This is a genomic window from Microcoleus sp. Z1_B2 (genome assembly GCF_036700325.1).
Taxonomy (GTDB): domain Bacteria; phylum Cyanobacteriota; class Cyanobacteriia; order Cyanobacteriales; family Microcoleaceae; genus Microcoleus.
The window spans coordinates 1-103,244 of the sequence record NZ_JAUBOQ010000026.1; the positions used below are offsets into that span (position 1 = coordinate 1).

Annotated in this window: 81 protein-coding genes; 36 read left to right on the forward strand and 45 right to left on the reverse strand. The window is 46.4% G+C overall.

What is annotated here, in order from left to right:
* From QT984_RS16535 to murJ, 4 genes are all read right to left on the reverse strand, one after another.
* Positions 1-3,253: Ig-like domain-containing protein (locus QT984_RS16535; RefSeq protein WP_333374475.1), on the reverse strand; the 3,253-nt coding region annotated here is incomplete at its 3' end.
* 303 nt (positions 3,254-3,556) lie between these two features.
* Positions 3,557-3,700, reverse strand: a complete 144-nt coding sequence (locus QT984_RS16540; protein WP_333205302.1) for a hypothetical protein — start codon at positions 3,698-3,700, stop codon at positions 3,557-3,559.
* On the reverse strand, positions 3,648-3,824 hold the full coding sequence (locus QT984_RS29825) for a sulfotransferase (protein WP_333464721.1): 177 nt from the start codon (positions 3,822-3,824) through the stop codon (positions 3,648-3,650). The genes QT984_RS16540 and QT984_RS29825 overlap by 53 nt, the downstream gene beginning before the upstream one ends.
* A 539-nt stretch (positions 3,825-4,363) precedes the next feature.
* The gene (gene murJ, locus QT984_RS16545) at positions 4,364-5,977 is read right to left on the reverse strand and encodes a murein biosynthesis integral membrane protein MurJ (RefSeq protein WP_333210817.1); all 1,614 of its coding nucleotides are present in this window, start codon (positions 5,975-5,977) and stop codon (positions 4,364-4,366) included.
* Between the two features lie 408 nt (positions 5,978-6,385).
* On the opposite strand from murJ, the gene sfsA reads away from it, so the two are divergent.
* Positions 6,386-7,123 carry a DNA/RNA nuclease SfsA gene (gene sfsA / locus QT984_RS16550; protein ID WP_333315003.1) on the forward strand — a complete coding sequence of 246 codons (738 nt, stop codon included), beginning with the start codon at positions 6,386-6,388 and terminating at the stop codon, positions 7,121-7,123.
* 2 nt (positions 7,124-7,125) lie between these two features.
* Here the strand turns inward: sfsA and QT984_RS16555 are convergent, their stop codons facing one another.
* Positions 7,126-7,353 carry a hypothetical protein gene (locus QT984_RS16555; protein ID WP_333058199.1) on the reverse strand — a complete coding sequence of 76 codons (228 nt, stop codon included), beginning with the start codon at positions 7,351-7,353 and terminating at the stop codon, positions 7,126-7,128.
* 99 nt (positions 7,354-7,452) lie between these two features.
* Positions 7,453-8,733 (reverse strand): S8 family serine peptidase, encoded by a 1,281-nt coding sequence (locus tag QT984_RS16560; RefSeq protein WP_333374477.1) that lies wholly within the window; start codon positions 8,731-8,733, stop codon positions 7,453-7,455.
* Positions 8,734-9,361: 628 nt separating this feature from the next.
* Between QT984_RS16560 and QT984_RS16565 the strand changes: the two genes are divergently transcribed.
* Complete coding sequence (locus QT984_RS16565; protein ID WP_333058197.1) at positions 9,362-10,684, forward strand: 3-isopropylmalate dehydratase large subunit; 1,323 nt, start codon at positions 9,362-9,364, stop codon at positions 10,682-10,684.
* 214 nt (positions 10,685-10,898) lie between these two features.
* Here the strand turns inward: QT984_RS16565 and QT984_RS16570 are convergent, their stop codons facing one another.
* Together QT984_RS16570 and QT984_RS16575 are read right to left on the reverse strand one after the other, a co-directional pair.
* Entirely contained in the window at positions 10,899-11,297 is a 399-nt protein-coding gene (locus QT984_RS16570) for a transcriptional regulator (protein WP_333058196.1), read from the reverse strand.
* A complete protein-coding gene (locus QT984_RS16575) occupies positions 11,281-11,580 on the reverse strand; it encodes a type II toxin-antitoxin system HigB family toxin (protein WP_333232233.1) in 300 nt (99 codons plus the stop codon). Before QT984_RS16575 ends, QT984_RS16570 begins: the two co-directional genes overlap by 17 nt.
* 747 nt (positions 11,581-12,327) lie before the next feature.
* Here QT984_RS16575 and QT984_RS16580 point away from each other — a divergent pair.
* The 3 genes from QT984_RS16580 to QT984_RS16590 all read left to right on the forward strand — a co-directional run bounded on the left by QT984_RS16580 (position 12,328) and on the right by QT984_RS16590 (position 14,750).
* Entirely contained in the window at positions 12,328-13,086 is a 759-nt protein-coding gene (locus QT984_RS16580) for a DNA-binding protein (RefSeq protein ID WP_333058194.1), read from the forward strand.
* 334 nt (positions 13,087-13,420) lie between these two features.
* The gene (gene aqpZ, locus QT984_RS16585; protein WP_333058193.1) at positions 13,421-14,119 is read left to right on the forward strand and encodes an aquaporin Z; all 699 of its coding nucleotides are present in this window, start codon (positions 13,421-13,423) and stop codon (positions 14,117-14,119) included.
* Between the two features lie 139 nt (positions 14,120-14,258).
* Positions 14,259-14,750: a gluconokinase gene (locus QT984_RS16590; RefSeq protein WP_333232235.1), complete on the forward strand. Its 492-nt coding sequence runs from the start codon at positions 14,259-14,261 to the stop codon at positions 14,748-14,750.
* A gap of 336 nt (positions 14,751-15,086) precedes the next feature.
* Here the strand turns inward: QT984_RS16590 and QT984_RS16595 are convergent, their stop codons facing one another.
* The gene (locus tag QT984_RS16595) at positions 15,087-16,064 is read right to left on the reverse strand and encodes a carbohydrate kinase (RefSeq protein WP_333058191.1); all 978 of its coding nucleotides are present in this window, start codon (positions 16,062-16,064) and stop codon (positions 15,087-15,089) included.
* A gap of 443 nt (positions 16,065-16,507) precedes the next feature.
* Between QT984_RS16595 and QT984_RS16600 the strand changes: the two genes are divergently transcribed.
* The 7 genes from QT984_RS16600 (at position 16,508) to QT984_RS16630 (ending at position 21,966) form a co-directional block, all read left to right on the forward strand.
* A complete protein-coding gene (locus QT984_RS16600) occupies positions 16,508-16,783 on the forward strand; it encodes a photosynthetic electron transport-dependent transcriptional regulator PedR (protein ID WP_006633901.1) in 276 nt (91 codons plus the stop codon).
* 34 nt (positions 16,784-16,817) lie between these two features.
* Positions 16,818-17,099, forward strand: a complete 282-nt coding sequence (locus QT984_RS16605; protein ID WP_333058204.1) for a hypothetical protein — start codon at positions 16,818-16,820, stop codon at positions 17,097-17,099.
* 158 nt (positions 17,100-17,257) lie between these two features.
* Entirely contained in the window at positions 17,258-18,535 is a 1,278-nt protein-coding gene (gene hisS, locus QT984_RS16610; RefSeq protein ID WP_333314997.1) for a histidine--tRNA ligase, read from the forward strand.
* Positions 18,536-18,807: 272 nt separating this feature from the next.
* Positions 18,808-19,557 carry a Uma2 family endonuclease gene (locus QT984_RS16615; RefSeq protein WP_333374479.1) on the forward strand — a complete coding sequence of 250 codons (750 nt, stop codon included), beginning with the start codon at positions 18,808-18,810 and terminating at the stop codon, positions 19,555-19,557.
* 96 nt (positions 19,558-19,653) lie between these two features.
* Positions 19,654-20,796 (forward strand): DNA cytosine methyltransferase, encoded by a 1,143-nt coding sequence (locus QT984_RS16620; RefSeq protein WP_333374481.1) that lies wholly within the window; start codon positions 19,654-19,656, stop codon positions 20,794-20,796.
* Positions 20,797-20,813: 17 nt separating this feature from the next.
* Entirely contained in the window at positions 20,814-21,263 is a 450-nt protein-coding gene (locus tag QT984_RS16625) for a hypothetical protein (protein ID WP_333314992.1), read from the forward strand.
* Between the two features lie 55 nt (positions 21,264-21,318).
* Entirely contained in the window at positions 21,319-21,966 is a 648-nt protein-coding gene (locus QT984_RS16630; RefSeq protein WP_333374483.1) for a hypothetical protein, read from the forward strand.
* Between the two features lie 26 nt (positions 21,967-21,992).
* Here QT984_RS16630 and QT984_RS16635 read toward each other — a convergent pair whose 3' ends face one another.
* Entirely contained in the window at positions 21,993-23,210 is a 1,218-nt protein-coding gene (locus tag QT984_RS16635) for a class I SAM-dependent methyltransferase (RefSeq protein WP_333374485.1), read from the reverse strand.
* A 214-nt stretch (positions 23,211-23,424) separates the two neighbouring features.
* On the opposite strand from QT984_RS16635, the gene QT984_RS16640 reads away from it, so the two are divergent.
* On the forward strand, positions 23,425-24,084 hold the full coding sequence (locus QT984_RS16640; RefSeq protein ID WP_333056425.1) for a hypothetical protein: 660 nt from the start codon (positions 23,425-23,427) through the stop codon (positions 24,082-24,084).
* A gap of 187 nt (positions 24,085-24,271) precedes the next feature.
* Here the strand turns inward: QT984_RS16640 and QT984_RS16645 are convergent, their stop codons facing one another.
* Positions 24,272-25,456 (reverse strand): NAD(P)H-quinone oxidoreductase subunit H, encoded by a 1,185-nt coding sequence (locus QT984_RS16645; RefSeq protein ID WP_333056426.1) that lies wholly within the window; start codon positions 25,454-25,456, stop codon positions 24,272-24,274.
* Between the two features lie 57 nt (positions 25,457-25,513).
* On the opposite strand from QT984_RS16645, the gene rsmH reads away from it, so the two are divergent.
* The 4 genes from rsmH (at position 25,514) to QT984_RS16665 (ending at position 29,961) form a co-directional block, all read left to right on the forward strand.
* The gene (gene rsmH, locus QT984_RS16650) at positions 25,514-26,416 is read left to right on the forward strand and encodes a 16S rRNA (cytosine(1402)-N(4))-methyltransferase RsmH (RefSeq protein ID WP_333210837.1); all 903 of its coding nucleotides are present in this window, start codon (positions 25,514-25,516) and stop codon (positions 26,414-26,416) included.
* Positions 26,417-27,120: 704 nt separating this feature from the next.
* Entirely contained in the window at positions 27,121-27,360 is a 240-nt protein-coding gene (locus QT984_RS16655) for a hypothetical protein (protein WP_333210839.1), read from the forward strand.
* The gene (locus QT984_RS16660) at positions 27,357-29,030 is read left to right on the forward strand and encodes a SpoIIE family protein phosphatase (protein ID WP_333056430.1); all 1,674 of its coding nucleotides are present in this window, start codon (positions 27,357-27,359) and stop codon (positions 29,028-29,030) included. The genes QT984_RS16655 and QT984_RS16660 overlap by 4 nt, the downstream gene beginning before the upstream one ends.
* Positions 29,031-29,538: 508 nt before the next feature.
* Complete coding sequence (locus QT984_RS16665; protein WP_006633914.1) at positions 29,539-29,961, forward strand: ATP-binding protein; 423 nt, start codon at positions 29,539-29,541, stop codon at positions 29,959-29,961.
* A 656-nt stretch (positions 29,962-30,617) separates the two neighbouring features.
* Here QT984_RS16665 and QT984_RS16670 read toward each other — a convergent pair.
* From QT984_RS16670 to QT984_RS16680, 3 genes are all read right to left on the reverse strand, one after another.
* Positions 30,618-31,052, reverse strand: coding sequence for a nuclear transport factor 2 family protein (locus tag QT984_RS16670; RefSeq protein ID WP_333210843.1), 435 nt, complete (start codon positions 31,050-31,052; stop codon positions 30,618-30,620).
* 81 nt (positions 31,053-31,133) lie between these two features.
* Positions 31,134-31,262 carry a hypothetical protein gene (locus QT984_RS16675; RefSeq protein ID WP_333056432.1) on the reverse strand — a complete coding sequence of 43 codons (129 nt, stop codon included), beginning with the start codon at positions 31,260-31,262 and terminating at the stop codon, positions 31,134-31,136.
* A 130-nt stretch (positions 31,263-31,392) separates the two neighbouring features.
* Complete coding sequence (locus QT984_RS16680) at positions 31,393-32,355, reverse strand: orange carotenoid protein N-terminal domain-containing protein (protein ID WP_333056433.1); 963 nt, start codon at positions 32,353-32,355, stop codon at positions 31,393-31,395.
* Positions 32,356-32,564: 209 nt separating this feature from the next.
* On the opposite strand from QT984_RS16680, the gene queG reads away from it, so the two are divergent.
* Both queG and QT984_RS16690 read left to right on the forward strand, forming a co-directional pair.
* A complete protein-coding gene (queG, locus tag QT984_RS16685; protein ID WP_333056434.1) occupies positions 32,565-33,530 on the forward strand; it encodes a tRNA epoxyqueuosine(34) reductase QueG in 966 nt (321 codons plus the stop codon).
* 179 nt (positions 33,531-33,709) lie between these two features.
* On the forward strand, positions 33,710-34,348 hold the full coding sequence (locus QT984_RS16690) for an HAD-IA family hydrolase (RefSeq protein WP_333056435.1): 639 nt from the start codon (positions 33,710-33,712) through the stop codon (positions 34,346-34,348).
* 151 nt (positions 34,349-34,499) lie between these two features.
* On the opposite strand, the gene QT984_RS16695 is transcribed toward QT984_RS16690, so the two are convergent.
* The 3 genes from QT984_RS16695 to QT984_RS16705 all read right to left on the reverse strand — a co-directional run bounded on the left by QT984_RS16695 (position 34,500) and on the right by QT984_RS16705 (position 39,607).
* Positions 34,500-35,327: an SWIM zinc finger family protein gene (locus QT984_RS16695; RefSeq protein WP_333056436.1), complete on the reverse strand. Its 828-nt coding sequence runs from the start codon at positions 35,325-35,327 to the stop codon at positions 34,500-34,502.
* 448 nt (positions 35,328-35,775) lie between these two features.
* Positions 35,776-39,225 carry a DEAD/DEAH box helicase gene (locus tag QT984_RS16700; protein ID WP_333273086.1) on the reverse strand — a complete coding sequence of 1,150 codons (3,450 nt, stop codon included), beginning with the start codon at positions 39,223-39,225 and terminating at the stop codon, positions 35,776-35,778.
* Positions 39,226-39,394: 169 nt separating this feature from the next.
* Complete coding sequence (locus tag QT984_RS16705) at positions 39,395-39,607, reverse strand: hypothetical protein (protein ID WP_333374489.1); 213 nt, start codon at positions 39,605-39,607, stop codon at positions 39,395-39,397.
* Positions 39,608-39,672: 65 nt separating this feature from the next.
* Here QT984_RS16705 and QT984_RS16710 point away from each other — a divergent pair, with 65 nt between their 5' ends.
* The gene (locus QT984_RS16710; protein ID WP_333056438.1) at positions 39,673-41,826 is read left to right on the forward strand and encodes a polyribonucleotide nucleotidyltransferase; all 2,154 of its coding nucleotides are present in this window, start codon (positions 39,673-39,675) and stop codon (positions 41,824-41,826) included.
* A 556-nt stretch (positions 41,827-42,382) separates the two neighbouring features.
* Here QT984_RS16710 and QT984_RS16715 read toward each other — a convergent pair.
* On the reverse strand, positions 42,383-43,654 hold the full coding sequence (locus QT984_RS16715) for a HAMP domain-containing sensor histidine kinase (protein WP_333056439.1): 1,272 nt from the start codon (positions 43,652-43,654) through the stop codon (positions 42,383-42,385).
* Entirely contained in the window at positions 43,647-44,321 is a 675-nt protein-coding gene (gene rppA, locus QT984_RS16720; RefSeq protein WP_333056440.1) for a two-component system response regulator RppA, read from the reverse strand. The genes QT984_RS16715 and rppA overlap by 8 nt, the downstream gene beginning before the upstream one ends.
* Positions 44,322-44,480: 159 nt before the next feature.
* Here rppA and QT984_RS16725 point away from each other — a divergent pair, with 159 nt between their 5' ends.
* The 3 genes from QT984_RS16725 to QT984_RS16735 all read left to right on the forward strand — a co-directional run bounded on the left by QT984_RS16725 (position 44,481) and on the right by QT984_RS16735 (position 47,300).
* Positions 44,481-44,870 (forward strand): hypothetical protein, encoded by a 390-nt coding sequence (locus QT984_RS16725; RefSeq protein WP_333056441.1) that lies wholly within the window; start codon positions 44,481-44,483, stop codon positions 44,868-44,870.
* Positions 44,871-45,265: 395 nt separating this feature from the next.
* Positions 45,266-46,609 (forward strand): amino acid permease, encoded by a 1,344-nt coding sequence (locus QT984_RS16730; RefSeq protein WP_333374491.1) that lies wholly within the window; start codon positions 45,266-45,268, stop codon positions 46,607-46,609.
* Between the two features lie 25 nt (positions 46,610-46,634).
* The gene (locus QT984_RS16735; protein WP_333232253.1) at positions 46,635-47,300 is read left to right on the forward strand and encodes a methyltransferase domain-containing protein; all 666 of its coding nucleotides are present in this window, start codon (positions 46,635-46,637) and stop codon (positions 47,298-47,300) included.
* A 183-nt stretch (positions 47,301-47,483) separates the two neighbouring features.
* Here the strand turns inward: QT984_RS16735 and QT984_RS16740 are convergent, their stop codons facing one another.
* The 8 genes from QT984_RS16740 to QT984_RS16775 form a co-directional block, all read right to left on the reverse strand.
* Complete coding sequence (locus QT984_RS16740; protein ID WP_333374493.1) at positions 47,484-48,674, reverse strand: Rid family detoxifying hydrolase; 1,191 nt, start codon at positions 48,672-48,674, stop codon at positions 47,484-47,486.
* Between the two features lie 289 nt (positions 48,675-48,963).
* Complete coding sequence (locus QT984_RS16745; protein WP_333056446.1) at positions 48,964-54,300, reverse strand: response regulator; 5,337 nt, start codon at positions 54,298-54,300, stop codon at positions 48,964-48,966.
* Between the two features lie 51 nt (positions 54,301-54,351).
* Positions 54,352-55,254, reverse strand: a complete 903-nt coding sequence (locus tag QT984_RS16750) for an HNH endonuclease (protein WP_333056447.1) — start codon at positions 55,252-55,254, stop codon at positions 54,352-54,354.
* 57 nt (positions 55,255-55,311) lie between these two features.
* Complete coding sequence (locus QT984_RS16755; RefSeq protein ID WP_333056448.1) at positions 55,312-58,407, reverse strand: methyl-accepting chemotaxis protein; 3,096 nt, start codon at positions 58,405-58,407, stop codon at positions 55,312-55,314.
* Between the two features lie 147 nt (positions 58,408-58,554).
* Positions 58,555-59,088 carry a chemotaxis protein CheW gene (locus tag QT984_RS16760; RefSeq protein ID WP_039887356.1) on the reverse strand — a complete coding sequence of 178 codons (534 nt, stop codon included), beginning with the start codon at positions 59,086-59,088 and terminating at the stop codon, positions 58,555-58,557.
* A gap of 699 nt (positions 59,089-59,787) precedes the next feature.
* On the reverse strand, positions 59,788-61,026 hold the full coding sequence (locus QT984_RS16765; RefSeq protein WP_333056449.1) for a response regulator: 1,239 nt from the start codon (positions 61,024-61,026) through the stop codon (positions 59,788-59,790).
* A 358-nt stretch (positions 61,027-61,384) separates the two neighbouring features.
* Entirely contained in the window at positions 61,385-62,209 is an 825-nt protein-coding gene (locus QT984_RS16770) for an RNA-guided endonuclease TnpB family protein (RefSeq protein WP_333056450.1), read from the reverse strand.
* Positions 62,210-62,348: 139 nt separating this feature from the next.
* Entirely contained in the window at positions 62,349-62,639 is a 291-nt protein-coding gene (locus QT984_RS16775; protein WP_333056451.1) for a helix-turn-helix domain-containing protein, read from the reverse strand.
* A gap of 723 nt (positions 62,640-63,362) precedes the next feature.
* Between QT984_RS16775 and hmpF the strand changes: the two genes are divergently transcribed.
* Positions 63,363-65,108, forward strand: a complete 1,746-nt coding sequence (gene hmpF, locus QT984_RS16780; protein WP_333056452.1) for a pilus motility taxis protein HmpF — start codon at positions 63,363-63,365, stop codon at positions 65,106-65,108.
* On the opposite strand, the gene tilS is transcribed toward hmpF, so the two are convergent.
* The 3 genes from tilS to ccsB form a co-directional block, all read right to left on the reverse strand.
* Complete coding sequence (gene tilS, locus QT984_RS16785; protein ID WP_333056453.1) at positions 65,105-66,250, reverse strand: tRNA lysidine(34) synthetase TilS; 1,146 nt, start codon at positions 66,248-66,250, stop codon at positions 65,105-65,107. The two genes, hmpF and tilS, sit on opposite strands and share 4 nt — an antisense overlap.
* Positions 66,251-66,468: 218 nt before the next feature.
* Positions 66,469-66,894, reverse strand: a complete 426-nt coding sequence (locus tag QT984_RS16790) for a KGK domain-containing protein (RefSeq protein ID WP_333056454.1) — start codon at positions 66,892-66,894, stop codon at positions 66,469-66,471.
* Positions 66,895-67,106: 212 nt separating this feature from the next.
* Positions 67,107-68,177, reverse strand: a complete 1,071-nt coding sequence (gene ccsB / locus QT984_RS16795) for a c-type cytochrome biogenesis protein CcsB (protein WP_333056455.1) — start codon at positions 68,175-68,177, stop codon at positions 67,107-67,109.
* An 865-nt stretch (positions 68,178-69,042) separates the two neighbouring features.
* On the opposite strand from ccsB, the gene QT984_RS16800 reads away from it, so the two are divergent.
* Both QT984_RS16800 and QT984_RS16805 read left to right on the forward strand, forming a co-directional pair.
* Complete coding sequence (locus QT984_RS16800; RefSeq protein WP_333056456.1) at positions 69,043-70,332, forward strand: transposase; 1,290 nt, start codon at positions 69,043-69,045, stop codon at positions 70,330-70,332.
* 53 nt (positions 70,333-70,385) lie between these two features.
* The gene (locus QT984_RS16805; protein ID WP_333374496.1) at positions 70,386-70,697 is read left to right on the forward strand and encodes a DUF4351 domain-containing protein; all 312 of its coding nucleotides are present in this window, start codon (positions 70,386-70,388) and stop codon (positions 70,695-70,697) included.
* Between the two features lie 391 nt (positions 70,698-71,088).
* On the opposite strand, the gene QT984_RS16810 is transcribed toward QT984_RS16805, so the two are convergent.
* The 8 genes from QT984_RS16810 to QT984_RS16845 form a co-directional block, all read right to left on the reverse strand.
* The gene (locus QT984_RS16810; protein ID WP_333374498.1) at positions 71,089-73,404 is read right to left on the reverse strand and encodes a dynamin family protein; all 2,316 of its coding nucleotides are present in this window, start codon (positions 73,402-73,404) and stop codon (positions 71,089-71,091) included.
* A gap of 11 nt (positions 73,405-73,415) precedes the next feature.
* Entirely contained in the window at positions 73,416-73,997 is a 582-nt protein-coding gene (locus tag QT984_RS16815; protein WP_333374499.1) for a hypothetical protein, read from the reverse strand.
* Between the two features lie 55 nt (positions 73,998-74,052).
* Positions 74,053-76,464 (reverse strand): dynamin family protein, encoded by a 2,412-nt coding sequence (locus tag QT984_RS16820; protein WP_333374501.1) that lies wholly within the window; start codon positions 76,462-76,464, stop codon positions 74,053-74,055.
* A 249-nt stretch (positions 76,465-76,713) separates the two neighbouring features.
* Entirely contained in the window at positions 76,714-76,851 is a 138-nt protein-coding gene (locus QT984_RS16825; protein ID WP_333374503.1) for a hypothetical protein, read from the reverse strand.
* A 68-nt stretch (positions 76,852-76,919) separates the two neighbouring features.
* Positions 76,920-81,185 (reverse strand): CHAT domain-containing protein, encoded by a 4,266-nt coding sequence (locus QT984_RS16830; RefSeq protein ID WP_333374505.1) that lies wholly within the window; start codon positions 81,183-81,185, stop codon positions 76,920-76,922.
* 1,220 nt (positions 81,186-82,405) lie between these two features.
* On the reverse strand, positions 82,406-84,163 hold the full coding sequence (locus QT984_RS16835) for a DUF3352 domain-containing protein (RefSeq protein ID WP_333056460.1): 1,758 nt from the start codon (positions 84,161-84,163) through the stop codon (positions 82,406-82,408).
* 240 nt (positions 84,164-84,403) lie between these two features.
* Positions 84,404-85,495 (reverse strand): hypothetical protein, encoded by a 1,092-nt coding sequence (locus QT984_RS16840; protein ID WP_333056461.1) that lies wholly within the window; start codon positions 85,493-85,495, stop codon positions 84,404-84,406.
* Between the two features lie 146 nt (positions 85,496-85,641).
* Complete coding sequence (locus QT984_RS16845; RefSeq protein ID WP_332950583.1) at positions 85,642-85,782, reverse strand: hypothetical protein; 141 nt, start codon at positions 85,780-85,782, stop codon at positions 85,642-85,644.
* Positions 85,783-85,888: 106 nt separating this feature from the next.
* Here QT984_RS16845 and QT984_RS16850 point away from each other — a divergent pair, with 106 nt between their 5' ends.
* On the forward strand, positions 85,889-87,127 hold the full coding sequence (locus QT984_RS16850) for an LL-diaminopimelate aminotransferase (protein WP_333033869.1): 1,239 nt from the start codon (positions 85,889-85,891) through the stop codon (positions 87,125-87,127).
* 282 nt (positions 87,128-87,409) lie between these two features.
* Positions 87,410-88,006: a hypothetical protein gene (locus tag QT984_RS16855; RefSeq protein ID WP_333056463.1), complete on the forward strand. Its 597-nt coding sequence runs from the start codon at positions 87,410-87,412 to the stop codon at positions 88,004-88,006.
* 73 nt (positions 88,007-88,079) lie between these two features.
* Here QT984_RS16855 and QT984_RS16860 read toward each other — a convergent pair whose 3' ends face one another.
* Positions 88,080-88,322: a helix-turn-helix transcriptional regulator gene (locus tag QT984_RS16860; RefSeq protein WP_333056464.1), complete on the reverse strand. Its 243-nt coding sequence runs from the start codon at positions 88,320-88,322 to the stop codon at positions 88,080-88,082.
* Positions 88,323-88,537: 215 nt separating this feature from the next.
* Between QT984_RS16860 and QT984_RS16865 the strand changes: the two genes are divergently transcribed.
* On the forward strand, positions 88,538-88,822 hold the full coding sequence (locus QT984_RS16865) for a hypothetical protein (protein ID WP_333212042.1): 285 nt from the start codon (positions 88,538-88,540) through the stop codon (positions 88,820-88,822).
* Between the two features lie 56 nt (positions 88,823-88,878).
* On the opposite strand, the gene QT984_RS16870 is transcribed toward QT984_RS16865, so the two are convergent.
* Positions 88,879-89,484: a hypothetical protein gene (locus QT984_RS16870; protein WP_333056466.1), complete on the reverse strand. Its 606-nt coding sequence runs from the start codon at positions 89,482-89,484 to the stop codon at positions 88,879-88,881.
* A 3-nt stretch (positions 89,485-89,487) separates the two neighbouring features.
* Entirely contained in the window at positions 89,488-90,645 is a 1,158-nt protein-coding gene (cofH, locus tag QT984_RS16875) for a 7,8-didemethyl-8-hydroxy-5-deazariboflavin synthase subunit CofH (RefSeq protein ID WP_333232277.1), read from the reverse strand.
* A gap of 140 nt (positions 90,646-90,785) precedes the next feature.
* On the opposite strand from cofH, the gene QT984_RS16880 reads away from it, so the two are divergent.
* Positions 90,786-92,000 (forward strand): glycosyltransferase, encoded by a 1,215-nt coding sequence (locus tag QT984_RS16880; RefSeq protein WP_333056468.1) that lies wholly within the window; start codon positions 90,786-90,788, stop codon positions 91,998-92,000.
* 273 nt (positions 92,001-92,273) lie between these two features.
* Positions 92,274-94,070, forward strand: a complete 1,797-nt coding sequence (locus QT984_RS16885) for a glycosyltransferase family 39 protein (RefSeq protein ID WP_333374508.1) — start codon at positions 92,274-92,276, stop codon at positions 94,068-94,070.
* 260 nt (positions 94,071-94,330) lie between these two features.
* Here the strand turns inward: QT984_RS16885 and QT984_RS16890 are convergent, their stop codons facing one another.
* Positions 94,331-94,741: a hypothetical protein gene (locus QT984_RS16890; protein WP_333056471.1), complete on the reverse strand. Its 411-nt coding sequence runs from the start codon at positions 94,739-94,741 to the stop codon at positions 94,331-94,333.
* A gap of 151 nt (positions 94,742-94,892) precedes the next feature.
* Between QT984_RS16890 and QT984_RS16895 the strand changes: the two genes are divergently transcribed.
* The gene (locus tag QT984_RS16895) at positions 94,893-95,174 is read left to right on the forward strand and encodes a helix-turn-helix transcriptional regulator (RefSeq protein WP_333212033.1); all 282 of its coding nucleotides are present in this window, start codon (positions 94,893-94,895) and stop codon (positions 95,172-95,174) included.
* Between the two features lie 115 nt (positions 95,175-95,289).
* Positions 95,290-95,946 carry a Uma2 family endonuclease gene (locus tag QT984_RS16900; RefSeq protein WP_333212031.1) on the forward strand — a complete coding sequence of 219 codons (657 nt, stop codon included), beginning with the start codon at positions 95,290-95,292 and terminating at the stop codon, positions 95,944-95,946.
* A 70-nt stretch (positions 95,947-96,016) separates the two neighbouring features.
* On the opposite strand, the gene QT984_RS16905 is transcribed toward QT984_RS16900, so the two are convergent.
* The gene (locus QT984_RS16905) at positions 96,017-96,622 is read right to left on the reverse strand and encodes a DUF3318 domain-containing protein (protein ID WP_333056479.1); all 606 of its coding nucleotides are present in this window, start codon (positions 96,620-96,622) and stop codon (positions 96,017-96,019) included.
* 379 nt (positions 96,623-97,001) lie between these two features.
* Positions 97,002-98,576 carry a nucleoside transporter C-terminal domain-containing protein gene (locus QT984_RS16910; protein WP_333374511.1) on the reverse strand — a complete coding sequence of 525 codons (1,575 nt, stop codon included), beginning with the start codon at positions 98,574-98,576 and terminating at the stop codon, positions 97,002-97,004.
* Positions 98,577-98,796: 220 nt separating this feature from the next.
* Between QT984_RS16910 and QT984_RS16915 the strand changes: the two genes are divergently transcribed.
* The gene (locus QT984_RS16915) at positions 98,797-99,087 is read left to right on the forward strand and encodes a hypothetical protein (protein WP_333273129.1); all 291 of its coding nucleotides are present in this window, start codon (positions 98,797-98,799) and stop codon (positions 99,085-99,087) included.
* A gap of 226 nt (positions 99,088-99,313) precedes the next feature.
* Here the strand turns inward: QT984_RS16915 and QT984_RS16920 are convergent, their stop codons facing one another.
* Complete coding sequence (locus QT984_RS16920; RefSeq protein WP_190661768.1) at positions 99,314-99,508, reverse strand: hypothetical protein; 195 nt, start codon at positions 99,506-99,508, stop codon at positions 99,314-99,316.
* 152 nt (positions 99,509-99,660) lie between these two features.
* On the opposite strand from QT984_RS16920, the gene QT984_RS16925 reads away from it, so the two are divergent.
* Both QT984_RS16925 and QT984_RS16930 read left to right on the forward strand, forming a co-directional pair.
* Positions 99,661-99,837, forward strand: a complete 177-nt coding sequence (locus tag QT984_RS16925) for a hypothetical protein (RefSeq protein WP_333056475.1) — start codon at positions 99,661-99,663, stop codon at positions 99,835-99,837.
* A gap of 76 nt (positions 99,838-99,913) precedes the next feature.
* Positions 99,914-103,244 (forward strand): two-partner secretion domain-containing protein (locus tag QT984_RS16930; RefSeq protein WP_333374513.1); only part of this gene is annotated, 3,331 nt, incomplete at its 3' end.

A 103,244-nucleotide genomic window follows, 5' to 3' on the forward strand; every position in this document is an offset into this window, starting at 1 on the left:
CCGAGTCTTTAATCGCCCCGCTAGCAATTTCTACATAGTATTCGGTACTTGGTGCGAGGTCAGCGGTAGGATTAATGGTGACAGTAGAACCACTGACGGTGACGTTAGCTGATGTGACATCAATGGTTTCAACAACTGAGTTGTCGGAGACTTTCTTGATGACAATATTGCCAGTGCCTTTTTGTACGGCTTCACTCAAGGTGACAACTAAATCAGCAGCAACTGCAATATTAGTGGCGTTGTCTGCGGGGGTGAAACTGGCTGCTGTCGGTGGTGTGGTGTCAGCTACGGTGCTGAAATTCCAAGTGGCAGCACCTGTAGTACCGGCATAATTGTTACCAGCTAAGTCTTTAATTGCACCAGCGGCAATTTCAACGTAGTAATCTGTACCCTCAACTAAATTTGCTGTGGGATTAATGGTGACGCTACTGCCAGTAACTGTGACGTTAGCTGAGGTGACATCAATGGTTTCCACCACTGAGTTGTCGGAGACTTTCTTGATGACAATATTGCCAGTGCCTTTTTGTACGGCTTCACTCAAGGTGACAACTAAATCAGCAGCAACTGCAATATTAGTGGCGTTGTCTGCAGGGGTGAAACTGGCTGCTGTCGGTGGTGTGGTGTCAGCTACGGTGCTGAAATTCCAAGTGGCTGCACCTGTAGTACCGGCATAATTGTTACCTGCTAAGTCTTTAATTGCACCAGCGGCAATTTCAACGTAGTAATCTGTACCCTCAACTAAATTTGCTGTTGGATTAATGGTGACGCTACTGCCAGCAACTGTGACATTGGCTGAGGTGACATCAATGGTTTCTACAACTGAGTTGTCGGAGACTTTCTTGATGACAATATTGCCGATGCCTTTTTGTACGGCTTCACTCAAGGTGACGACTAAATCAGCAGCAACTGCAATATTAGTGGCGTTATCTGCGGGGGTTAAACTGGCGGCTGTCGGTGGTGTGGTGTCAGCTACGGTGGTGAAATTCCAAGCTGTTGGGTCTACAAGACCGGCATAATTGTTACCTGCTAAGTCTTTAATTGCACCAGCGGCAATTTCAACGTAGTAATCTGTACCCTCAACTAAATTTGCTGTTGGATTAATGGTGACGCTACTGCCAGCAACTGTGACATTGGCTGAGGTGACATCAATGGTTTCTACAACTGAGTTGTCGGAGACTTTCTTGATGACAATATTGCCAGTGCCTTTTTGTACGGCTTCACTCAAGGTGACGACTAAATCAGCAGCAACTGCAACACTGGTGGCGTTGTCTGCGGGGGTTAAACTGGCGGCTGTCGGTGGTGTGGTGTCAGCTACGGTGGTGAAATTCCAAGCAGTTGGGTCTACAAGACCGGCATAATTGTTACCTGCTAAGTCTTTAATTGCACCAGCGGCAATTTCAACGTAGTAATCTGTACCCTCAACTAAATTTGCTGTTGGATTAATGGTGACGCTACTGCCAGTAACTGTGACATTTGCTGAGGTGACATCAATGGTTTCCACCACTGTGCCGTCGGTTTTCTTGATGACAATGTTGCCAGTGCCTTTTTGGACTGCTTCACTCAAGGTGACAACTAAATTAGCAGCAACTGCAACACTGGTGGCGTTGTCTGCGGGGGTGAAACTGGCGGCTGTCGGCGCTGTGGTGTCAGGTGTTTGCTCTTCATAGGCACCGATATCAACTGTACTATTCACGATTCGGCTGTAACCTGTCCCGCGCTGATCTAAGGTTAAACTACTGGCGTTAGCATTAATACCAGAATCGAGGGCGGGGCTACCGGCTTGCAAAGAATGGGTTTGAGTAGGGCCACCATTGTTAGCTAGGGCATTTAAGAGAGCATTGAGGGGACTTCCACTTGTGCCTACTTTGGTACTCGTTGTAAAGCTGGTGCTCCCTGTATTATTACCAATTAAGTTGCCACCACCGTCACTGAATGTACCAGCTACATCAGGGTTTTTAGTAGTAGGAGAACTATCAGTATTTCCAGCAATAATGGTATTTCTGACTGTCGTTGCACTTCCACCTACATTAAGAACTCCACCACCGTTCCCTGTGTTGTTGGCATCACTATCAGCCGTATTATTAGTAATTGTTGAGTTGACAATCGTGGTATTGCCTCCGCTATAGGTGATGATAGCTCCCCCATCATTTCTGGCGGTATTAGCAGAAAATGTTGAATTGCTGATGTTTGCGGTGCCACCACTCATAGTAATAGCTGCGCCGCTTGCTTGCGCTGAATTAGCTGTAAAAGTGCTATTATTAATAGTTAATTGACCACTGCCATTAAAAATGGCACCTCCATCAGATAAACCTTGATTGTTGCTAAACGTGCTATTATTTATTGTTGCTATAGCACCGCTATTAAGGTATAGTCCCCCGGCCGAACCGCCTGCTGAAGTTAGACCATTACTAACAGTAAGATTATCTAGGGTTAAGTTACCGCTGGAGTTAACATTGAAGATGCGGAAACTGGGTGCTGCTCCGCTGCGTGTAATTGTGGCTCCATTGCCAGTAATTGTTAATGTGCCACCAGTGCTGGTACCTAAAATTACTGGTAAACCATTATTGCCTCCGGTTGTATTGTTCAGAGCTGTTAGGGTGTAGGTACTGCCGGAAGCTAGGTTAATAATATCATTTGCTGCTGTGCTATTAGCTTGGTTAATTGCCCAAAGTAATCCTCCATTCAAACCGGAACCTGTATTCGAGACATCTCCTGGGAGAACAGTGTAGGTAGCTAACACGCCACTGTAAGCTGATAGGGCTGCGGGTTGGAATGGTAGCCAAGTAGCAATTTTGCCGATTTGTACGTCTAAGTTCCAGTTTCCTCCTAGTCTGATGTTCCCTATTTTTGTGCTAGAAGCTGCGACATTGGCGCGGGTGATTTCGGCAATGCGATGAATGAAAGCAAGTCCGATCGCGCCTGCTGCAACATTGCAACCATATAAAAGGAAATCGGCTTTTGAAGAGAGAGCCTTTCCCCACTGTTGCAAGTGTTCGAGTTTTTTTTCTAACAGCTCTTTATTAAAGATATCTGTACCCAGATTTAGCGTGCCGGAACTACCGTGAGAAACTACGTGAACTGCCGCAATATCACTTTCCCCCGCCAGTGCGTGGGTAATTTGTTCAATGCCACTACGCTTGTCATCTAAAATGACTATTTTGGCGTTAGCATCTGCGCCTTGGATCAGGCTTTGATAATCTTGTACAGAGGAGTCAACGAAAATAATTTGCTTGTTCATGGTTGGTACGTTCATAATTCCTGACATCCTTGATATCTATATATTGTTTACATCCAAGTCCGGCCGGGGTTTCAACCCCCGCCTCAAATCTTAAGTGATCCCTATGATGACTGAAGAATTTATTAGTTCTATTGCTTAAATAAATCGGGCGGTAAAATTGTTAGCCCGTTCCGCTGGAGGATTAAATAACCTGGAAACATCCAAGGCGTTACCGCGAATTAGTAGCTCGATGCTGTCCATAATTCAAGCGATGTTTCTGATACAGCAGATCACTTTGGCTTCGGGAAATAGTGCCAGGATTAATGACAGTTTGCTGCATCACAGGCGATTGGTGTCGCCGATCGCTTCTTTTTCCGCTTGTGGCTGGTAGTCAGCCGAAAAGATACTCATAATCAGCGTCGGTTTTAGTTCAGGGGAAATAAACACGGAACACTGATTGTTTTGGGTCACGGCTGACAGCATTCGATCGACTGGCACCCCCAACAGGGGAAGTCATAGCGCTGTGAAACCGGGGATTTTGTCGTAGTAGTGCAGCCAGTAAAGTAGAGCCTGAGCGGGGTAGTCCTGATATGAAGTGGGATCTCACTGGCTTCGCGTGGGAATGAATGTACGTAACATAGATGCAAATTTAATATATCATACTAAAGACATATTTTTTCTACCATATTTTTATTTAACACTTCGCAACACAACATCCAGGTTTACGATATCTTTACAATTTAGACATCGTGGGTTGGCTTTCCCTATCTCTATCATTGCTTCCGGCTTCTGCCTCTGTAAAGTCGGAAAAGTCGGATCTTAAAGTCGGAAAAGTCGGATCTTTTCCATGAGGACATAATTTAGGCATCCAAAAGAGGCTGTGGGTATGAGGGTTTATTTTTTTTAGCGGATTTTTATTGGCTATTTTGCCAGACAGCATAAAGTTTGACGATATCTTGAGAATCTAGACATCGCCTTTGTTAATTACTCTGGAATTTTTGACCGCAGATGGTGGCGGATATACGCGGATGGACGCTTCGGAGTGTTGATTTGGATTTAAGGACGATCGCCCTTTGTGGTCTTTTGTGTACTTAAGGGATCTCGCACTTTTATTGATTCCTTGAATCTGCCGCCAATTTCCGATATTTATTTGCGAAAACGCCCCCGAATGCGATCGACAAACATATCAACTTCCGGCAACTTCATTTGACTGACAAACAGGGCAAAAACCCCTAACCCTACAAAACTTGCCACACTCAACTGCACTAATTGAATTACTAAACCTTCAGTACCCAAAACTCTTTGACAGCCTTGCAGAGTAGCCAATGTAACGAAAGCAGTTACAGAACTGGCAGAAGTTAAGCCCAGAAAAGGCAAACTCCACTCCCCCCAAGGCAGGCCACCCAGCTTTTTATCTAATAAGTACAAAAGCATAATCATCGAAACAAGATTCACTCCCACCGTCGCCAAAACTAATCCGGGCGCGCCAAAAGCTCCAACTAACAAATAATCCAAAAGACCGTTTAAAAAGATATTGATAATACTGATGCGAAAAGGCGTTTCTCCGTCTCCCAAAGCGTAAAATACCCGTACCAAAACGTCGCGTCCCAAATACACAAACATTCCAATACTGTAAGCCATCAATATCGGCGTGACAAACTCCGAGGCCGATCGATCAAAAGCATAGCGTTCGTAAACCACGCGGACGATCGGCCCGGCAAGTGTTACCATTAAAGCGCTCAGCGGCAGCATCGTCAGGGCCGTCAAAATTAAAGATTGACGAATTCGAGCTTTTAATTCCGGCCAATCTCTCGGATCGGTGAGGCGAGAAAATATGGGGAGAAATGGCACTAAAATTACATTAGAAATGATGCCTAAAGGCGTCATAACTAACAAGCCACTGTAACCCATCGCAGAGGCAGCTTGAGGGATGTAGGATGCGAAAAATAGGTCAGTATAAACATTAATTTGCAGCATTCCTGATGATAAGGTAGCAGGAAGCATCACCTTAATTACTTCTGGCACTCCCGGCCGTTTAAAATTAAACCGCAAGCGCAATGTTCCCAAGCCGGCGCGCCACTGTGCCGCTAGTTGCACCAACCACTGCAAAACTGCGCCCGCTAAAGTTCCCCAAGCTAACACTAAGCCGCCAATTAGTGCGAATTCTGGCTGAATAATTTTGTTTCCGATTTGCAGTGCGAGAATCCCCAAACCGCCGACAAGTGCAACGCTGGAAAATAAAGGGCTAATCGAAGGCAACCAGTACATATCGGCGGCGTTGAGAGTGCCGAAACCAATGCCGATTAAGCCTGAAAGTAATGCCATCGGTGCCATAATCCGAAATTGCTGGACGGCAATTGCTTTAATTTGTAAACCTTCGGCTGTTCTATTTAATCCCGGTGCCACCAAATCGATCAGCGGATCTGCAAAAATAATTAAAGCGATCGTCACCAACAGCAACAAGCCGCCGACTAAGGTGGTGATAGTCTCGACTAAGGGTGCTGCTTCTTTTTTATCCCGGCGGGCTAAAACACTGACTATGGCGCTGTGAAATGGCCCGTTAATCCCTCCCAGCAAAATAAATAAGAAACCAGGGATGACGTAGGCGTAGTTGTAGGCATCGACGGCGACACCGACTCCAAAGGCTGCGGCGATCGCAATTTGGCGCACCAATCCAAAGACTTTGCTAATTAGAGTGGCGACTGCGACAATGCCGGCAATCCCTGCGAGGGAACGAGAGGGCTTCTGTAATTGGGACACAAATGGTTACAAACGCTAGTGCTAAAAGGATTCACTTATTTTAATCGCGAATCGGGAGAATCATATCATGAACTGATAAAACTTCTAGGGGGAATTGCGTTTATACCAATTTTATCGATATTACTGACTTGCGGAAATTCAATAATCGATCGGGACTATTCGTCCTAACTACCAACCGCCGTTTCGTGCTATGATGCTTCAATCTAAAATCTAAAATCTACAATCTACAATCTAAAAATGATGAAACAAATGAGTTAATAAAAGCAGAAAAATAACATAATAGTTGATAACTTATGACTGATTGTGTTAGCTCCCAGACTTATTTAAAAAGTTCGGAACCAGGTATTCGGTTATAGGTATAATCTACAATCGAGAATCTAAAATCTAAAATCTAAAATCTAAAATCGAATGACTGACTTAATTTACAAATATCCTCCTCTTTTACCCGGAATTCTCATCAAACGTTACAAGCGATTTTTTGCCGAAATCGAACGAGATTCGGGAGAAATCATCACCGCGCACTGTCCGAATACTGGCCCGATGACAGGTGTTTACATTCCGGGCAATCCAGTGCTAGTATCTCCCAGCGACAATCCTAAACGCAAGTTAGCTTATACTTGGGAATTAATTAAAGTTTGCGACACTGTGCCAACTTGGGTGGGAGTTAATACTGGGCTGCCAAATCGAGTAGTTAAATTAGCTTTGGAATTGAAATTGTTTCCAGAGTTGGGCAATTATAGTTTAATTCAACCGGAGGTTGTTTACGGCAGTGATAAAAAAAGTAGAGTGGATTTTTGGCTAACTGGTGAGGAAAAACCGATTTTTCTGGAAGTGAAAAATACAACTTGGGTAAAAGAGGAGTTGGCTTTATTTCCCGATACAGTGACGGAGAGGGGACAGAAACATTTGCGGGAATTGATAGAAGTTGTGCGGCAGGGTTCGAGGGCTGTAATGCTGTATTTTATCAATCGCGGGGATTGTACTGATTTTGCTCCGGGAGATAGTGCCGATCGCCTTTACGGAGAATTGTTCAGACAGGCTATAAGTGAAGGTGTAGAGGTTTTGCCTTGTCGGTTTGATGTGACACCGGAAGGTGTTCGGTATTTGGGATTAGCAAAACTGGATCTACTAACCCCTAAATTATAGGTTTAAATTGCCTGCATTTCTCGATCGATCTCGACACTAGCCACGCCCGGTACTGTCTTTAGTCCTTCTAGCTTCGATTGAGAAACTTCTCCAATAACGATACCAATCACAGGCAGTACCTCATCCACTTTCATTCCCGCCGATTCTAAGGCAGTGACAACCGATTGAATTACCGATATGTTTTGGTCGTCAACACTCACTATGATGCGCTGTACTTGTTCGTCAGACATATTTAGCATCCTTTGGAGCAAATCCATTGCGCTATTGTAAATTGTCTTCTGTTAGATCCCCGCAGGCTTAAAGTGCTGCGGGGATTTGGGTATTCTGCATTACGGAGCTTGTACTAAACCGCTTCCGACACGAGTATTTGGCAAGGGTAGCGCCATAGCATAGGAAGTCAGCAATTGCCAAAGTTCAGCACCTCGTTTACCAGTCGATTCGGCATACAGGGCCGCGAGCCCAGCCACGTGCGGTGTAGCCATGCTAGTGCCATTGTAAGCAGCATAACGCCCTTGCTCCATAGGCACTGATGAGTATATTTCCACTCCCGGAGCGGCGATATCGACTTTAGCCCCTGGAAATATGCCAGATTTAGCCGAGAAGTCAGCCACTGCCTCGCAGTTATCGATCGCTGCAACAGCCATAATCGACTGGCTATTGGCTGGTTGTCCGACGCTTCCTCCGGTTCGTCCGTTATTGCCGGCTGCTGCCACGATCAGACACCCATTTTGCAGCGATCGGCGGCCGACAGTTTCGTAAGCAGTAGACGGTGTTCGAGTGGGGTTTCCTAATGACATCGAGATCACTTGACAGCCGTTGGCGATCGCCCATTCCATCCCGGCGAGAATCCAGCCACTAGCGCCACTACCGGCATTGCTCAACACTTTACCGACATAAATGGTCGATTCGTAAGCGATCCCGTACCGCCGGCCGTTCAGATCCTTGAACCCGCACGCTGTCCCAATGCAGTGCGTGCCATGACTGTTGACATCTTGTACGTCCTCCCCTGGTACGAAGGACTGCGATATGATCGATCGGCCCGCGAAGTCAGGATGCAATAAATCCATCCCCGTATCCAGCACCGCAACTTTCATTCCGCTACCAGTCAGCAGAGAATTCATCACCTTCGTTGCCTTCAAACCCCAAGTAGACTCGATATCATCAGCAAAACATCGTGGTTTCTTGATTTCTGCTACCTCTGTATTAGTGGCTTTGTCGTACAGGTTATCCACCGCATCGCGATAGCCCCGCAGGTAATCTGCCGACAACCCATCGCCAATGGCGTAGAAAGTGCGCTCTGGTTCGATCGCCAGAATAGCCGAATCCTCTCCCGCTGATGTCATGACGCTGCTGAAAGCCTCTTCGTCTAAGGAAACAACGGCAACGCCGAGAGTAGGAAACACCGCTCCCCCTGCAGCTTCAATTTGGCTCAAGTCTAGAGCAGAGTCCGCGAAATCGGAAGCATTTGCCAGTCCTCTGATACCAGTTTGGTCGCTCAAGAGGTCTAATCCTTCTGTCACTGCATCTTCGCCGAAAGTAATAATGTAACGCCCTGTTGTTGCATCGGCTTGGGCAGTTTCTGGGATGGGAAAACTAGGTTGTTGAGACATAAAATACCTCTTATTGAGTATTTGACGGTTTGACTGGGATGAGAAATCTCTGACAGCTTTTATGACATTGATTTCTCTTCAGGTTGAGTTGTCGAAATTAAGCTGTCTTGCTCCTGATGAAACCCGGTTTTTTTTTGTTAATTCAATTAGCTTTGGATAATGCGTTTATTTGCAAAAGAGAGTTCTTTAATCCCAAGGCTGTTTCATTTTCCAAATCTAAGCTTGCAAGGGCAAGTGACAAAACTGACTTAATCTAATTGCTGCGAAATTCTCATTTGTAGGACTTACGCTGCATTCCTTCTATTTTGACACTATGTGTACTTGTATGGTGCTCTTCGGCGCACCATACAAGTACAGTCTTTGCATAAGTCGTATAATAACAGTGGCTAGCTGTTAGTTACCAGTCGCATAATCGAGGGACTTGCATAAATTTTATTTTTGTGTTAATCGAAGTAGAGGCTATTGTAGAGATTGGCGATCGGCGAAAAAGAAAGTGACAGTCAATCGACTTGAGATTTGAGATTTAAGATTGAAGAAAATGTTTAGTTGATAAATTACCTGTCAACATCAGGCGATGTTTCGCTTACAATACACTATGTAGCATCAAATAAAAAAGAGCGATCGCACTATGGGAATGACCCTGACCGAAAAAATCTTAGCCAAAGCATCAGGCCGCACTAAAGTCGAGCCCGGAGAAAATATTTGGGTAGAAACAGACGTGTTGATGACCCACGATGTCTGCGGCCCCGGCACTATCGGCGTTTTCAAACGCGAATTCGGTGAGAATGCTAAAGTCTGGAACCCAGACAAAATCGTCCTCATTCCCGACCACTACATTTTCACCAACGACGAACGCGCTAACCGCAACGTCGATATTCTCCGCGATTTTGCGAAAGAACAAGGGATAAAATACTTTTACGACATCACGGATCGATCGGACTTCAAAGCAAATCCCGACTACAAAGGAGTTTGCCACATCGCGCTAGCACAAGAAGGCCACACCAGACCAGGGGAAGTGCTCTTCGGCACAGATTCCCACACCTGTAATGCCGGCGCTTTCGGACAATTCGCCACCGGTATCGGCAATACAGACGCGGCTTTTATCATGGGAACCGGCAAACTGTTAATCAAAGTTCCCGCAACCATGCGCTTTGTGTTTAACGGTGAACTGCCGGATTATTTGTTAGCAAAAGACCTAATTTTGCAGATTATTGGTGATATTAGCGTTGCGGGTGCTAACTACCGGACGATGGAATTTGCCGGCGATACAGTTGAACGTTTGACGATGGAAGAACGGATGACGCTGTGCAATATGGTGATTGAAGCTGGCGGCAAAAACGGCACGGTTGCGCCGGACAAAACTACGTTTGATTACGTTACTTCGCGGACTGATAAACCCTTCGATTCATTTTACAGCGATGGGGATGCTAAATTTTATAGCGATCGCACCTACGATGTCACCCAATTAGAACCAGTCGTCGCCAAACCGCACTCTCCCGACAACCGCGACTTAGCGCGCAACTGTCGCGATGTCAAGATCGATCGAGTTTACATCGGTTCCTGCACCGGCGGCAAAACCTCCGACTTTCTAAATGCCGCCCGCATTCTCAAAGGAAATCAAGTCAAAGTTCCGACGTATTTAGTACCAGCAACTCAGAAAGTTTACGAAGATTTGTTTGTCACAAAATACGATGGTCAAACGCTTTCGGAAATCTTCTTAGCTGCCGGCTGCATTGAACCTGCCGCGCCTTCTTGCGCCGCTTGTTTGGGCGGGCCGAAAGATACTTTTGGGCGGATGAATGAACCAGAAATTTGTGTATCTACAACTAACCGGAATTTCCCCGGCCGCATGGGGAATAAAGAAGCGCAAGTTTATCTCGCTTCGCCTTACACGGCGGCGGCTTCGGCGCTGACTGGGTATGTCACCGATCCGCGCGAATTCCTGTGTTAGAAGTTGCTTTTTACCCGTTGTAGGGTGCGTCAGACTTTCACTCTAGAATTTATCGAGGGTTTCGGATATGACGCACCTTATATTATGTTCGATCGATTAGTTTCGATCTGGGCGGGGGCGGGTTTATTGTATTGTCGATTCTAGGCAAATACTATTGGTGAACCCGCCCCTACAAGACATAGAATTAGATCGTAACCGATCGATTTATCTTAAATTAAATGAACAAGCTAGGTGAGATTTGAAAATAATCGCCGAGTGCCTTAGCTTGTGCTTTGCTAATTGATCGCTTGCCGTTGACAACTTCAGATACTACGCCGCTAGATCCGATGATACCTACCAAGTCTGCTTGGCGGGTGCCACTGGATTCCATGATATGTTGCAAAATCTCATGAGGTTCGGATTTGTCTACCGGATAGTTTTCTGTCTCGTAAACTTCTATCAAAGTGACTAACAACTTGTATAAAACTTTCTCCTCTGGAGTGAGGTTTTTAGCAAATGTTAGCCTTTCTGCAACTGCCAGGAGGCGATCGTATTCTTCCTCAGTTTCGATCGCCTTGGGAGCAATTTCTGCGAGCAAGTTGCTGTAAGTCGTTCGGTCAAAAGTTAGGGTCATTTTTCCATTTTTCTTGGTCGTAGTCAGAGTGGGTTAGGAAATATTTGTAGAAAACAGTTTGGTTCTCATAGTTAATCCCAACAATCAGGCGATAGTCGTTGCCTTTGATATTAAAGACGGTAAAGTTTCCTACTGCTTCGGCATCCCGATAAATTTTGCGAACATCCTCCAAATTATGCCATTCTGCTTTGTTGACAGTTTCTTTCCAAATCTCAATTTGGTTTTTGACATCCGGGTATTTAGCAGCATTATTACGGAGGTTGCGGAGCGAAATTAGGTGCATTTGTTTTTAGCTTTTTAGTGGTTTTGTATTGCATCTCTTTCGCTTCCATAACGTGGCTTATTCAATCACTTTATACAGGACTTACTCACAGATTTTATCTATAGCAATCCTTGCAAGAGTCGTAAACTTTTTACCCCACCCCAACCCTCCCCTTGGTAAGGGGAGTAAGAAATTCACAAATGATGCGAGGATTGCTACAGCGGATTCCAGGTTTATAAAGTACACCCCAGAAACCGGGTTTCTTCTGGATTTCTCGCCAGAAACCGGTTTTATTCAAGAAACCCGGTTTCTCTGTACTTCACTTACCTGGAAAGTGCTGTATATAGAGCGATCGCTGTCCACCAGAACTCTACAGGTGATCTCAAAGTTCGGTTATGCAGGGTAATACCAAATCCGGGTTAGGCATCCCCTTTATTGACCAGGAATTTCAAAGGTGGTACCCGCCACGTGATTTATCCGTGCAATCAATTCTTTAATCGAAAATCGAAAATCACTTATTGCCCCCGCATTTATCTCGCGCAAGTCAATCGAAAATCGAAAATCGAAAATCGAAAATCGATTGACGGAATATTTATAACAGGGGTGGTAAACTCGGATTTGGTATAAGTCCTGCTTGTATACTCATACTCTCATTTTGAGAGGTAAGTGTCAAGGGTCGATCGGGTAAACATTTTTTAAGCTGCGTAGGTGAGTTGTGTTTGTGCAGTACGCACTGTGCACCCTACTTGAATTGACAGGAGATTTACTTTGAAAACACTATTTTTGGCTTGGCAAAGCCCGGACAGCGGTTCTTGGTTTCCGATTGGTCGATTGACATTTAACGGCAAAGAATACCAGTTCAATTATACAAATGGTGTTCTAGAAGCGAAACTTAAGTGCGGGTTTCAACCCTTGCCATCTTTCCCGGATTTCCATAATGTTTACACTTCACAGAAACTGTTTTCGTTGTTTTCTAATCGAGTGATGGCCCGATCGCGCCCTGAGTACCCTGAATTTGTACAGTGGTTGAATATCCCTGAACACGAACATGACCCAATTGCTTTATTGGCGCGCAGCGGAGGCAAACGGGCAACTGATAAATTTGAGGTATTCCCTTGTCCCGAACCCGATGAAAATGGACGTTACTTTATCCATTTTTTTGCAGATGGACTGCGATACCTTTCAAAGTCGGCAATTGAACGGATTAATCGGCTTAAAGTGGGCGAACTTTTGTATTTAGCCCACGAATTTAAAAATCCGCGCGCTTCCCGTCTGCTTCTGTGTACTAAAGATCACTGGATTGTTGGCTATTGTCAGCGCTATCTTGTGGATGATATTTTTGAAATTATTTCGCAGCATCCAGAATTGGTTCGCGTACAAGTCGATCGCGTCAATCAACCCCCAACGCCGCTACAGTTCCGCTTGCTATGCAAGATGACTGCCGATTGGCGAGACTTTCGCCCCTTCCAAAGTCGGATGTACCAGCCGATTAGCAATGATGTTTTAGCTGCAAGTGCGATCGGATAATCAGCAACAATAAGTAAAATTACGATCGCAGAATTAGGGAAGAAGTCAAGTTAATTGTTGTGAATTGAATACAGAAGATTGCACAATTTATACAAATAATTAGCTTAATCTTGACATTTTTTACATAATGGAGTATGTTTGAGCTAATTTATCGATTCCTAATTTCGCATTCTCAGTTAAGTCCATACAATTTGTGAAAATTAGAGCTACAGATTGCTAATGATTTTGATTAGTCTTGTTGCGCTAAGTGAAACAAATTCGAGTTCTAATTTTTATATTGAGAACTCGTATGGGTGTGAAATTAACCGATTAGAAAATTGAGACAATTGTGAGTATGAACAAAAAAATAAAGATTGGGGTTGCTGAAGCTTTTGGTACTTTTGTGTTGGTATTAGGTGGATGTGGCAGTGCGGTTTTAGCTGGAGATAAAATCGGCTTTTTGGGAGTTTCGATCGCCTTTGGTCTATCCCTCTTAATCATGGTTTATACCATCGGCCCTATCTCTGGATGCCACATTAATCCGGCGGTAAGTATCGGTTTAGTAGTTGCGAAACTGATCGATGCTGTTTTGCTTCCTTATTATATAGGAGGTCAGATTGTAGGCGGAATTTTAGGCGGTCTTGTTTTGTACATGATAGCATCAGGAAAACCAGGATTTGATGCGGCGGCTTCGGGATTTGCATCTAACGGTTTTGCAGAACATTCTCCCACTGGTTACGGACTTTTGGCAGCAGCTTTGACGGAAATTGTACTAACTGCTTTTCTGTTATTTACCATCATGGGTACTACCCATCCCAAATATCCCGTCGGTTTGGGCGGAATTCCCATCGGCTTGATGCTGGTGTTGATTCATTTAGTCGGAATTCCCATAACCAATACTTCAGTTAACCCAGCTAGAAGTATCGGTGTCGCACTTTTTCAAGGCGGATGGGCAATCCAACAGTTATGGGCGTTTATTGTATTCCCTGTGATCGGTGGAATTATCGGCGTTTTGGCTTATAATTTCATTAAACCCACTCTGGAAGAAATTTGAGCGAAAATCATAAATAAACCGGGTTTATTGAATTTTTTAGGGTGGTAGAATTCATCCGGCAACTTAAGAAACCCGGTTTGTCGATCGCACAACTTGATAAAATTGCAAGTATATTGCAAGTATTCGGTAAATAGGTGCCATGATTACGATCGTGATGGGAGTCTCAGGTTCTGGCAAAACTACTGTTGGCAAGTTGCTGGCGCAATCTCTCAATTGGGATTTCAGGGATGCCGACGATTTTCACCCATCAGCTAATATCAATAAAATGAGTCGGGGCATTCCTTTAGAAGATGCGGATCGCCTTCCTTGGCTATTACAATTGCAAGCTACAATAGACAGGTGGCTGTTAGAAAATAAAAATGTGGTTTTGGCTTGTTCTGCTTTAAAAACATCTTACCGCGAAATGCTCTACCGAGACCAACAGCGGATGAAGATAGTTTATCTAAAATGTTCTTTTCAGCTATTAGCCACCAGGTTAAAAACTCGCGAAAACCACTACATGAAAGCAGACTTGCTGTTAAGCCAGTTAGACAGTCTCGAAGAACCTGAAGATGCAATTATCATAGATGCTTCGCAGCCACTAGAGTTAATCGTGCGCCAAATTATATCATGTCCGATCGATCGCCCATAATACCATTGCCGGGGCGGGTTTTTGAGATTGTCCGTTTTTGGCAAATATTATTAGTGAACCCGCCCCTACAGGAATCAGGGTAATCGATGGGACATGATATGATGTGCGGTTAATTGCCCCCAATAAAACCTATAATACTAAATCGAGCTTAAATACCAGTTTATTTCTTAGTCCCTCTTAACTAGGGCAAGAATTTGTATAGTAGCTATTTCAAACGGCGAGTCTTAGCGAGGGTTTTTAACTCGGATTTAGTATAACAGTATTTTTTTCCTAGCAACCGAGTTTATGAACCAAAATTAGCCCCCTTTCCGTTTCCAGACTGATAGGTTGGCGGCCCTAATTTTTGTACAAATATAAGAAAGCTTCTACTTCAGCCGCAGTAGGTTGAGATATAATTGCCCCCGGTTTCATCGCTGTCATCGCACCTACCGCACTGGCATAAGTTACAATTGTTTGGGCTATTTTGGGGTCGGCTAAATTCTTAATTCCATGCTTGCACAACTGTCGCACAAAACCAGCCAGAAATGCGTCGCCTGCACCTGTTGTATCCTCAACATCTACTGTAAATGCGGGGATTTTTCCTTCATTTTCCGAGATACAATAGGCGCAACCTTTCTCGCCCGCAGTCACCAAAACGCCTTCTACGGAATCGAGACGGTAGGTAATTGCTCCAGCATCGGTAGTGTCAAACAACCATTCGGCTTCTTCCTCAGATAACTTGACAAAATCAACTTTTTTTAATATTTTTCTAATGCGCGCTTTTGCTTCGTCTGGATTTGGCCAAAACACGGGACGCCAATTGATGTCAAGTATAATTTTAACGTCGTAGTGTTCTGCTAGTTCGATCGCTCGGACGATCGCCTCTCGACTTTCAGGATAAGCTAATTCTAAAGTACCTAGCACTAAATATTCGGCATTTTCAAACAGCACTTCGGGTAGTTGTGCAGCGAGGAGGCGGGTGTCGGCAAAATCCGCAGTATCAAATTTGCCAAAACCGGCAAAATTTCGATCGCCCGCTTCATTCCGCAAGACATAAACTTGCCGCGTCGGCGCACTTGGATGTCGCTGCAATCCAGCAATATCAACCCCTACTTCTTGCAATACCTGCACTAGAGAATTACCCAATTCATCCCCACCTACAGCCCCGATAAATCCCGCCGCCGTCCCTAATTTAACCAAAGCACAGGCAACATTAGCAGGAGCACCGCCGGGATATGCCGTCCAAGATTCTACCTCTTCGAGAGATACTCCTGGTTTGTCTGCTAAACAATCAAATAAAACTTCACCCAGACACAGAACGCGAGGATAAGTCATGTCTATTTTAGATTTTAGATTTTAGATTTTAGACCAGCAGTAGACAGCTCAAGAATTATTTTTAACCGATCCCAGAAAAATTGCAAGCTATATTTTAATAGCTGCTCCTATAATACCAGACTTATTGATACTGGCAGTTACTCGCTCAACGCACAAGTGCAGTGCGGCGTATCAGTTGTTTTACCTGAAAACATCTGCGGGTTTGGCCCGGATGTCAGATGCGCGCAGGTAAAGGGCTCACCCGCCACCGGAAGGGTGCCAGCAGTGCAAGTCGGTGCGCGTCATGCTGTGTCAGCGCTGAGTTTGCACTCTTGGCGATTCTGCAGGCGAGTTGGTGCTTCGGGCCCGAAAGAGTAGCACAGCAAATTTAATTTTCTCTTCATACTCGATCCCTCATCCTTTAGAATTGTAGATAGGTAAATATGCAGACATAGGAAAAATTTATGAGTGGGATTGTCTCTGGGACCCCTGTCACCCTTTCGGACAGAGAATTGCAAGTGGTAGAGTTAGTAGCAGCGGGATTGACTAATGAGAAAATCGCCGAAAAGTTAGAGATTAGCAAGCGTACAGTTGACAACCACATTAGCAATATCTTGAACAAGACGCGGGCTGACAATCGAGTTACGCTTGTACGCTGGGCTTTGCAGTGGGGAAAGGTATGTTTGGACAATATTAACTGCTGTCCTCTACCGCGGCCGATCGATAAAGAAGTATCTTAAGTAGGGATTTTGGTTGGGGACAGGCAAAGAAATGATGCAAACGGCACAAGAAAAACAACTCCGCTATCAAATTCAAAGCCCTGGATTGCCGCTGGCGGTGTATCGCGAAGTGGCGATCCATTTGCGTCAAGTTGAAGGGGTGCAAACCGGTTTAATTCCGCAGCAGTCGCAGCGGTTTGATTACTACGACAGCCAAGTTGGGGGTTTGTGGATACAGTATCCTGAAGGGTTCGATTTGGCAGGTCGCGAGCGGGTCGATCGCATTTTGGCTTATTATGGCGATCGTTACGGAGCCTGGGAATTATTAAGTCATTAGTTATTGGGAATTGTTAGCTGTTGACTGTTGACTGTTAACTGTTGACTGTTAACTTTTAACTTTTAACTAATAACTAATGATTAATGACTACTGACTACTGACTACTGACTACTGACTACTGACTACTGACTACTGACTACTGACTACTGACTAACAAAATGAGTGCAATTAAAACTTTACCGGGAACGCGGGATATTTTGCCCGCTGAAATTCAATATTGGCAAAATATAGAAGAAGTCGCTAGAACCATTTTAAAAAAAGCGGCTTATCGAGAAATTCGGACGCCAATTTTTGAACAGACATCTTTATTTGAACGCGGCATCGGAGAAGCTACCGATGTCGTGGGCAAAGAAATGTACACTTTTAAGGATAAGGGCGATCGATCGACAACTTTGCGTCCAGAAGGCACCGCCGGAGTAGTCCGAGCTTTTATTGAACACAGTTTGTACGCGGCGGGAGACGTACAGCGCCTGTGGTATGCGGGGCCGATGTTTCGCTACGAACGCGCGCAAGAAGGAAGACAGCGGCAGTTTAATCAAATTGGCGTGGAAGTCTTGGGGAGTGCGAATCCTCGTGCGGATGTCGAAGTAATTGCGATCGCCTGCGATATCCTGCAAACCCTCGGTTTAAAAAATTTGCGCCTCGATATTAATTCTGTCGGAAATAAGCAAGACAGACAAAATTATCGGCAAGCATTAATAGATTATTTTACACCGCACAAATCCGAATTAGACGCCGATTCTCAAGACCGCTTGACTCGCAATCCGCTGCGGATATTGGACAGCAAAAATCAGCGGACTCAAGAAATTGTAGCTGGTGCGCCGAGTATTTTGGAATATTTGGGAGAGGAATCGCGATCGCACTTCGAGCAAGTGCAGCAAATGCTCACAAATTTAGGAATTAGCTATCAGTTAAATCCCCGATTAGTGCGTGGTTTAGATTACTATACTTACACCGCTTTTGAAATTATCTCCGACGATTTGGGAGCGCAAGCCACAGTTTGCGGAGGCGGCCGGTACGACGGTTTAGTCAAGGAATTGGGCGGCCCAGATACGGCGGCAGTAGGTTGGGCAATGGGTATCGAAAGGTTGATTATCCTGCTGCAAAAGTTGCAACCTTTGCCCGTTCCCAAGCAGGATTTCTATTTGGTATCTAGGGGCGAAAAAGCCGAACAGCAATCGGTATTGTTAGCTCAAAAATTGCGAAGTGCCGGGTTTAGTGTCGAGATAGATTTGAGCGGTAGTGCTTTCGGGAAACAGTTTAAAAGGGCCGACAGAAGCGGTGCTGTTGCGTGTTTAGTTTTGGGAGATGCGGAAGCTGAAAACGAGACGGTACAATTGAAGTGGTTGGCGAGTGGTGAACAAAGTGCGATCGCCCAATCAGAACTACTAGCAATGACAAACGAGCTACAGCAGAAGATAATTGCTGCATATTAAGTCCGGCAGGGAATGAATTCCCTGCCTCAAAGCTAAAGTCCTCTTCAGAGGACTAATTATTTTAACAGTCTTCTTCTCAGTCCTCTTCAGAGGACTTTAGCTATTAGCCAGGGGTTTCAACCCCTGGCGGACTATCGGCTTAAGTCGTTACTAATTGGCTCTGCCCGGTAAGGCAGATCCAGAGGATCTGCCTCGTCATTAAGCCATTAACATGAATCCCAAAAACCAAGAGATATAATTTAAGCATTAAAACATTTAACCTCTGATAAACTATGTCTGTAGCAACTAAAAATCATGAAACAAAACTCACAATCACCTGGCCGCTACTACCAGAAGATTTCCAACTACCAGACGACCCCGTGGAAGACGAAAGCCAACCATTATTAGCCGCCGCTTTGCGCCAGCCGCTAACAGCATTTCCTGAATTAATCCAGGATGCCTTAATTGTTTCCAACTTTGCCTTGTGTGCAGGAATAAGTTTCCCAGGTTCAAGCAGCGACGAACAGCGCATTATCTGCAAAGCACCAGATTGGATGTACGTGAAACCCGTCAATCCAAAAAATGTCTCGCAAGTCCGCCGCAGTTACACGCCGCACACAGAAGGAACCATCCCTCAACTCGTGATGGAATTTCTTTCAGAAACCTATGGAGAAGAATACTCCGTTGAATTTACCTCGCGGGTGGGAAAGTGGTATTTTTACGAGCAAGTAATCAAAGTCCCCCGATACGTCATATTCCGAGCCAAAACAGCTCATTTAGAAGTTTACGCTTTAGAATCAGAGCACTACAACTTGCAAAAACCTGATGAAAACGGACGTTATTGGATACCGGGATTAGACTTGTTTTTAGGAATGTGGGAAGGAACGCACGAAGGGAGAACAGGCTGTTGGCTGAGGTGGTGGGATGCAGAAGGCGAGTTGTTGCTGTGGTCAGAAGAAAGAGCCGATCGCGAACGACTCCGCGCGGAAAAATTGGCCGAAAAACTGCGTCAAGCCGGGATCGAGTTAGATGATGAAGAGTGAAATATCAATTGATGAGTCGAGTTAGACTATATTTTGATATAATTAGTATCTTGTGGTGCTAGCATTCAGCCAGCCCTTGTCCTACTGCGAACTAATATGTTACTCGAACGTCTCAAGCCGATCGCCTGGAAAAAAAAACCCCAACTGATTTCATTATTTTCCGGTTGTGGCGGTATGGACTTGCCATTCCACAAAGCCGGATTTGAAGTAGTTTGGGCGATCGACTCCAATAAATACGCCTGCAAAACATTCAGCAGAAACATTGCTGATGTCATCGTCAACGACAGCATAGAAAATATAGACATTGCACAAGTTCCCGAAGCAGAAATATGTATAGGAGGGTTTCCTTGTCAAGACTTTTCCATGATTTGGAAGCGCCCCGGACTTGAAGGAACCAGAGGCAATTTATATACATACTTTCTCGATTTTGTCAACAAAAAACAGCCCAAAGCTTTTGTAGCAGAAAATGTCAAAGGTTTATTAAGTGCGAATAATTATCAAGCAATAAAACAAATAATTTCTGACTTTGAAAGTATCGCTCCCGGCTACTTAGTTAAACCAAAACTCTACAACTTTGCGGATTACGGAGTTCCCCAATTTCGGCAAAGAGTTTTATTAGTTGGAATTCGGATGGATACAGGATTTAATTTTGTGCATCCTCAGCCCAAATACGGTCAAAATCGTGAACATCCCTATCGCACAGCAGGTGAAGCACTCAAAAATGTGGAAAAAGTGGAATATAATCAGGAACATCAGAAAATTCAGCCTCGAACCATTGAAATTTTGAGTCTAATTAACCCCGGAGGGAATTTTACTGATATTCCTAAGAATAGTCCCTACTATGTAAAAGGCATGATCAGTCACGTTTATCGGCGAATTCATCCAGATAAACCCTGTGCTACAATTATTGCTGGTGGTGGTGGTGGTACTTGGGGATATCATTATCCCGAACCCCGTTCATTGACAAATCGTGAAAGAGCTAGGTTGCAAACATTTCCCGATGATTTTGTTTTTGAAGGTTCTATTACTGAAGTAAGAAGACAAATTGGCAATGCAGTTCCGCCAGATGGAATAGTTGACGTTGTTGAATCTCTGATTCCGCTATTTAAAGGGAATTATCCGAAAGTGGATTTATACAATTTAAATCAAAAACTGCAAATGATGTCAATTAAGGAACGCTTACAACACGCAGAATTAGAGGCTGCACAACAGCCATTACAATTAACATTAACTTTTTAGTGAAGTGAGGTAACTTAATGTCCCTACCTGCCATAACTCCCGCAACGCCCTATGTGGATATATCTTTATCCAGGGTTGATGCTCAGCAAAAATCCAATCTCAATGCTTTTTTCGGAAAAGGAAGAGAAAGTAAATCGACCGGGAAGGTTATCCCTAGAGATTGGTATGAAGTTGAGATTATAGTAGATACAGAAACGACAAATAATCCTGTTTATCCCCAGGGGGATTTTACCGCCTATACTGATGATGGTTCAAATTTTCCCTGTCGCACTCAAGGCGATTATTACAAAAACTTTAGATCCAAGAAAGACTTAAAAATTCTAGGTCGCTGGATCAAAGGTAAGTTAGAACAAAGTGGTGCATTGCAGAAATTTGAGCCTGTCACGAGCCAGACATTGCAAAATTACGGCAGAGACTATATCCGTCTCTATAAATTGTCCGATTCTGACTACTACTTAGAATTTTAAGAGGGAGCGATAGCTCTCGCTCTAAAAAATCCAAATACATAACGAAGAAAAGTCAATGTTCGAGTTTGACATAGGCTACTACACCGATTTTAAATTGCCGAGCAACTCAACTATTCCAGAGCAATTACAGCAAACACTTCAGACGGTTTGGGACAGAAAATATGACGATTTATACGAACGAGGTGGAAAGTGCAATGTAGAAGAAGCTTTTGTAGAAGTAATGACAGCTTTTGGAATGCCTAATGATGCAATATCCCATCAGCGATGTGTCTACATGGCTTATGGAATAGCATTAGCAGCTAAACCGACCATTAAACATTACTTTCCTGAAGAACACAAGGCTGATATCGTTGAAGGAATTGTATCTTGTTGGCTGAAGGAGGGTTGTGAAATCCCAGAAACTTGGGCAGATACGTTGTTTCCTCATATCGACAAAATTGGAAAATATCAAGCTACTGACGAAGCTTATAATATCTTCTACGGCTTGCTGCAAACACTCAACACTAAAACAGCCTATAATGCCATCTTAGATATTATGTATGATGCCATTACTGGTGATGCCATTACTGGTTTTACCGAAGCCAGACGAGATATGTTTAATTGGTGGTTGATTGAAGTGATTCCTGCTGCTTATTGTTTAAAGCTGCCATCTACTTTATATTCTGGAAAATGGGAATTTCCGCCACTGAGTCAGCTTGTGTAATCGATATAAGCAAATAGATCGAATAACTAATCAGGCACCATCAAACCCTTCAATATTCTCCCCTTTTCCTCCTCCTTCAACCCCTTACACTGCACCAAAACCCCAAAACCCCCCAAACCCATCGGATCGATCAACTGATGCAAAGCCTCCCGGCGCCGCAAAAACGTTGCCACATCCAATACTTCCGCATCATTTGTTGATAGAGAAGCAATACGATCGCCCAAACCCAACGCCATCAAAAACAAAGCCTGCTGAGTAAACCCTACCACATCCAAACCGCACAATTCACCCTGCCTTTCCAGCGCCGTAAAATTAACATGAGCCGTTAAATCCTGCCGCCCCACATTAATATAAGGATTATTGTGATATCGGTGGCGATAATAACACTGTAGCGTCCCCTCCCTGCGCCTCGGATTGTAATAGCGGTGCGCCGGATAACCGTAATCAATAGTTAACAAATATCCCCGCTGCAACTTTTGAGCAACTGTACTCATCCAGTCCAAAGCGGCCAAATTCACCTCACTGCGATAACCATCCCCGTAAACACTCGCCGACAAATCGATGCCCACCAAATCCAAATATTCGCCAATTTTAGGGGTGGAAACTTCGCCAACTACCTCAACAAATTTTATCTTTTCTTGTTCATTTTTTGGGGTTTCTGCGGCAACGTAAATCTCCCTAACTTGCCCTTGTTCCAGAATAAATTGATGCACGGGTAAAGCATCTACTAACTCATTAGAAAAGAAACAACCGACAATTGAGTTATTAACTATCTCATCCCAATTACACCACTTGACACACTTGATATCGGCTAACATTTGCCGCTGTTCCGCTTGGAGTACAGGGGAAAGTTCAACAATAATGTATTCTAAAATATGAAAGAAATCGGGATATTGTATTTGCAGATATTGCAGCACATTTTCGGCAAAATTTCCCCGCCCAGCGCCCATTTCTACGATCGCGAAGTTTTGAGGTTTGCCTAGAATTTCCCACATTTCCACAAACTGATCCGCCAAAACCTCCGCAAAATCAGCACCCCAGTGAGACGACGTGATAAAATCGCCTTGTTTGCCGATCGACTGGCGATCGCTATTATTATAATATCCGTGCTGCGGATGATATAATGCCAAATCCATATATTCAGCAAAAGTAATACGCTGCTGGGGACTGGCGGCAATTCTTTCGCAGATTAAAGCGCAGAGTTCTGGGTTGCTGTCATTGATATCTGATTGCTGGAATGTCATAATTTATGGAATCAAAGTTGATTTTATTTTATTTTTGAAATAAAGATTTTTTTCACCGCAGAGGGCGCAGAGGACACAGAGGAAGAGAGAAGAGAGAGATTTTGATTATTGATATCATATCATTTTGAAGCCGATCGCAAACTTGAGATTTGACATGGCAAATTTTCGATCGCTGTGATAAGCTAGCCTTAGATTTTAAATATAATGCTTCTTTATGATACCACCAGAATCTTGTTTAGAAGAGTTCAAAAAATCGAGCCACTTATTACCAGATTATGTAGTCATATTTAATTTAGCAGATACAAAAAGACGCGGTATTTACTTAGGTCACAGAGGCGTAGACAAGGATATAATCGCCTTTGATAATTTGTTAAAAAGTTGTATTTCTTCACAAAGATGCAAAAGAGTTCACTGGGATCTATGGATCGGTTGTCTTGCTGAACGGCAACTCAATAACATTCCAGGTTTGATAGGGAATTACGCACAAGAAGTTCCTATATTTGCAGGGTGGGAATGCAGGGCGATCGACCCCAACGGAAATCGAATATTTATTGAAGAAAAAAGAAATGTTTTAATCAGTCGCGCTGTCCGCTGCGGCTATTTGTGGGTAGAAAATGCTAATGAATTAATTATCAAAGTCAATGAATTAGTCGAGCGAGTACATCGTTTACCTGTCAATACATTTACTTCCCTAGAGTCAGAGGTAGCTGTTACTTTACCCAGATGGCGGTGTGTCCCCGCTGAAATTTTATCTTTAACTGAGTATTGTCCGTACTGCAAAGGCACAAACTTTGACTGGTCAGGAGGAGCTGATGATTGTTCTGAGGGTATTTGTACGCAGTGCGGAACCGAGGTAGATTTTCGTTACTGTTAATCTATACACTCCCAGACTCATGGGTAGTCAGAAACCGGGTTTTTACGAAAATTTTTCGTTGTAGCCGACAGTTGAAGTGAAAAACCCGGTTTCTTTGGTATTATGCGCCCAGGACTGTATATGATTCAAAAAAGTAGCGATCGCACTTTTTAGCAAACAGCCCAAAAATGCGATCGCCCTTTTCCTTCTACCTGTCAACCGAGCCCATAATAATGTCGATACTCCCCAAAATTGCCACCAAATCCGCAATCTTCACGCCGCGCACAATGTGAGGCAAAATCTGCAAATTATTAAAATCCGCAGCCCGAATCTTCCAGCGCCAAGGAAACACACTATCATCCCCGATAATATAAATCCCCAACTCACCTTTGCCACTTTCGACGCGGACATAATGTTCGCCCTTGGGAATCTTAAAAGTCGGCGCCACTTTTTTGCCAATAAACTGATAGTCAAAACCATTCCATTCAGATTTTGGCCCGCTTTCTAAGCGCTTCGCTTCCAAATTCTCGTAAGGGCCGCCGGGGAGTCCTTTCAAGGCTTGATAGATAATCTTAACCGACTCGCGCATCTCCCGAATCCGTACTAAATACCGGGCTAAACAATCGCCAGCAGCTTCGGTACAGACTTCCCAGTCGAAGTCGTCATAACATTCGTAATGGTCAACTTTCCGCAAATCCCAATTTACGCCGGAACCGCGCAACATGGGGCCGGAAAGTCCCCAGTTAATCGCTTCGTTGCGAGAAATAGTACCCAAGCCTTCAATCCGGCGGCGGAAAATTGGATTGTTGGTAATTAAACGTTCGTATTCGTCAATTTTGGGAACGAAATAATCGCAGAAATCTTGGCACTTATCTACCCAACCGTAGGGCAAATCGGCGGCGACTCCGCCGATGCGGAAATAGTTATTATTCACCATGCGATAACCTGTGGCTGCTTCCCACAAGTCGAGAATGGGTTCGCGATCGCGCATAGTATAGAAAAAAGGAGTTTGCGCCCCCACGTCCGCCAAAAACGGCCCTACCCACATCAAGTGGTTAGCAATCCGGTTCAACTCCAGCATGATTACCCGAATATAACTAGCCCGTTTGGGGACAGCAATATTCGCCAACTTTTCCGGTGCATTCACTGTCACCGCTTCGTTAAACATCCCCGCAGCGTAGTCCCAGCGGCTAACGTAGGGCACGTACATCACGTTGGTGCGATTTTCGGCAATTTTTTCCATCCCGCGGTGCAGATAGCCCAAAACTGGCTCGCAGTCCACCACATCTTCCCCGTCCAGGGTGACAATTAACCGGAGTACCCCGTGCATTGAAGGGTGGTGCGGCCCCATGTTGAGCACCATCGGTTCGGTTCTAGTCTCAATTCTTGACATAATTAAATGAATTAATGATTACTGACTATTGTTGATTTTTGTTTCGCTTTTATGATTATGAAGGATATCGAGCTCTCTGAGAAGGAGACCCTTGGATCGGATGTCAGTATTGACACCTATCACGTTCCAGTTTTGGGTCAAGAATTAATTGCGGGTTTGGCTGTGCGTCCAGGCGGACACTATTTGGACGCGACGCTTGGGGGCGGCGGACACACGAGTTTGATTTTAGCGGCGGCGCCAGATGTTACAGTGGTGGCGATCGACCGCGATGAACAAGCCATCGGTTTTTGCCAAGCCCGATTTGCCAACTCGCCCGTTGAGTTTTGGCACGGTAACTTTGCTGAATATCAGTCCCCAGAGGCTGAATTTGATGGTATCATAGCAGACTTGGGCGTCAGCTCTGCTCAGTTCGATACACCGGAACGAGGATTTAGTTTTCGCCACCGGGCTCAACTAGATATGCGTATGAACCAGCAGCAATCTTTGACGGCAGAAGAGATTATCAACCACTGGGAAGAAGTTAAACTAGCAGATATTATTTACAAGTACGGCGAGGAGCGACTGTCGCGGCGCATCGCGAGGCGGATTGTGCAAGGGCGCCCTTTTCAAACTACAACAGAACTTGCAGGGGCGATCGCCTCCAGCTTCCCCCCCAAGCAGCGCAACGGCAGAATCCATCCGGCCACCCGTACTTTCCAAGCTTTAAGGATAGCTGTCAACTCCGAACTCGCTTCTTTAGAAACTTTCCTAAACCTTGCGCCAAGGTGGTTAAAACCAGGGGGGAGAATCGGAATCATTACATTTCACAGTCTCGAAGACCGACCAGTCAAGCACCAACTCAGAGGAACACCCAATTTGCAGGTACTGACAAAAAAGCCGATCGTGCCACAATCCGAAGAAGTCGCTAGAAATCCCCGCTCTCGTTCTGCTAAGCTCAGACTGGCAGAAAGAATAACTTGATTCGGCAGTAGTAATATGCTTGCTGCAAAAAGTTCAGAGATTAGGGAGACTTGGATGCAGCAATCAAGTACGATTCGGCAAAGATGTAGGGAATAGCGCCAACAACCCACCACTAACCCTCCGGGTACAGTGGGGCTTGAAATACAGCCGGTGTTGACCAGACTTAGGTAGCAATACCTGCGTTAGTAGTAAGTGTTAAAATTCACACCGAGGACAGTACCCAGCTAGTTAAGAACTCTGCAATCAGAGCATTAATTAGCAGTTTTGAATGCTGGTGTGTTTAGAAAAGTACCGACTGCTAACAAGGTCATTGCTCGTATCACAGCGTCAGTAACGAGCGGGCTAAAGCCACGCTCGCTTGTAAGAGAAATCAAACAAGCTGTACTGACCAGCTATCGCCTTAACAGGCTACGTTATTTAGGTCATGACACCCGCTTGATGCGAAGCTAGTCCCCTGCCCTGTCGCTAGTAGTTAAACAGTCTTAAAGTCACGCTCGACAGTGCTGCCAGCCGGCGCAAGCCTCTATAACATTGGCGAAGCTAACTTTACCCCAGAAATGGGAGATTGAGGACAACCATATCCTCACGCCTTGGGGCAACCATACCCCTCTGCCCCGCGAGGGGATTCAAGGCGATTGAAATCGCCGGGTCGTTTTCCTCTCAGGACTAAAGTCTCGGAGCTTCCCACTTACCGAGTATTTTTTGTGAAAGCTGACTGGGGAATTTTCCCTATTGAAGCGGCCTACCGAGGCGGGTTACAGTATCGAAAGCCTCTCATCTGTGCGAACAGATGGTGCGAAAGGAATGCTCACCTTGAGGTAAAACGGGTTTCTTTAACTCAACTTGACGTAACTGATATGTTGCATATATCCAGCCCCCCTTTTCCTCCCGCCACCTTGCTGATTACAGCTATGGTGGGGGTTTTCAAGGGGGAAGAAAGATGAGTCGGGGAGATGGAAGCAAGCTGAAACTGATGGTAGTCGATGACGAACCTGACAACTTGGATTTATTGTACCGGACGTTTCGACGCGACTTTCAGGTTTACAAAGCAGATAGCGCCCTCAGCGCCCTGGAAGTTCTAGACCAACAGGGCGAGATGGCGGTGATTATATCTGACCAGCGGATGCCAGAAATGAATGGCACCGAGTTTTTGGGGAAAACAGTCGAGCGATTTCCCGATACGATTCGGATTCTGCTAACGGGATACACAGATGTTGAAGATTTGGTCGAGGCCATCAACTCAGGTCAAGTGTTCAAATACATCACCAAACCGTGGAATCCAGAAGAACTCAAATTGGTGATCAATCAAGCCTCAGAAACTTACAAATACTACAAGCAGCGCAGCGTTGCACTGCGTCGCGCTTTACGCAAGGAATCTCTGTTCAATGAGGTAATGAGCGTGATTCGCGGGTCGCTAGATTACTCTAGTATGGTACAAACTATTGTTCAAACCGTAGGTCAAACTTTTGAGGCAAACTATTGTATGCTGCGGCCGGTAGAGGCCGATCGACTATTGCCGAGTACCTTCCCCTACCAAGCCCAAACCTCTGAAGCCAGCAGCTTTTCTTTTGATGAAAATTTGCTGGTTCAAGCCGTAGCCAGCCGCCAAACTCAAGTCAACCCAAACAGTCGCGGGGACGGTAACTCCGTTGAGATTGCCGTGCCCCTGACTTACCAGCAAGAATTGCTGGCGGTACTCGCACTGTGCCAGATTGGTGGCACTAACCCTTGGTCGGCAGAAGAGATAGAGTTAATAGAAGGTGTAGCAGCTCAAGCTGCTCTCGCCCTGTCTCAAGCTAAGCTCTACCAGCGCACTCTGGATTTAGCCAAGCAGATGCAAAACGAGTTGGAAGTGGCTCGCCAAATCCAAACAAACTTGTTACGCCAAAGTTGGCCGGATTTTGAAACTGTCAGGGTGCAAGCTTGCTGCTATCCCGCGCGGGAAGTTGGCGGCGACTTTTTTGAAGTCTACGTCCACTCTCAAGGGGATATTTGGATAGCGGTGGGAGATGTGTCGGGTAAGGGAGTTCCGGCTGCTCTATTTATGGCGAGCGCGATTTCGGTGATGCGGCGGGAACTTTCCCAAGAAGTTTCTCCAGAGCCCGATCAAGTTATGCAGAACATGAATAGCAGTATGTCTGACGACCTGATCGGCAACAACCATTTTATTACAATGGTTGTAGCTCGTTACACTCCGTCAACGGGACACCTCGCTTTTGCTAATGCCGGTCACATTTACCCGATTGTTTGGTCTCACTCGGAGGTGAAAGCTCAAGCCGCTAGCGGTAAAACGCCAGCCGAGCCTAATTTCCTGAAAGCTCGTGGCATTCCTTTGGGGATACTACCAGTTTGGAGAGGCAAAGCAGGTACGATCGAATTAAAGTCAGGAGATGTATTTCTGCTGACGAGTGACGGAATTACTGAAGCTAGCGTGACAAGTCAAGCGGTAGCAGGGGGTGTACCAACCCGTTCTATGCTACAACAAGAAGGGCTTTGGCAACTTTTGATTCAGGAACCTGGTTCTTTCAACTTGGACAATTTGTTGGCTCACATCCGAGCTGATAATCCCGTTCAAGAAGACGACCAAACCATACTCTCTCTGGAGGTTCTTTGAATCTGTCAGCGACTCCCGACGCATAGTCGGGGGTGGGTGAGAGCCGAAAAAACTTAAGCCCTGCTTGTTGACGGCCCATAGAGTAGTCCTACAAAGGACGGTGTTATCGTCACCAGTCAAAAACCACAGTAAAAACCTAGCCGGCGATGGCGCAGCTAGTTTCCTGAATCGCTTTCCTGGGGGATTAAATACCTGTAAAGGGTTAAGGTAGAAGGCATTCGTCAGAAAAAACCAACGCTTAAAAGCCAAGGATTGAAACACAGATTTTTTATACCTCACTGCTTACAGTCTCGGTATAATTATCAATTGTTAAGGGGCTTTAAGCCCATAACAAAAGTTTTCAACTATTCTCTTAACTTCTGCCTTCTACCGAATGACGAATGCCTGATTTTTAAACAGAAAAGGCTCGTATCCCCCGATTAGCGACAAGTATTGAGGCCGAATCCATTCGGCTCGTCGTATTTCATACCTGGAAGACACAGGGTTTTCAAACTTACGGGATTTTTTTATGAATACTGAGCTTCATGTGCCAAGCGACTTGCGGTTTTTAACAATTGTTGAAAATTGGTTGCTGAGCAGTTTGGAAGTAGAGCTAGGAGAGCACGTCGATTGGCCGCGTCAGTCGAATCGTTTGCGCTTGGTGTTAGCAGAAGCCTATTCTAACGTGATCCGCCATGCTCACAAAGATCAACCCAATTTGCCCGTGTTAATTCGCTTGAATTTAAAAAATAGGGATATTGGTTTAGAAATTTGGGATTACGGTAAAGGTTACGAAATGGATACTTACAATCCCCCGAGGCCGGAAGCTAAACAGGAAAGCGGCTACGGCTGGCTGATTATGAGCAGACTTATGGATCGGGTGGACTACACTTTGCAAATAGACGGTCGCAACTGTCTCAAGTTGGAAGCGAGTTTGCCGGAAAAATCTTAATTAGTCGTTAGTCATTAGTCATTAGTCATTAATGATTGGCAAGGCACTTTTTGACTCGCTTTGGCTGTCTGTCGCACGCGCTGCGGTGACAGCCAATTTTCCGTGCAGTAGCGTCAATCGATTTGAGATTTGAGATTTGAGATTTTAGAATTGAAGCATTGACTTGCGCGAGATAAATACGTTCGGCAAGTTTCATCGGATACAGGTTTTTTATTTCTGGACGGATGAATCACGTGGCGGGTATCCTGGATGCTTTATTGTCAGCCCAAGGCGAGACTGTAAGATTGTAGGGGTACAGTCCCGATCGCACAAATACCCAAGAAACCGGGTTTTTGAACAGTTAGCGACGCTTCACCTGAGATTTGGGTAAAAAACCCGGTTTCTGCCTCAATTGCGCGCAAATAATCAAGAAACCGGGTTTTTCAACGGTTGACGGCGCTTCACTGGAGATTTGGATAAAAAACCCGGTTTCTGCCTCAATTGCGCGCAAATAATCAAGAAACCGGGTTTTTCAACGGTTGACGGCGCTTCACTGGAGATTTGGATAAAAAACCCGGTTTCTGCCTCAATTGCGCGCAAAAATAATGATGGCTTGAGCCATTACATTCGATCGACAGGTCAAACCAAAACAAACAATTTAAATGTGAAACAGATTATCAAACATCAAATTTCGTCTGCGACCGCAGATTTAGCAATTCTTGGGGAGAAGCTAACAGTTTGACCGTGACTGAAAGGATTTTTTGGTCAGAATTGAGCAAGAACAGCCATCCGACATTAACACCAAAGGCGGAAGTTTGCACCCGGCCGCTGACCTGAACTTCTACATTGCCATCTTTTAAAATTTGGCTGACACCTTTCTGGGGTTCTAGCTGCATTCCTCGCGCTTCTTTTTTGAGATAAGTGGCGATCGAAATGTTGCCGATAATGGGATCTTCAAACGGCGCGTGCAGCACCCCGTCATCTGCAAATAAATTAGCCGTCGCGTCAAAATCGCCCGCGTTTAAAGTTTCAAAATATTGCAGTATCCCTGGCATTGTGATACCTGCAATCTTTATAGAGGTAGTTAAAATAGGTCGAGTTGTTGCGGTCATAAAACAAGTGATTTCAAATGAATGAGTATACTTTAATCATTCTCTTTGTCGCAGCAAATCCCTCAAAAGATATAAGTAGGGCTAGGAAAATAATTCTCCTAAAAAAGGAGGAACCGGAGAGGGTCGATCGCAGCTTTGGGAGCGATCGACCAAAATCAATACTACTTTCAAAAAATGCAAGTTTAGCCAACCGGCAAACTCTGATACCATCAGTCATTTCCAATCCTTCAATTATTGAATCTAAAATCTAAAATCTAAAACCTAAAATGCTATAAACCCAGACACCTAAAGGCATCTGGGTTTTTGGGCAAGCCTGTTTAACAGAGCCAACCAGAATATTCTATTTGCGGATCAAATTGAGCAATTCCTTCGGAGATGCCAACAAGTCGATCGCCACAAAGAAAATTTGACCTTGGGGATCGAGCAAAAACCGCCACGCGATGTTCATACCCACATTCGATCCGAACCAGGGAGTTTCGACTTTGCCAGTGACTTTCACTTGGCGGTAGCCATCTTCTGCGGGTTCCGATACGCCTCGCTCGGGCATCATTTTCAGTCCGACGCACTCTTCGCGCATATAGTTGAGGATAGCGTCGCGACCAACGATCGGCTTTTGGAAAGGTGGTTGCAGGGCACCTTCTTCAGCAAATAAACCGACGGCTGGGGTGAAGTCGAAGGCGTTCATGTAGTCGATGTAGCTGAGCACTGTCTGCTCGCTGATACCCTCAATTTGGGTTTTCACCCGCTCTTCTGGAGCGGTGGGAGTGCTGCGGGGGGCTGAGCGTTTGCCGTACTCTTGGTTAAAAGCAGGGTCATAGCCCATGTTAACTACGGTATTCCGAAGTACGGTAATTTGCTGACCCGGATCTAGTTGCTTGATGGTTTCGAGAACTGCGGTGGCTTCGGGAGACATTTGATAGCCGGCGGGGATCGGAGCGACAACGCCCTGTTTCATCAACTGACCCAACTCGTACCAGAAACCGAGTTTGGTGTTGACCCGCAAAGAAGTGTAAATCCGGCCAATTGTTGTGTCGGCGTTGCTGGCTAGGTCAAACATAGTTTTGCTTTGAGCAGCCGGCGACATTTGCTTGATTTCGCTCAGAATGCCTTCGACAAGGGCCATGCTGGCTACTCCCGGTGCTGCTGCGGTGATGGAAACGCCCATTTCGGTGTAGGCATACCAGAGCAAGGCTAGTTGGTCTTCAACGCTGAGTTTGTAGAACGCTTCCGTGGTAGCCGGAACAACGCTAGCAATCTCGGTGTTGGAGAAAATAGATTGAGCTGATTGAATACTAACTGCCATATGTATGCTGTGGGATTCGCTGTCGGTTTTACTTGCGTACTTGAATTAGCGAATCGAATTCTCCCTAAATTAAATTATGTAACATTTTTGACATTTTGGAGTTCAAACTTATAAATATAAAGATTGCCAAAGTATTATCAATACTGTCCGAAAATTACTCTGAAAGTTACTAGACTTATGGCACAAATTGTGCAGTGGTTTCTTACGTGATGAAAAAATCAATTAATAGCGATCGCATTAAGCAAAAAGCCCTTGAGTTGGGATTTCACAAAGTCGGGATAGCCTCAACAGACACGGATTTTGATATAGAAAAACAAAGATTGCAAGCTTGGCTGGACAAGGGTTATCAGGCGGATATGGCATGGATGGCAAACCCGAAACGGCAGGATATTCAATTGGTGATGCCAGAGGTGCAGTCATTAATATGTGTCGCCATCAACTACTACACGCCCCACCAACGCCCCGCAAATCCCCTGTGGGAGGGGGGGGACGATGCAGCGATCGAATATGCTAAAATCTCTCGCTACGGTTGGGGGCGGGATTACCATAGAATTTTGCACAAAAAACTGAAGCTTTTGGCAAATTGGGTGCGATCGCAAGGCGAGGGAATTGAAGCGCGGTATTATGCTGATACCGGACCAGTTCAGGATAAAATGTGGGCGCAGCGTGCCGGGATTGGCTGGATTGCCAAAAATGGTAATGTAATTTCGCGCGAATACGGTTCTTGGGTGTTTTTGGGCGAAATCTTGACTAATCTGGAGTTAGCGTCGGATGAGTCTCATACGGAACATTGCGGCACTTGCACTCGCTGCATAGAGGCGTGTCCGACGGGAGCAATTACTGAGCCTTTTGTGGTGAATGCCGATCGATGTATAGCCTATCACACGATCGAGAATCGAGCCGAAAAATTGCCCGACGAAATTGCATCTAATTTACAAGGCTGGGTAGCAGGTTGCGACATTTGTCAGGATGTTTGTCCTTGGAATCAGCGATTTGCTAAACCAACTGATGTTGCAGACTTTGAGCCTTATCCTGAAAACATAGCACCGACACTTGCAGAATTAGCCGACATCTCCGACGAAGAATGGAACCGCAGATTTACAGCTTCGGCGCTGCGGCGCATAAAACCCGAAATGCTGCGGCGAAATGCGAAAGCCAATCAAATTAACCCTTAAAAGTTGAGATGTTCGCGCTCAGGGTGCTTAGGGTGCACCTTACCCTATAGATAATAACCCTAGGGTGTGTACGGAGCGCCAAGAGCAAATACATTATGCAGTAAGTAATTCCCAATCTAAAATCTAAAATCTAAAATCTAAAATTGTATGCTTCCCCGTTCCTTATTTGCTATTGTCCAATGACCAAAGTAATTATTTTTGATTTTGACGGCACTTTAGCAGATACAATCGATATTCTTCTAAGCATCACCAACCGTTTGTCAGTCGAATTAGGCTTTAAATCTGCAACCAAAGAGCAAATCGCTCAACTGAGCAATTTAACTTCTTGGCAAGTCCTTCAGTATTCTGGTATTTCTATCTTCAAATTCCCGCTGTTGATTAGAATGTTGAAAGCGGAGTTACGCAGCGAAATCCCCAACATTCGTTTATTTCCGGGGATTAAAGAAGTTTTACTGGAGTTAAAAAAACAGGGATTTCAACTGGGTATTATCACATCTAATTCCAGAGAAAATGTCTTGGAATCGATGAAAAAAAATGCTTTGCAAGACACTTTCACGTTTATTTACTCTGGCTCAACTTTTGGCAAACATAAAGTTATTAATAGATGGCTAAAAACCGAACATATAAATGCTAAAGAAGTCGTTTATGTGGGAGATGAGATTAGAGATATAGAAGCTGCTCGAAAAACCGGAATTAAGGTAATTGCTGTAGGTTGGGGTTTTAATTCTGAGGAGGCTTTGGTGGCACACAATCCTGATTTTTTGATTCAAAGCCCCCAGGAATTGATAGAAATTATGAGTAATTTGCGGGAAGTATAAACTGAAATTGCCAAAAGTAAGACTCCTCGGTTGAAATCTATTCTAGACAAACTCTCGTTCCAGCAGAGAGAAACTCAAGAATAAAATGGGTATTAAAGCTTGATTTGTTATCAGCCATAATCTCTTGTATCATCTCTGGGAATACATTAGGTTAATCTCCTTCGCCCCGTTTCAGTGCTGCTAAAACTGCTTGCTGGCTAACTGCTTGGTAGATTTTGCTAAAATGCTGCTTGAGTGCGTCAGAGGCGGGCGAGGATTTGCTAGCGCTTCCTTTTCCGTCGGTGGCGATGGGAATTGGGCCTAAGATATCTAATACTGTTTCGCTGCTGGGCGGCGGTACAATTACTACTAAAGATGATTCTAGCTGCTGATTGTATTCCCAAAAGCGATCGACCTTCGGCAATTTAGCATTCGCAGTAGGGGAATTTTCACCCTTGTTTAGCTGGGTATTTTCCTCTCCTTCCGTACCCCGTCTTTGACGAAGTGCTGTCAAGATTTGCTCTTTGGTTCTCCCCCGCAGTTGAAACAGTACGAAAGGGTCTTCGCCGAAGCGATCGCCCAATAAGTAGTATACTGCACTGATGTGTTTGCAAGGGTTTTGCGGGTCAGGACAGCTACAGCGCGATCGAATATCAGATAAACTTAACGGAAATAGCGTTTTGCCGGCGGCCGCAAATACATCCTCAATATTGTGCGGCATTTCTCCTGCTAAGAGTTTAGCTGAAAAAACTGCTCTTTGCGACATATTTTCAATCACATAATCCCAATCTTCATCGCTCAATGTATCGAGTCCTAAAGAAACTTGATAGGGTTTTGGATCGGTGCCTTGAACTATGGCAATTACTTCTTGATTGGGAAATTTAATGCTGAGAACTTTTCCCTCGCGCGCGTATTGCCAGCCACGTTCTAAGCGCTTTTTGAAGCGGTAGGTATTGATTAAATCTAACCACTGTTGTGTCCACCATTCTCTGTCAATCATTCGATTTTAGATTTTAGATTTTAGATTTTAGATTTGGGAATCGGGAATTGGGAATTGGGAATCGGGAATCGGCCAAACAGGGAATTGGGAATTGGGAACCGGGCATTGGCCAAACAGGGAATTTTCCCTATCTCCTTCTCTTCCCCTCTTCATTCTTCCTTCTGGCTTCAATCGGGAATTGGGAATTGGGCATCGGGCCTTGGCCAAACAGGTAATTGGGATACTGGAGTCAATCGATTTTAGATTTTAGATTTTAGATTTTAGAATTGAAGCATTGACTTGCGCGAGATAAATTCGGGGGCTCCTTTATCGGATACAGGTTTTTTATTTCTGGACGGATGAATCACGTGGCGGGTATCCTGGATGCTTTCGGTCACAAAGGAAAAAACAGCTATCCGTGTATCCGTGACATCCGTGTCGTGCTGTTGGGAATTGGTAATTAAGCACATTATTCTTCTTCGGTTTCTATAATAGCATTGCGATCGAGGATTAGTAAATTGCGAAGTTGGTCTGTATCGAGTTCGGTGAGCCAGTTTTCGCCGGCGCTGACAACTTGTTCGGCTAGAGCTTTCTTACTTTCGATCATATCGTGTATTTTCTCCTCTAACGTACCAGTGCAGACAAATTTGTGGACTTGCACATTGCGAGTTTGACCGATGCGAAATACGCGGTCAGTTGCCTGATTTTCTACTGCGGGATTCCACCATCTGTCATAGTGGAAAACGTGGGTTGCTCTGGTTAAGTTCAAACCAGTACCACCAGCTTTTAAAGATAAAATCATAATCGGCGGGCCTTGGGGGTCGTGCTGGAAGCGATCGATCATTTCTTCCCGCTGCTGCTGCTTAACTCCGCCGTACAAGAACAAAACTTCTCGCCCTAAATGCTGTTCTAGATGCGGTTTCAGGAGTTTTCCCCATTCGGCAAATTGAGTAAAAATTAAAGCCCGATCGCCCTCAGCGAGCACCTCTTCTAACATTTCCACCAACCGCTGCAATTTCCCCGATTCCTGACTCTTAATCTCCAATTCTTTCGGCTTAGCTTCTGCTTTGACAAGAGCCGGATGGTTGCAAAGTTGCTTGAGTTTTACCAGCAAAGCCAGAATCATTCCCCGGCGCTGAATGCCTTCGGCTGAGTCTAATTCAGCTATTGACTCTTCGACTATTTTCTGATATAATGCAGCCTGTTGAGTCGCCAGCCCACAAAATACAGTCATCTCCTGTTTTTCGGGCAAATCTTGGATGATTTCTTTGTCAGTTTTCAGGCGGCGGAGGATGAAAGGCCGAACGAGCGATCGCAAAGTCTGCAAAGATTCCCGATCGCCGTATTTCTCGATCGGAATTGCAAATCGGCGCTGAAAGAAATTGCGCGGCCCCAAATAGCCAGGATTGAGAAACTCCAAAATAGACCACAATTCTTGCAGTCTATTTTCCACCGGAGTTCCCGTCAGCGCAATTCTAAAAGATGCCTCGATTTGTCGCACTGCTTGCGACTGCTTAGCCTCAGAATTTTTAATATTTTGCGCTTCATCTAAAACCAATCCTTGCCACTTAATGCCTTGAATTTCTTTAGCATCACGGAACACTAGCGCATAACTGGTAACGATCAAATTTTTTCCCTTAATTGCCGTCGCAAATACTTTGCCTTTAGCGCGTTTGTCTCCGTGGTGAACTAACACTTTTAGCGTCGGGCCAAATTTCTTGACTTCCCGCTCCCAATTGCCCAATACCGATGTCGGACAAACCAGTAATGTCGGCGCTTCTAAAGAATCTTTTTCTTGTAAATGCAGCAGGAAGGCAATTAGCTCGATCGACTTTCCCAAACCCATATCGTCCGCGAGACAAGCACCCAAACCCCAGCGTTCTAAGAATGCTAACCAGCCTGCTCCTAGCGCTTGATAAGGCCGCAATTGTCCTCGGAAACTAGCCGGAGTTGCGATCGCACTTACCGCTTGATTATCGCTCAAAGTATTCAACAATTCCTGAAGTTGACCCGTAGCCTCAAAATTCACCACAGGCAATTTCTCAATCATCTGAGAATCGCCCGACGCCAAACGCAAAGCATCCTCCAAAGAAAGAGTCATTTGCTCTTTGCGACTAGCAAAAAAAGTTTGAGCAGCCCTCACATCCGGCGCGCGCAACTCCACCCACTCGCCGTTAATTTCCACCAAAGGCGAATTCAACGCAATCAATCTGTCAAACTCTGCCTTAGAAAGGCGCTGTCCGCCGATCGTCAATTCCCACTTAAAATTTAGCAGACTTTGCAATCCCAACCCCCCCTTGCCCCCCCTTACTAAGGGGGGGTTAGTTTCTCCAGCGCCTCCCCTTACTAAGGGGGGGTTGGGGGGGGTTGTTTCCGCTTGAATGCTCAAACCCAAACGACTCGCCCAACCATCCGTCTTTGTCAAACTCGGCGGCAAAACTACGCCCAACCCGCTATCAGCAAACCGCCAAGCTACAGACTTAATAAACTCGTAAGCTTGCAGCGGATTTAATTGGCAAGATTGAGGCCGCTGTGCTTGCAAACTCGGTTCAATTAACGGATAAAGTTTCGAGGCTAAACCCAAGCCGCTGAGCAAAGTTTCTTGAGGCAATTCTATTGTCCGCCCCGCATAAGCCAAACGCTCGACAGAGTTGTTCCAAACAGTTGTCGCGTCTACCAAAAATTCGTTTTCATCTGCTGCTTGCAAGCAATAATTTAAATTCCAGTTGGCTTTACCAGGAGACGGCGGTATGAGTTGAAAGCAAGTGCGAAATTGACTTTGTTGAGATAATTGATTTTGCAGCGGTGCAGTCCAAGCAGTCAGCTTGGTTGCCAAGTTTTCCAATGCTGCTGTTTCTACTTGAACTCTCCCAGATTCCTGCTGCAAAGCTTGCAGCCACTCGCGCACAGGAGAAACTGCTTTGATGTCTAAAGTAGAGCTACCAGCAGATCGCACTTGACTATCTACAATACTACTCAAAAAGCCTAACACCAATTCCTCCGCCCCCATCGGCAAATCCACCGCTAAAGGCAATTGACTCCCTTCTTCTGCCTTTTCCCCTCTTCCTTCTTCCTTCTTCCCTCTTCCTTCTTCCTTTTCCCCTCTTCCTTCTTCCTTCTTCCTTCTTCCGACGGACACCGGACTGACATCCGTTACATCCGTTACATCCGTTACAAAATCCGCTGCCGAACCTTCCTTCGATTGATATGTTCTGCAAGCTGTCGGCATTTGCTTGACAAAAGTGGCGAGGCGGAGTGTATCTGTAGAACTATCTAACAGGGGTTGCCATGTGGCAATAGCAGAACCGTCGGGCTGTTTCTCCAATCCAGGCAAAAATTTGCATCTTGCCAACAAATCCAAACTCCACCTAGCAATATGAGACCAAAAACGCAAATCTGAGCCGACAAAAGAGTCTGGTTCCGTGCTGTTAAGCGGTAGTGATTGCAAGAAAACAAAAGCTGCTTGAGGGTTGAGACAAAAACCCTCGACTTGCCAGGGATAAAGGTAAATTTCCTCGGTTTTAGCGGGTTCCTCAAGTGCTGCTGCTGAGTGCTGCGGCATCAGGGTTGCATTGGATTCTGAGATTTGGGTGGGAAGTGCGATCGCCCGAATTTCCTTTTGAATTGAGGAGTCTGGGGTGGGAATTTCTGCGTTTTGAGTTTTGGGCGATCGCCTAGTTTTTTTGCTTTTTTCCGGTGGAGTTTCTGCGGTTTCCGGTAATTGCCAGTTTAGTTTTCCCGACTGCTGTAACGAATTGAGGAAAGTCTTAAATTCCGATTCGGTCATTGCTAAGGGATGCGGTAAATTTATCCCCGATTCTATGGTTTCAATTGCCCCAATTTTTCGCCAAGTTTCTCCCCAAATAAATAAGCAACTTTTTTCATTCTCTACGAGCCAACTGCCGTGTAAAATAGCCATATTTTTTTACCCTGATATTTGTATTTAAGTGCGAGGTTGACTACAGCATTTATATGGATAAATGAAATTTTTATTTAAAACAAACCGAGGAAAAATTGACCCAGATAGGAATTAGGTAGAACCTGTGTATTTAGGTACTTATGGCACACCTTACCGCTTATTCCCTGGCTTAGATAACTAAATCCTTCTTCCTTCTTCCTTCAACGTCCCAATTCCCAAACGAAAATTCATCGTACCATCTATGGAAGGCGTTTAGCGGACGATCGACCGAAGCATCGACCCCAGACTGCAAAAAATAATTTAGAGTATAAATGCCTACAATCGAGACGCAGACAGTCGATCGCGAGGCGATTATCCCTGTCTTTTGGCGTCGGACTCTCAAACATCCTGTGGTAATGTTACGATCCCGACAGAGAAAGAATGTGGTAGATAAGGAAGCAGTGCTACATGGTAGAGATAGACAAGTCAATATCCTTCGATGGACGGGATATTAGACTGAAGATTGGTTTACTAGCGCCTCAAGCAGGCGGTGCAGTTTTGATTCAGTCGGGTGACACGGCGGTTTTAGTGACAGCGACTCGATCCCAGGGGAGAGAAGGAATTGATTTCCTGCCCCTGTTGGTGGATTACGAAGAGAGACTCTACGCTGGCGGTAAAATTCCCGGTGGATTTTTGCGCCGGGAAGGGCGCCCCCCAGAAAAAGTGACTTTGACTGGCCGTTTGATCGATCGACCGCTGCGTCCGCTATTTCCAAGCTGGCTGCGAGATGACATCCAAGTTGTAGCCACAACGGTTTCGATGGACGAACAAGTGCCACCAGACGTTTTGGCGGTGACGGGGGCTTCGGTGGCGATACTGCTGGCGAAAATGCCGTTTTACGGGCCGATGGCTGCAGTGCGAGTCGGTTTGGTAGGGGACGATTTCATCATCAACCCCACCTACAGCGAAATCAAAGAAGGCGAGTTGGATCTCGTGGTAGCTGGTTCTCCTGACGGAGTAATCATGGTAGAAGCTGGCGCTAACCAATTGCCGGAACAGGATATCATCGAGGCGATCGACTTCGGCTATGAAGCAGCCTGTGACTTGATTCAAGCCCAGCGCGAAATTATGGCGGAATTGGGCATCGATTTGGTGGTAGAGGAACGGCCATCGCAAGATTCGGCCCTGGAAAACTTTATTCGCGATCGCGCCCAAGAACCCATCCGCATCATTTTGTCAAGATTTGAAAAAGACAAAACAATACGGAATGCAGCATTGGACGAAGTTAAGGCAAATGAAGTCGAAGCTGCGATCGCCGAACTTGCCGAAGACGATCCGGTAAAACTAGCAGCCACCGCCAACAGCAAGGCGATCGGCAACGTTTTCAAAGACGTTACCAAAAAAATGATGCGGAAACAAATCCTCGAAGATGGCATCCGCGTAGACGGCCGCAAGCTAGACGAGGTGCGACCCGTTTCTTGTCGCGTAGGCGTGCTGCCGTCGCGAGTACACGGCACTGGGTTGTTTAATCGGGGGTTAACCCAAGTCTTGTCTGCAGCTACCCTGGGAACCCCAGGCGACGCCCAAGACTTAGGAGACGACTTGCACCCACAGCAAGACAAACGCTACCTGCATCACTACAATTTCCCGCCGTTTTCGGTAGCAGAAACCAAGCCGATGCGATCGCCCGGACGCCGTGAAATCGGTCACGGAGCCCTCGCAGAACGCGCTTTACTGCCGGTTTTGCCATCCAAAGAAGATTTCCCCTACGTGATTCGCGTAGTTTCAGAAGTCCTTTCTTCCGACGGTTCCACCTCAATGGGTTCAGTTTGCGCCTCAACCCTAGCATTAATGGATGCAGGCGTTCCCCTTTCCCAACCCGTCAGCGGCGCGGCAATGGGCTTAATTAAAGAAGGCGATGAAGTCCGAATTTTGACTGACATTCAGGCAATTGAAGACTTCTTAGGCGACATGGACTTCAAAGTAGCCGGTACCGACACCGGGATTACTGCTTTGCAGATGGACATGAAAATCAAAGGTTTGCCCTTAGATGTAATTGCCAATGCCATCCGCCAAGCCAAACCCGCCAGACTGCACATTTTAGAAAGAATGCTGGCAAGCATCGACACTCCCCGCAAGGAAATGTCGCCGTTTGCACCGCGTTTGCTAACCCTGAAAATCGATCCAGAATTTATCGGTTTGGTAATTGGGCCAGGTGGCAAAACGATCAAAGCCATCACCGAAGAAACCGGTGTCAAAATAGACATCGAAGACGACGGAACCGTGACAATTGCTGGCAACGACAGCGAAAAAGCTCAGCGGGCATACAACATTGTCCAAGGCATGACGCGCAAGTTGAATGCAGGAGATGTGTATGTCGGCCGCGTAACTCGAATTATTCCGATCGGCGCTTTTGTGGAAATTTTGCCCGGAAAAGAAGGAATGATTCACATTTCCCAGTTAGCTGACTACCGCGTTGGGAAAGTGGAAGACGAGTTAGCTGTGAACGATGAAGTGATTGTCAAAGTGCGAGAAATTGACAACAAAGGTCGAATTAATTTGACCCGCTTGAATATTCATCCCGACGAAGCGGTAGCCGCCCGCGAAGCGTTGAATAAATAGTTTACAGTTGGTAATTGGTAATTACTTATAGAGTAATTGCTAATTGCTAATTGCTAACTGGTGATTAGTAATTGCTAATTGCTAACTCGTGATTAAATCTGATTGTTTCAGATTTGGGAGTAGGTGCGCGACAGCGACAGATCGACAAAAGTGCGATCGGCTGTAGAAGTTAATAAAGTCGCGCACTTTCCCCTCGGCGGCTGAAACCGCAACTACACAATCGATCGCAACTGTGATTCAAGAGTGACAATCTTCGATGTCCCCGTTATAGCCGCAGGATATCTTCTATGACAATTCCCGCATCCAGGATACCCGCCACGTGATTCATCAGTCCAGAAATAAAAAACCTGTATCCGATAAAGGAGCCCCCGAATTTATCCGTGGGGTCAGTCGATTTTAGATTTTAGATTTTAGATTTTAGATTTACCCCACAGATGCAATCTGGGAGCTTGAACAAGAGTCTAAAATTTTTATATTTCCACGACTTAAGTACGTGGCACGGTATCGGTTTTTGGGCTGGGTCAATGCTTCAATTCTAAAATCTAAAATCTAAAATCTAAAATCTAAAATCGATTGACAGGGGCAGTTCTATTTGAAACAGAGAACCTTTCCCAACCTCGCTACTTACCGTTAGGTGTCCGCCGTGAGCTTCCACAATTTGCTGGGCGATCGCCAATCCCAATCCAGAGCCGCCTTTCTTCCGTGTTCGTACCTCATCAACTCGGTAAAATCGGTCAAAAATGTGTGGCAAATCTACATCGGGAATGCCGATTCCCGTATCTTCTATTTGAATTAAAATGCGATGAGATTGAGTCAATAACCGCAGCCACACTGTTCCTTCAGGTAAGGTATATTTGCAGGCATTGGTGAGTAGATTAGTGATAGCTTGTTTTAATAAATCAGAATTGGCTTTGATGATAACTCTCTCTTCAGGCAGTTCTAAATGAAGGCTTAAATGCTGGGCAACACCCTGTATTGATGAAGTGGCGATCGTATCTTTTAACAGGTCATTCAAGTGAATCGATTGAATCGACTTTGCATCTAACTGTCCTGCCTGTCGTGCTAAAAACAAGAGATCAGTCACCAACCGATTCATCGACTTAGCCGTTTCAGCAATCTTTTCCAATCGAGAGTGCTTAGGCCCGCCGGCATCGACTGGGCTGAGTAAGCCAACCTGGGCATTGCTGAGTATGGTGGCAAGCGGTGCCCTTAGTTCGTGGGAAGCATCAGACGTAAATCTTTGCATTTGGACATAGGCGTTTTGAATCGGTTGCATAGCCAATCCGCCTAAAAACCAACCTACTAGACTAATCGCGCCCAGAGTCAAGGGCAATGTTATCACCATCACAATCAGTAACTCTCTCAGTGTTTTCTGAGCATCCGTCAAAGGGATGGCAATCTGGAGGTAGCCAATCGTGCGTCCGTTGTAGTCAACCGGAAGCGTTAATTGTCGCAGCCACTCGGGGGAAGACTCAATGGTTTGAAACGCCGCGCGAGCCTGAATCCGATCCGAGGGCTGCGCCCCATAAAACTGTTGCAGTTGTCCAGTCGCTGAATACCACCTAGCGTAAACAATTTCACTGCCAGAGGGAGGAGAATAATTACCAAGAATCGGAACGTTACTCAGATCGATGTGTTCTTTTCCCTGCCGCAAACCATAGTCAATATTGGCAGCCATGACTCTTGCTTTTTTGTAGAGTAGTCGATCGCACTCTTCTAAGCTGTTAACCGCTCGCTGGTAGTAAATGATCCCGGCAAACACGATCAGAATAGCCCCCATCGAGAGCGTAAACCAGTGGGCCAGATTGCGGCGGCTACGATTAAACATCTGGATTCAAGCGATATCCCATACCATATACGGTTTCTAGCCAACTGACAGCACCTATCATCTGCAATCGCTGCCGCAGACGACGCACTAGGACAGTAATCGCATTACTCTCAGGTTCGTTGCCCCACTCCCACAAGGCTTGTTCTATTTGGCTGCGGGAGAGTATCTGACGAGGATGGCGCATCAGATACTCTAGAAATAGAAATTCACGAGTCGATAACTGCATACTTTGCTCCCCCCGTTCAATAGTCAGCGTTGATAGATGTAGAGTCATATCTTCAACCTGTAAAGTATCCCCTTTCCAAAGTGGCGATCGTCGTCCCAAGGCCCGCACCCGTGCCAGCAGTTCAAACACATCGGCGGGTTTGATGAGATAATCATCGGCTCCAGCGTCTAAAGCGCTAATTTTGTCAACAATCGCATCTTTGGCAGTCAACAGCAACACCGGGGCCGTTTTTCCCAGACGGCGGTATTGCTGGCATAAGCTTAAGCCACTGATCTCAGGTAATAACCAATCAAGGATCAACAGATCATAGTCCCGCTTCGATAAAATCCACTGGGCCGTCGCCCCATCTTCTACACCATCGACAATATGTCCAGCCTCAGAGAGAGCAGCTTGAAGTGGCTCCAGTTGATCTACATCGTCTTCTACCAGGAGAATTCGCATCCGTCTAACCATTGTTCGGCAAATTTTATGTATGTTAGAGAAGAAATTTAGGAAAAGCATCCATCACAGGTAAGATTTATGCCAATCAGTTGCTAACTAAAATGTTGGTAGTTTCTCCCGATTATTTCGAGCAATCTAAATCTAAAATCCAACATTCCCATGACTTTACCTCGCATCCTACCACTTCTACACCGCGCTGCCTGGGAATTTTGGGTACCTCTGCCATTGGTAGCAGCCTTATTCTGGACTACAGGTAACTTCATCGCGGCCCAAACTCTAAGCCGTCCGTATAACTCTGTCAACAAACTACTGGCAGATAGACCGTTAAATCGGAGATTACCAGTAACAATCTTGACCATAAATGCAGAAATCGATCGCAGCCTGGGTGTTACCACTATTTTTGTCAACACCAGTGACTCAACTTTAAAGAAGCTGGAATACGAGTTTCCTGTTACCCAAACCAGTCAGGTCGAAGCAACGATCGCCCAAGAATTAGCAATGCCGGTTGAAAATGTCCGTAAATTGATCAGCTACCGGATGAAGAACTAAGCGGTTGAGCGAAAAATTGCTCCACCATTGGCGAGTGGGAAATAGATCGAGTACCGCCGATCCCAAGCAGGGATTTAGTGCTGGTGATGAGAAGGACTAGAAATTTTGTCTTCTGTAATATCGATAGGCTCCCAGTAATTAATTGGAAAAATGTGGGGATTGTCACCTTTGAGTCACATTTGCTGTGGAAGCTAAGAGTAGACCTTGATTGTCAACCCTCTCCTAAATAGATTTTTAAGGATGAACAGTTCACGTTTCCAGCAACTCTTTTTATTTAATTTCTGGTATCGCAGGAATTCTAATTCTTCTGAGTCGGCGCCGGACTTTTGGGCAAAACGGAAATTGGTTTAAGCCTGGGTGTCGTAAAAAATTCTACTCGTTGAGAAGCTAAAACTGTGGATAGATTAGAGAACACTGCACTGGTGGAACGTAACGAACCCCAAACAGGGACTCCAAAACCCTCTATTAGTCTAATTGATGCGATCGCCCTGATTGTCGGGCTAGTAATCGGCGCAGGCATTTTTGAAACCCCTGCTCTGGTCGCGGCTAATACCGGAACCGTTGGTGGTGTCATAGGAGTCTGGCTGATAGGCGGTGTTGTGTCATTGCTGGGGGCACTTTGCTACGCCGAATTGGCAACTACATATCCCCATGTCGGCGGCAACTACTACTACCTGAAACGGGCATTGGGGCAACCGATCGCAGTTTTATTTGCCTGGGCACGCATGACCGTGATTCAGACTGGATCGATCGCGCTGCTGGCATTTGTGTTTGGCGACTATGCCTCTCAGCTACTTCCACTAGGTGGCTACTCCCCTGCAATTTACGCAGCAGTCGCGATCGCCCTGCTCACAATGCTCAACATCATTGGACTGCGCCAGAGTAAAAGCCTCCAGAACGGGCTAGCGGTGATACTCGTTTTAGGCTTACTGCTGGTCATCGTAGTGGGTCTGGCATCCTCCCCTCCTCCCGTCCCGGCCCTTTCCTCCGATGCCTCCCGTACCTCTTCCTGGGGCTTAGCGCTGGTCTTCGTGCTGCTGTCCTATGGTGGTTGGAATGAAGCCGCTTACATTTCTGCCGAAATTCACAACCCACAGCGCAATATTTTGCGATCATTCCTCTGGAGCATTGGCATCATTACAGGACTTTATCTGCTGATTAATCTGGCATATCTGCGGGGATTGGGTATCGCAGGCATGACCGACTCTCAAGCCGTTGCATCAGATTTACTGCGGCGAGTGCTGGGTGAACCGGGAGCCGCGTTTGTGAGTTTACTGGTTGTGACCGCCACCCTGGGGTCGATCAACGCCAGCATCTTTACGGGGGCACGCAGCAGCTTTGCTCTGGGGCAGGATAGGTCTGCATTTCGCTGGTTGGCACGCTGGCACCCGCATCCGAGTTCACCGACAACCGCTTATTTATTGCAAGGTGCGATCGCGCTGACCCTGATTGGGCTGGGAACCTTCACCCGCAAAGGATTTGAAACAATGGTGGACTACACTGCGCCCATCTTCTGGTTTTTCTTTTTGATCAGCACCCTGTCGTTAATTGTTTTACGCATTCGAGAACCCGATCGACTACGCCCGTTTAGCGTACCGTTTTACCCGATCGTTCCCATAGTGTTCTGCGCCATTTGTGGCTATTTGCTCTATTCCAGTCTGGTTTATACAGGCATCGGCGCGATCGTAGGGGTCATCGTTGTTCTACTGGGTATTCCCTTTGCCCGTCACACTACATAGCAACTTTTTTTGGAGATTTACAATCGTGCAACTCAAAACCATTAGGCAATCATTCTTTGTTGGCGTTAGCATTTTCAGTTTTGCTGCGATCGGCTGTACCCAACAACGTAACTTTGAGACAGTGGCTCCAACTCCGGCTGCCGCATCCCCAACTAATTCTGTTTCCGATGTGGCTCAAGCGACTCCTAGCCCCACAACAGAAGCTCCCACCCGTCAACCCGATGTCGTTTACGTTCCAACCCCTGTACCGGTTGTGAATGAAATGCTGCGGCTGGCAAACGTGCAAGCCAATGACGTAGTTTACGACTTGGGTAGTGGCGACGGTAGGATTGTGATTGCAGCCGCTCAAAAGGTTGGCGCGCGGGGCATTGGTATTGACATCAGCCCAGAACGCATTCGAGAAGCTAACGAGAACGCCAAAAAGGCTGGCGTTACCGATCGTGTCCAGTTTCGTCAGGAAGATTTATTCCAAACAGACTTCAGTGAGGCAACAGTTGTCACGCTTTATCTCCTGCCAGAACTCAACGTAAAACTGCGCCCCAAATTACTCAGTCTAAAACCAGGTACGCGCATTGTGTCCCATGAATTCGATATGGGCGACTGGAAACCTGAGCAAGTAGTAAAAGTGGACGGCAGAACAGTCTACTACTGGGTTGTACCTGAAACTCCTCCTGCTAATTTGAAGAAGTAAGGATCGCGAATTAAATAACTTACAATTTTAATTGTTATTGTGGGATGGGCGTCCCGCCCGTCCCACAATCTTGTGGAAGTTATTTAATTCTCATTCCTAAGACTATTGGAGCTTGAGCAGTCAGACTCTATATAGCTGGCACGTCGATCGGATCGACGTGCCAGGTTAGCAGTCTAACTCACGTTAAATAACCGCAATACAGTCAATTTCAACTAACACATCTTTCGGCAAACGCGAAACCTCCACACAAGCGCGCGCCGGTGCAGTTTCCGCATCAAAATATTTCGCATAAACCGCATTCACAGCGGCAAAATCATTCATATCTTTGAGGAAAACCGTAGTTTTTACCACATCCAACCAAGTAGCGCCGGCTTCTGTGAGAATGGCTTCGAGATTTGCCATAACTTGTTCGGTTTGTTTTGCCACATCGTCGGTATAGACAATATCGTTTAGTCTAATGTCGATCGCAATTTGGCCAGCTACAAACAGCATAGTGCCCGTAGCGGCGATCGCTTGATTGTAAGGGCCCACGGGTGCGGGTGCTTTGTCAGTACGAATAATTTTGCGTGTCATAGATGTTCCTGTTTGGGATTCTTGTTGAGAGGTTTCTTGGCGGGAGATTTTTTGATCGGAGGTTTCTGGCTGGTAGATTTCTCCATCGGGCATTATCGCACCAGTGAAGTCGGCATTTTTGATCTCCCAACCATAGGTTTGAGCATCACTCAAGTCTGCTTTCAGACAGTTGGCTCCTTCCAAACTTGCCATCATTAAATTTGCTTTTTGAAGACTCGCTCTTTCGAGATTTGTCCCTGCCAGACAGGCTTTTTTTAAGTTTGTCCCTGTGAAGTCGGCTGCCGTAAGATCAGCCTCAGCCAGATTAACGCCTGATAAGTTAAATGCAGACAGATTAACGCCTCGGAGTTTGGCTCTATGAAAGTTGGCATCTTGGAGGCTAGAACGTTCTAACTTTACTTGACTCAATTGTGATCCTGTCAAGTTTGCCTTGGTCAAATTTGAATCGCTCAGATTGGCTCTACTTAAGTCTGCTTCCTTTAAGGAGGCTTTAGTTAACGATACAGAGTTTAATTGGGCATCACTCAGATTTGCATTGTCCAGCTTAGTATTACTCAAATTGGCATTGGTGAGGTAAGCCCTACTCAAATCAGCACCGCTGAGGTAAGCCCTACTGAAGTTTGCTGAACCCAGGTTTGCCTTAGTAAAGATTGCCTCACTCAACTCAGATCCAGACAAATTTGCATTTTGTAGGTTTATTTCACTCAAGTCTGCACCTTTGAGGTCTATCCCACTTAACTGTGCGCCCTTAAAGTCGCGTTGTCCTGCTGCGTATTTTTCTAAAAGTTCTTCAGCTTTCATTAATAACCCCTCGCCCTTCCGCTACACCCCACATTCCCAGCCTACCACCAAAACCGAAAGCGCGATATAAATCTGCATCAATCCATTTTCATCTGCGGTCAATCAACTCCCTTTTTCAACCGCAGATAAACGCAGATAAATTATATCAAATTCGTACTTCCTCAGAATCATCGATCTCTCTGTTCTCTTTCTCTGCGTTCTCTGTGTCCTCTGCGGTTTAATCAATCCAATTTCATCTGCGGTTAAGAAATTACCATTTTTCAACCGCAGACAAACGCAGATAAACACATTACACACCAACCGGAGCACCAACAACCTCACCTTTCAACATCCGAGAAGCAGCATCAAGCAATTGCTCCTCCAAATAAGGCTTAGTGAAATAGCCTTTCGCGCCCAAACTGTAAGCCATTTGGCGGTGTCTGTCAGCACCGCGAGAAGTTAGCATCGCGATCGGCAATTCACACAAAACCGCATCTTTCTGCATCCGAGAAAGTAGTTCCAAACCATCCATTCTCGGCATTTCAATATCGCAGAAAACGATATCGCAAGGCAGACCAGATTTCATCTTTTCCCAAGCTTCCTTACCGTCGCGAGCTTCTTCCACACGATAGCCAGACTTCTCAAAAGTAATCGACAAGAGCGATCGCACCGTAATCGAGTCATCCACAATCAGCACAGTCGGCTCAGTCTTCTCGATTTCCGCCTCCTTAGTAGCCTTCTCGCCCTCATCCCAAAGCGTACCGCCAGTGTCCTTCCGCAGCCTTCCCGTAGCCAAATCGATCAGCTCCAGAACGTCCGCAATCGCCACGATCCGACCGTCCCCGAGCACCGTGGCCCCAGCAATCCCGATCGGCTTCGGCACCGGCCCCTCCAACGGCTTGATCACAATTTCCTGTTCTGTGGAAACCTGATCCACCTGCACCGCCAAGAAATTGCCAGCAGAGCGCAGCACAATCACCGAAATCATGTCATCGTCAGTATTAAACCCGTAAACACTGCCCCGACCCAAATGGCGGCTGTAAGCCAGCAAATCCCGCAGCGGCCGGAACGGCAAACTTTGACCCCGCCACTCAATGCAAGGCAAACCATCCGCCCCCGTCGTCACCTGATCGCGAGGCACATCGATCATATCCTCGACCCCATCCATCGGGAAAGCAATGCGAGCTCGATCGCTAATGCAAGTCAGAGCCTTAGAAATACTCAACACGAGAGGTAAACGGATGGTAAACACAGTCCCCTTGCCGATCGTTGAATCGATCGACACAGTGCCCCGAATCTCCTGCAGCGAAGTCTGCACCACATTCATACCGACCCCCCGGCCGGCATACTCCGTCGCCTGTTCCTGAGTGCTGAAACCGGGCATAAACAGCAAATCGTAAACTTCCGAGCGAGACATCCTCTGAGCCTGAGCCGCCGTCAGCATACCTTGCTTAATCGCCTTCGCCTTCACCCTTTGCGGATCAATTCCGGCCCCGTCGTCAGAAACCGAAACCACCGTTTGGTTCCCTTGGTGGAAAGCGCGAATCGTAATCCTGCCGACTGCAGGCTTCCCAGCCGCCAGACGCACCTCCGGCGCTTCGATCCCGTGAGTAATCGCATTGTTCACCAAATGAGTCATCGGGTCATATAGCTGATCCACAATCATCTTGTCGATCAAAATCTCCTTACCCTCAACCTGCAACTGAGCCTGCTTCCCGCACTTAATCGCGATTTCCCGCACCGCCCGGAACAGCCTGTCCGTCGTCTCCGCAAACGGCTTCATCCGGGCGCGAGTCAAACCTTCTTGCAGTTGAGTCGTAACTTGTCGCAGTTGGCGAGTCACCTGATCCGCCTCATCCACCAAAAACTCAATGTCCGCCGCCGACTCCCGCACCCGCACGATCAGCTCAATAATCTCTTGAGCCAAACTGTGGAAAGGAGTAAACCTGTCCATTTCCTCTGGTCTCCAGGCACTTTCGCGGGTGTGGGCCGAATCCTCAGAGCGCCAGGCCGATCGGTGTCCCTGCCGGTTTGCCAGCAAAGCAATCTCCAAAAGACTCCGCTCGTAGAAATCCTGAGTCCGCTGGCTCACATCGCTCAGCAGCGTTACCTGGTGCAGCAAATTGTCCAAAAACTGGCGCATCCGTTCTTGGTCTTGCTCCAAACTGTTGCGGTTCACCACCAGTTCCCCCATCAAATTGCTGAGGTTATCCAGTTGCTTGACCGGCACCCGCATCGTCTGGTCGCCGAACCCGCCCGCGCGGGCATTCCGCCTGGGTCTGTTGATCGCCGACGGCCCCATATTGCCTTCCCCCTGTGAGCGGCCGCTGTCCTTGGGATCTTCGAGCAGTTTTTCCAAATCGCCAAATTCGTCGTCGCTCTCATCGGCAGCGGTGCGCGCGGCTTTACTAGCAGTTGTCGCCGGTAGCCCGTGAATTTCCGGCATAGTTGCGCTCTCGCTGAGGAGTTCTTCAAGATCCGAGAAAACTTCTGTATTTACCGGACTCTGATTTGTACTCGCAGAAGCTGCTATGACAGCTCCCGCACCGCCTGCAATTAACAGTGCTTCTAAATCGTCAAAATTGCCTTCAGAATCATCCTCATCGCCTGATTCGCCATCGCCAAAAAAGTCTGCCAGCGACCCCTCATCTAACTCCGAGGCATCGGCCTGGGCTGACTCGTCCTCAGCGTCCCAAAAGCCCGTCGTCAGTTCCGAAGTCACCAAAACCTCAGCATCGATCGAATCCAACAAATCATCAAAACCCTCCAACTCTGCGTTGTTGAGAGTAGCGCCGGTTTCCATCGCCGAGAGCAAGTCAGCATCGCCATCAAACATACCATCGAGAGATTCAGCAGGCAGCGGCTCTAAATCCACACTCGAAAAATCAGTTTCCAGGGCATCAAACAAATCATCTTCGCCCTCATACTCCCCGGCGACATCTGTTTCGGCTCGATCGAACAAATCAGCACTCACCCCGCCTGCCAAACCATCGGGCAGTTCGGCCGACAATTCTTCCTCATCATGAGCCGCGCCCTCATCTGGCGCCACTACAGCATCGGGCTGCTGCACCAGCCCTTCCCCAAACATATCCTCCAAGAAATCGAAAGCTGCGCCCTCATCAGATTCGAGATTTGAAATTTCCGACTCAGGACGATCGTCGGACAAAGCCCCAAGTTCAACCTCTGCCGAATTTGCCAAGCCTTGGTCGGAAACCGCCGCACCATTGTTATTATTGTCGAACAAACTCCCCAAGTCGCCCTCATCAACTCCCAAATCCGCACTCAGCAATTCTGAATCCCCATCCTTGGGCCAACCCCCACGGGCTTGCCCCGAAGCCTCTCCCTCATACTCCGTACCCGTAGGTACAGAACCGAAAAGCTCAGCCAAATCGGCAGCTTCTCGGGAAGTAGCCACTCCTTGCCGATCCCGCACAGTCTGTTCATCCTCAGAAATCGCGTCCGAGGTCATATCCCCAAACAGCGCATCCAAATCCGTATCGTCCCCTTCCAGGTTGAGCGATTGCACAGACTCGTCTTCCAGGCCGAAAGCATCTTCTAGCCAGTTTTCATCTGCTGAGATATCTAAATCAGAATTTGATGTCATGTTAAGAACGTTGCCCATTTCCTCATTTTGTGCGGTGCCTGCAGCTTGAGCTCGATCGCCCCCGTTCTCCCCACCTTCGTCTTCTGAAGAAAGGAAATTAGAAGTAATCCCCAACAACTCGCTCAAATCCGAATCCTCGCCCAGCTCAGAGAACAACTCGAAATCATCCATTTCAGGCTCTTCAAGCGCTTCGGCATTCGCTGAATCATTATTGTCCCCCCCGGCTGCCGGCTGCTTCGATTCTCCGTCTAAAGCCTCCGACTTCAGGGAATACTCCGAAGAGACTGCCTGCCCACCTGTTGCGTCAGATAAGCCTAAATCGCCGAACAAGTTCTCGAAATCAGCATTGTCCTCCGTACCACCAGCAGAAGTTTGGGCCGCCACTTCGTCCAACAGCGTACCGAGAGCATCTTCGTCAGCTTGTCCCCTCGCTGGGGCCACCGTGTCGGATCGCCGCTCCAAACCGCCCCTACCGTTACCCGTTTTAACCTGGTTGCGGGTTAACCGCTGGCTCGAACCCGCATTTTTCCGATCGGCAGCTACTGTCGAGCCCTCTGCCTCTTCTCCAAACAGCAAATCCTCCCCAAACAAACTCGTCAGGTCATCAATCGGAGGCGTCCTATTCGTTTCGGAACTTTCCGCATCGTATTCGTCAAACAACAAATCAGTAAAATCGCCGGAATTGTCATCATCGTCTAACCCCAGCATTCGGGCCGCCGATATCCCAGAAGAGTGTGCATAGTCGAGGTCTTCTTCTTCTTCCCAAGCGCCGTCGAGATCCGGGGACTCGCCGTCAAACAAGTCAGCTAAAGTGTTGAGTTCTGCCGCGCCCACTTCCGGGCCGCTGCGGGTCGAGCCTCTAAAAGCACCCGTCTCTATATCCGATTCTGCGAAGGCGGAATCTTCGTCGAACTGGGACGATCGAATGCCATTGTCATCGTTGCTGTCGCCGCTATCGAGTTGGTCGAACAGCTCGTCTATACTCAGCCCAGAAATAGTCGGCAGCAACTTGTTCAATCCATCCTGGGCATCGCCCGAACCCACCAGATCCCAGGCCTCATCCTCAACAGAAACCACATTTTTCCCGGATTTACTCGTCGGTTGAGCGAAGGCCAGCAAATCTTCAAAATCTGTTTCTGGAACCAGAACAGCCGGCTGCAGCGACAGAAGTTTTGCGCTTGGGGCGATCGACGATTCTAGACCAGAAATTACCAGTTCTTGCGCTTGTTTGATGTCTTTGATCACCGTTGGGGCTAAGGTGCGGTAGGTATTTTCTGGATTGCCGATCGCCTTGGATACAGCTTGGATCAATTCTATCCAGCAGGGCAGTTCAAATTCTTCCCCCGCCCTGAGCAAGTTCCGACAAATGTTCTTAAGTTGCCGCCTGCTTTCTGGCCCCTCCGGCTGTTTAAACTCTTGCAGGAGTTCCCGCATCCTCGCCGGCACGTCCGAGTCAAATACTAGCTGCAGCGCGCTGTCTTCTGTTGTTCTGGCATCAGGTGCGTAAACTGACCGCGAATCTGGAAAACTCTTTGATGAGGCAAAGGCCCCGACTCCCACCCCCGCCATAACTGGTTCGGGTACTGACATCGCGTAGCTCTCGTCTGCATGGTGTTCTCCGTGTCCAACGAGTCCCCCCAAGTGCCCATTAAGTTCTTCAAATACTGGTTCTAATTCTCGAACCATCTGTTCTCCCAATTCTTCTGTCAGTCCAAAAGGCCCCGACAGTTGCTCTAACAGCCCTTGCAATGTGTCAAAAATTCGCAGAAAAAGGGACTCTAGCTGTTGGTCTACTTTAACGCTGCACTCTTTTAATACTTTAAAACTATCTTCTAGTCGGTGAGCTGTTTGCTGAATGCTCGTCAGCCCCAGCATTGCTGCTCCTCCTTTGACAGAGTGAGCGGCCCTAAATACTTCGTTGACCAGTTCGGGGTCTTCGATCGTGGTTTGCAGATTCAGCAACCCTTGTTCGATCGTATTGAGGTGGTCTTTTGCCTCCTCAATAAAGTAGCCCATTATCCTCTGTTGTTGCTCCGGCAGCATAGTTTTATTCCTGATTTTAAGCGTTATTGTATTGGGTCTATGTTAGTAGTTCTAGAGAAGGTCTCTGTATATCTCGCCCCTTGCCAAGAGAATAATCTGACTGCGAGATATCGCAAATGTCCTGGCTATTTTTGTTTTCGATATGCCCTCACTTAAAAGATAGCGAATCTCGCGCACCTGTTCGGGTTGGAGTTTGCGGTGGATAGATATCTTGCCGGGAACGAAAGGAAAGCGGTTTTTTTCTATAGCATCGCGGGAGTTATCGGCGGGGGTTCCTTCCCACAAATGGTCAGGATTGACACAACCGCGATCGTCGCAACTGTGACACGCAAAATAACCGGGTTTAACAGGCCTTCCCAGTTTGTGTTCCAGTACAAGTCTGTGAGCGTAGAAACTTTTTGTTTTGCCATTAATTTTAGTACCCTTAATGGCGTAACCATCACTTCTTTTAACCAAGGTACAAATCATGCAGCCGTTCGGCTGTATTTCAGCGCGAATGCCTGGAATTACTTCTATGCCTCGCACTTGTTTTTGAGGTTTCGGCGCAGATGTACTTCCTACATCTTTAATTCGTCCTTTCTTAAACCTATCTTGAGAATTTTCCAGTCTAGAACCTTCCCATAAATGGTTTGGATTAATGCAGTTGCGGACATCACAAGTGTGGCAAGCAAAGTATTCCGGTCTAATCGGACGACCTAAGATATTTTCTAATACTAAACGGTGGACAGTAAACGTTTTCCATTCACCGTTAATGCGAAGTCTTTTGTTTGCATAGCCACTCCTAGATTTGGTTAGGGTAGAGATAATACAGCCCGTCGGCTGAACTTCACCAAAGATGCCCGGTATTACCTCTACTATGTTATCGTCCATCTGTGCAACTCCTACTTCCTTTAGGTGTTGAATTGGCATCCCCGCAGGGGTTTCAAGACTGCGAGGTTGCTTTTTGTATGCCATTATTGCCACACTAACGTGCTTGTAAATCAGCCCGCAAAAAAAGCATGAGACAATTGATTATTGTCTTTCTGCTGTTTCTACTCGGAATCTTTCCACCGATGTCAAAAGGTCGCGAGCAACGCCCACCAAATTTTGCAAAGCACCCGAAACTCGCTGCGCTTCTTGGGACGTTTCCTGAGCGGTCAGCTCGACAGCTTGCATCACACTGGCGACCGCGCGAGCTGTTTCGTTTTGCTCTACAGTGTCGGCAGTAATCGATCGCACTAGCACGTCAATTCGATTAGTAACTTGAATGATATCTTCAAGCGATCGCTTCGCCTGTTCTGCCAATCTTGTCCCCTCAATAACCTGCTGCGTCCCTTCTTCCATCGCCGTCATTACCGCGCCGGTTTCGCTTTGAATTTGCATCACGATCTGTTCGATTTCTTTCAAAGACTTAGCCGATCGGTCTGCCAATTGTCGCACCTCATCTGCCACGATCGCAAAACCCCTGCCCGCTTCCCCAGCTCTCGCCGCCTCAATACTGGCGTTGAGGGCCAACAAATTCGTCCGGGAGGCGATCGTCGCAATTAAAGCCACAATCTTAGAAATTTCTTGAGAAGCTTCCGCCAACCTCTTGACTTTTCTCGTGGTTTCTGCTACTGTTTCGCGAATTTCCAAAATCCCGGCCACCGTCCGCTCCACAGCCTCGCCCCCTTTCAGAGCCGTTGCCGCCGCGCCCCGGGCCACTTCTTCCGCCTCTCTAGCGCTCTCTGCGACCCGCTGAATCGCATCGGTGAGGACTTGCACCGAATTCAGCGTTGCCGCCAGTTCCTCAGCTTGCCGCAGCGCGTCTGAAGACAAATCGCCCGCAAACTTGGCACTATCTGTCGCGCCTTTGCTGACCTCCCGAGCCGCCTGCTTCACCTGATGGACAATTTCGCGCAGATTTTGAATTGTCAAGTTAAACGAGTCAGCAACAGCACCCAAAACGTCTGCGGTCACTTCTGCCGTCACCGTCAAGTCACCCCGGGCCGCTCCTTCCACGTCGTCTAGCAAGCGAATCACTTGGCGCTGCAAGTCTTCTTTTGCCTGTTCCTGCTCGTCAGACTTGCGCCTAGTATCGCTAATCGTGGTTTGGATGACCTTCGCCATGTGGTTGAATTTAGCAGCCATTTTGCCAAATTCATCTTCCGAGTAAACCGTAGCGCGAGCATCCAAAGTTCCTTGAGATACGGCATCGAACTGAGCTTGCAAATTGTCCGACGACTTGCGTACCTGCTTGGCGATCAACTGGCCGATGCCCCAAGAAGTTAAAAAGCTGGTAAAGCCTGCGGCTGCAGTCATTACCCAGCCTGTTTGGCGCAGGTAAACGATCGCCTCCGGTTTGTCTTGCCGCAGAGCTTGATAGGAGGCAATGTTGGTGACGAAAGCCACAGCTACCAGAGAAACAAGTCCCGCCCCGATTGCCGTGTACAACTGTTTTGTAAACAAAGGGGCATTTTCCAAGAAAGCCAGTCCCCCCTGTTCTACTGTTACCGAAGTATCGAGCGCTTCTGTTTCTGTGGGAGAAAAAGTCGACACAGACGTATCAGCCGGGCCGCTTATGCTAAATATTTCGTCATCCCGAATTGCTGAGCCATCGCTGTTGTCAAAGTCCAGGCTGCTCCCAGTCGTTCCCATCATGCCGCTGGTCGAGTTGCCGAAATTGGTGTTACCTCTAGTCAAGATCGAACTGGTGGCATCTTCTGAGATATCAAAGTCCGGCAAATTGCCCAAATCGTCAAATTCGTCAAATTCGTCTAAAAAGTCGCTGTGTTCTTGAGCGTTCCCAGTTTTTGACGACCAGGCGCTGTTGTTCTTGTCGGAAGCCCCGAAAGCTGTTGCTTGTTCGTTTTCGTCGAAAGAGAAAGAATCGCTAAAAGCGTCGTCTTCAAAAGCATCTAACTCGAAGTTGTCTCTAGAGCTAAATGCCGGGGGTTCCGAGTCGCTGTAACCGTTGCTGTTGGAGGAGGCTGGATCGACTGAATTAAATTGTCCCCGGCTCGACCTTTGACTTTGAGAGTTGGGGACAGCACCTCCCATCAACAGCGTTTCGTCTTCCGCCAGCGAATAGTTTGACGAGTAGTCCGACCCGTTATTCGACTGTTTGTTTTGAGGTCTAGAAGACCCGAAACCCGACGAGGGCATCGCCTCGGCAAAGGGGTCTTCATCTTCGACCCCAGGTGTGTTATGACCGTAATTTTGGCCAATCTGGGGCGGGGATTGGTAGTCGTAGTCGGAGTTATTGTCGAATTCGTCTGGCAAATCGAGCGCACCAAAAGGTTCGCCAAAATTGTCCGAGGGCCCGATGGGGGAGTCTAGTTGGTTCGAGTCGAAGGAATTCCCGCTTTCTGAAGAGGCAAAACTTTGACCGTTGAGCATCTGAGTCGGAGCTTCGGAAAACGAATCTCCTGAGTAAGGTGCGCTTGAACCAGAAACTTTGCTGCTAGACAAGTCAGCACCATCAAACCCTCCATCATCTAAGGCAAAAGGGTCTCCAAAGTCCGAGTCGGCAAACTCGTCTATGCCGTCTAGCGAGCCGGAGTTCTCAGCATAAGCTGCCATTCCGCCGCTGTCGCCACCAAAGGGGTTAGAATGTGAGGCTAAATCTGGGACTGAGCCTGCGCCATCGTCGTCTTCTGGTTCCCATCCCAAGCCACTCATGCCTAAGTCGGCCAAGTCCTCGTTTTCCATGTCGTCTGGGGATTGACTTCTATAGGAAAGGGATGGGGAATTTCCTTGGAAAAGTCCCAAATCCGGGTCTTCTAACCCTTCATCAAGAGATAAGTCTGGATAGAATTCTAATTCAGTTTCAGCAGACAAAGCCTCGAAATTTTCCGTTTCTAGTTCTCCAGATAAAAATTGGTCTGTGTAGGTAATTCCGCTGTGAGCGTGTTCTACCAAACTCTGGTCATCACTCAGACCTAGCACAACCGTGTACTGTTCCCGCGCCACCTCATACTGTTGCAGTCCGTAGCAGTAAATGTGTCCGCACAGCAGGCGAGCGCTGGGGTCTTCGGGAAAATCTTCTACTAATTGATAAACTAGGGCTGCGGCTTCTGAATAATTGCCATCCATGTAGGCCGCTTCTGCCCGTTGGTAGTCCTGCTGAAAGTTGGTACTTGTTGCCATTTGCCGCCCTCTTTGGATTTTAGATTTTAGATTTGAGATTTTTGATTTTTATCTTGAATTGAATGTTTAGATGCGCGCCTCACGTCGTGTGACTGTTTATGATTAGACCTCAATCGAAAATCGCAAATCGCAAATCTAAAATCGATTTCACGCTGCCCACCGCGCCGAGCGCAGAATTTTCACTTGATCTAGCAGTCGGAGCACTTTCTGAGCTGGTGCACCTAACATCCATTCTCCCCTCAGAAATGGAATCATGCCGTCTGGTGCATTGTTCTGAGAGTGCAGTTGCTCTACGTCGAGCCAGTCCATCCCCACAATTCGATCGACTGCCAGCCCCAAAATCGTGTCTTGGTCTTCCACAGCCACGATCGGGATTTCGGGTCTATCTGTGTTCAGAGGTGTTTGGTCTCCCAGAAATTGGCCGAGGTCTGCCACCCAAATCACTCGTCCTCTCATATTTAGCGTACCTAAAAGCAAAGAGGAAACGTTGGGGATCGGTGTCATGCGGTCTGGGGACGGGGATAGTACCTCTCTAATCCCTGTCGCTGGCAGAGCGAACTCGTTCCCCGAAGGAACGTAGAACCGCAGGTGCAGCTCTCCTTCGGGAGTTTCTAGTTCTTGGAATTCCGGAGCCGGATCTACGCCTAGTCCTGGTAATATAAAGTCTGGGCTACCGCTAATCATAATTCTGACACCTGCATTTCTAGCAAAATTGTTGAGGTTTCCCGCCAAGAAGAAGCCGATCGAAACTTCGATGGTCGAAACTTGACACAGCCAAGCTTGACACAGCCAAGGGGTGAATGGCGCTACTGCCGGAGATCCTTGGCAATAAATTTTCTCCGTCAATAATTGACTGCCCTCAATAAATGCGCGCGACCAATGCTTACAAATTAGCTCAAATAGAGTACGAACAATTAATTTGAAACCCCTAAAGCTTCACTTTGTAATCCCACCGCCGTCTCAATTGGTAAAACTCTGGGTAATTTCTGCGATGAATGCTAAACCGATACTGGGATTAGCGAGGAGTTGTTGACATGGCTGATGTCCCGACAATCATGAACGGAGTCAGTTAAGACTGAGAATTGGACTCTCTGGCTTTGTACAGAAATACCTAGCAATAAGTAGCTCTGTACATCAGTTTTTCGGAGCGGCTGCAAGTGGAGAACAAGTATATTATATTTGCACTTTGAGCGTGTTAGACCCACTTGGGTCTAGAAATTGAACAGAGTTTTACCGACGCCCTTATGCCAGCGCGCGGATTTATACATTCTAGTTTATGGTGCGATCGCCAATAGTACGTCCAGCTTTCTCTTTGTGGTGGCCGAGACTCGATCTAACCGCAGGTACAAAAAAGCTCCCATCATGCCATGGGGGCGAAACTTATTTTTCTTCTAATTGGTCTTCTAGCGATCGGTCTAATAATCTTTCCGAGAGATTGACCCGAGGGTAGCCTGGGCCCACATATTTTTCTACCAGCATCAATAACTCGCTTTCACCAAAAGGTTTAGTGTAAAAGTCTGTAGCTCCGGCCATGCGGGCTTTAACGCGATCGATAAATCCGTCGATGCCCGTCAACATCACGATCGGCGTCTGCCGGAAAGCGCTAGAACTACGCAGCATAGCGCAAATTTCGTAGCCGTCGAGTTCCGGCATGGCGATGTCACACAGAATTAAATCGGGTTTGAGTGGAAACACCAAACTCAGGGCTTGGAGGGGATTGCCGATCGTAGTAGCTTCGTAACCGTGTTCATTTAAAATTGACTCGACTGTTTTGCGAATAGTATTGTCGTCGTCAATACAGACAACTCTGGGAACTTTGGTTTCTGGGGACGACCATTCTTTTTTGTTGTTGGTGGGGGCTACAGAGGGTTCGTAAAATACTTGCACCAATCCCTGCTGCACAAAGGGGTAAATCGCCTTAGCGACAGTGAGCACGTCTCGGTTGAGGTAGCGCGCCATTTGGCGGATCGAAGTGTGCCCGTCGGCCCAGCGTCTGAGAGTATTAAAGGTGTTGACAGGCAGCGCGACTCGCAGCTCGGAGGGATCTGAAATCACCGGGCATTGGTTGGGCGACTGAATGTGAGGGTGAAACTGCTTCCACTGCTGCACCTGTTTGACAATCTTGGCCAGGAGCGAACTAATTTCTAAGCTGGTCAGTTGAGGAGCCAAAGCTGGGCCCATTTCAAAAGTGAAGGAACCCTGGTGGAGACTGAGCAAGTCAAATAGGGTTTCGTGGATCATGCTCTGGATGATGTTGCGGCCTTGAGCTGGGGTGAGGATGTGGTTTTCTAGCAGGGCCCAGAGGTAGCCGTATTCTGGGGCATTGGTAGATGCCATATAGGGAACTTGGATTTTGTCGAGGGCGGTATCTGCTTTGTAGCGGCGCAGGTAGTCGCGCAAGCGAAACAAACTGCCCGCACTCTGGGTAGCGTAAATAATCTGACCGTTGAAGCAGAAGACATACCAGGATTGTCCTGCAAGGGAGCGCGAGGTAGGTTGAGTACCCGTGCCGCTGCCGGTGGAGGTGTAGGCCTCTACGAACAGTTCTCCGGTTCGCTGGCCTAACTCAATCAATTGCAGGATGCTGCGGATGTCTATTTCACTCAAATTTCCCTGCATGCAGCTAAAATGTCCTCCTTAAAACCGTTGGCGTCTGAGATCGGAAAGACTGTGTGCTGGCGAAAACATTGACTTTAGTTTCCGTCAATAATTTACGCGCTGATGCCGATCTCACAATTGGGAATTGACGAAAGGGCGATACTTGCTGCCGGGTCTCGGCCGCGCTACCAGTCCACAAGCTGAAACCGCGCAACTCGCGGCATTCTCTAAGTGTAGAGTTTCACCTTGTATTCCGTTACATAAGACCTACTCACATCTACTCATGACTAGACAAGTCTACTCAGTAGTATTGTAAAGCTTACTTCCTGTTTCATCCTGGCGGTGTCGAAACTCACCAGTCCACAGGCACGATCCCCGCCTAACTGACGGTTTTTGACAAATTAATTGCCGCGTTTAAGTCACGGTCAATCACCAATCCGCAATAGGAGCATTCAAACACTCTCTCGCTCAAGGAAAGTGTTTCTTTTTTTGTTCCACAGTTAGAACAGGTTTTACTGGACGGGAACCAACGGTCAGCAATTACCAACTTTGAACCGTACAACTCGCATTTGTAGGTTAACGGGCGGCGAAACTCAAAGAATCCCAGAGCGGCAACAGACGCAGCCAACTTATGATTAGCCATCATTCCGCTTACATTCAAATCCTCTATGACCATTAAACCGTGATTTTGGGCAAGTAATGTCGTCAAGTTATGTAACGTATTTTTACGTGTGTTAGCTATTTTTTTATGCAGTCTCGCTATCTTGACTTGCGCTTTTTGACCGTTGCTTGAACCGATCATTTTAGGGCGGTTTAGCCCTTGCCTTCTTGACCTTTTGGCTGCATATTTTGGGTAGGATTTTGCCCCAGCAATTACTTCACCTGTTGAGAGAGTAGCTAATGCTTTAATGCCGAGGTCAACTCTGAAAATGCTTGTATTGCCTGATTCCTGCTGTTGGGCGTCAAACCGCCAACTGATAAACCACCTGTCGGGTTGACGGGATATCGTGCAAGACTTGGTTAATACTTGTGGCAATCTTTCATAAGTTTTCAAAATGCCAATAACAGGAAATTGAATTTTATTGTCACCCAAGATTTTAACTGCGCTTTTTAACGTGAAAGAGTCACGCCGCCCTTGATTCTTAAATATCGGCACTCCCCGAGTTTTGTTAAAACACCGTTTCCCTGCTTCGCGCAATGCCATTCATGCTTGCTGCGGTGTAGACTTGCTGCATTCATATAGCAATCCTAAATGATTCGTGTAATTCTTGTAGGGGCTCTCCCCACGCCCGGTTGCCCCAACTTGGCTGGGGTAGGCAGGGGGAGTAGGGGTAGCACTACCCCTACATATTTTTACAAATGATGCGAGGATTGCTATAGTACCAAGGATTTTTTGATTTCACTATAGCTACTAAGAGTTTGTGCAAGTCAGTAGCTGTGGGAAGTTTGAGCTTTTCACTCTCGTTGGTTTTATTGTGGTGAAGTATATTTGGGGTCAACCACAATCCCCAATTCAACGCATGACGCGCTACTCCACAATGCTGGGCTAACAATGTGCGAGTAAGTTGATTATTCAGTTTCAATTCGGTTTTGAAGCCTAACAGCATTTTTACCTCTCTATCGCTTTGAATCACGCTATATACTGCTTCAATCCCTACTCATTTCAGAAGGAATGAGTAGATGTGAGTAGGATTTTGGTTACAGTTTCTCACCCTCAGTGCCGATCGACCTTTTTGCTCGCCCCCCGCGAGCGTCATCGGCTCGCGTCATTACCCTATTCTAAGGCAGCGCGGTTCAAATCCCTAGTCCGCCGAAGGATGGCGTCCGCTTGGGGGTAGCGATGGCTTTTCTGACGATCGAGCCGCAACTAAAGCCTGGTACAATCAATAGAAAGTTTTTGACGGACTGACCTTTTTCAGCTTTAGCCTATGGCAGTCTTCGCAGTGAGAGCTAGTCTTTAATCAAGTGGCATTGGTACTGCTGTCTCATTCCTCCAGACAACTGGTGACGCCCGTAATTTCTGGAAGTTCTCCCGTGAGAACGTGCTATGCGTTAGTGCTGAAGAAAAGTTAGAAAAAATGCTATCCCCCGATTGGGCAAACAATACCAAGAAGTAAGACTTAATTGGCAAAAAGCGATCCTTACTTGCCTACACTTGTTTACTTTAGGTAAGTTGACTAAAAATCACAGGCAGTGTTATCTTTAGTCAAGAACCTTTGGCTTAAGGGGGATAGCCTACTTATGTTGGAATTAGCCGTCTACCCAACAGCGTAGGAAGTAAACACCACTTATCTTTTAGGCCTTTAAGTAACTTAAAGTAAGTTGGGATAGGTTTTACGAAGCAGAGGACTATTAGTGTGCTGTATCTAGCGGAAGTACAAAAACAGAGAAGCGGCTTTGGTCTCGGTGGCGGTAAGGCTGAACTGAAACTGCTAGCTTGTCAGCGGGGCGAACATAACTGGAGCGCCGTACCAGGTGATGACGCGATCCCAGTTGAGGAAGCTAATAAGTTTAACGACGGCACGCTGGTGCTGGTTGAGTTGAGCGCTAGCAAGCAAGTGCAGCGGATTCAGGAGGCGGCCCGCCAGTTGGTGAGCATTCTGCAAAATTTCTCGCGATTGCAGGACAAGTTTAAGGATAAGGAAGAGGAAATTGAACAGTGGAAGGCTTCTCTGACGTTTTCGAGTCAGGAACTCAATCGCCGGGAAATGGAAATGCAAGCCCGCGAAGAGCAGTTGGCTCAAATGGAAGAGGAGTTGGAGCGGCTGGAGGCTCAGCGCTCGGAAATTGAAAATACTCGAGATGAAGCTAACCGACTGCGAGAAGAAGTCGATCGCAGTCGCGTGGAAATAGAGACGGCTTGGGAACAGTTGCGGGGCGAGCAGCAACGGGTGGCCCAGCAGCAGTCTGAGGTTCGGCAGGGGCCAGTAGTTGATGAGCAGCAGACTCAGAGGATTCAGGAGTTGATGCAGAAGCTGGGAGGGGCAATTGCTTCGGCCCAAGGGGTGCGGGAACAAATGAATCAGTCTCTTGGTGCCGTGGGCGCTCAACAGGCAATTCTGGATCAGCACTGGCAGCAGTTGGAGCAAAAACAGAGCATAGCTCAACAGCAACAAGAAGAGGTCGATCGACAAAATCAGAGCCTCCAAAACCGCTGGCAAGAGTGGTACCAATCTCAAGATACTTTGGCCGGGGCTCGGGCGGAGCTTAAAGGACAGCAAAGTACCCTCAGCGCTAAGCAGGCTCAGGCTCAGTCGGTGTCTTTGCAGGTGCGGGCTGTTGAGGAGCTTTACCAGCAAGTTTCCAGGCTCGCATCTGCTTCGGGTGCTGCGGGTACGGAGCAGAAAGTAGATGTGTCAGCTTTGGAGAAGATGCCTGTTGATGAGTTACAAGGGCTGGTGCAACACCTGCAACAGGATTTGGAAAAGGTGTTCCGGTTTGTTAACGATCAAGAGGAGGAGTTGACTCTGCAGCGGGAGACAATCGAGGAGCTGCAAGAGAAAATTCAAGCTGCTTCCGAGTACGATCGCATGGCTTTGGAAAATGAAATGGCAGATGAGCTCGAAAGTTATCAGATGTTAAACGAAACTCTGGTGGGACAGCGCCTCCGGTTGCAGGAACGAGAAGATGTTTTAAAGCAGCATCAGGCGGTGCTGTGGCGGCGGCTGGGTACTGCTAATGCTTCCAAACAAGAGCGAGGAGATATTGATTTGGGGCCGATTGTCGCACAGCTCAATACTCAGCGACAGCAGCAAAGCCAAGAATTGCAAAGACTGGAAAACGAAATTCAGCAAGTGCAGGAAGCAATATCCCAAATAGAGGCAAATGTCAACCGCCAAAATGGGGAAAGTGAGGCGAAACGCTACGAACTCAAGCAGTTAGAGCAGAATTTGTTCAACCAGAAAGGTGCAGTGGCGCAACTCTGGGGCAGGGTGAATGTTTATCAAGAAATGTTGCAGCCGGTGCAGGACAATTTGAATGCGCTACGCCAAAAGCTCGAAGCGGTGGCGGGGGAACTCGATCGGGTGCAGGAGACGGGAGACGAGCAAAATCGGGTAGTTTCTGAGTTGCGGCAAGTCCTTTCGAGTTTGCTCTCAGCTTAAAATTTAATATGTAAAATTATCGAAGGGTGTTCGACTCGACCGATCGCTCCTCCAGGAAATGGATCGGTTTGCGATCGGTTGGGGGCTACTATTAAGCTCGTTAGTTTTTCTACGCTTTCAAAACTGGGCGCCGAGGGCAATATTTGTTGCAGTAGTTGCCGCATTGCCCGTCGCTGCAAGGCAAGGGGTGCTTCGCGCAAAATCGGGCGATTTAACTTGACGGGAAGTTGAAAATTCACCTGCATATTGTCTGCAATTGGAGACATTGCTCGCTGTAGCAAGTCGCTGGCTGCAAGTTCGAGATATTCTACGTCGGCGCGGAGAAGTTCGGCTGTTTGGGCTAGGGCTTGTTGGGCTTTTGGGTTGAAATGAGTTTCCAAATAAGGCAATAATTCCGATCGAATCCGGTTGCGAGTATATTGCAAGTCTTGATTTGTGGAATCTTCCCAAATTGGTAGTTTTTGCTCTTGACAAAATTGACCTGTTTGCGATCGAGTTATTTCAAGCAAGGGACGAACTAAATAGATTTTAGATTTTAGATTTGGGATTTTCGATTGGGAATTTTCATCCTGATTTTCCAATCTAAAATCGGCCGATATTTGGGAGTTGGGATTTTCGCCGGAATTCGCCAATCTAAAATCTAAAATCGGCAATCCAAAATCGGCGAGGGGCCGTTTCCAGGTGAGGGCAGAAAGTCCGTCGGCGCCACTGCCGCGAATCAGGTTGTAGAGGAGTGTTTCGGCGCGATCGCTAGCTGTATGGCCTGTAACAATGTAGGGGTAGTTGTGGGCGATCGCAATTTCGGTTAAAGCTTGATATCGCCACTGTCTGGCCGCTGCTTCTGTTTTCGGGATGTCCCAGGCTGTTTCCAAATAGTAGGATATTCCCCAGTTTTTAGCTAATTGTTCTACATGATTAGCCGAGGCTTCCGAGTCAGAACGCCAACGGTGATCGCAGTGAACAATCGCTAGATTCCACCCCCATTTTGGCTGCAAATCTAGCAGTAATTTAATTAAACACAGAGAATCTTGTCCGCCCGATACTGCTACTAGCAATCGCTGATTTGATGGCAATATTTGTCGGTACAGCAGCGTCTTGTGCACTTGAGCGTGGAGGTGCGTCCAATTGGAAGATTCAGCCATGAGAGCAGTTTTTTATTAAGCAAAAATCAGGAAGTTAGGATCGCGAATTAAATAACTTACAATTTTAATTGTTATTGTGGGACGCCCATCCCACAAACTTGTGGAAGTTATTTAATTCTCATTCCTTAGAAAACGAGCATTGTCCGGGATTTAACGGATGGATTTTCAGCAAAGAAGGGGAACCATCCCCCTCTCCCAATCTCTCAATCTTTGCCTTCCTAGCTCCACATTCCTATACTTTGGGGGTCGCGGTCTGGATACCTAGAAATAGGAAAATGATTACTTATTTCTGTTGAGTCACATTGATTTAATGGCTCATCTATATCGGTTTGAGTTGAGCTATCTACCGCAGAGTTTTGCAGGGTGTCTGAGCTTTCGGCAGCGGCAGGAAGGGCTTTTTGTTCTTTGATTTCTGGTTCAAGCGGAATGAACTCCAGACGCATTCTAAGTTTTCCTTTAGTCCAGTTTTTTCCAGCACTTAATAGCTCGCAATCCAGGCCGTCTGAGAATAATTTTTCGTCTACCAATTTTGACTGCATGATTGCCATAAATTCGCTGACTTTGAATGTACATTGATACATCAAAGCGCTGGTAGGGGCAGACACAACATCGTCTTCTTGGGGAAATATTGGCGATTCGTCCATATTAATTGTCCTTATTTTAATGAAGGAAGTTCGGCAACGGATTATGTAACGGATGTGAGGAAGACCGAAGTTATAAGAAGGAAGAGGGAGTTAATTATTAGAATCTCGCTGGTTAAGTAAGGTGGGAATTGCCCACCCTACAACCGGAGATGATATTAATCCCGATTCTTTGACTTATCCTGTTCTTCTGTGGCCCATTGGTGGATTAGGAATTAGAAAAACCAACCGTAGGAATGTAAACCTTTGCCTAACAGATTAACGCCTAGATAGCAAATCCAAACTACCACAAAACCTGTGGCTGCTAAAATTGCTGGGCGTCTTCCCTGCCAGCCGCGAGTAATGCGGGCGTGCAGGTAGGCAGCAAATACCAACCAAGTAATTAGCGCCCAAGTTTCTTTCGGGTCCCAACTCCAGTATGAGCCCCAAGCTTCGTTAGCCCAAACCGCACCGGCAATAATGCCAACAGTTAGTAAAGGGAATCCTAAACCGATGATGCGATAGCTAATGTTATCAAGAGTTTCTGCTAGATTCAAGCGCTGGGGCGAGAGAAGTTCTGCGGTTTGAGTTGGGGCGGTTGATGTGGTTTGAACGGTGGCTAATTCAAGGACTGCGGTGGTGCCCAAACCGTTATTGTTGGAGTTGAAAGAGGGTTCGCTGAAAACTAATGCGCTGTCGGCGCTGGTTTCTGCATTTTGAGGTTCGGGGTTTTGAGGGCGTTGGAGGCGGTAGTTGCCGTTGCGGTTGCTGTTGGTGCCGAAGGAACTACCGGTGAGTTCGATTTTTTGGCCGCGGGTGACGATTAAAAAGGCGATCGCCAGCAGGGCTCCTACCATTAAAGTTGAGTAACTGAGCATCATGACGCTAACGTGCATCATCAGCCAGTTTGATTTGAGGGCGGGTACTAGGGGCTCTGCAGATTGCATGGTTGCCGGCAGAGTTAGGGCTGCAAAGGCGGATATTGCCATTGCTACGGGGGATGTGGCTACTCCTACTAAGCGGGAACGGCTCATGTTTTCCGCGACTAGGTGGATGGCGGTGATTCCCCAAACTAGGAAAAATAGGGATTCGTAGAGATTGCTTAAGGGGAAGTAGCCGGCTTCTATCCATCGAGAACCGAGTAAAGCGGCGATGGATAGGTTGGCGACGCCCATTCCTGCGGTTCCTAGGGCCCCCAGGTAGGGAATGCCGGGGAATGCTGCGCCAACCCAGTAAATGAGCATTGTGGAGAACAAAACGGCAAAGGAGATGTTGTCCAGCCAGTTCTGGAGTACGACCAGATCCATAAAAATTACTCCGGTAATGTTTTTACTTATTTTTGCTAACTAGATCGATCGTACTGGGGTTGGGCAGTTTTGGGTTTAGGATTTTGAATTTTTGTGGCAATTATGAGTGATTGGCGGTTGTTGAGGTGCGAGTGGGCGATCGCGCGGACGCATCAAACAAGCTACTATTGACCCACCAGACGAGTGTCACCCCGTCAAGTCACGCTTGTTGATTCTGGCTGAGGGCTTGAGGTTGGACGAGTTCCAAGGAAGGAAACACGGAATGCTGATGGGCGAAATTCGATCGCCGATTCACAAAATTAGGATTTACGCAGAGGGGGCCGGAAACCGGGTTTTTTTAGGAAAATCCTTCGTTCGTACTCGAAGATTAAGTAAAAAACCCCGTTTCTTGGTCGGGAGTGCGTCTAGGACTGAAAATATAGGATGTTTTTTGATCTGGGGCGATCTGGAATCCTTTAGAATTGATTGAGCTGAATTACCCATTTGCTGTTTTTGCAACCAGCAAAAAACGGAAGCCCCCGACAATCGTTGTGGATATTCCCCAAATTTTAGACTAAAGCTCAACCTCCCAGATTTATCAAGGCGAGTCAAATCTAAAATCTAAAATCTAAAATCTAAAATGGACTGAGGGTTCGAGCAGTTGCATAGGTTAGAGGAGATGTTGGGTTAATGCGTCGAGATTCAATATTTTACCTTAATGTCCGCAGAAGGCTCCCGCTATAACCGAGGGGGATTTATCGAGATCCGCGAGTCCCCCCGATGGTTTAGCGGCGAGATGAATGCCGACCAGCTAACGATTGAGCGATAGCGAATCATTATAATTATACCCGTGTTTGTGTTGGGTAAAATGTGGTATCATTCTACCATGTTAGTAATAGAAGCAAAGTTAAAAGGAACTCAATCACAGTACAGTAAGTTGGATGAAGCAATCCGCACCGGACAATTCATCCGCAACACTTGTCTGCGATATTGGGAAGATAACAAAGGAGTCACTAGGAATGACCTCCAAAAGCTTTGCTCGGTACTAGCTAAAAACAAGGAAACCCCTTGGACGAAGAAGCTTAACTCTCAAGCTAGACAGGCTCACGCAGATAGAGCGTGGTCTGCTATTGGGCGTTTTTATGAAAACTGTAGATTGGGTAAGCCTGGTAAAAAAGGCTACCCCAAATACAAGAAGTTCAGCCGTTCCATTGAGTACAAAAACAGTGGATGGAAATTATCTGCTGATAGAAGACAGATAACCTTCACCGATGGTTTTGAAGTAGGAACGATGAACTTATGGAGCTCTAGGGATTTGGTCGGGTATTCAGAAAAACAAATCTCTAGGGTTCGAGTTATCAGACTTGCTGATGGCTACTACGCTCAGTTCTTAGTGAACTGGGATAGAAGAGAGGAGCATGAGTTTCAAGGAAAAATGACGGGAATCGACTTAGGGCTTAAAGAGTTCTACACCGATTCTGATGGAAATACTGTCGATAACCCTCGATATCTGAGAAAGTCCGAACGTCGCCTCAAGATGCTGCAACGCCGGGTTTCTAAGAAGCATATCAGGGGCAAAAAGCAGTCTAATAGATACCATAAAGCTCGCAGGGCTTTAGCCAAACAACATCTCAAGGTAAGTAGACAGCGTGAAGACAAGGCTCGTAAAGATGCTCTGGCGCTAGTTAGATCTAACGACCTAATTGTCTACGAATACTTGAAGATACGAAACATGGTGAAAAATCACCACTTAGCTAAGTCTATTAGCGACGCATCATGGTATCAATTCACTCAATGGCTTCAATATTTGGCCCTGGTTCACGGTGTCATTGTTATCGCTGTTCCACCTCGAAACACGACTGTTGATTGTTCGTGCTGTGGATCGAAAGTGAAGAAAACTCTTAGCACCAGGACGCATCGATGTAACCAGTGTGGCACGGTTTTAGATCGCGACCACAATGCCGCAAAAAACATTTTGGCAAAAGGATTCAAGCTGTTAGCTGAATATTTAAACAGTACCGTAGGGCATACGGAATCTGGAGCCAAAAGCTCAAAAGCGCAGGGAGAAACTAACCTCTGGCTTAAGAACGGAGACGTTCTTGCTCTAAGTTGGCTCGATGAACTGCGAACCAAGAATTCTTGGGAATCCCCCACTATATTCGGTACTCCAAATTAGTGGTGGGAGGATGTCAAAAGTTTACAAATTTGAACCGAAGGGAGGCAGAGGCGATGTTAGGGATTACGCTTGAGGAAACTCGCTTTTATCGGGAAGCTAAGGAAGAAGGCATTGAACAAGGCATTGAACAAGGCATTGTGCAAGGCATTGTTCAAGGTCGCGAACAAGAAGGAAGAGCCTTGATTTTACGTCTGTTAAATCGCCGTCTGTTAAATCGGCGAGTTGGAACATTACCGGAATCTATCACGACTAGAATTGCTGATTTGTCGATCGAGCAAATTGAAACTCTAGCAGAGGAATTGTTAGATTTTCAGTCGATCGAGGATTTAGAGGTTTGGCTGGAGAATTTGCCGCAGGGAGATTGATACGAGGTTAGGAATTGCACTTGAGGGGGCGATCGCGCCATTTACGCGCACAAACACATCAAACGTACCCCCCCTCTACTTCCTGGGTTTTAGGGTTCTTTTGGTGCATCCGCCGTTGCTGAGAGGATGTTAAGCGTGCGATCGGGGATGATTCCGGCGATTTATACCAATTTTAAAAAAGAATGCAACAGTATTCTTGTCCCCCCCCTTTCCAAGGGGGGGCTAGGGGGGGTCGAAGAGTGTTGCACGATTTTAGATAAATAGCTAAGACGGGATCTCCGCCCCATTCCACAAGAAAAGATGATTTTTGTGGGATGGGCCGGAGATCCCGTCCTTTAATTTCATTAAAAGGACTTTTGCAAAAGGTCTATTTTCCTGTAGTTTCAGTCCCTCACAGTAGCTCCGGCGAACGACTTCTTTTTAAAGCAATAGATAATTGCCTCAATCGTTCGCTAACTTCTAAATTCGATTCTTGTGACTTCAAGTTATCAGGTATTTCAGCAAACAGAAGTGAATTTCCCTGCAACCACTCATTGAGAGCAACGCCAGTCCAAGTACCTTCTTTGTTTCGGAAACTATCAACTAAACCCTTCAGTTCTTGAATACAGTATGACTCAAAACCAGCCGCACTGAAAATTGCATAAATTAAGTATTCTTCAAACGCACTAATATCATTTTCTACCTCAAAAACTACAGCTTCTTCTTGTGGCGATTTTATGTCATTAGAAAAATCTCCCACTATTTGCGCTGCTACCCCAGCTATTTGTGTTGCTATTCCTGTAACTCCTAATACTTGTTGCCGAATCTCCGAATTAAATAGTAAATCTGAACCATATTTTACATATTTTTTGAGAACCCTAAATGCAGCTTCTTCCCCACTATAGTAGTTATCAATAATTTCAATATCTACCCCTAAACTTTTGATTATTTTATTTCGAGTATCACTATTAACTGGGCCGCGAATCAGCGCTTCAGCCACTGGACGAGCAAAGCGTAAAAATAATACGCTTAAGCTATTCTCTAGTTTTGCTAAAAAATATTCCTCTGAATTTTCAATTAGCCTGGGTTTTACTTGATTACTTTCCCATAATAAACTTGTCATATATTCAACTAATTTTAATGCTTCATCCTTAAGTTCTAAAGCAAGTTGATGAGCAATTGCAGAAAGAAGCTTACTAATATCACCGTACAAATCATCACGCCAAGCAAAATTGGCTTTCATGCGGTCAAACTCTGGATTGGAGTTAGCAAGAAAGATAGTATCTTTCTTTTTAAATGTTTCCTCCCTGAGTTTCTGCATTTCATTGTCAACGATTTGTAAATATCGTTGTCTAAATTTTTCTATTTGAGTGAATGACTTAGCATTAGAACTATCTAAGGATTTGTTTATAACAGAATATTCATAGTATTTTTGTAAATCAGCTTTGATTGTTTCCCATTTTTGATTCCACCATTCGGTAAAGAAAACCCGCCGATTATTTTCTTCAAATAGCTTGGCTTCTTCAGGATTTTCGGGATACTTTTTGCTGACTGTAATATAAATCTGTTCTGAATTGCTGAAAATCTTATTGATAGACGCTTCGCATCTTTTCTTTAAAATCGAGACACGCTCAGTGTTGATATAGTTAAATATTTTTTCCTTAATTTCTGGAATTCCAGTACCATTTTTATTCAGAGTTTCTTCATCGGTAATTCCAGTCAGTCTCTTCAACTGAGCTTCGATATTACTTGCATCCCCAATCTCTAACTTAGTCTGTTCTCCTGCTAAACCATTCAAAATTAGATAGGCTCCGGCTGAACCATATACAATGCGTTCAGGTGGAAGCTTTGCACGCTTTAACCAGTCTTGAGATGCTTCTTCAATATGTGTTTTAAGCGCCTCTGCACTACCTAATGAATCAATCCGACTTAAAAATACAAAAAGCTTATCAGCAACGGTGACGTTTTTATCGCCCAGTTCGGTAAACTTGATTATTTCTAGTTCCTTTTCTCGGAGGCTCGTAAATCGTTGTACCAATATCACAGCATCACAGTCAGACAGCATCTCTTGTGCTTCATCAACGTGCTTTGCTAAACCTGAATCTAAACCGGGAACATCATAAAAAACAATCCCTTCAGCCTGAGCAAGCTTGTTAGTATAAAGTCTCGCCTCTAAAACAGCGTGAGCATACTTTTCATCTGCTACATACTTTTTGAGCGGTTCTCTAATATCTTCGAGTCTAGTAAAGGGAAAAGTAAGATTGCCTTCTCTTCTTACCTGTTGTAACGTTATTTCGTTTGCTCGTATAGTATTTAGGTCTTCTTTCGCTCCAACTTTCTCAAGTTCCTTGAGTAAGTTGATAAACTCTTCTTCGGTTCTCGCTTGTACTTCCAGCCTTTGTTCAGACTCGTTTTCAACTGAATAAATTTGGGTGGTTGTAAATGTACATCTTCCTCCCTTCGCAGGAAGTAAATCGCATTCTAGCCAAGCATTAATAAAGGTGCTTTTTCCTGCTTTCTCTAACCCGACAACAGCGATGCGAAACTCGCGTTTTTTGAGTCTTTCAAGTTGGCGGCGAGTAGGTTCTGCTTCTTGTAAAAGTACCTCTTTTAATCGAGCCGGAACTTCAGCTTGGGGTAACATAGCCAAATTAACCGCGTGTCGCTGCACGTTTAGAGCGTCGCTAAGACGAGCTTCATAGTAAGAAGATGCTGTTTTCCAATCCATTGATATATTCCTTACACGCGGTTAAAGTTTTCTAAGCCCGATACAGATAGATATTCCAGACAAGCTAATTCTTTAACAGTACCCTGTCCATTTGGGGGAAGATTTCTTTTTAAAATATATTGAACTTTCTTCCCAATCATTTCTGGCCCATCAGCAATGTCAATCCTGACGTAAAATTCTCTTTGTTCACTTACATCTGTAATATCTTCCTCAGTTAATTTTAGACGCTGCTGTATGGTATTCGCCTCTTCAGGACTTGTACATAGAAAATATGAAGCATTTTCTATTAGTTTTTCTATATCAGAGACATTAATTGTATGATTTTCTCTGATATTTCCCACCACCGATGCTGGAACAATAAGACACAAAGCTACAGACACGGAAGACTTTTTTGGAGAAGGAGGTAGAGATGGTCTATTATTTGATGATTCTCCTTGTATTTGCTTCCTCTTTGGTTCTTGAGAATATAGCGACTCCACAAGTTCTTGGGTAGCTGTAGCAACACCCTGGACAGTTTTAACAACACCCTGAACAGTTTTAACAACACCCTGAACAGTTTTAACAGTATCATCCTTAATTTTTTCAATATCCATTTCTTTATCGCTCCAATAGCAGATTTGATTTGCGTTCCTTAATACTCATTTGAATTTAACACTCCTGTTTTAAGATTATGTCCAAGCTCGAAAATTCTTCTGCTAGGTTTTGAGCTTTTTGTTTCATAGGTTGCCAAATGTTTCTTTGCTTTTCATAATCTAGGGTAATTTCTTGGTTTGCCTTATCGAGCCTTTCTTGATAACGATCAATAATATCACTCTGAATTTTGTCTACATTTTTTTTTAGACAGTCAATTTGTTCTAGTAACCAGCGTGCAACTTGATTTACTCTTTCTGACTCTTGCCCTTTCGCCTGCTCTATCCAACCTTCCAGTAATTTTTCTGTGCTGGGTAGTTCAGCATTATCACTAGAACGTGGTTGATACTCAGTTTCATAAATGGTTTTTTTACCTATCCACAATGTATACCAAGTTCGTTTTTGTTTTGGAACCTGTACTGCTTCTTCCCAAGTCCCTTGTGTAATAGCAAATCCTGCTTTAAACCGAAAATTAAATTTTAAATTACTCTCGACTTTAATCAGTTCTGATTCAGGAAATTTAATCGCTATGTCAGGTGCACGAGAATTTGCTCCATTTTCAAAATAAGACAAGTGGCAACGAAACAATTCGGACACAGCCTGATGAATTCTATTTAATTCTTGAGTAGAAATCTGTTTTAATACATCCTGTATAACAATGTTGAGATGGATAGCTAGTTCATTAAGTTCCTCATTGAGTTGTTTGAGTTTGTTTTTATCTGCCTCTGTTCTTGCTTCCATTGTTTTTCCTTCTTTAGCAACGGAAGCTTTGTAGCCTAAGTCAACTAAACGGTTCAAGTTTCTTGCTAGTAAATTGACATTTAAAACATTTGCTCTTTTTAAATTCGGACTGTCTAACTCTACCCTTCCAGTTTCTAAAGACTTTGCCACTGCTTCTAAGACTTGAGTAATTCCTTTTTGAAATTCCTTCTCCCATGAATAAAGTGGAAATAATTTTTCTCCTAATTTCTTGTATTGCTCTTCCTGTTGGAGTTCCCTAATTACGGTTCTTATATAATTCACAACGTCATCTTGTGACTGTTTTGCAAGAACCTGTTTGACTTTTGTATCTAGTCTTTCAAACGGCTGTTTTAAGTTTGTATCGCTAGTTTCTAAGAAGCCTTCAAGCTCTGCCCTAATTTTTGATATTTTTTCACATTCCTCTTGATAACCTGCTTCTGAACTGTTAAGAATAGCTGTTGTTGTTTGTACAGCCCATTCCGTTACTGCATTTCCAGCAGCAAGATTAAAACGTTCTATAATTTGTGGAATTACTAGCTGTGGGAAGTGTTCAGTAATATGTTCTCTTAAGTGTTGCTGAAACTCTTCTGCATAAGATTTTTTCCATAATGCTTCAGCAACTCGGTTTCGGTCGTGTCTAGACCATTTCTGTACGTTACGTGGCAAGTCTTCTAATATATCTTCATCAATTAATCCATTAAAATTGTTGTCCGCTTTTTTACACGCCTCAGCACTAAATATTTCATCATAATTTTGGATCTGAAGAGCCAGTAAAGCCGGCCATGTACTAAGTTTTACAACCTGCAACTTCTCAATCTCTTCTGTATATTCTTTTAATTGTTCAGTCAATTCACCTTTAATACTGCGGATAGCATTTTCAAAAAAGCGATTTTCTGTTTCAGGCCAATTTCTATCGGATCGAAAAACATCAATACGATTAAGAGTAAAAAGCATACGCGCCGGAGAACCACCTAAATCTTTGACCTGCTGTACAACTTCTTGCAACAAGCTTTTTACTTTCTGTGCATCGGTTTCTGCACTATTGTATGTTACTATGCACAATGCCTCTCGGCACTGTTGAATCACATTTGCGTTACCTTGATCGCCCACATAGGCTAAACCAGGTAAATCAAGAATTTTTACCCTAGTTCCTTGTGGCAGTTCTAGTTTTGACTCTTTGACAAGCCGGAAAGGATAAAAGATTGTCGATTGTGGACAAGCTAAATTCGGTTGTTTTTCTCTATTTTCAATATAACTTATCATTGCTTCATATAAGCGCTGATAAATTTTCTCCTCTCTGATACCTCTCCATTCTCCGCACTCCCACAATGCTCCTGGTGTTTCATGGATTATTAGAGACTTTTCCTTGCTATATTCGATCGTGACTGCCCCTGCGCTCATTTCACTTACGGCTACGGGGACAATTTCGGCTCCACATAACAAGTTTACCAAAGTGCTTTTCCCACTACTGGTGGTTCCTGTCGTCGCCAGAGTCAGAGTTGGATTACGGAGTTCCTCAACCAGAGTGCTTAAAGCCTCGTCTAACTTTATAGACAGTTCTTGCATTTCAGGCTGATATGTATCTGGTAAATGCTCGGAAATTTCTGTATAAAAATTATTCCAGTATTTAGCAAGTAGTTGAGCTTTGAATTCTACTTCGTCAAAAACTTTGTATAATTGTTTACTCATGTGTTAAATACTGGTGTTGATAGTGAATATGTATTCTAGTTAACATATTTGAGTCGCAACTGATAGAGGGCTGACAGCAGCACTGTTTAATTATGACTCTAGGTATAATACTATAACCTGTCAAGAGGCGATCGCACTTTATACCAATTTCATAAAGTAGCGCTAGATATTACCCCCCCAACCCCCCCTTATTAAGGGGGGGCTAAGACTTCATCCATAGCACATCTTTAGAAAAATGGTATTATTTATTTAAATAAAGTTACAAACAGGCTCTTCAGATTTTTGCAGGTATTCAATTAGATTATCAGCGGGCGTTTCTGAATCCAGGTATGAAACGATCGCACAAACGCCGAAGGAGCGCTCTAAATTGCGATCGATTATACCCATATTCCCCAACCCCGCTGATCGAAATCTCGCACAATTAGCCAACAATCGATCGACTAAAACAAACCTTATTACCAAGGATTGCCAATCATTCTAAAAGCAGACCAATAATAAGGATGAGAGAAATTCTGACTCGTCGTGTTTGCCAATTCCGGAGGTAACGGCAGATTGCCAACAGAAGTGTGCAGCATCCCCCCTTCAATTCGCACTTCTCCCCGCAACATCGCTAATTGCGCTTCCCGCAGTGCCTCTGCTTTAATCGGAGCAGTTTTTAACTGCCCGTAAAACTCCGTCATCAACCCCAAACTGCCCTCGTCGCTGACATACCAGAGAGTCGCCATAGCCGATTTAACCCCGGCTTGCACGGCTAACCCGCCAAAGCCCAACTCGGCCTCTCGATCGCCCACAGCAGTCTTGCAAGCACTCAAAACTAACATTTCAACTTGCGGGCTGTGCCAATTCATTTGCCGCAACTGATCCAAACGCAATTTAGTATCCCACAACTGAATAAAGGAGTGGCTGGGATCTCCCGATCGAAATTCGGCGTGAGTAGCCAAGTGAATCATCCCAAAAGGATACTGCTGGCGCTGCGATTTCAAATTTGCCAGGGTGAAAGCTTCGTTCAAGAAAGACTTACCCGGCCACTGCTGCGGCGTGATTGTCGATACTTCTATTTCCACCGCAGGTAAAGGACTCATCTCTGGAAATTGCGACGCCCCCATTGCCAGAACTTGGGTATTTTTGAAATTGGCGGGGCTGGTATCCGTCAAACTGAGACTCGGCATCGATCCAACACTGTAACGCTCTACCAGAAAGCCTTTGCCGTCGTGCAGGGCGCCCATCGGTATCGATCGCAACCCCATATCTGAGATAAAAGATAAATTCTCAATGCCTTTGGCTTGCAGTTCTGCTTCGAGCGGCGCTACCATCCACAGGTAGAGTTGCTGAGCCAATGGCAAATAACTTTTTGTGTTGCGCTTTACCGGATTAGTCAGTTCATCGCGAAATTTCCGAACAGTTGCCATTACCTCGGTGCGAGAGGTTCCAGGGACGCGCTGGCGAACGGGCACACCTTCCGGGGTGATCACCATCATTTCCAGTTCGTCAGAGGCTTGAATTTGCTGTTCTACGCGCAAGATGGGGGAACTGCTGTAAGGCCGATCGACTGCAGAACCCCTGGGTACAAAGCTGATATAAATGAGAGCTGGTTTGATGCCTGTGGCTTGTTGGACACTGCGAAGGGTATTTTGAGCATCTTCTAGGGTGGCGATCGTATTTGTTGATGGCAAATTTAGGTAATCGACAAACTCACTGGTAAATCTCTCCTCCACGGGAAAAATAACAGCGCCGACGTTAGTGGGCAACTTGGAAGCTTCAAGATTCCCAAACGCGGGAGGTGAAATGCGCTGTTGCAAGGAATTAGATATCTGGTTTTGCTCTTGCAAGCTAGGCGAAAATAAACGATTTGTGCTGGGTGGCTGGTTGGCTGCGATCTCCGGTGTCGGCGCGAGATTTATGGGCGCAGCAGCAGGCGCAACCACTGGATTTTGAGTAATTGTCGGTGCTGGTGGCAGAGTTGAGACCGGTGCTGGATTTTGAGTAATTGTCGGTGCTGGTGGCACATTTGATACCGGTGCTGGATTTTGAGTAATTGTCGGTGCTGGTGGCAGAGTTGAGACCGGTGCTGGATTTTGAGTAATTATCGGTGCTGGTGGCAAATTTGAGACCGGTGCTGGATTTTGAGTAATTATCGGTGCTGGTGGCAGATTTGGGACTGGTGCTGGATTTTGAGTAATTGTCGGTGCTGGTGGCAGATTTGAGACCGGTGCTGGATTTTGAGTAATTGTCGGTGCGATCGGCAAATTTGGGACTGGTGCTGGATTTTGAGTAATTATCGGTGCTGGTGGCAGATTTGAGACCGGTGCTGGATTTTGAGTAATTATCGGTGCTGGTGGCAGATTTGAGACCGGTGCTGGCGTCGGCGTTAATGTTTGTGCTGCTGCGGGTGCGGGTGCTGGCGAGGGTGCTGGCGCTGGTGCTGGCGTCGGCGTTAATGTTTGTGCTGGCGCTGGTGCTGGTGCGGGCGCGGGTGCTGGTGCTGGCGCTGGTGCTGGTGCTGGCGCTGGTGCTGGTGCTGGTGCTGGTGCTGGTGCTGGCGCGGGTGCTGGTGCTGGTGCTGGTGCTGGTAGGGATGCTCGCGGGGGAGTCGGTGCGGGTGCTGGTGCGGGTGCTGGTGCGGGTGCTGGTGCTGGTGCTGGCGCTGGTGCTGGCGCTGGTGCTGGTGCGGGTGCTGGTGCTGGTGCTGGGGCTGGTGCTGGTGCGGGTGCTGGTGCGGGTGCGGGTGCTGGTGCTGGGGCTGGTGCTGGTGCGGGTGCTGGTGCGGGTGCGGGTGCTGGTGCTGGTGCTGGTGCGGGTGCTGGTGCTGGTGCTGGTGCGGGTGCTGGTGCTGGTGCGGGTGCGGGTGTCGCTGCTGGTGCGGGTGCGGGTGTCGCTGCGGGTGCGGGTGTTTGTGCGGGTGTTGGTGCGGGTGTTGGTGTCGCTGCGGGTGCGGGTGTTGGTGCGGGTGTTGGTGCGGGTGTTGGTGTCGCTGCGGGTGCGGGTGTTGGTGCGGGTGTCGCTGCGGGTGTTGGTGTCGCTGCGGGTGCGGGTGTTGGTGCTGGCGATACTGAAGAAGCCGTAATGTTAATTTGTGTCGGCTGTACTATCTGAGGGTTGGGGCTGAAATAACCTCCCTTTGTAATCACATTTTCCTTCTTTGGACCGCCGGTGGCAATGCTGCCAGCAGTACCGTTGACTCTGTTATAGTCTGGCCCGATGGTGAAAAGAGTGTTCGAGGCTTCGCCACCGTGGCGAATGGTGATATCTCCACCATTGGCGCTACCTGTCGTGGATGCGGAAATGCTGCAAGCTTGCGACAAGCAGTTGTTATCGTTTGTGAAAGTGCCTGTCGCTCGGAAATTGCCGCCGGCTGTAATGTCAATCTTTCCTCCGCCTGTTCTACCTTCGGTGTTGATATGGGTTACTTCGATATCGTTGCGCGCGTTGAGGGTGACTTCGCCACCTTGTTTTTCTTCGGAGTTGGCGTCTATGAAACCTGTTTGAATGCTGCTTGAGGGTGCTGCAATACTAACGTCTCCGGCGTTGCTGTTTTTGTCGATCGACCTTGCGTTGATATTGCCTGTTTCTACTTTTCCTGTACGGCTGGTGACGGTGATGTTGCCGCCTGCGGTGGTGTCGGAGTTGGAGTTGATATCGACAGTGCTAATATCACCCCTAGCTTCTAGGGCGATTGGGCCGCCTTGGGAACTTGTCAGGTTTCCGCTGACTGCAATGCTGTTGGCTGCTTGAATTTCGATCGCCCGAGCGTTTGCATCTTTTAGTGCCACGTCCCCCGCAGCTACTGCTCGGTTAGAGGCCGTGAGTACCACTTCACCGTTGGCATTGACGCTGAGGCCTGTAGCGTTCGTTTCACCGATGCCTGTGAGGAGTTCGGGCAAGGTTGCGATCGAGAATGTCGAAGCTGTTGGCGCTGTTCCTGGGCTCGTCGCTGAGGGCGGCTCGATTTCCAAACTCAGCAAATTGCCTCGCTGGCTGACGCGCACTAAATTTGTCCCGGAGACTGATGCTACGGTAAGTTGACCGTCTGGGGCCGAAAGGCTGCCTGTGCTGACAACGGTGCCGCCTAGCAAGGTTAAGTTCTGCCCTGATTTGACTGCTAAGTCGGCTGTGTTGATAATTGCCCCTGCTCGATCGGCCCCAAAAGCAAAGGAATTGGGCACGCCTGTCAGAGATGTGTAAGTGCTACTACCGACAGCGTTAAACGAGTTTGAACCAAATCCAATAGCGGTGGCGGTGGTTGCTGTGAAAGAAGCCGGCACGTTTAAGCTGGCACTGTTGCCAAATATGATGCCGGATGGATTCATTAGAAACAAGTTAGAATTGCCGCCGGTTACTTGAATTAAGCCGTTAATAATCGAGGGGTTGCCGCCGCCTATGCCCGCTAAAATGTTGCGAATGTTGGGGTTTGATATAAAGTTGGCAATCTGATTTTCCGACAAGCCGAATTCTGTAAAGCTGTGGAAAAGATTTTGTCGATCGCTCGATAATTGTCCGCCTTCAATATCGAAGCGAGTTGGCTGCCCAGGAGTTCCGTTTTGCGCTGCGGGAGTGACGGTAGTACCCGTTGCGTCCGCCGCTGGCACAATTGTTTGACCTTCAGCTTTTGCTTGCACAAAGTAAAGATTTATTAAGACTATTTGCAGAGCAAGTGCCAGTTTGCTTATTCTTGCTTTAGATAGGGATTTAGACGTTTTTTGAATATTTTTGACGCTTTTCATAGGTTTTTAATGGGTAAAATATATAAATCACAGAAATTAGGTAAAAAAACCGACTTTGTAGAAAAAACTTGGGTTTACGGCTGTGTCACTAAATATCTCCACATCTGTGCTGTGTCTGGTCAATGTGCGTAGAAGATTGGAAATCTACCCCTCATTTTCAGAGGTGGTATTTGTGAGCTATTCTGTAAGTCTTATTGCTAAGTAAGGTTTGCCTGGTAAAGGTTCACGTTCCCTGCTTAGGAAAGCGATACGCTTGGCTATCAACCTGTTCACTCGTTCCTTAATCGCCTTCGACAGTGCATAATGCTGGCGTTTACATCACGGTGTCGTGACCAGATGAACGTAGTCAGTTAAGATGCTTGACTGCGGGTTCCGATTTTGTACAGGTGCTGACTAGGAAGGCCAATATCTGCATAGGTTTTTCGGAACGGTTGAAGACGCTATATTTATGAAGCAACCGGGTTGCTGACTGCAAGTGCATTCAGGAGTCAATGGGTAGAATTGGCCTCTGCTTTTGCAATTTTCTCAGCGTATCTTCTCCACAATCTAAATATAACTCGAAATGCCTAGGCTCTGTATCTTCCGCATGACATATTAATAAAAAAAAACAAAAACGGCCTTCATAGAGGCACTCCCACCCGTAGAAACCTGGTTTTTTAACTATTATTGAGAGTCTGAAGGAAGTATCGGGCTTCAAAAACTAGGTTTCTGCGTCCAAGACTGACTCGGAAACATCCCAAAAATTTTTATTTTATACAAAAAAAGTCTACACTTGCCGAAAATTAAAATTATGAAAATAAGAAATGAGAAGGGTCAGAAGACAGAATTCAGAATTCAGAATACCCCATGCCTGAAGTGAGTGTTAACGGTCACGGAAGTGATTTTTTGTGACCCACCATTAAAATCGGGGGGCTTAAGCCTCGATTCTCGATCCTTTCGCACAGAATATCTTCGAGATTCAGGCTGCTGACTTCTGAATTCTTCTTCAGTAAGTCAAATTGTTAGAGTATTCAGAAACCCGGTTTATTTAAATAAAAAACCGGGTTTTTGGTTGTTTTGTGTGAGGTTTTGTGAAGTAAAACTCCTTAAATCCGGCTCTACTTCCCTTTTATAGTCAACTCGATTATTGCCGATTTATATCGGCGGGTTTTGGATTTTAATCGATCGCCCTGTTGGTGGTTAAGGGGGTGTGCAGGCGGATTTGTGGCAGGATTTAAGAGTTAATTGGGTGAAGTTTGGACAGTGGGCGAGGGACTGGGTGAAGCAGGGCGCGGTGAAGCAGGGCGCGGTGAAGCAAGGCCCGGTGAAGGAGTGGATTGGGTGGATTTTTTGAGACCGACAAAAGCGTCATAACGGGTGGTACGATCGCCAATGACGGCCGCTGTAACGCCGATCGACCGCGTGGCGTCAATCCACATTTTTTGGCTGGGAGGAAACTCCGGCAAAGCTAGGTTTTTCGGGTTAAACGCACTCTCGGTGTCGATGAAGAAATTGCCGTTGTGGGGTGTAAGTTGCGATCGGACTGTTTTCTGGAACAGTTCGCTGCTTAAAAGCGGACTTTTCGGTTCCGGAACGATCGCATCAACCACGGGAGCTCCTACTGTCATAAACGCTACATTGTTCATCCAGCCGCGAGTTACCGTAATCCCTCCAAACGGCGATGTCCATTTAATCCCCGGTTTGCCGCCGACTTGAATTTCCTCCACTCTAAATCCTTTAGTTTTCATCGTTTCATCAAGCTGTTTCAGGGATTTGTTCGCAGCCCCCTGGTTGTTTGTTTCCACCATAAATACAAATCCGGCAGCAAATTTGTCTCTGGGATTCTGGGCTGGCGCTGGTATTAATGATAGAGAAAATTCTCCCGCCATCCAGTTCATCAAGTCTTTATCTAAATCCAGGCCCGTAGTGGATTTTAAACCTGTGCGTAAAACTTGGGGATTAATCGGGGAAATCGGGTTTGCCTCGGCTCCCAATACGTAGTCTTGCCACAAACGCTGCAAGTTGCCGCCGGATACCATCATTATTGTATTGTTGGGCAGGCGGTTAACCATTTTTAGAGCATTGTTTTCTACTGCTATCCTTCTGGTAGAATCGGGTTTTAGCCAAGAGACTGATTTGAAGGCAATTCCTTCTTCTTCCAGCGTCGCTGTGGTGGCAAATCCCTGATTTTGTTGCAGTTTTTCGAGGCTTTCTGGCGAAATTTCGCGGGCTGAGTTGGCGGCGGCATAGGCGGCGGCAACGGGCATATTGACGTAGATTTGACCGAAGGCTCCCGGACTTTTTATTTTGTCTATGGCGTCTGCATAGCCAGGGGTTTTTGCTAGGGAAGGTTCGCCTTTGTAGGTGTCGATTATTCTGTCTGTAGCGCTAGGATCTGTGGTGACTGCTAGATACCTTGTGCCGAGTACCGCGACTGAGAAATTGCGATCGGGTACGCCTTGAGTTTCTGTGACTTGCACCCCTTTATAATTACGCTCAACAATTTTTCCTTGGCTAAGGGGTCTGGGTTTTGCTAATAATTCTTTGGCTTTGACTGGGTTGGCAATTGGCAGGATAATTGCCACTGACTGTTGAATTGGCGGAGATGGGGGCGTGTTGGGTGCCGGCGAGGGGGCTGGTATAGCTATTTTGTTGCGGAGAAAGGCTACCATTGCTGTGTTACCAACCCAGGGTTGAATGTCTTGCCCGTAGGCGTAGCCGTTGCTTGTGAGCAGGCGATCGCGCATTTGAGTTAAAAACCTCTCAAACGAAGCTTTTGACTCCGGCGTGCCAAATTCTCGCAGTCTATTCCACTGCGATTCATCGGTGCTGATGGATAGGGCCATCATCGTATCTTGCGGGACAACCGTTGCCCCCGGCGGCAAATCTTTGGCGGGCCCACGGGAGATGACGAGGTAGTAGGTGACAAAGCCTAAACCGATCAGAAGTGTGGCGGCTCCGATCGTAAACAACAGGGAAGATTTATCTTTCTTAAACATTATTCGTAAGGTTCGGGTGCTCGCAACATGATAGATTATTTTCTTGGCTCATGTAGCAGATACATTAGCAGATACATTTAACCGGGCAAATTTAGGAAACTCGAATTTACCCCTCCGGAAACAACCAGAAAAACATTCCTTACTTGAATCAGACAGTAGGTTAGGCTCGTGAAACGAAACCTAACACAAAAAATGTAGCAAGACTTTTGTGACAGTTTGCCTTAGTCCTGATTAATTGAATCAGTTTCTGGCTTTAAAGTCTTTAAAGATAGTTTGAAACGAGTACATCATTCGGTGGACATCGTTTGTGGCTCTCGGAAAAATGTTGTGTTCCCATTTTTTGCGAGCAGTAGTTAGCAGTTTGGCTACGGGTTGTGAGTAACTGTTAGAAATAAAATAGCTGCCACCTTCGTAGCGAATGTCTGATGCTAAGCCGATAAAAGCACCAGCCATTTCTAGTTGAAGTTCTGAGGTGCTGTGTTCCGATTTTACTGCTAAAATTACCTGCGAGTGCCGAGGTTCGCGGTTAAGCAAGCGGCAGATATTTGCTTCTTTTTGGTACAAAATTAAAACGTTGCAGTTGTGCAAAACTCCGGCTCTACCTTGGACTTTTACTCCTAGGTGAACTTCCAGGGCTGGTTTGTCGGGAAATTCCACAACAGCATGAGTATAGGGATGTGCCGTTCCGTGAATTTTTCCCGCTGTTTTTCTAAATGTTAAATATTTCGGTGTTTCGTCGTCTAAAACATTGTTGTAATAAATAGTACCGCCTTCATTAGCAACTGCTTTTAGCAAGATTGTGAAGAGGTAAGTGTCAAAAATTCTGGCTTGTTCTGCTGCTGTGTTAAAATCTGGATCGATCGAGCTTTTTAATTTGCTTTTAATTTCGGAATTGATGGCGTAGTTGCTCGGCCCAGAGGGCAGTTTTTCCAGCAAGTGCTTGAGGGCGATCGCCTGTTTGTGACGGGGGGCTGTGACGCTGGAGGTAAACTCGATTGTTTTGGCAGTTTCGCCACCTGAATTGGCAAAGGTAATTTTTGTGCCGAGGGGAGAGGTTTCTGATTCTACTTTCAAGAAATAAGCAATTTCGTCTTCCATTTCGGAAGTGTTGACCGTCGCTTGTTCAACAGCATTAATTAACAGCAAAAGTTGTTCTTTTGCGGTATAATCTTCTATCTTGAGCAGAGGTGTTTTTCTTTTGAGCGATCGCTCTTCAATTACTTTGCCTATCTCTACAGTATCCGCTACTTGTTGAACTACCCAACCCAAATTAAACTCATTCAGAATTGCCGCCAGTTCCTGATAGAGTTTGGCATACTCGATCTCATCCATAATTGCTTCTGCACTGCACGCTATTCTGATTATACAAGATAGTTTGATTTTTTTGTCAATAGCTGTGAGCGACTCTGCAGATTGCCTGTGATGGCGGATTTGCCGAGTGTTCGAGTGTCCGAACGGGGAAAATCTTCCCTCGCTCCTCAATATCCATCCGTTAAATCCGTTAAATCCCTGATAAAATTTGTTGCCGAACTTCCTTTTGCTTGAGAAAGACGATTAGTAGTAATACCAATTTCAAAACAGAATGCAACTGCCTGCAAGCTGCCAACCCCCATAGTCATCAGTCATTCCCAGTTTTTCAATTCTTCAATTCTTCAAATCTAAAATCTAAAATCTAAAATCTAAAATGGTATAAGCTATTCTACGACATTCTGTAGCGATCGAACTATGGCAACTATCAACGACAACTACCTCAAACTCAAAGCTGGCTACCTGTTTCCCGAAATTGGGCGCAGGGTGAAAGCCTATGCAGAGGCTAATCCCGAAGCGCCCATCATCCGGCTGGGGATTGGCGACGTGACTGAACCGCTACCGGCTGCTTGTCGGGAGGCGATGGTGGCGGCGGTGGAAGAAATGGGTTCGCGGGATACCTTTAAAGGATACGGCCCGGAACAAGGTTATGAGTGGCTGCGGGAGAAAATTGCCGAGCACGATTTCAAGTCGCGGGGATGCGATGTTGATGCTTCGGAAATCTTTATTTCTGATGGTTCTAAGTGCGATTGCGGCAATATTCTCGATATTTTTGGCAACAATAACACGATCGCAGTTACCGATCCAGTTTATCCGGTGTATGTAGACACTAACGTGATGGCTGGGCACACGGGAGATGCGAACGAAAATGGCGAATACGGCGGCTTAGTTTACCTGCCAATTACAGCGGAAAACAATTTTACTGCGGAAATTCCCACCGACAAAAAAGTCGATTTAATTTACCTGTGTTTCCCGAATAACCCGACGGGCGCAACTGCAACTAAGGAACACTTGCAAGCTTGGGTAAATTATGCTAAAGCTAACGGTTCGATTATTTTCTTCGATGCGGCTTACGAAGCGTATATTACCGATCCGAGTTTACCCCATTCTATCTACGAAATTGAAGGGGCGCGGGATTGTGCGATCGAATTTCGTTCTTTTTCCAAAAATGCTGGTTTTACGGGTACTCGCTGTGCGCTAACAGTTGTACCGAAGACTTTGACTGGAAAAGCAGCAGATGGTTCCGATGTGGAAATTTGGAAATTGTGGAACCGCCGCCAATCTACTAAGTTTAACGGTGTTTCTTACATTGTGCAGCGCGGTGCTGAGGCGGTTTATTCAGAGGCTGGCAAGGCACAGATTCAGGCATTAGTCAATTTTTACATGGAAAATGCTGCGATTATTCGCGAGAAATTGACAGCGGCGGGAATCGAGGTTTTTGGTGGCGAAAATGCACCTTATGTGTGGGTGAAAACGCCTCACGGTTTGTCGAGTTGGGATTTCTTTCAGAAGTTGCTGGAAACTTGCAATGTGGTGGGAACTCCGGGTTCTGGTTTTGGTGCGGCGGGTGAGGGTTATTTCCGCATTTCGGCGTTTAATAGTCGGGAGAATGTGGAAGAAGCGATGAGACGGATTGTGGAGAAGTTTAAGGTTTAATCTCCTCTCCTGCTTAAACCGAAAAGCCCCCAGGCCGCCAGGGAATCAATTCCCTGGCTAATAGCGAAAGTCCTCTGAAGAGGACTAATGAGTTCTTCAGTCCTCATAGCGAGGACTTTAGCTTTGAGACAGGGGTTTCAACCCCTGGCGGACTGCCGGATTCAGCGAAAAAGCATTAATTTAATATGTTGTGGAACAGGCCGAAAAGCCTGTTCATGAAAATAGTAAAAGATCTGAGTTATAATCTAAGCCAGACAACTTTATTCAGAGCCTGAAAAAGCAATGCCCTATAGCGAATTCACCCTTAAAAAAGTCAAACAAGACTTTCTGCTCACCCTAATAGAAGTACCTACTTTTATTGTTTCTGCGCCCCCGATTCAGCCGAGTCCAGCCCTAGCTGAGTTCATCGAAAAACGCCTGCCTCTTGCCCTAGCACTGAATACGGAAAAAGCTCGTTCTGAAATGATTATATGTCCGATTCTTTTAGAATTAAAAGATATTTTTCATCAGCAAATCAGTCTTTTTTCTGGGAATGAATTTACTGTAGATCAATCTGTGGGACTTAACGGTGTCTGCGATTTCCTCATCAGCAAATCACCCGAACAACTTTTTATCGAAGCTCCTGCTATGATTGTGGTGGAAGCTAAAAAAGAAGACATCAACGGCGGACTTGGACAATGTGTTGCTGAAATGATTGCGGCTCAGCGTTTCAATGAAAAAAACGGCTACTTTGTAAACAAGCTCTATGGTTGCGTTACGACCGGGAACTTGTGGAAATTTATCAAATTAGAAGAGCAAACTGTTACCATTGGTTTGAGAGAATACTCGCTGCCGCCAGTTGATGAAATTTTGGGAATTTTAGTTAGTTTTATTATCTAGTAATTTTGAGTAGATTAACTTTCACCATTTTTGGTTTAAAATTTAAAACGCCTCGATTATAATATTCCGTTTTCTATCCATCAGCCTCGCTAGGAAAACCAAATTGGTCTGGTAATTCAGCAGAGGTAATTTGCAGAATTTCTAGCAACTTCTTGTATTGAACAGGTGTTAGTTTCGGTACAGATCGCCCAGCTTCCCAGTTGCTTACCGTCGCTTCCGTAACGCCAAGTGCTTCTGCTAGCTGCTTTTGAGTCATAAACCGCTGAACTCTCAGTCGCATTAGGGGCGATCGATCGGCTCTTTCTGAGGTTTCCATAGGCTATTTGTTAAGTTATATTAATTTATTTGGGTTTTGCCTAAAATGATTGACATCTACCCTAAATTAATTTAGATTTAACCCAATAGAGATTAGACAGCACCAGCTAAGCCACTTGTGCTGTAGGGGAATTGCTGTCTTTTCTTCAACTTGTTATTGTACGCGGTTTTACCGTTACAAAGCATCAAACCTATCCAAAATTATTGGTCAAAGCTATGTTGCAAGATTCATCATCGAACCAAACATCGCCGAATGTTTTAACCAACCAAACCTTTGAGGCCGATCGCGAAGCAGTCCGTCACGTCATCATCGGTTCGCCGCTGGGGGTACGCCGAACTATCCACCAACTGCACGCATTGCGCTACGAGGAAGCTGTTCGTTGGACTCATCCGTTAGCGCAGCCCTCGAAGAGGATCGCGATTCCCGACAATCGCATCATTATTACACCCGATCGGGGAGAAATCATGAGTCTGTTAGTCAAATTAATCCGGTTGCAATGAAGTCTAAATGTGCGATCGCACTTTAGCAACTGAGTCAAAAGTGCGATCGCGGTTATTCAGCCATCTCGTACCATCCAAACTAGCATTCCCAAAATTTCGTCCACCGGAGGCAAGGCATAGTCATTAAGATCGATCGATACAATTTTTTCCTCTAGTTTAAGAAATCGCCACTGCGTGCCGTTACTGACACTGCCATAAATAACTGAAATTGGTTTTTCCTTCGCTTCATTAAACTTCTGCATTGCCACCATTTCTGCAACGCACTGTCCAATTCCTGTCTTCAAATCGGCTTTTTTAGCCTCAACAACCGCCACTGCGGGTGCTTCAATCTCCAACATTTCTGGAGAACGACTAATCAAATAATCACAAATCCCGTTTAGTCCAGTTTCGTAATCAACCGTAAAGTCTTCCCCCGAAAACAAGCTAATATTCTGCTGCAAAATCTTCCTGACTTCCAGCAGTACCGGAGTAATAATCATTTCCGATCGAGCTTTTTCGCTACCTGTGGCCACAGCTACGGGTAAACTATTTGCCAAAAAATCTGTCAGGGTTGCACTCGGAGCGATCGGAGTTATTTGCGGTAGAAATCGCGGGCCTTCTACAGTTGTTAATCCAAAGGCTTGTTTAACTTTGATAATTGAGGTGAACTCGCTGTAAGACATCGCTCAATTTATCCTACTACTTATTACTGCCAAATTGTCAACCCCTAAAGGTCGATAAATTGTATCTCTTTGCTGATAACTCCGCCCCAAAGAACTAATCGCATTTTGCAAATCTTCCACAGACTGACAACTGCCGCCAACCGCACCAGCCATCGTTGTAATGTGTTCTTCCATCAATGTACCGCCGATGTCGTTGCAGCCCCATTTCAGCGCTTCTGTAGCTCCATCTAAACCTAATTTTACCCAACTCGGTTGATGATTGGGAATCAAATTTCCCAAGAAGATTCTCGATACAGCGGTGAGTAACAATGTATCTGCTAAAATTGGTTGGTCGCGGCCGACTCGACTCCGCAAAGGTGCCGGTGCTTCCTGTCCAACAAAGGGTAGTAAAATAAATTCTGTGATGCGTGCTGGATAGTTTTGGTCGATCGCAGTTTGTTGGAGCGATCGCACTTTTTCTAAATGCAAAACCTGCTGTTCGGCTGTCTCAATATGCCCGCAAAGCATTGTACTCGTTGTCGGCAAACCCAGACGGTGAGCAGTTCCCACAATTTCTAGCCAAGTTGCCGAATTTAGTTTTTCCGGGCAAATCACCCGCCGCACAGCATCGTCGAGAACTTCTGCCGCGGTTCCCGGCATCGAACCAACTCCCGCATCCTGCAAAGCCGAAATTACATAGCTGAAACTAAGATTATCTTCTCTGGCAATAAATTCTATTTCTTGCGGCGAAAAAGCGTGCAAGTGCAACTGCGGAAACTTATCCTTAATAATTTTTACCAATTGCAGATAATAAGGTAAAAATGCGCCGTTCAGCTTAGCTTGAAGATTTAAGCCGCCCTGCATACAAATTTCCGTTGCACCCCGCTGCACTGCATCAGTTGCCTTTTCCTGAATTTGAGCTGCATCTAACCAAAAAGCGCCCTCATCTCCTTCGTCGCGGCGGAATGCACAAAAACTGCAATGCTGCTCGCAAATGTTAGTAAAGTTAATATTCCGATTGATAACGTAGGTGACAGTATCCCCTGATTGTCGGCGCCGGAGCAAGTCAGCGGTTGTTTGAATAGAAGCTCGCGCGTCTGGCTCTGTTTGCTGCAAAAGTACCAATGCCTCTGCAGAAGAAATGTTATAACCTTGTAAAGCTCGATCGAGAATTGCATCCACAGTTTTCTTTTTAACTCAATTACAGAATTACTGACTAGAATTAAGGCGTTTTTATATTTTAACTAATCAATTATGGAGGAACGATATTTTACAATCTCAAGTGCTACGAAACTATTCTGGACTTTCTTAACACTGAAATTATGGGCATAAACCAACCAAATCAGGTATTGCCAGTGCCGTCGGGGCCCTTGCAAATTCCTGCTATACAGACTTTCGGTTCAACTTTTACAGATGCACGCACAGCGGAAATTTATTTTTCCCTCGTCATTCCCACCTACAACGAGTGCAGGAATATCCAGAGTATTGTGGAAAAATTGAGCCAATTGCTCGATGGCATCATTCCCGGCGACTACGAATTAATTGTAGTCGATGACGACAGCCCCGATCGCACTTGGGAAGTCGCCCTTTCCCTGACACCGGAATATCCGCAATTGCGGGTGATGCGCCGGGAAGAAGAGCGGGGACTTTCCACGGCCGTAATTCGCGGGTGGCAGGCGGCTCGGGGCGAGGTTTTGGGCGTCATCGATGCCGACTTGCAGCATCCCCCGGAAACGCTGTTGCAGCTTTTAGCAGAAATTCAGCGGGGAGCAGATTTGGCCGCTGCGAGCCGTCACGTGGGCGAGGGCGGGGTGAGCGACTGGAGCGTTGTCAGGCGATTTTTATCGCGGGGCGCTCAAACCGTGGGGTTAGTGATCCTGCCGGGAGTGGTGGGCCGAGTTTCCGATCCGATGAGCGGGTATTTTATGGTGCGGCGCTGTTGCATAGCCGGCAAAACCATGAATCCTGCTGGCTACAAAATATTGATTGAAGTGCTCGGCAGAGGCGATATCCGCTGGATTGGAGAAGTTGGTTACGTGTTTCACGAGCGGCAAGAAGGGGAGAGCAAAGTTACCTGGAAACAGTATATTGAGTATTTGCAACATTTGCTTCGGTTGCGCTTTGCCCGCTGGCCGATGGGCAGATTCCTGCGGTTTGGCGTGGTTGGTTTCAGCGGCGTTTTTGTGGATATGGGAGTTTTTTACTTGCTGCGGACTGTCCTCGGTTTGGGGCTGACTCGCAGTGCAATTTTTTCTGCTGAAGTGGCAATTTTCAATAATTTTTTGTGGAACGATTTATGGACTTTTGGTGATATTTCTAAGCGGCAGCAGGGAAAGCGCCAGCGCTTGAAACGGCTGTTGAAATTTAATGTGATTTGTTTGATTGGCTTGATGATAAATGTGCTGCTGGTGAATGTGCTGTTTAATGTTTTTAAGGTAAACGAATATTTGGCTAAGTTGATTGCGATCGCAACTGTGACTCTGTGGAATTTCTGGATCAATATGAAGTTGAGTTGGCGGGTGACGGACGTGAAGTAGGTAATGGGAAATGGGTAATGCGAAATGGGTAATTGGTAATTGATAATGGATAAAATGACTGATGGCTAATGACAAATTGGTCTCCTGCCCTATGCCTTTGAATGACCGAAAGCATCTAGGATACAAGCCCCCGGATTTATCTCGCGCAAGTCAATGCTTCAATGCTTCAATTCTAAAATCTAAAATCGTTCTCCTCTAGCGCGGACGGTGAGCTTGTCGAACTGCACGCCGAAGTCTAAAATCTAAAATCTAAAATCTAAAATCTAAAATCGATTGACTGAATTAATGATTAAGAACAAACAACTGTTGTTGCTATTTCTGTGGACGGCGATCGCCTTGATTTTGCGCTTTGCCAATTTGGACTCGAAACCGCTATGGACAGACGAGTTTTCGACTCTAGTATTTAGTTTGGGCAACAGTTTTCGCGGTGTGCCGCTCGATCGCGCGATCGAGCTTTCTACATTATTACAACCGCTGCAATTGCGCCCCGATGCTGACACCGCCGACGTGCTCCGCAATTTGCTACTAGAAAGCAACCATCCACCAGTATATTTTATGCTCGCTCATTGGTGGATGCGGTTGTTTGGGCTTTCTGAGGATAGTTTAGTTTGGATTGGGCGCGCTCTTCCTGCATTATTGGGTGTGATTTCAGTTCCCGCTATTTACTTTTTAGGCAAGTTTGCTTTTACTTCGCGTTTAGTCGGTCAATGTGCGGCCGCGATGATGGCAGTTTCTCCCTACGGCATTTATCTCGCTCAAGAAGCTCGGCATTACACTTTAGGAATCTTATTAGTTATTGCCTCTCTTTTTTGCCTCGTCTTAGCTGCAAAAAAGCTGCAACAGCGCGCGCCCCTGCCTATTTGGGCGGTGCTGCTTTGGGTGGTTGTTAACTGTTTGGGAATTGCGGTTCACTACTTTTTTGTACTGACTTTGTGTGCCGAAGCAATAGCATTAATTGCTGTAATGTGGCAGGATTTTAATGGAAATTTGCCAATTGACAACAGCCACCAGCCCAATATTTGGCAATTTCAAATCATCTGGCGGCTTTTCGCGGTAGCGATAGGTACTTTAACTGGCGGTTTAGTGTGGTTGCCGGTATTTTTGTCAAACAAGTACGGCAGCGAATTAACTAATTGGATTGTCAGCGGCGATCGCACATTTTTAAGTTGGGTTAATCCGATTTTTCAAGCTTTAGCTGGATGGATCACTGTCATGTCTCTGCTGCCGGTGGAATCGCCAAATTTGGCAGTAGTAGTTGCATCGGCGATCGTAATGACAATATTTTTTATATTGGTGCTTCCCCTGCTCCGAGGCGCTCTTAACAATTCCTTAACAACGCCCGATACTCGTTTAGCTGTTGTTACTTTCGGCGGATTTGTGCTAGGAGCAATTTTCCTATTTTTCAGCTTTGCATATATTCTAGGGATTGACCTCACTCGCGGCGCACGATACAATTTCGTCTACTTTCCGGGGGTGATATTGCTTTTAGGAGCAACCTTGGCGGTTATTTTTAACACACCTACAGCAAAAAGTCAATGGTTTAATTTACGGGCGATCGAAGTTCCTGGCAAAAAAGCAGTTTTGCTAATTTTAGCAATGGGTTTTTTTAGCGGTGTCACAGTAAATTCCAATCTCGGCTATCGCAAATATTACAAACCAGACCTTTTAATTCCGATTATCCGCGAATTATCGAAAGTTCCCGTGTTAATTGCTACTACTCAAAATACTCATGTAGAAATAGGAGAGTTGATGGGGATAGGGTGGGAATGGGAAAGAAGTTCGGCAACGGATTTTGTAGCGGATGTAACGGATGTAAGGGATGTTAGGAAGAAAGAAGAAGTTAAAGCCTTTGATTCTCCGCTGTTTCTTTTGGCTAATCAGAGAAGGGATGCACCAGAAATAGCGGCAGGGACACTTGACAAAACACTCAGTCAATTAGAACGGCCGCTAGATTTGTGGTTGGTTAATTTTCGCGCACCTGTGAATCTAGAAGCACAAAAATGTCAGGTTGAATCGCGCGATTTGCCTGCGGTGGATGGGTATGAATATCAAGTTTATCATTGTTCCTGATTTGGCGATCGCCCGCAGCTAAGGTTCGATGACTGGGGAGAGATAGTGATAAATTTATGACTCAAGAAGTAGAGGATATAGAGTTAGCCTTACAACCGCAGTCCGGCAGGGGTTGAAACCCCTGCCTCAAAGCTAAAGTCCTCTCAAAGAGGACTAATACCAAATCCGACTTAAATACCCCCTTTATTTCTTAGTCTGCGGAGGCAGACTTCGTTTGACAAGGAGCGGTTTCAACCGCCGAATCATCAAGGGGTGGCAAACTAAGAGTCAGCGGCAAAATGTTTAATTAAGACGCTCATCACTTCACCGGGATTCTGAGTTGGGACAAGCGGACTCCAGTCAGAAACGCAGGCAAAATTATCGCGGTGAAAAGAATGAATGACGCGGGAAACAACTGGACGAGAACTGATAATGAAAAGTTTCAAGAGTTCTCGGTTAACTGAAGTTTGCAAGTTTGGCTTTTTAGCAGGGGGCTGATTGAGTTCGGTAGTTGGACTTTCTGGCCCAACCTCAAAAGCAAGTATTAATTCGGTATTGGGTAGCATTTGCCGGATGACTTTCAGGGAAGATTCTGCTTCGCTGCGGCTGCGAAATTGCGCGACAGGTAAGCGCTGAAAGTTGGGCAGCAGTCGGTAAATAATCCAGGCATTCGCAGTTTCTGGGGTGTTCATGGCTGTATTGTAAATTGGGTATGTTTGCCCATAGAAAAGTGACAGACTTGCACCTTTGATTTTTAGTGCAGTCTGTTTTGGCTATGGCTGTGCCTACCTCAAGGAACTTAACCGCTTAAATTAAGCGCTTAAAATAGATACTTATAATAATATGGTAAAAAAAAGGCAACGTCAACGGCAACCAGAAAATGAGTTGGCTTTTCGGAGACTGCGAGAGGACGCTAACTTGAGCCAAGAAGAGTTGGCTGTGCGGATGGGGGTGTCGGCTTCGTCGGTGCGGCGATGGGAAAAGGGAGACGAACCTACGATGACTGTTCGGCAAATGAGGGATTTTTGCCGTTTGGTGGGGGTATCTTTTGATGAGTTGCCGGATTATCTCAGTCGGCCAGTAGATGAGGAGGAGTCACTAGAAATTGACGGTCGGAGATTTTGAAAAATTATGAGGCTATTCGAGAACAAGCAATTTTTGGTGAGTTGCTGGTTTAAATTGCGATTGGTATCAAAAAACAACCACGCTATAATTGATGTAAGTTTTGGGAAAAACTGCAATGTTAAATTACAACTTACCGAGGTACTTGCCCTCAGCCGATGAACTGCCAGATTCTGACGAAACGCCTGTGGATAACGAACTTCAAGAACTAATACCGGGGTTGCTAAAAGCGGTATTGCTCATAATTTGGGCAGAACGCATGGACTGGTTTTTTGGCATAGATATGGGTATCTATTATCACCCTGAAAAAGCTCCAATTGTCCCCGACGGTTTCTTGAGTTTAGGAGTAGAAAGGTTTTACGATGAAGAATTGCGTCCCAGTTACGTTCTGTGGGATGAAAAGGTTGTCCCAACTTTGGTACTGGAAGTCGTTTCCAAAAAGTATCGCAAGGAATACACCACAAAGTTGGAGGAATATCAAGATTTAGGCGTGCTTTATTACATTATCTATTCATCTCGCCGCCGTCGCAAACCCCGATTGGAAGTACATAAGTTAGTTAATGGGAAGTATGAATTACAGTCGGGACATCCTGTTTGGATGCCCGAAATAGGTTTAGGAATTGGTTGTGAAAGGGGAAATTATTCTGGGGTGACGAGGGAGTGGCTGTATTGGTACGACGCAGAGGGAAAACGTTATCTGACTCCTGAAGAACAGGTGAACAGATTAGCACAAAAATTGCGGGAGTTAGGAGTCGATCCAAATAGTCTGAGGTGAAGTAATTATTAGAGCGATGATTTGGTAAAGCCGACATTTCTATATTCTTATGGTAGGAAGGAGCAAGTTTTTAATCTTTCCTCACACTATCGGGCACGCCCACCGCCGAAATACCCGATATCGCCTTTAAGTTTTGACACCGAATCAACTCATTAAAATCCAAACTGCGCCCTTCAATTTGCGCCACAGCCTCGATCGCCCCAAGTAAATGTCCGGCCGCTTCTGCTTCGTTGTAACCACGCCTTCCCGCTACTCTAATCGCCCCTTCGTCAGCATCTAACTCTACTTGGGAACTGCGGTTGTCGCGCCAAATTCGAGTCATGGCGAGTCCTGTCAAACCGCCCGCGATCGCAGTGCCGATCGCATCTCCCTGCAACAATTCTACAACAGTCCCGACAATTCCCGCCAGAGCGGCACCTTGATAAATATCCGGTTTAAACCATTTAAAACTGCACAGAAAACTTACATTCCGCAATAGCAGTAAATCCCGCTGGGGCTTAGATAGCAGCCGCCACAAATCAAAATTAATATAAATCGGGCGAGATTGATTCCAAGGTAAAGGAAACTCGCAGTCAATTACCGTTGATTGTTGTGGCTTATTAATAATTTTACACATCATGCGGCCGGAAGCGGGCATCACATCTAACAGGCGGCGAATTTCTGGTTCGGGATTCATAAATTTTGGGAATTGGGAATTGGGAATTGCTTGCATCGGCATAAAAAACAACAACATCCATCAGGGGCTTGTAGGGGCGGGTTCACCAACCATAATTGTCTAAAACCTACAATCTCTAAAACCGGCCCTCACTCACCCAAGGGCAAATCGCAATCTGATGCACGGGTGGCCAGAAACCGGGTTTTTGCGAGCATACTTTGTGACAACCACAGATTTGATGAAAAACCCGGTTTCTTGGGTCAGAGTCCGTTCCTAACTTGTTTTATCGAAAGCAAAGTTGATGTAGGTTATTGGTTGTGCGGGGGCGGGTTTCTGTAGATTTTTAACGGGAGTTAAATATTGTTGGAAAAACCCGCCCCTACAAGTCAATAGAAGATTATTAAGGGTTTTTCTTGGATGCGGAAGAGGGAGATTCTTGAGCTCTGGGAGACGCTTTTTGGGTATTAGCCGAAGGCTTCGGACTGGCAATTGCTGGGGCAACTGACGGCTTTGAATTCGCGGCTGGGGATGGCGGTGATTTTAGAGATTCAGGGGCTGTTAGCGGGGCAACAGGGGCTGTTTTAGCGCCTAAAATGCTGGCGTCTCCGGTGTCGAAGGTGCCGGCGATGCAAGCGATCATCATTGTGGCTAAGGTGCCGACAAATAATGCTTTCCAACCGAGTTCGGAAATGTCTTTGCGGCGGGATGGAATTAGGGCGATCGTACCGCCGACAAATATGCCGACGGAGGCTAAGTGGGCGAAGCCGGAAAGGGCGTAACTGACAATTAAAACTGTACGATCGCTCACCAGTCCTTTTGCCGATGCTTCTGCTAAACTTTGATAGGGCGGAATCGCTGTTTCTAACAGTCGCCGTCCGATGATTACTGATGCTTGCCAAGAGTCGTCAATGGACACTCCTGTTAATAGCGTCAGGGGATAAAATAAAAATCCCATAATGTTGGCTAAGGTGACAACTTTGAAAAAGCCCCCAATTGGGCCGGGCAAAATTGCCAGCCAACCAAAGAATTGATTGATTAAGGAAACTAAGCCTAAAATCAAAATCAAAACAGCGGCAATGGCCACAGCCATTTTTACACCGTCCAATGCACCAATTATCGCTGCATCGAGAGGGCTGACTCGTTCGATGGGTTCTCCTCCAACTGTCTCTTGTGGCATCGCTTCGCCGTCCATTTCGGAAATTTCTTCGCCCACAAACTCGCGGCCTTTAGGCTTCCGTTCTTCCTTGGGAATGCCGCCCATTGTCAGGGGTGTGTCTGTTTCTGGTACTAAGATTTTGGAGAGGACAAAACAAGCGGGAATGGCGATAATTGAGGCTGAAACTAAGTGTCCTAAAATATTTGGAAAAACAGGCTTTAGAAAACTAACGTAAATTGCTAATGTTGAAGAAGCGGCAGTCCCAAAACAGCAAGAGAGGATTGCACAAAGTTCGGAACGAGTCATTTTTGGCAAATATGGCTTGACGACAATTGCCGCTTCAATTCCTACGAAAATATTGGCCGCGCCGCTGAGGGCTTCGGCGCCACTCAAGCGCATTGTCGTATAAAATATTTTGGCAAAAAGTTCGGTGATAATTTGAATCACGCCGATGTTGTATAGCAAGGCCATGAGGCCAGAAAAAAAGATGACTGTCGGTAAAGCTCTAAAGGCAAAAATATATCCTAAATTAACTGCCGGCTCTTTACCAGGTATGGGTACAACATTGCTCCCGAATACAAATCTCGCTCCAGCGTCAGCAGCGGTGAATACTCCATCCAGTAAGCTAGTAAACCACTCTAGGGCGATGCGAGTTGGGGGGAACAGGAATACTAAAAATCCTAAGACTAATTGCAGGCCAATGCCCCAGATGATGACGCGCCAAGGTATATACTGAACTTTGCGATTTTCTGAGAAAACCCAGGCGATCGCACACAGGCCAAAGATGCCCAGAAACGAGATAAGATTGTAGATAGACATGAGCTTAGTCCTTGAAATAGCTGAGAATGCCGATCGACGGCTTGCACCACATCAGTTATACTATTCATCTGACGGCAAATGCTAAAAAAAATAACGGGCAGATGAATTACGCACTCAACAGCGTACTTATGTCATTGCTTAGGTCATTCCGAACTCTGCGGATCTTTTGCAAGCCTTGATTTGCCGTAATTACCAGCAGTTTAGATAGAAACTCTAACACATGGAAGCTTTTGCTCCACATCCTCCTGAATGGACTGCGACGGCGGTTCACGCTAATGAGTTTTGCTGCCCCAAGTGCGGCGCTAGCTGCACGAATGCCACTGAGGTCTGGATTAATCGTCGATCGCCAGTATATACCGAGTTCAACCGTCGCAAATGGCAAGAATTTTACCGCTGCCAGTGCGATTCCGTGTGGTGGGCATGGAGTAACGATAGGCCTCCTTCTGAACTTGTGCGTCGCGATCGGAACTCGGATGAGGGCCCTGATGAGGGCCCTGATGATGATTTTTAGAACGGTGACAGAATTTTCGATTTTCGATTCTATTTAAAATTAGGGTAAGGTGTGCCTCGGCGCACCCTACATTTAGATATGTTAGCGCCAGTGAGGATCGTGAATTAAATAACTTACAATTTTAATTGTTATTGTGGGATGGGCGTCCCGCCCGTCCACTCATGACGGGCGGGACGCCCATCCCACTTTCAAGAGTGGAAGTTATTTAATTCTCATTCCTTATCAACTAATTCATCACGTCAAGGATTCCCTTGACTACGCCTTCCATGACTTTTTCAATTAAGCTCAATTCATTTTCGCCGATCGACTCATTTAAGAGCATTGACTGAATCCGCTGTCTGTCATCGCGAGTCAGTTCGCCGGACGAAAATATCCGCTCTACTATTTGTTCAGTTAGAAATGGGAAAGCTGGAGTTTGCATGGTTGGTCTCTAAAAGCATCAATATTTTGTTTTTAACTTTATTAGAGGAGCCAGTTATGGTGTGGGTTTTTACTTTCCCACCCAATCAGTGCTCCAATCTTATGACTCTGGGGGGCTTTTGTCAATACACTTGTTACAGAACAATACAAAATTTGCCTGAAATTTCCGACATTCGGGCAACGGGTGGTTTTGGAGTGCGATCGACCCCGGTGGTGGCGGTGTGCGATCGACTTTTTGAAGTTTATGGGCACTTTAGCGGAACATTACAGCTCAAAAAAAATCAAAACGAGAAGAGATTAAAATTGGTAATGGAGAATTGGCTTGTCTGAAATCCCTCTTCCTTCCGGCTAATGACTAATGACTAATGACTAAGGAATAATGACTAATGACTAATGGCTTCCTCCAATGACCTATTTTCCTTCGGCTCTAATTTTGACATTAGGTTTTTGGCTGCTACCTCTAGCAGTGCGATCGCAACCTGTCGTTCCTGCAAATGACGGCACAAATACTGTTGTTCAGTCCGAGCAAAACCGCACCGACATTAGTGGCGGACAATTGTCAGGAAACGGGACAAATCTGTTTCACAGCTTCAGCCAATTTAATCTCAGCGAAGGTCAAATCGCTAATTTTCTAACTAATCCAAATATTCAAAATATTTTAGGGCGGATTTCCGGCAACAATGTTTCCATCATTAACGGTCTGATTTCTGTAACCGGCGGCAATTCAAATTTATTCTTAATGAATCCGGCGGGAATTGTCTTCGGTCAAAATGCTAGATTGAACGTGCCGGGGTCTTTTTTCGCGACAACTGCTACAGGTATTGGTTTCGGTGACGGCTGGTTCCATTCGGCGGGAATTAATGATTACAAAGCTTTACTGGGAAATCCTAATCAATTTAATTTTAATAATTCACAAATTGGTGCAATTGTCAATGCCGGAAACTTGGCAGTTGGCAACGGGGAAAGTTTAACTTTGCTCGGTGGCACCGTTATTAATACAGGACAATTATCCGCTCCCAACGGTCAAGTTACTGTGGCTGCTGTTCCGGGACAAAATGCAGTCCGTATCAGTCAAAGCGGCAATTTATTGAGTTTAGAAATTACTCCGTCTTGGCAGTCAGAAAAATCGGCGATCGCCCCGGTTTCTTTACCTCAGTTGCTAACGGGCCCAGGCGTAGCGTCAGCCACAGGTTTAACCACTAACGAACAAGGTCAATTGGTATTGACTGGGGGCCAAACAGTGCCCGCAGTTGCCGGAAGTGCGATCGTCTCCGGTTCTGTAAATGTATTTGGCCCTTCTGGGAATGCTGGGGGCACAGTCAATATTTTAGGGGAAAAAGTCGGACTCTTCGGCGCAAATATCAATGCTTCCGGGACTGACGGTGGAGGTACTGTGCGCGTCGGAGGCGGTTTCCAAGGGATGGAACCAGTGCCCAACGCCCAGGTAACTTATGTTAGTCCTGATTCTACGATCGCAGCAAACGCGATCGACCGCGGCAATGGCGGCACTGCGGTAATTTGGTCAGACAATACAACTCGCTTTTTCGGCAATATTAGTGCTCGCGGGGGCACTGCCGCAGGTAACGGCGGAACAGTAGAAGTTTCCGGCAAAAATGCTTTAACTTTCCAAGGAGAAGTCGATACCCGCGCGACTAACGGTGCGATCGGCAATTTGTGGCTGGATCCGGCAAATATTACCATCGTCAGCGGTAACGGATCCAGCAGCGGGGACTCGACTGGCGGGGAACTGCAATCGGCACCAGAACCAAATGAAACATCGATCTCAGAAGTGCAGTTGGAACAGATGGCGGCCGGCAGCAACGTGGTTCTAGAAACCCCCGGCTACATCACCCTCCAAGACTTGCCCGATAACAAACTTTCCCTGCAAGCGAGAACGGGAGACACGGTAACATTTAGATCCGGCGGAGTGTTTGTTGTCAATGACCCCAACGATTTAATCGAGACTCAAGGCGGCAACATCAACATTTTCGCCAGCAGCATCTCTCTGGGCGGACTCAATGCTAACGGCGGCAATATCGCTATCACTGGTAACGGCATTGACTTCAGAGGCGGCAGCAATTCCGTCAGCAGTGCGGGGGGAACAATTCGCTTGCAGCCCAACGATAGCCGAGCAATTCGGATCGGTGGCACCGGCGATGTTTTGGGCCTTTTGGACTTGACGGCAACGGATCTCGGCGCTTTGGCGGGGGATTTCGGCTCGATCGCGATCGGGCGCGAAAACGGTAGCAGCACGTCGATCGCGATCGTCGCACCCATTACCTTCAACAGCCCGCTGACACTTCAAGGCCGATCGATCGCGATCGACAATCCCCTGAACACAAGCGGCAGCGCTAGCTTGACTCTCAACGCGCCCCAAACTAATCTCAACGCCAACATTGCCACATCCGGTGGCGATCTCACTTTTACAGGAAACGCATCCCTCAATGCTGACGTGGCTTTGAGCGCGGAAGTTAGCGGCAACATTCTGTTCTCCGGTAGCCTAGACGGATCTCACGCCCTAAGACTAGACGCTGGGCGAGTGCTGTTCGGCGCTACAGTCGGTCAAGCTGCACCGCTGGCGAGTTTAACTGTCAACGCCCGCAGTACCGAGGTATCGGGCAATATTGCGACATCTGGCGACATGACTTTCAATAGTAACGTCACAGTCGATCGCACCGCCGCCCTAGCCACCACTACCGGCAATATCACTTTTGCCAATACCCTCGACAGCAGGCCGGGCCGGGCTAATAATTTGACCCTGCGCGCTGGTGGCAACATTACTTTTGACGGCAGAGTCGGTCAAACTCAGAGGTTGGGCCTGCTCTCGGCCGATGCTGCTAGTGTGACTGCTGCTTCCACAATTGCAGCGCGTATTTTGAGCGTTAACGCGCGAGATTCCGCTAGCTTCGGGGGGGACAGCACGGCCGCTTTGGGAGCCGATATCAAGGCAGAAAACGTCTTCCTAGAGGGTAATTTAAGGACGGATGGTGGCAGCGTGAACCTGCAAGGAAGCGGCGAGGTTCGGACTGGTAATATTACCTCGAACGGTGGGAGGATTCGGGTTGAGGGGAATACTGTTGCTGCGGGTGCGATCGACTCGTCATCGGCGGGCACAGGAGGCGCGATCGCTCTCCAAACCACTGCCGGCCCTTTAACTGCGGGAGCTTTGAACGCTTCGGGGGCGATCGGCGGAAATATCGATGTCACCTCTTCATCGGGCATTTCGGCTCTCGATCTCAACTCCAGCAGCACTTCAAACGGCAACGGCGGGGGCGTTTCCCTGAACGCGACTGATAACATTCAGTTGGGCTTTATCAATGCTCAAGGTGGTACTGGTGGCACTGGTGGCAGTGTTGATGTGACAACCCTCGGTTTGTTTCGCTCGAACAATGTTTTCAACGATATATCGGGCAATTCTTCGAGTATTTCTACTGCCGGAGGTGCGGGGGCGGGCAGGATCGCAATTCGCCACGGAGGCGCTATCGATCGACCATTTATAGTTGGTGGCGCGATCGACAATGGAACCCTGGGAAGCATTAATGCTGGCGCGGGAAATGCCATTTTGCCCACTTTTTCTGTTGGACAAACTTACACCCAAGGAAGTTTACCAAATCAGATTTCCCTAATTACACCGGGCCCGCCCTCTACTCCCGCACCCATTCCCGCACCCATTCCCGCACCCATTCCCGCACCCATTCCCGCACCCATTCCCGCACCCATTCCCGCACCCATTCCCG

Bases quoted from the DNA above. Each gene is read 5' to 3' on its own strand.
- QT984_RS16915 (WP_333273129.1), top strand. From the start codon at position 98,797: ATGGAAGCTTTTGCTCCACATCCTCCTGAATGGACTGCGACGGCGGTT.
- QT984_RS16790 (WP_333056454.1), bottom strand. From the start codon at position 66,894: ATGGACGAATCGCCAATATTTCCCCAAGAAGACGATGTTGTGTCTGCC.
- QT984_RS16710 (WP_333056438.1), top strand. From the start codon at position 39,673: ATGGTAGAGATAGACAAGTCAATATCCTTCGATGGACGGGATATTAGA.
- QT984_RS16555 (WP_333058199.1), bottom strand. From the start codon at position 7,353: ATGTCTGACGAACAAGTACAGCGCATCATAGTGAGTGTTGACGACCAA.
- QT984_RS16700 (WP_333273086.1), bottom strand. From the start codon at position 39,225: ATGGCTATTTTACACGGCAGTTGGCTCGTAGAGAATGAAAAAAGTTGC.
- QT984_RS16625 (WP_333314992.1), top strand. From the start codon at position 20,814: ATGTCCCTACCTGCCATAACTCCCGCAACGCCCTATGTGGATATATCT.
- QT984_RS16695 (WP_333056436.1), bottom strand. From the start codon at position 35,327: ATGATTGACAGAGAATGGTGGACACAACAGTGGTTAGATTTAATCAAT.
- QT984_RS16835 (WP_333056460.1), bottom strand. From the start codon at position 84,163: ATGTTTAAGAAAGATAAATCTTCCCTGTTGTTTACGATCGGAGCCGCC.
- QT984_RS16745 (WP_333056446.1), bottom strand. From the start codon at position 54,300: ATGCTGCCGGAGCAACAACAGAGGATAATGGGCTACTTTATTGAGGAG.
- QT984_RS16900 (WP_333212031.1), top strand. From the start codon at position 95,290: ATGTTAAATTACAACTTACCGAGGTACTTGCCCTCAGCCGATGAACTG.
- QT984_RS16605 (WP_333058204.1), top strand. From the start codon at position 16,818: ATGCAAACGGCACAAGAAAAACAACTCCGCTATCAAATTCAAAGCCCT.
- QT984_RS16805 (WP_333374496.1), top strand. From the start codon at position 70,386: ATGTTAGGGATTACGCTTGAGGAAACTCGCTTTTATCGGGAAGCTAAG.
- QT984_RS16840 (WP_333056461.1), bottom strand. From the start codon at position 85,495: ATGGATGAGATCGAGTATGCCAAACTCTATCAGGAACTGGCGGCAATT.
- QT984_RS16715 (WP_333056439.1), bottom strand. From the start codon at position 43,654: ATGTTTAATCGTAGCCGCCGCAATCTGGCCCACTGGTTTACGCTCTCG.
- QT984_RS16800 (WP_333056456.1), top strand. From the start codon at position 69,043: ATGTTAGTAATAGAAGCAAAGTTAAAAGGAACTCAATCACAGTACAGT.
- QT984_RS16755 (WP_333056448.1), bottom strand. From the start codon at position 58,407: ATGGCAACAAGTACCAACTTTCAGCAGGACTACCAACGGGCAGAAGCG.
- QT984_RS16540 (WP_333205302.1), bottom strand. From the start codon at position 3,700: ATGCTGTCAGCCGTGACCCAAAACAATCAGTGTTCCGTGTTTATTTCC.
- QT984_RS16850 (WP_333033869.1), top strand. From the start codon at position 85,889: ATGGCAACTATCAACGACAACTACCTCAAACTCAAAGCTGGCTACCTG.
- QT984_RS16595 (WP_333058191.1), bottom strand. From the start codon at position 16,064: ATGACTTATCCTCGCGTTCTGTGTCTGGGTGAAGTTTTATTTGATTGT.
- queG (WP_333056434.1), top strand. From the start codon at position 32,565: ATGAAAAAATCAATTAATAGCGATCGCATTAAGCAAAAAGCCCTTGAG.
- QT984_RS16680 (WP_333056433.1), bottom strand. From the start codon at position 32,355: ATGGCAGTTAGTATTCAATCAGCTCAATCTATTTTCTCCAACACCGAG.
- QT984_RS16725 (WP_333056441.1), top strand. From the start codon at position 44,481: ATGACTTTACCTCGCATCCTACCACTTCTACACCGCGCTGCCTGGGAA.
- QT984_RS16640 (WP_333056425.1), top strand. From the start codon at position 23,425: ATGATACCACCAGAATCTTGTTTAGAAGAGTTCAAAAAATCGAGCCAC.
- QT984_RS16845 (WP_332950583.1), bottom strand. From the start codon at position 85,782: ATGACTATGGGGGTTGGCAGCTTGCAGGCAGTTGCATTCTGTTTTGAA.
- QT984_RS16575 (WP_333232233.1), bottom strand. From the start codon at position 11,580: ATGCACCTAATTTCGCTCCGCAACCTCCGTAATAATGCTGCTAAATAC.
- QT984_RS16870 (WP_333056466.1), bottom strand. From the start codon at position 89,484: ATGTCTTACAGCGAGTTCACCTCAATTATCAAAGTTAAACAAGCCTTT.
- rppA (WP_333056440.1), bottom strand. From the start codon at position 44,321: ATGCGAATTCTCCTGGTAGAAGACGATGTAGATCAACTGGAGCCACTT.
- QT984_RS16635 (WP_333374485.1), bottom strand. From the start codon at position 23,210: ATGACATTCCAGCAATCAGATATCAATGACAGCAACCCAGAACTCTGC.
- QT984_RS16565 (WP_333058197.1), top strand. From the start codon at position 9,362: ATGGGAATGACCCTGACCGAAAAAATCTTAGCCAAAGCATCAGGCCGC.
- QT984_RS16690 (WP_333056435.1), top strand. From the start codon at position 33,710: ATGACCAAAGTAATTATTTTTGATTTTGACGGCACTTTAGCAGATACA.
- QT984_RS16740 (WP_333374493.1), bottom strand. From the start codon at position 48,674: ATGAAAGCTGAAGAACTTTTAGAAAAATACGCAGCAGGACAACGCGAC.
- QT984_RS16770 (WP_333056450.1), bottom strand. From the start codon at position 62,209: ATGGCATTGCGCGAAGCAGGGAAACGGTGTTTTAACAAAACTCGGGGA.
- QT984_RS16825 (WP_333374503.1), bottom strand. From the start codon at position 76,851: ATGGGTATAATCGATCGCAATTTAGAGCGCTCCTTCGGCGTTTGTGCG.
- QT984_RS16820 (WP_333374501.1), bottom strand. From the start codon at position 76,464: ATGAGTAAACAATTATACAAAGTTTTTGACGAAGTAGAATTCAAAGCT.
- QT984_RS16630 (WP_333374483.1), top strand. From the start codon at position 21,319: ATGTTCGAGTTTGACATAGGCTACTACACCGATTTTAAATTGCCGAGC.
- QT984_RS16910 (WP_333374511.1), bottom strand. From the start codon at position 98,576: ATGTCTATCTACAATCTTATCTCGTTTCTGGGCATCTTTGGCCTGTGT.
- QT984_RS16920 (WP_190661768.1), bottom strand. From the start codon at position 99,508: ATGCAAACTCCAGCTTTCCCATTTCTAACTGAACAAATAGTAGAGCGG.
- QT984_RS16590 (WP_333232235.1), top strand. From the start codon at position 14,259: ATGATTACGATCGTGATGGGAGTCTCAGGTTCTGGCAAAACTACTGTT.
- rsmH (WP_333210837.1), top strand. From the start codon at position 25,514: ATGAAGGATATCGAGCTCTCTGAGAAGGAGACCCTTGGATCGGATGTC.
- QT984_RS16860 (WP_333056464.1), bottom strand. From the start codon at position 88,322: ATGGAAACCTCAGAAAGAGCCGATCGATCGCCCCTAATGCGACTGAGA.
- QT984_RS16855 (WP_333056463.1), top strand. From the start codon at position 87,410: ATGCCCTATAGCGAATTCACCCTTAAAAAAGTCAAACAAGACTTTCTG.
- QT984_RS16830 (WP_333374505.1), bottom strand. From the start codon at position 81,185: ATGAAAAGCGTCAAAAATATTCAAAAAACGTCTAAATCCCTATCTAAA.
- QT984_RS16865 (WP_333212042.1), top strand. From the start codon at position 88,538: ATGTTGCAAGATTCATCATCGAACCAAACATCGCCGAATGTTTTAACC.
- QT984_RS16815 (WP_333374499.1), bottom strand. From the start codon at position 73,997: ATGGATATTGAAAAAATTAAGGATGATACTGTTAAAACTGTTCAGGGT.
- QT984_RS16570 (WP_333058196.1), bottom strand. From the start codon at position 11,297: ATGACCCTAACTTTTGACCGAACGACTTACAGCAACTTGCTCGCAGAA.
- hisS (WP_333314997.1), top strand. From the start codon at position 17,258: ATGAGTGCAATTAAAACTTTACCGGGAACGCGGGATATTTTGCCCGCT.
- QT984_RS16615 (WP_333374479.1), top strand. From the start codon at position 18,808: ATGTCTGTAGCAACTAAAAATCATGAAACAAAACTCACAATCACCTGG.
- QT984_RS16905 (WP_333056479.1), bottom strand. From the start codon at position 96,622: ATGAATCCCGAACCAGAAATTCGCCGCCTGTTAGATGTGATGCCCGCT.
- QT984_RS16765 (WP_333056449.1), bottom strand. From the start codon at position 61,026: ATGCAGGGAAATTTGAGTGAAATAGACATCCGCAGCATCCTGCAATTG.
- tilS (WP_333056453.1), bottom strand. From the start codon at position 66,250: ATGGCTGAATCTTCCAATTGGACGCACCTCCACGCTCAAGTGCACAAG.
- QT984_RS16660 (WP_333056430.1), top strand. From the start codon at position 27,357: ATGAGTCGGGGAGATGGAAGCAAGCTGAAACTGATGGTAGTCGATGAC.
- QT984_RS16895 (WP_333212033.1), top strand. From the start codon at position 94,893: ATGGTAAAAAAAAGGCAACGTCAACGGCAACCAGAAAATGAGTTGGCT.
- QT984_RS16810 (WP_333374498.1), bottom strand. From the start codon at position 73,404: ATGGATTGGAAAACAGCATCTTCTTACTATGAAGCTCGTCTTAGCGAC.
- QT984_RS16670 (WP_333210843.1), bottom strand. From the start codon at position 31,052: ATGACCGCAACAACTCGACCTATTTTAACTACCTCTATAAAGATTGCA.
- aqpZ (WP_333058193.1), top strand. From the start codon at position 13,421: ATGAACAAAAAAATAAAGATTGGGGTTGCTGAAGCTTTTGGTACTTTT.
- ccsB (WP_333056455.1), bottom strand. From the start codon at position 68,177: ATGGATCTGGTCGTACTCCAGAACTGGCTGGACAACATCTCCTTTGCC.
- sfsA (WP_333315003.1), top strand. From the start codon at position 6,386: ATGACTGACTTAATTTACAAATATCCTCCTCTTTTACCCGGAATTCTC.
- QT984_RS16750 (WP_333056447.1), bottom strand. From the start codon at position 55,254: ATGGCATACAAAAAGCAACCTCGCAGTCTTGAAACCCCTGCGGGGATG.
- QT984_RS16560 (WP_333374477.1), bottom strand. From the start codon at position 8,733: ATGTCTCAACAACCTAGTTTTCCCATCCCAGAAACTGCCCAAGCCGAT.
- QT984_RS16675 (WP_333056432.1), bottom strand. From the start codon at position 31,262: ATGGTATCAGAGTTTGCCGGTTGGCTAAACTTGCATTTTTTGAAAGTA.
- QT984_RS16600 (WP_006633901.1), top strand. From the start codon at position 16,508: ATGAGTGGGATTGTCTCTGGGACCCCTGTCACCCTTTCGGACAGAGAA.
- QT984_RS16620 (WP_333374481.1), top strand. From the start codon at position 19,654: ATGTTACTCGAACGTCTCAAGCCGATCGCCTGGAAAAAAAAACCCCAA.
- QT984_RS16665 (WP_006633914.1), top strand. From the start codon at position 29,539: ATGAATACTGAGCTTCATGTGCCAAGCGACTTGCGGTTTTTAACAATT.
- QT984_RS16880 (WP_333056468.1), top strand. From the start codon at position 90,786: ATGGGCATAAACCAACCAAATCAGGTATTGCCAGTGCCGTCGGGGCCC.
- QT984_RS16645 (WP_333056426.1), bottom strand. From the start codon at position 25,456: ATGTCAAGAATTGAGACTAGAACCGAACCGATGGTGCTCAACATGGGG.
- QT984_RS16890 (WP_333056471.1), bottom strand. From the start codon at position 94,741: ATGAACACCCCAGAAACTGCGAATGCCTGGATTATTTACCGACTGCTG.